The 109176-nt window shown below is 59.1% G+C and carries 110 protein-coding genes; 59 read left to right on the top strand and 51 right to left on the bottom strand.

The genetic code is table 11. From position 1 onward, the window contains the following. The first annotated feature begins 80 nt into the window (after positions 1-80). The 3 genes from GKO01_RS11255 to GKO01_RS11245 all read left to right on the top strand — a co-directional run bounded on the left by GKO01_RS11255 (position 81) and on the right by GKO01_RS11245 (position 4568). Positions 81-1184, top strand: a complete 1104-nt coding sequence (locus GKO01_RS11255; protein WP_408870309.1) for an IS110 family RNA-guided transposase — start codon at positions 81-83, stop codon at positions 1182-1184. Positions 1185-1608: 424 nt separating this feature from the next. Then, positions 1609-3057, top strand: a complete 1449-nt coding sequence (locus GKO01_RS11250) for a site-specific integrase (RefSeq protein WP_099287152.1) — start codon at positions 1609-1611, stop codon at positions 3055-3057. A gap of 485 nt (positions 3058-3542) precedes the next feature. Further along, the gene (locus GKO01_RS11245; RefSeq protein ID WP_099287151.1) at positions 3543-4568 is read left to right on the top strand and encodes a replication protein RepA; all 1026 of its coding nucleotides are present in this window, start codon (positions 3543-3545) and stop codon (positions 4566-4568) included. On the opposite strand, the gene repB is transcribed toward GKO01_RS11245, so the two are convergent. Then, positions 4565-5620, bottom strand: a complete 1056-nt coding sequence (repB, locus tag GKO01_RS11240; RefSeq protein ID WP_099287150.1) for a plasmid partitioning protein RepB — start codon at positions 5618-5620, stop codon at positions 4565-4567. The genes GKO01_RS11245 and repB overlap by 4 nt on opposite strands. A 142-nt stretch (positions 5621-5762) precedes the next feature. Further along, positions 5763-6977 (bottom strand): plasmid partitioning protein RepA, encoded by a 1215-nt coding sequence (gene repA / locus GKO01_RS11235; RefSeq protein WP_099287149.1) that lies wholly within the window; start codon positions 6975-6977, stop codon positions 5763-5765. A 345-nt stretch (positions 6978-7322) separates the two neighbouring features. Between repA and GKO01_RS11230 the strand changes: the two genes are divergently transcribed. Further along, positions 7323-7700, top strand: coding sequence for a hypothetical protein (locus tag GKO01_RS11230; protein ID WP_145994757.1), 378 nt, complete (start codon positions 7323-7325; stop codon positions 7698-7700). After that, on the top strand, positions 7697-8668 hold the full coding sequence (locus tag GKO01_RS11225; protein ID WP_099287147.1) for a phosphoadenosine phosphosulfate reductase domain-containing protein: 972 nt from the start codon (positions 7697-7699) through the stop codon (positions 8666-8668). Before GKO01_RS11230 ends, GKO01_RS11225 begins: the two co-directional genes overlap by 4 nt. Before the next feature lie 2 nt (positions 8669-8670). On the opposite strand, the gene GKO01_RS11220 is transcribed toward GKO01_RS11225, so the two are convergent. Continuing rightward, positions 8671-9183, bottom strand: coding sequence for a MucR family transcriptional regulator (locus GKO01_RS11220; protein WP_099287146.1), 513 nt, complete (start codon positions 9181-9183; stop codon positions 8671-8673). Positions 9184-9546: 363 nt separating this feature from the next. Between GKO01_RS11220 and GKO01_RS11210 the strand changes: the two genes are divergently transcribed. The 8 genes from GKO01_RS11210 to GKO01_RS11175 all read left to right on the top strand — a co-directional run bounded on the left by GKO01_RS11210 (position 9547) and on the right by GKO01_RS11175 (position 20787). Further along, entirely contained in the window at positions 9547-9810 is a 264-nt protein-coding gene (locus GKO01_RS11210; RefSeq protein WP_099287145.1) for a hypothetical protein, read from the top strand. A gap of 112 nt (positions 9811-9922) precedes the next feature. Beyond that, positions 9923-15064 carry a DEAD/DEAH box helicase family protein gene (locus GKO01_RS11205; RefSeq protein ID WP_099287144.1) on the top strand — a complete coding sequence of 1714 codons (5142 nt, stop codon included), beginning with the start codon at positions 9923-9925 and terminating at the stop codon, positions 15062-15064. A 135-nt stretch (positions 15065-15199) separates the two neighbouring features. Beyond that, positions 15200-15835, top strand: coding sequence for a hypothetical protein (locus tag GKO01_RS11200; RefSeq protein WP_099287143.1), 636 nt, complete (start codon positions 15200-15202; stop codon positions 15833-15835). After that, positions 15832-16173: a hypothetical protein gene (locus GKO01_RS11195; protein ID WP_099287142.1), complete on the top strand. Its 342-nt coding sequence runs from the start codon at positions 15832-15834 to the stop codon at positions 16171-16173. The genes GKO01_RS11200 and GKO01_RS11195 overlap by 4 nt, the downstream gene beginning before the upstream one ends. Next, positions 16170-16478 (top strand): DUF5983 family protein, encoded by a 309-nt coding sequence (locus tag GKO01_RS11190; RefSeq protein ID WP_099287141.1) that lies wholly within the window; start codon positions 16170-16172, stop codon positions 16476-16478. The genes GKO01_RS11195 and GKO01_RS11190 overlap by 4 nt, the downstream gene beginning before the upstream one ends. Before the next feature lie 188 nt (positions 16479-16666). Then, the gene (locus GKO01_RS11185) at positions 16667-17092 is read left to right on the top strand and encodes a hypothetical protein (protein ID WP_099287140.1); all 426 of its coding nucleotides are present in this window, start codon (positions 16667-16669) and stop codon (positions 17090-17092) included. Between the two features lie 41 nt (positions 17093-17133). Then, positions 17134-18996, top strand: coding sequence for a ParB N-terminal domain-containing protein (locus GKO01_RS11180; RefSeq protein ID WP_099287139.1), 1863 nt, complete (start codon positions 17134-17136; stop codon positions 18994-18996). Between the two features lie 780 nt (positions 18997-19776). Further along, positions 19777-20787 carry a DUF6624 domain-containing protein gene (locus GKO01_RS11175; protein ID WP_099287138.1) on the top strand — a complete coding sequence of 337 codons (1011 nt, stop codon included), beginning with the start codon at positions 19777-19779 and terminating at the stop codon, positions 20785-20787. A gap of 99 nt (positions 20788-20886) precedes the next feature. Here the strand turns inward: GKO01_RS11175 and tnpC (GKO01_RS11170) are convergent, their stop codons facing one another. Genes tnpC (GKO01_RS11170) through tnpA (GKO01_RS11160) form a run of 3 tightly spaced genes read right to left on the bottom strand, consistent with a single transcriptional unit; the run spans position 20887 to position 23484 of the window. Then, entirely contained in the window at positions 20887-22413 is a 1527-nt protein-coding gene (gene tnpC / locus GKO01_RS11170) for an IS66 family transposase (RefSeq protein WP_099287137.1), read from the bottom strand. 52 nt (positions 22414-22465) lie between these two features. Next, positions 22466-22828, bottom strand: a complete 363-nt coding sequence (tnpB, locus tag GKO01_RS11165; protein ID WP_099287136.1) for an IS66 family insertion sequence element accessory protein TnpB — start codon at positions 22826-22828, stop codon at positions 22466-22468. Further along, complete coding sequence (gene tnpA / locus GKO01_RS11160; RefSeq protein WP_099287135.1) at positions 22825-23484, bottom strand: IS66 family insertion sequence element accessory protein TnpA; 660 nt, start codon at positions 23482-23484, stop codon at positions 22825-22827. The genes tnpB (GKO01_RS11165) and tnpA (GKO01_RS11160) overlap by 4 nt, the downstream gene beginning before the upstream one ends. Before the next feature lie 237 nt (positions 23485-23721). Here tnpA (GKO01_RS11160) and GKO01_RS15985 point away from each other — a divergent pair, with 237 nt between their 5' ends. From GKO01_RS15985 to GKO01_RS11130, 7 genes are all read left to right on the top strand, one after another. Continuing rightward, on the top strand, positions 23722-24390 hold the full coding sequence (locus GKO01_RS15985) for an LPD29 domain-containing protein (RefSeq protein WP_158093571.1): 669 nt from the start codon (positions 23722-23724) through the stop codon (positions 24388-24390). Between the two features lie 68 nt (positions 24391-24458). Then, complete coding sequence (locus GKO01_RS11150) at positions 24459-25073, top strand: hypothetical protein (protein WP_099287133.1); 615 nt, start codon at positions 24459-24461, stop codon at positions 25071-25073. Between the two features lie 19 nt (positions 25074-25092). Continuing rightward, entirely contained in the window at positions 25093-25518 is a 426-nt protein-coding gene (locus tag GKO01_RS11145; protein ID WP_145994756.1) for a hypothetical protein, read from the top strand. Positions 25519-25773: 255 nt separating this feature from the next. Further along, positions 25774-25950: a hypothetical protein gene (locus GKO01_RS15980; RefSeq protein WP_158093570.1), complete on the top strand. Its 177-nt coding sequence runs from the start codon at positions 25774-25776 to the stop codon at positions 25948-25950. A gap of 77 nt (positions 25951-26027) precedes the next feature. Beyond that, a complete protein-coding gene (locus tag GKO01_RS11140) occupies positions 26028-26483 on the top strand; it encodes a DUF3085 domain-containing protein (RefSeq protein WP_086649747.1) in 456 nt (151 codons plus the stop codon). Positions 26484-26517: 34 nt separating this feature from the next. Next, positions 26518-26766, top strand: a complete 249-nt coding sequence (locus tag GKO01_RS11135; protein ID WP_086649746.1) for a hypothetical protein — start codon at positions 26518-26520, stop codon at positions 26764-26766. Further along, the gene (locus GKO01_RS11130; RefSeq protein ID WP_086649745.1) at positions 26763-27296 is read left to right on the top strand and encodes a hypothetical protein; all 534 of its coding nucleotides are present in this window, start codon (positions 26763-26765) and stop codon (positions 27294-27296) included. Before GKO01_RS11135 ends, GKO01_RS11130 begins: the two co-directional genes overlap by 4 nt. On the opposite strand, the gene GKO01_RS11125 is transcribed toward GKO01_RS11130, so the two are convergent. Next, positions 27278-27796, bottom strand: a complete 519-nt coding sequence (locus GKO01_RS11125) for a hypothetical protein (RefSeq protein WP_086649744.1) — start codon at positions 27794-27796, stop codon at positions 27278-27280. The genes GKO01_RS11130 and GKO01_RS11125 overlap by 19 nt on opposite strands. A 282-nt stretch (positions 27797-28078) precedes the next feature. Between GKO01_RS11125 and GKO01_RS11120 the strand changes: the two genes are divergently transcribed. The 7 genes from GKO01_RS11120 (at position 28079) to GKO01_RS11090 (ending at position 33939) form a co-directional block, all read left to right on the top strand. After that, a complete protein-coding gene (locus GKO01_RS11120) occupies positions 28079-28318 on the top strand; it encodes a hypothetical protein (protein ID WP_086649743.1) in 240 nt (79 codons plus the stop codon). A gap of 90 nt (positions 28319-28408) precedes the next feature. Further along, positions 28409-28654 carry a hypothetical protein gene (locus GKO01_RS11115; protein ID WP_086649742.1) on the top strand — a complete coding sequence of 82 codons (246 nt, stop codon included), beginning with the start codon at positions 28409-28411 and terminating at the stop codon, positions 28652-28654. A gap of 80 nt (positions 28655-28734) precedes the next feature. Continuing rightward, entirely contained in the window at positions 28735-29562 is an 828-nt protein-coding gene (locus tag GKO01_RS11110) for a DNA/RNA non-specific endonuclease (RefSeq protein ID WP_086649741.1), read from the top strand. After that, on the top strand, positions 29559-29825 hold the full coding sequence (locus GKO01_RS11105; RefSeq protein WP_086649740.1) for a hypothetical protein: 267 nt from the start codon (positions 29559-29561) through the stop codon (positions 29823-29825). Before GKO01_RS11110 ends, GKO01_RS11105 begins: the two co-directional genes overlap by 4 nt. Before the next feature lie 434 nt (positions 29826-30259). Continuing rightward, on the top strand, positions 30260-31231 hold the full coding sequence (locus GKO01_RS11100) for a DUF3991 and toprim domain-containing protein (RefSeq protein ID WP_167383469.1): 972 nt from the start codon (positions 30260-30262) through the stop codon (positions 31229-31231). A 10-nt stretch (positions 31232-31241) separates the two neighbouring features. Next, positions 31242-31925, top strand: coding sequence for a hypothetical protein (locus GKO01_RS11095; protein ID WP_086649760.1), 684 nt, complete (start codon positions 31242-31244; stop codon positions 31923-31925). Further along, the gene (locus tag GKO01_RS11090) at positions 31918-33939 is read left to right on the top strand and encodes an ATP-dependent helicase (protein WP_244901433.1); all 2022 of its coding nucleotides are present in this window, start codon (positions 31918-31920) and stop codon (positions 33937-33939) included. The genes GKO01_RS11095 and GKO01_RS11090 overlap by 8 nt, the downstream gene beginning before the upstream one ends. A gap of 52 nt (positions 33940-33991) precedes the next feature. On the opposite strand, the gene mauJ is transcribed toward GKO01_RS11090, so the two are convergent. Beyond that, on the bottom strand, positions 33992-34981 hold the full coding sequence (gene mauJ, locus GKO01_RS11085; protein WP_086649738.1) for a methylamine utilization protein MauJ: 990 nt from the start codon (positions 34979-34981) through the stop codon (positions 33992-33994). A 534-nt stretch (positions 34982-35515) separates the two neighbouring features. Here mauJ and GKO01_RS11080 point away from each other — a divergent pair. From GKO01_RS11080 to GKO01_RS11035, 9 genes are all read left to right on the top strand, one after another. Beyond that, positions 35516-35869: a hypothetical protein gene (locus GKO01_RS11080; protein WP_086649737.1), complete on the top strand. Its 354-nt coding sequence runs from the start codon at positions 35516-35518 to the stop codon at positions 35867-35869. 70 nt (positions 35870-35939) lie between these two features. Beyond that, positions 35940-36470, top strand: a complete 531-nt coding sequence (locus GKO01_RS11075) for a helix-turn-helix domain-containing protein (protein WP_086649736.1) — start codon at positions 35940-35942, stop codon at positions 36468-36470. A gap of 78 nt (positions 36471-36548) precedes the next feature. Continuing rightward, the gene (locus GKO01_RS11070; RefSeq protein ID WP_086649735.1) at positions 36549-37025 is read left to right on the top strand and encodes a transcriptional regulator; all 477 of its coding nucleotides are present in this window, start codon (positions 36549-36551) and stop codon (positions 37023-37025) included. Between the two features lie 10 nt (positions 37026-37035). Beyond that, positions 37036-37323, top strand: coding sequence for a DUF2312 domain-containing protein (locus tag GKO01_RS11065; RefSeq protein ID WP_086649734.1), 288 nt, complete (start codon positions 37036-37038; stop codon positions 37321-37323). After that, positions 37307-37615 carry a hypothetical protein gene (locus GKO01_RS11060; RefSeq protein WP_099287131.1) on the top strand — a complete coding sequence of 103 codons (309 nt, stop codon included), beginning with the start codon at positions 37307-37309 and terminating at the stop codon, positions 37613-37615. The genes GKO01_RS11065 and GKO01_RS11060 overlap by 17 nt, the downstream gene beginning before the upstream one ends. 2 nt (positions 37616-37617) lie before the next feature. Then, a complete protein-coding gene (locus GKO01_RS11055; protein WP_086649732.1) occupies positions 37618-38037 on the top strand; it encodes a hypothetical protein in 420 nt (139 codons plus the stop codon). Positions 38038-38091: 54 nt separating this feature from the next. Further along, positions 38092-38802: an HD-GYP domain-containing protein gene (locus GKO01_RS11050; protein ID WP_086649731.1), complete on the top strand. Its 711-nt coding sequence runs from the start codon at positions 38092-38094 to the stop codon at positions 38800-38802. Continuing rightward, the gene (locus tag GKO01_RS11045) at positions 38799-38981 is read left to right on the top strand and encodes a hypothetical protein (RefSeq protein ID WP_086649730.1); all 183 of its coding nucleotides are present in this window, start codon (positions 38799-38801) and stop codon (positions 38979-38981) included. The genes GKO01_RS11050 and GKO01_RS11045 overlap by 4 nt, the downstream gene beginning before the upstream one ends. Before the next feature lie 565 nt (positions 38982-39546). Beyond that, positions 39547-40341: a hypothetical protein gene (locus tag GKO01_RS11035; protein ID WP_233142696.1), complete on the top strand. Its 795-nt coding sequence runs from the start codon at positions 39547-39549 to the stop codon at positions 40339-40341. An 86-nt stretch (positions 40342-40427) separates the two neighbouring features. On the opposite strand, the gene GKO01_RS11030 is transcribed toward GKO01_RS11035, so the two are convergent. Genes GKO01_RS11030 through GKO01_RS11015 form a run of 4 tightly spaced genes read right to left on the bottom strand, consistent with a single transcriptional unit; the run spans position 40428 to position 48026 of the window. Next, complete coding sequence (locus tag GKO01_RS11030; protein ID WP_062493647.1) at positions 40428-43481, bottom strand: efflux RND transporter permease subunit; 3054 nt, start codon at positions 43479-43481, stop codon at positions 40428-40430. A 2-nt stretch (positions 43482-43483) separates the two neighbouring features. Then, positions 43484-44632: an efflux RND transporter periplasmic adaptor subunit gene (locus GKO01_RS11025; RefSeq protein ID WP_233142694.1), complete on the bottom strand. Its 1149-nt coding sequence runs from the start codon at positions 44630-44632 to the stop codon at positions 43484-43486. Next, positions 44629-45894, bottom strand: coding sequence for a TolC family protein (locus GKO01_RS11020; RefSeq protein WP_233142691.1), 1266 nt, complete (start codon positions 45892-45894; stop codon positions 44629-44631). The genes GKO01_RS11025 and GKO01_RS11020 overlap by 4 nt, the downstream gene beginning before the upstream one ends. Next, positions 45891-48026 carry a heavy metal translocating P-type ATPase gene (locus tag GKO01_RS11015; RefSeq protein WP_062493653.1) on the bottom strand — a complete coding sequence of 712 codons (2136 nt, stop codon included), beginning with the start codon at positions 48024-48026 and terminating at the stop codon, positions 45891-45893. Before GKO01_RS11015 ends, GKO01_RS11020 begins: the two co-directional genes overlap by 4 nt. A 73-nt stretch (positions 48027-48099) precedes the next feature. Between GKO01_RS11015 and GKO01_RS11010 the strand changes: the two genes are divergently transcribed. Further along, on the top strand, positions 48100-48513 hold the full coding sequence (locus GKO01_RS11010; protein ID WP_086649725.1) for a MerR family transcriptional regulator: 414 nt from the start codon (positions 48100-48102) through the stop codon (positions 48511-48513). An 82-nt stretch (positions 48514-48595) separates the two neighbouring features. Here the strand turns inward: GKO01_RS11010 and tnpC (GKO01_RS11005) are convergent, their stop codons facing one another. From tnpC (GKO01_RS11005) to tnpA (GKO01_RS10995), 3 genes are read right to left on the bottom strand one after another with little or no spacing between them, the layout of a single operon-like run. Beyond that, the gene (gene tnpC / locus GKO01_RS11005) at positions 48596-50122 is read right to left on the bottom strand and encodes an IS66 family transposase (RefSeq protein ID WP_062493655.1); all 1527 of its coding nucleotides are present in this window, start codon (positions 50120-50122) and stop codon (positions 48596-48598) included. A gap of 52 nt (positions 50123-50174) precedes the next feature. Beyond that, the gene (gene tnpB, locus GKO01_RS11000) at positions 50175-50537 is read right to left on the bottom strand and encodes an IS66 family insertion sequence element accessory protein TnpB (RefSeq protein ID WP_062493657.1); all 363 of its coding nucleotides are present in this window, start codon (positions 50535-50537) and stop codon (positions 50175-50177) included. Next, on the bottom strand, positions 50534-51193 hold the full coding sequence (gene tnpA, locus GKO01_RS10995; RefSeq protein ID WP_062493659.1) for an IS66 family insertion sequence element accessory protein TnpA: 660 nt from the start codon (positions 51191-51193) through the stop codon (positions 50534-50536). The genes tnpB (GKO01_RS11000) and tnpA (GKO01_RS10995) overlap by 4 nt, the downstream gene beginning before the upstream one ends. 881 nt (positions 51194-52074) lie before the next feature. Between tnpA (GKO01_RS10995) and ssb the strand changes: the two genes are divergently transcribed. The 4 genes from ssb (at position 52075) to GKO01_RS15975 (ending at position 53323) form a co-directional block, all read left to right on the top strand. Continuing rightward, positions 52075-52569 (top strand): single-stranded DNA-binding protein, encoded by a 495-nt coding sequence (gene ssb, locus GKO01_RS10990; protein ID WP_086649723.1) that lies wholly within the window; start codon positions 52075-52077, stop codon positions 52567-52569. A 28-nt stretch (positions 52570-52597) separates the two neighbouring features. Then, positions 52598-52876, top strand: coding sequence for a hypothetical protein (locus tag GKO01_RS10985; RefSeq protein ID WP_086649722.1), 279 nt, complete (start codon positions 52598-52600; stop codon positions 52874-52876). Beyond that, positions 52869-52994: a hypothetical protein gene (locus tag GKO01_RS16480; RefSeq protein WP_255376059.1), complete on the top strand. Its 126-nt coding sequence runs from the start codon at positions 52869-52871 to the stop codon at positions 52992-52994. Before GKO01_RS10985 ends, GKO01_RS16480 begins: the two co-directional genes overlap by 8 nt. A 152-nt stretch (positions 52995-53146) precedes the next feature. Next, on the top strand, positions 53147-53323 hold the full coding sequence (locus GKO01_RS15975; RefSeq protein ID WP_158093569.1) for a hypothetical protein: 177 nt from the start codon (positions 53147-53149) through the stop codon (positions 53321-53323). A gap of 348 nt (positions 53324-53671) precedes the next feature. Here the strand turns inward: GKO01_RS15975 and GKO01_RS15970 are convergent, their stop codons facing one another. Then, positions 53672-53839: a hypothetical protein gene (locus GKO01_RS15970; RefSeq protein WP_167383468.1), complete on the bottom strand. Its 168-nt coding sequence runs from the start codon at positions 53837-53839 to the stop codon at positions 53672-53674. Positions 53840-54088: 249 nt separating this feature from the next. On the opposite strand from GKO01_RS15970, the gene GKO01_RS10980 reads away from it, so the two are divergent. Continuing rightward, a complete protein-coding gene (locus tag GKO01_RS10980) occupies positions 54089-54745 on the top strand; it encodes a hypothetical protein (RefSeq protein WP_086649721.1) in 657 nt (218 codons plus the stop codon). 92 nt (positions 54746-54837) lie between these two features. Continuing rightward, entirely contained in the window at positions 54838-55059 is a 222-nt protein-coding gene (locus GKO01_RS10975; protein WP_086649720.1) for a hypothetical protein, read from the top strand. Positions 55060-55220: 161 nt separating this feature from the next. Here GKO01_RS10975 and GKO01_RS10970 read toward each other — a convergent pair whose 3' ends face one another. The 3 genes from GKO01_RS10970 to GKO01_RS10960 all read right to left on the bottom strand — a co-directional run bounded on the left by GKO01_RS10970 (position 55221) and on the right by GKO01_RS10960 (position 57639). Further along, positions 55221-55868 (bottom strand): hypothetical protein, encoded by a 648-nt coding sequence (locus tag GKO01_RS10970; protein WP_233142686.1) that lies wholly within the window; start codon positions 55866-55868, stop codon positions 55221-55223. Beyond that, entirely contained in the window at positions 55865-56647 is a 783-nt protein-coding gene (locus tag GKO01_RS10965; RefSeq protein ID WP_086649718.1) for a P-loop NTPase family protein, read from the bottom strand. Before GKO01_RS10965 ends, GKO01_RS10970 begins: the two co-directional genes overlap by 4 nt. Positions 56648-56736: 89 nt before the next feature. Continuing rightward, positions 56737-57639, bottom strand: coding sequence for a hypothetical protein (locus tag GKO01_RS10960; protein WP_086649717.1), 903 nt, complete (start codon positions 57637-57639; stop codon positions 56737-56739). 323 nt (positions 57640-57962) lie between these two features. On the opposite strand from GKO01_RS10960, the gene GKO01_RS10955 reads away from it, so the two are divergent. The 4 genes from GKO01_RS10955 to mobF all read left to right on the top strand — a co-directional run bounded on the left by GKO01_RS10955 (position 57963) and on the right by mobF (position 62155). Next, positions 57963-58199, top strand: coding sequence for a BrnA antitoxin family protein (locus GKO01_RS10955; RefSeq protein ID WP_231100982.1), 237 nt, complete (start codon positions 57963-57965; stop codon positions 58197-58199). Continuing rightward, positions 58189-58572 carry a type II toxin-antitoxin system PemK/MazF family toxin gene (locus tag GKO01_RS10950; RefSeq protein WP_086649715.1) on the top strand — a complete coding sequence of 128 codons (384 nt, stop codon included), beginning with the start codon at positions 58189-58191 and terminating at the stop codon, positions 58570-58572. Before GKO01_RS10955 ends, GKO01_RS10950 begins: the two co-directional genes overlap by 11 nt. Positions 58573-58676: 104 nt before the next feature. After that, complete coding sequence (locus GKO01_RS10945) at positions 58677-58955, top strand: hypothetical protein (protein ID WP_061928996.1); 279 nt, start codon at positions 58677-58679, stop codon at positions 58953-58955. After that, positions 58952-62155 carry a MobF family relaxase gene (gene mobF, locus GKO01_RS10940; RefSeq protein ID WP_099287130.1) on the top strand — a complete coding sequence of 1068 codons (3204 nt, stop codon included), beginning with the start codon at positions 58952-58954 and terminating at the stop codon, positions 62153-62155. The genes GKO01_RS10945 and mobF overlap by 4 nt, the downstream gene beginning before the upstream one ends. A gap of 41 nt (positions 62156-62196) precedes the next feature. Here the strand turns inward: mobF and GKO01_RS10935 are convergent, their stop codons facing one another. From GKO01_RS10935 to GKO01_RS10795, 29 genes are all read right to left on the bottom strand, one after another. Next, positions 62197-64446 carry a type IV secretory system conjugative DNA transfer family protein gene (locus GKO01_RS10935; RefSeq protein WP_086649713.1) on the bottom strand — a complete coding sequence of 750 codons (2250 nt, stop codon included), beginning with the start codon at positions 64444-64446 and terminating at the stop codon, positions 62197-62199. Between the two features lie 441 nt (positions 64447-64887). Next, positions 64888-65259 (bottom strand): hypothetical protein, encoded by a 372-nt coding sequence (locus GKO01_RS10930; RefSeq protein ID WP_086649712.1) that lies wholly within the window; start codon positions 65257-65259, stop codon positions 64888-64890. Beyond that, entirely contained in the window at positions 65256-65504 is a 249-nt protein-coding gene (icmT, locus tag GKO01_RS10925) for an IcmT/TraK family protein (protein ID WP_086649711.1), read from the bottom strand. Before icmT ends, GKO01_RS10930 begins: the two co-directional genes overlap by 4 nt. Further along, positions 65504-66613 carry a type IV pilus twitching motility protein PilT gene (locus GKO01_RS10920; protein ID WP_233142699.1) on the bottom strand — a complete coding sequence of 370 codons (1110 nt, stop codon included), beginning with the start codon at positions 66611-66613 and terminating at the stop codon, positions 65504-65506. Before GKO01_RS10920 ends, icmT begins: the two co-directional genes overlap by 1 nt. Before the next feature lie 2 nt (positions 66614-66615). Then, positions 66616-66978 carry a hypothetical protein gene (locus GKO01_RS10915; protein WP_086649709.1) on the bottom strand — a complete coding sequence of 121 codons (363 nt, stop codon included), beginning with the start codon at positions 66976-66978 and terminating at the stop codon, positions 66616-66618. Further along, a complete protein-coding gene (locus tag GKO01_RS10910) occupies positions 66975-68108 on the bottom strand; it encodes a secretion/conjugation apparatus DotM-related subunit (protein ID WP_099287128.1) in 1134 nt (377 codons plus the stop codon). The genes GKO01_RS10915 and GKO01_RS10910 overlap by 4 nt, the downstream gene beginning before the upstream one ends. Continuing rightward, positions 68108-69043 (bottom strand): type IV secretion system DotC family protein, encoded by a 936-nt coding sequence (locus tag GKO01_RS10905; protein WP_099287127.1) that lies wholly within the window; start codon positions 69041-69043, stop codon positions 68108-68110. Before GKO01_RS10905 ends, GKO01_RS10910 begins: the two co-directional genes overlap by 1 nt. Beyond that, complete coding sequence (locus GKO01_RS10900) at positions 69036-69473, bottom strand: DotD/TraH family lipoprotein (protein WP_099287126.1); 438 nt, start codon at positions 69471-69473, stop codon at positions 69036-69038. The genes GKO01_RS10905 and GKO01_RS10900 overlap by 8 nt, the downstream gene beginning before the upstream one ends. A 5-nt stretch (positions 69474-69478) precedes the next feature. Next, positions 69479-70186, bottom strand: coding sequence for a transglycosylase SLT domain-containing protein (locus GKO01_RS10895; protein WP_244901431.1), 708 nt, complete (start codon positions 70184-70186; stop codon positions 69479-69481). Then, positions 70183-70974 (bottom strand): DUF1796 family putative cysteine peptidase, encoded by a 792-nt coding sequence (locus GKO01_RS10890; protein ID WP_099287125.1) that lies wholly within the window; start codon positions 70972-70974, stop codon positions 70183-70185. Before GKO01_RS10890 ends, GKO01_RS10895 begins: the two co-directional genes overlap by 4 nt. Then, positions 70971-72485 carry a shufflon system plasmid conjugative transfer pilus tip adhesin PilV gene (gene pilV, locus GKO01_RS10885; protein ID WP_099287124.1) on the bottom strand — a complete coding sequence of 505 codons (1515 nt, stop codon included), beginning with the start codon at positions 72483-72485 and terminating at the stop codon, positions 70971-70973. Before pilV ends, GKO01_RS10890 begins: the two co-directional genes overlap by 4 nt. After that, positions 72482-72958: a type IV pilus biogenesis protein PilM gene (gene pilM / locus GKO01_RS10880; RefSeq protein WP_099287123.1), complete on the bottom strand. Its 477-nt coding sequence runs from the start codon at positions 72956-72958 to the stop codon at positions 72482-72484. Before pilM ends, pilV begins: the two co-directional genes overlap by 4 nt. Before the next feature lie 6 nt (positions 72959-72964). Beyond that, positions 72965-73471, bottom strand: a complete 507-nt coding sequence (locus GKO01_RS10875; RefSeq protein WP_099287122.1) for a type 4 pilus major pilin — start codon at positions 73469-73471, stop codon at positions 72965-72967. 75 nt (positions 73472-73546) lie between these two features. Next, a complete protein-coding gene (locus tag GKO01_RS10870; RefSeq protein ID WP_099287121.1) occupies positions 73547-74671 on the bottom strand; it encodes a type II secretion system F family protein in 1125 nt (374 codons plus the stop codon). Then, positions 74668-76311: a GspE/PulE family protein gene (locus GKO01_RS10865; protein WP_099287120.1), complete on the bottom strand. Its 1644-nt coding sequence runs from the start codon at positions 76309-76311 to the stop codon at positions 74668-74670. Before GKO01_RS10865 ends, GKO01_RS10870 begins: the two co-directional genes overlap by 4 nt. 70 nt (positions 76312-76381) lie before the next feature. Next, positions 76382-77578 carry a type 4b pilus protein PilO2 gene (pilO2, locus tag GKO01_RS10860; RefSeq protein WP_099287119.1) on the bottom strand — a complete coding sequence of 399 codons (1197 nt, stop codon included), beginning with the start codon at positions 77576-77578 and terminating at the stop codon, positions 76382-76384. Positions 77579-77585: 7 nt separating this feature from the next. Continuing rightward, the gene (pilP, locus tag GKO01_RS10855) at positions 77586-78200 is read right to left on the bottom strand and encodes a type IV pilus biogenesis protein PilP (protein WP_099287118.1); all 615 of its coding nucleotides are present in this window, start codon (positions 78198-78200) and stop codon (positions 77586-77588) included. Continuing rightward, positions 78197-79885 (bottom strand): pilus assembly protein PilN, encoded by a 1689-nt coding sequence (locus tag GKO01_RS10850; protein WP_099287117.1) that lies wholly within the window; start codon positions 79883-79885, stop codon positions 78197-78199. The genes pilP and GKO01_RS10850 overlap by 4 nt, the downstream gene beginning before the upstream one ends. Further along, positions 79882-80796 carry a toxin co-regulated pilus biosynthesis Q family protein gene (locus GKO01_RS10845; protein ID WP_099287116.1) on the bottom strand — a complete coding sequence of 305 codons (915 nt, stop codon included), beginning with the start codon at positions 80794-80796 and terminating at the stop codon, positions 79882-79884. The genes GKO01_RS10850 and GKO01_RS10845 overlap by 4 nt, the downstream gene beginning before the upstream one ends. Further along, positions 80793-81746, bottom strand: a complete 954-nt coding sequence (locus GKO01_RS10840) for a TrbG/VirB9 family P-type conjugative transfer protein (RefSeq protein ID WP_244901430.1) — start codon at positions 81744-81746, stop codon at positions 80793-80795. The genes GKO01_RS10845 and GKO01_RS10840 overlap by 4 nt, the downstream gene beginning before the upstream one ends. Positions 81747-81760: 14 nt before the next feature. Then, on the bottom strand, positions 81761-84919 hold the full coding sequence (locus GKO01_RS10835) for a type IV secretion protein DotO (RefSeq protein ID WP_244901429.1): 3159 nt from the start codon (positions 84917-84919) through the stop codon (positions 81761-81763). Beyond that, on the bottom strand, positions 84919-85461 hold the full coding sequence (locus GKO01_RS10830) for a hypothetical protein (protein WP_082780044.1): 543 nt from the start codon (positions 85459-85461) through the stop codon (positions 84919-84921). Before GKO01_RS10830 ends, GKO01_RS10835 begins: the two co-directional genes overlap by 1 nt. Before the next feature lies 1 nt (position 85462). Continuing rightward, a complete protein-coding gene (locus GKO01_RS10825) occupies positions 85463-85864 on the bottom strand; it encodes a hypothetical protein (protein WP_062106757.1) in 402 nt (133 codons plus the stop codon). A 53-nt stretch (positions 85865-85917) separates the two neighbouring features. Next, entirely contained in the window at positions 85918-86463 is a 546-nt protein-coding gene (locus GKO01_RS10820; RefSeq protein WP_062106755.1) for a hypothetical protein, read from the bottom strand. A gap of 1 nt (position 86464) precedes the next feature. Continuing rightward, positions 86465-87691 (bottom strand): hypothetical protein, encoded by a 1227-nt coding sequence (locus GKO01_RS10815; protein WP_244901428.1) that lies wholly within the window; start codon positions 87689-87691, stop codon positions 86465-86467. Positions 87692-87748: 57 nt separating this feature from the next. Then, entirely contained in the window at positions 87749-88996 is a 1248-nt protein-coding gene (locus GKO01_RS16300; protein ID WP_244901427.1) for a DotG/IcmE/VirB10 family protein, read from the bottom strand. Beyond that, positions 88993-89919: a DotH/IcmK family type IV secretion protein gene (locus GKO01_RS10805; RefSeq protein WP_099287112.1), complete on the bottom strand. Its 927-nt coding sequence runs from the start codon at positions 89917-89919 to the stop codon at positions 88993-88995. Before GKO01_RS10805 ends, GKO01_RS16300 begins: the two co-directional genes overlap by 4 nt. After that, positions 89920-90567, bottom strand: coding sequence for a DotI/IcmL family type IV secretion protein (locus tag GKO01_RS10800; RefSeq protein ID WP_099287111.1), 648 nt, complete (start codon positions 90565-90567; stop codon positions 89920-89922). Beyond that, positions 90567-91304, bottom strand: a complete 738-nt coding sequence (locus GKO01_RS10795; protein ID WP_244901426.1) for a hypothetical protein — start codon at positions 91302-91304, stop codon at positions 90567-90569. The genes GKO01_RS10800 and GKO01_RS10795 overlap by 1 nt, the downstream gene beginning before the upstream one ends. Before the next feature lie 518 nt (positions 91305-91822). Between GKO01_RS10795 and GKO01_RS10785 the strand changes: the two genes are divergently transcribed. The 6 genes from GKO01_RS10785 to GKO01_RS10760 are packed head-to-tail and all read left to right on the top strand — an operon-like array spanning position 91823 to position 98218. Then, complete coding sequence (locus tag GKO01_RS10785) at positions 91823-92395, top strand: hypothetical protein (protein ID WP_244901425.1); 573 nt, start codon at positions 91823-91825, stop codon at positions 92393-92395. Beyond that, positions 92392-93567: a hypothetical protein gene (locus GKO01_RS10780; protein ID WP_062454362.1), complete on the top strand. Its 1176-nt coding sequence runs from the start codon at positions 92392-92394 to the stop codon at positions 93565-93567. The genes GKO01_RS10785 and GKO01_RS10780 overlap by 4 nt, the downstream gene beginning before the upstream one ends. A 21-nt stretch (positions 93568-93588) precedes the next feature. Next, positions 93589-95262 (top strand): hypothetical protein, encoded by a 1674-nt coding sequence (locus GKO01_RS10775; protein WP_062454366.1) that lies wholly within the window; start codon positions 93589-93591, stop codon positions 95260-95262. A 59-nt stretch (positions 95263-95321) separates the two neighbouring features. Beyond that, positions 95322-97577 (top strand): DotA/TraY family protein, encoded by a 2256-nt coding sequence (locus tag GKO01_RS10770; protein WP_244901424.1) that lies wholly within the window; start codon positions 95322-95324, stop codon positions 97575-97577. 12 nt (positions 97578-97589) lie between these two features. Then, complete coding sequence (locus tag GKO01_RS10765; RefSeq protein ID WP_062454586.1) at positions 97590-97913, top strand: hypothetical protein; 324 nt, start codon at positions 97590-97592, stop codon at positions 97911-97913. Then, complete coding sequence (locus GKO01_RS10760; RefSeq protein WP_062454584.1) at positions 97910-98218, top strand: hypothetical protein; 309 nt, start codon at positions 97910-97912, stop codon at positions 98216-98218. The genes GKO01_RS10765 and GKO01_RS10760 overlap by 4 nt, the downstream gene beginning before the upstream one ends. 19 nt (positions 98219-98237) lie before the next feature. Here GKO01_RS10760 and GKO01_RS10755 read toward each other — a convergent pair whose 3' ends face one another. Together GKO01_RS10755 and GKO01_RS10750 are read right to left on the bottom strand one after the other, a co-directional pair. After that, a complete protein-coding gene (locus GKO01_RS10755) occupies positions 98238-98690 on the bottom strand; it encodes a hypothetical protein (protein ID WP_062454582.1) in 453 nt (150 codons plus the stop codon). Further along, entirely contained in the window at positions 98687-99622 is a 936-nt protein-coding gene (locus GKO01_RS10750) for a thioredoxin domain-containing protein (RefSeq protein ID WP_099287107.1), read from the bottom strand. The genes GKO01_RS10755 and GKO01_RS10750 overlap by 4 nt, the downstream gene beginning before the upstream one ends. A gap of 135 nt (positions 99623-99757) precedes the next feature. Between GKO01_RS10750 and GKO01_RS10745 the strand changes: the two genes are divergently transcribed. From GKO01_RS10745 to GKO01_RS10715, 6 genes are all read left to right on the top strand, one after another. Continuing rightward, positions 99758-100231 (top strand): hypothetical protein, encoded by a 474-nt coding sequence (locus GKO01_RS10745; protein WP_099287106.1) that lies wholly within the window; start codon positions 99758-99760, stop codon positions 100229-100231. Between the two features lie 35 nt (positions 100232-100266). Continuing rightward, the gene (locus GKO01_RS10740; protein WP_244901423.1) at positions 100267-100944 is read left to right on the top strand and encodes a transglycosylase SLT domain-containing protein; all 678 of its coding nucleotides are present in this window, start codon (positions 100267-100269) and stop codon (positions 100942-100944) included. A gap of 379 nt (positions 100945-101323) precedes the next feature. Continuing rightward, positions 101324-102688, top strand: a complete 1365-nt coding sequence (gene repC / locus GKO01_RS10735; RefSeq protein ID WP_062454576.1) for a replication initiation protein RepC — start codon at positions 101324-101326, stop codon at positions 102686-102688. A 1-nt stretch (position 102689) separates the two neighbouring features. Beyond that, complete coding sequence (locus GKO01_RS16295) at positions 102690-104051, top strand: O-antigen ligase family protein (RefSeq protein ID WP_244901422.1); 1362 nt, start codon at positions 102690-102692, stop codon at positions 104049-104051. A gap of 237 nt (positions 104052-104288) precedes the next feature. Further along, entirely contained in the window at positions 104289-105134 is an 846-nt protein-coding gene (locus GKO01_RS10720) for a hypothetical protein (RefSeq protein ID WP_244901421.1), read from the top strand. Between the two features lie 29 nt (positions 105135-105163). Continuing rightward, positions 105164-105646: a hypothetical protein gene (locus GKO01_RS10715; protein ID WP_244901420.1), complete on the top strand. Its 483-nt coding sequence runs from the start codon at positions 105164-105166 to the stop codon at positions 105644-105646. Between the two features lie 498 nt (positions 105647-106144). On the opposite strand, the gene GKO01_RS10710 is transcribed toward GKO01_RS10715, so the two are convergent. Continuing rightward, positions 106145-109176 (bottom strand): error-prone DNA polymerase (locus GKO01_RS10710; protein ID WP_099287105.1); only part of this gene is annotated, 3032 nt, incomplete at its 5' end.

Raw genomic sequence — 109176 nt, 5'->3', positions numbered from 1 at the left:
AGACCCAATGACCGTCATTTGCCTCGCCTTCCGAGGTCAGGAGGAGCGTAAGCTCACTTTGTCACGAGAGGAGAATGACAATGTCGACGATAAAATTCATCGGTCTGGATGTCCACAAAGAGACGATTGCCGTGGCTGTTGCAGACGATGGGCGATCGGGAGAAATCCGGTTCCACGGGACAATTCTCAACACGCCCGAGGCCATACGACGTCTGGTGTCGCGCCTGGCTACGCCTGATGCGACACTCCACTTTTGCTATGAGGCAGGTGGCTGCGGGTACGGCATCCATCGCCAGTTGCTGGGCATGGGTATGGACTGCAGTGTCATCGCCCCATCTGTAATACCGCGCAAGCCAGCCGACAGGGTGAAGACGGACAGGAGAGACGCCGAAATGTTGGCGCGACTGTTGCGATCGGGTGAGTTGACGGCAATCTGGATCCCGGATCCGGCACACGAGGCTATGCGAGACCTCGTACGCAGTCGGCGCCAGGTCAGACAGGATCTTGTTGCCAGCCGACAGATGCTTCTGGGGTTTCTGTTGCGCCATGGGCGTAAATTCACCGGTCGTACGAACTGGACAAAAGCGCACTGGAGATGGCTGGGAAGTCAGGCATTTGAAATACCACATCAGCAATTTATTTTGGGTGAAAGCATCCGACGCATTGAAGAAGCTCAGCAGCGTTGCGATCGACTGGACACCATGCTCATGGAGGCGTTACCGCGCTGGTCACTCGCGCCAGTAGTAAAGGCATTGCAGGCGTTGCGCGGTGTCGGCCCCATCGTGGCCATAACTCTTGCTGCAGAAATCGGGGACCTCAGCCGTTTTGAAACACCCAAACAACTCATGGGCTGGCTTGGTCTCGTGCCATCAGAGGCTTCCAGTGGCACCCGTACCCGTCGCGGCGCCATCACAAAAACCGGAAACCGAGAAACACGCGCAATGCTGGTTGAGGCAGCCTGGTCATACCGTCTGCCGGCACGCGAGGAGCGCCGTTATCGGGCGCGTGTCGAGGACTTGCCAGAGGAAATCAGGGCAATTGCATGGAAGGCGCAAGTTCGCTTGTGCCAGCGCTACCGAACTTTAGCGGCATCCGGTAAAGCCTTGCCGAAAGTAATCACGGCGATCGCGCGCGAGCTGGTCGGCTTCATCTGGGATATCGGTCGCCGCGTGCAACCAACCTGACACGGCTTCCTTCGCCCGGTCATCGGACCTGACGGGCGTGCCGCGAAGACCAGGCAAGATGGGTAATCCTCGTTGTAAGCTGGGGCAGGTTTCGACCGACGCCCGTCTATAGAGAGAGGAAGGCCCACGACGGAAATGGGAAATGCGGTAGCCAACCCGCGGATGAGAGCATGATCAATCGTCGTCGATCGGCTCGCGGCACACCCGTCAGGTCCACTATCAGTTTTTGGTCACACCAGACACCAGTCATGGTGTAGGCTTCTTGCAACTGCACTCCCCTAATGACGGTCATGAGAGCTTAGACACCTGTCCGAAAAATGGGGTCCACCTCTTCCAGACGGCGTTGGTCAGTGTTTGTTCTTCTCTCCGCCCTGCCCCGGCTTCGTGCTATTAGGAGCCGGGTTCAGGTTTCACGGAGGCTTTTATGCTCAGCCATATTTACATTGCAGGCTCGGCAGACGCAGCCCGTGAGGCCCTCCTCGACCGGCTGGACCGGAAGACCCGACAACAGCTTCCTGCCGGCGATCTGACAGAAGCAGTCGCCCTTCTTTCGACCGGCCGCTTCTCCCCTCGCCTGTCTCTGGTCATTCGCGGCATCGAATACCGGCATAACGAATTTGCCGAGGACACGATCCTGTCGACCACTGTGGAGACGGCTGAAGACGCCTTGGCGATCGCCAGTGCCCATGTGACCACTCTGCCCTCCGGGCACGATCTGGCAATCGCTCTGGATCTTGAACCCGATCCTGTCTTCGTGGCCTGGTTCAAGCCGAAAGCGGCCAAGCGGCGCAAAACTGGCTCTCAGGCCGTCACGCTGGTTCCTCTGGCCTCTCCTCTGGGTCAGCAGTCTTCCGCCGTCCTGCAGTGGTTCGATGCCCTGACCGACGAGGCCCTGCCCGACTATGACGGGACGCTGGTGACGGCGGAGCAAGCCTCGAGGACCTATTCCCGGGCCGCGAAGGCAATGAACACACGCAGGACCTACCGCTCGGCCGTGCGCTCCTGGTGCGCATGGGCGGCAGGACATGGACTCCCTGCCCTACCCGCCCGCAGCGAGGATGTTGCTGCCTACCTGGCTGATCTTGCGCTGCAGAAGAAGCGACCCGCAACGGTCGACCTTCATCGCGCCGCACTGCGCTATCTGCACCATATCGCCCAGGTTCCCGTCCCGACCTCCCATGCTCTGGTCTCCGAAACTGTTGCCGGTATCCGCAGGACGTCGACGGGAAGCACGTCCCGTCAGGTCAAGGGGCTGACCTGGGATCTGCTGGGCGACGTTATTGAGCAGATCGATACGAGGGAGCTCGTGGGGATCCGCGACAAGGCCATTCTTCTGCTCGGCTTTGCCGGCGCGCTGCGGCGGTCCGAAGTGGCGGCGCTGTGCCTGGAGAACGTGGCGCTGGATGATGACGGGATGCGGATCCGGCTGGACCGCTCAAAGGGCGATCGCACCAGTCAGGGTGTCGAGGTAGCGATCCCGAGGGGGATTACCGGTCTCTGCCCGGTCCGCGCTTACGAGGCCTGGCTACGCGCAACCAGACTTAACGACGCCAAAGGACCTGTTTTCCGGCGCATATGGCTACCGCCAACGTCCGAGCCCGGTGAGCCCCCTGCCCTGCCCTCCATGGGCACTGAGGCGCTGTCTGATCGGTCTGTGGCCCGTATCATCCAGAAGCGGTGCACGGATGCGGGACTGACCGGGGATTTCAGCGGGCACAGCCTGCGCCGTGGCGCGATCACGACAGGCGCGCGGGATGGCACCGATCTGGTTTCGCTCAAGCGCTTCTCCCGCCATCAGACCTTTGGCGTCGTGGAGAAATATATCGAGGTTGAGGATGCCATGACCAAACATCCTGGGCGGACCCGGTTTTGACGTCAGGCTACCTGAACACGGCCATCTGTTTCATGCCGTCATATGTGTTAACTGCCTACCAGCGAATCGATCGGGGAGGACGATGTGTTCGTTCCCGACCGTGAAAAACCACCAAAAGTTGTGTTCGATGCTTTCCACAAGTCGTTAGGTTTTCCCTGTGTTCGCTGCCTACCAGCACAGTTTTCTTCGGAAAACACACGTTCAAAACCTAAATTGATGAAGTGTTTTTTGCCTACAGCGATAATTTCCTAAAAAAAAAGAAGAAGTTTTTTCAGTAGGTTACAGATTTATCAACGTGTTCCCTGCCGACGAAACAATATAATAACAATATAATTTTTTTATTGTTTTGTAGGCAAGAAACACAATCACGCTAGATGAAACAGGCAGGCACCGAACACATCTGGAAGGGAAAGCAACGAACACATCGACAAGGCTCTGACGATGTGTGTTTCTGAGGTCATTGAAGATCTGCTGGAAATCGCATTATGCACACTAACGCTAAGTCGCAGCACGATCTGTTCAGATCAATTCACGAGCTTGTAGAAGTACACGGCCCTCAAGATGCTATCAAAATCGCTCAGAGCCATTCGTTAGAAAAAGATAGCGACGCTGCCGCTATGGCTGACCCAATACTTGACGTTGTTGCAGGCAGATCCGGACGTAAGATTGTCGATGCCGCTGCATCATCTTTGATTCGCGAAATAGAGGGCGGCAGTTCAATAGGCTATAGTTATAGCGCATGGTGCCTTGCTGGCCTCCCCCACCGAGAACGAAAACCAGGCGAAGACTGGCTAATAAAAACGGACTTTGCTCAATTGCTCGTCCGACCAGGTGTTCGACTGCGAGATGACGATTCAACTGAAAAACTGTCAGTTCCGTGCGGGACAATCGCAAGATTGCTCTTGATTGACTGGCAGTCCGAGGCTCTTGAAACGGGGTCACGGGAAATCTCGCTAGCAAAATCTCCTGCCTCTCTACTCAAAAGAATGGGACTTAGTCGCGGGGGTCCTATTAGCAAAAAGTTGGTCGAGCAAATCGAAAGGCTGGCGACTTGCACCGTGGACTTTAAGTTTGGAAACGACCGCGAAGGCGTAGTTGTCAACGAGCGTCTCGTTGAGTCATTTCGTTACGTTGGAGAAGTAGATCCTAGAACGAAAAGAAATACTCGCATGATTGAGACAGTCGTGCTTTCAGAAGCTTTCTATCGAGAGCTGCAAAGACATCCCATTCTTATCGACCGCGCTGCCATTCGTGACATACAGAACTCGCCAAGAGCTATTGATGCATATCTCTGGTTGGCATTCCGATTACATGCCCTTCAGGGGGATACTCCTGTAGGCTGGGGTTCACTATGGAAGCAATTCGGTACAGAATTTAAAACGCTCAAATCATTCAAGGCTGAATTTAAAGAACCTTTGGGGCTTGCACTCGCTGCTTATCGTTCCGCAAAGGTTGCCGTGACCGAGCGAGGGCTCGTGTTATCGCCCTCCCCGCCCCCCGTTTCTTCTTAGTTCTTGGGTTTATCCTTTTCGATCGTCTGGGCTTTAAACTGCTCGTAAAGATCGGGAACCGCAGTCATAACGAAGCTTGCAAACTCAGATGCGTCAGCCGATTTGAATACAAGATTCGTGGCCCGCTTTTTTGCTTCTAGATCGATTGAGAGAAATTTATCGGTCGATACCCAACGCGCCGCTGAGGCCGCGTCATTCAACAGCTTAGTGCTCTGTTTTTCCAATTGGCCCGCTTGTCTAGCTTTGCCCTGAACCCGCTCAAGTATTTCGGCAAATTTATCCACGTCTTCGGTTTTTCCGGAAGCCTCGATAAAAGCTTCCCACGATTTCTGATTTGGCGACGCCTTGAGATTTTCGGCCAGCTCTTGCCAGCGTGGGCGGCCGATGCTCGGACAAGGGCCAAGCCACTCAATTAAGATGGGCGGAATAGCTTCGGACACCGAGAGCATACGCGATAGCGCTGTTTTGTCGGTGTTGAGAGCAGTCATAATCGTGGAGCGCTCATACCCTCGTTCAAGAAGTCTGCGGGCAAATGTCGCTCTCTCAATGAATGAGAGATCTGCCCGTGCGCTATTTTCCTGCCCCTGAGCGATAATGAGGTCGTGATCCGATAATTCCTTCACCGCAGCTTTGACACTCAAGCCTAACTCACGGCACGCACGTAAACGACGATGGCCATATGCGGTTTGATAATGACCTGCTTTAGTGGGGTGTGGGCGGACCAAAATCGGAGAGAGCTGGCCTGTGTTCTTAATCGCGTCTCGTAGTTGTAGGTATGCCTCTTCATTACCAGGCATACGGTCTGAGACGAAGGATGTTTCGACAAGGACTGGCGACAACTCGATGATTGTCGCGCCTGTCTTTAGGAGATTTTCAAGCTCAGCTGCTTCGTCTGCCTTTTGGCGAAGAGACCCAAGGCTCTTCGCTACCGACCCGAGTGCTCCGCTACTGCGGTAAGAACCTGACAGCGACGTTGGCGAGGCTTCTTGCGTTTTGTTTGTAGGCAATGATTGCGCAGAAATCAGGTTACCCAAATTGTGCTTTCTTGCCATAGCTATCACTCCATGCTTACGTTTTCGTGCAGAAAATCTGCAATATCCGAATAGGTGTGCGCTTCAGTTGACAGCTGCCAACTTGTGACGCGAACCCTGTTAGTTGACAGCTGTCAACTCTGATGTCCTCCTGTTGTAGAGGTCAGTTAATGCGCCCCCACGCCCTAAAAATCAGCTCTCGTATCTCGCCGTTTACTGCGTTGACGGACTCAAGGGCGCGATCGTAGGTTGAGCCCGTAAATTGCTTTCTCTCGATCTCGAACAGAGTCTGCTTAGTAATTGCGGCATCCGAGACAGCCGTGCTTTTCAGCATTGGATTGGTGAGAACATGTTCACCAAATACCGTCCGCATAAATCCGGACATCTGTGTTTGGGGACCATCAGATGGTTCGTAGCGTGTAAGAAGATATCGGACCCAATCGTAAGACACGTTTGCGCCCGCGTCGCGCAAGTGAGTCATCACATCGCCCATCATGAGCAGGAACTGACACATCGACATCACGTCTAGCATCTGAGGATGCACAGTTACGAGAAGCCCTGTCGCCGCGCATACAGCCGACATGGTGAGATATCCAAGCTGAGGGGGACAATCGATCACTACTACGTCGTAGCTATCCTCGATATCCTGAAGAGCCTCGTCGACCCGAGAGAAAAAGATTGCACCAGCTTGGTCAGAAGATGCCAATAATCGTGGCGTCTCATACTCGAACTCCATGAGCTCAATGTTTCCAGGGACGATGTCTAAGCCAGGAAAATTCGTCTTACGTACGAGTTCTGAAAGCGGACGCCGTTCGGCATCATAGCGAATGGCTCCATATAGTGTTTCGTTCGCATGAACATCAAACTCTGGTTGAAAGCCATGTAGTGCTGATAGGCTCGCCTGAGGGTCGAGGTCGATCGCCAAAACTCGTAAGCCATCCAACGCGAGGCCTTGTGCTAAGTGAGCTGCGGACGTGGTTTTTCCGCTGCCACCTTTAAAGTTAACAACCGAGATAACCTGCAAGCCTTCACTGCCGCTCCTGCAGGGAACATAACGCTTCTGGCCTCGTGAGTTTTGATCGAGATAACGACGCAATTCGCATATCTGCTTGGCCGTATAGTGCCGCCGGCCACCGTTGCCGATGGCAGGAAGCGGACCTTTTCCTTCAAGTGCTAAATTGCGCAAATATCCTGGGGCCAATCCCAAAAGTTTGGCGACTTCTCCAATCTGGAACGACCGAAGTGTCTTTGAGGCATTGGGCGGGAATAGTTCAAGCCGGTGCGCCTGAAGGCGCTCAGAGAGAGCTTGTGCTTGCTGCGAGAGTAATTCGTCTACACCGCTGGCAAGACTATGGTCGGTGTTCGCTGAAGAGGACATTCACGTCGCCTTTCTGTGGGTGCGGTATATTATTACAAGTGCGGTGTGCGACGCACCGTGGTTATATAACCGCATTTAAAGAGGTGAGTTGACAGCTGTCAACTAAAGAGATGGGAAAAGTAGCGAATAGATAAAAAAAGGAGAGCCGACGGAGAGGCCGCTGCCAGTCAGCCGCCCGTGTTGCAACAGGTGGGTCGCCGTCTGTCCTCCCCATGCTCGCCGGCTGCGCCGCCTGTGCGTGGGTCCGGGTGACGCCGATCCTGCCGCTTCGCGGCACTGTTGCACCCCGGTCGCCTGCCTGACCGTCGCGATGATGTTTGAAGAACCAGAGATGGATCGAGCATCATGCAACGCTACCAGTTCCCCTATGTCCCAACACCTCGTGGCCGGCCTCCAATGCGCTGGACAGATACCCAGGAGCCCACAACCTGCCGCCGCTGCAACACGCATTGGGAAGAGGGCGATCCAGCACTGACGATTGCCTGCGCGGGTTGCGGCGCTCCTGCGGATGAACCGTGCCGCCGTAGATCCGGTGGCAATGAACGCGTGTGTGCCTGTCGCGACGAAGCGGCCGTCCAGATGGGGCTGCTCAAACGGTGCGACGGCCTGACCTGGGATGGCCGCCATGAGAAGCCGCTGCTGCTGCGAGAACGCCCGATCGCCCAGGCTCTGATGTGCCGCGCGGTGCAGACAGGCGCTCCGGTTAGTCGGTGGACATCATGAGCCCGGATCTTGCGTCCTATGACCACATCATTGTCGCCGTGTCCGGCGGGAAGGACGGCGCGGCCTGTCTGCTCGCCCTGCTGGAAGCCGATGCTCCGGCCGAACGCATCGAGGTCTGGCATCACGAGGTGGATGGGGCAGGGCGGTCCTTCATGGACTGGCCCTCCACAGGCCCGTATGTCGCGGCTCTGGCGCGGGACTTCAGCCTGCCGCTCTATCGGTCCTGGCGTGAAGGCGGCTTCGAGCGCGAGATGCTGCGGGACGCTGCGCCCACAGCTCCGGTTGTCTTCGAAACACCGGATGGAGTCATCCGAGCAGGAGGGCAGGGGCCAGAGGGGACACGGCTGCGCTTTCCCCAGGTCTCAGCCAGCCTGTCCGTGCGCTGGTGTTCGGCGAGCCTCAAGGTTGAGGTGGCCGATCGCGCCTTGCGGGGACAGGACCGGCTTCTCAGCCGCCGTACCCTGATGGTCACAGGCGAACGCGCCGAAGAGAGCCCCGCACGGGCCCACTATGCGGCCTTTGAGCCCCATCGGACTGACACGAGGAACGGGACACGGCGGCGCCGTCATGTTGATCACTTCCGCCCTGTGCATGCCTGGTCCGAGGCCAAAGTCTGGGACATTCTCAGGCGTTGGCGCGTCATGCCCGCCTTTCCCTATCAGGTCGGCTTTTCGCGCCTGTCCTGCGCGTTCTGTATCTTTGGCAATGCAGACCAGTTCGCCACCCTGAAATGGATGGATGCGAACCGGTTTGCGAGGCTGGTGAACTATGAAAAGGACTTCGGCTGCACGATCAAACATGACCGAGGGTTTGATCAACTTGCGTCCGAGGGCGCGCTCTATCACGCGGCCCGGTCGCGCCCCGACCTGGTCGCCGCCTGCCTGTCAGAGCGTCCGTTGCAGACGGTTCTGACCGAGGATTGGATCCTCCCGGTCGGAGCCTACGGCACCGGGGGAGGACCGCTCTAAGCTCAGGCGCGAGTGGTACGGCCGCGACGTTTCTCAGGAAGCTTCTTCACGGGAGCAAGCTCCTCTTCCTGCGGTACGGGCTCCTGAGGCGCAGTGGCGCGGGTCGTAGAGCCCAGGCCCATCTCGCGGGCGAGGGACGAGCGCTTCTCGGAGTAGCCGGGCGCCACCATCGGGTATTCGCGCGGTAGGCCCCACCGGGCCCGGTACTGATCCGGCGTCATGTTGTAGGCCGCCTTGAGATGACGGCGGAGCATTTTCAGCTTTTTCCCGTCTTCCAGGCAGATGATGTAGTCGGGAAACACGGAGCGCTTTGGATTGACGGCAGGGGTCGGAGCCTCTGCCACGACAGGCTCCGGCGTGGCCGGGGCTGCGAGGGCGTCGTGCACGCTGCGGATCAGCGCAGGAAGCTGTTCCGCTGAGAGATCGTTCTGCGACAGGTAGGCGGCTACGATGTCAGCCGTTAGCGGTAAAATATCGGCGTGAGGGTGTGCCGGGGTTTCAATCAGATCGGTCATAAAATTCCCTCAAGGTTCTGTAAGTGTCCTGTACATGGATCGCACAGATCATGACTTCAAGTCGTTACGACTATTACTGCACCATAGGTTAACAGTTTCCTGAGTCGCCCGAAAACAAAGTCGTGTTTCTTCTACTGTTACAGCACAGGTTCGCAAAACACGCAGGCGAAAAAAGAAGAAGAGAAAAAGAGAGATAAGAAAAGGAGGGGAGGCAGCACGGGATCGCCCTGTGCCGCAAGGGGTGGGTCCGTCCGTGTCCTCGCTGGCGCTGCGGGCCGGGCGGTCCCGACGCTGACGCGTCGCCCTTGCAGCCCAGAGCGACGCCGCGCGCGCCGGAAAGGGTCAGAAAGGAGACAGAAGACGATGCCCGTCATGGCCCTCACACGCCCAACCCCCACACAGCAGTTCAGCCTGGTTCAGGCCCACCGCGAGGGCTGGACCATTCTCGAAGGCTGCGGCCCCGAGCACGCCGACACCCAGCTGCGCGGCGTGACCTGCTCGGACCAGAATGCCTGGTGGCAGGTCGCACGTCAGGCCCGACAGGGATCGTCGTATCACCGAGAGGCCCTGTCGCGTCTGTCGTCCAGTGAGCGTGAGCAGATCTCCCTGCGCTTCGGCCCGCTGTGACCTGATCCGCAAGGCCTGAGCGCCTTTCGCCCAAACCCATCCTGTTTGTTTTCCGGCCCCCCGGTCTGCCTCGTGCAGCACCGGGCGCTGCCGCTTGTCCGGAGTTCCGCCCATGAGCAAGACCCAGCTCAGCTTTTTCGATACCTCAGCCCTTGGAGGCGGCAGCAATACCCTGTTCTGGGGCGACCTGCCCGGAGACCGTGCGCTCGACGAGGCTGCGTCCCTCGCAAAAGAAGCCGCTGCCGCTCCTGTGGTGGCCCCGAAGATCGACTTTCGCCTGTGCGGCACACGCGATCTGGCCCAGGGCTGGAAAGCGCGGGCGCGGGACAATCTCGCTGCCATCCGTCTCCTGACCGAACTGGAAACGGACGGCCGCAATGCAACGCCCTCCGAACAGGCTTTGCTGGCGAAGTTTACGGGATTTGGAGCCGGGGAGCTGGCCAACAGCCTATTCCCTCGTCCTGGCGAAGCCTTCCGTCAGGGCTGGGAGGAAATCGGCGTGCAGCTTGAAACGCTGACCAGTCAGCAGGAGCGGGCCGGACTAGCACGGGCCACGCAGTACGCCCATTACACGCCGGAACTGATCGTACATGCGCTTTGGGATCTGGTCGCGCAGATGGGCTTCCGCGGCGGACGCGCGTTGGAGCCGGGCTGTGGCACGGGTCTGTTCATGGGCGCGATCCCGGAGAAACTGGCCCCCAAGACAGCCTGGACGGCGATCGAGAACGATCCGCTGGCCGCCCGCATCGCCCGCAAGCTGTTTCCGAACCAGTGGGTGCGGTCTGAGGACTTCACGACGGCGAAGATTGCCGAGCAGTTCGACCTCACGATCGGCAACCCGCCGTTCAGCAACCGCACGGTGCGCGGCACGGACGCGCTGGGGCGGCTTGGCCTGTCGCTGCATGACTATTTTATCGCCCGCTCTGTCTCCCGCCTGCGTCCTGGAGCGATGGGCCTGTTCGTGACGTCACGCTGGACGATGGACAAGCGCGACGCCACCGCACGCCGGCACCTGTTCGAAACGGCGGATCTGGTCGGGGCGGTGCGTCTGCCCGCAGGTGCGATGCGCGATGATGCCGGAACCGATGTGGTGGTCGACGTGCTCGTTCTGCGCCGTCGCGAGATCGGCGGCAGCCCGGGCGAAAACGTCTGGCTGGAGGTTGCGGATCTGCCCGACACGGACGAGGGGGAGGGACCGCTCAGCATCAACCGCTATTTCGTAGAGAACGGTCAGCAGGTGCTGGGTCGGCACGGCTGGACGAGCGGACAGTTCGGGCCGGAATACACCTGCGCGGCGAACCCGATGCTGATGCTCGACGACGCCCTGCCGAGCGCGCTCTCCCGTCTTGCCACTCTGGCACGTTTCCCGGTGCCGCAGACGTTCGACGTCGAGGCGCTGCGCGAAAGCCGCCGTGCGGATGTCGGCACGGCAGGGGAGGGGGCGAGCCTCAAGGAAGGCAGCTACCTGATCGAGAAGGGCGCGCTGCACCAGATCATCGACGGCCAGTCGGTGCCGGTGAAGGTGAAGAAAGGCGAGCAGAAGGACGGCATCTTCCAGAAGCACGCGCGCATCATCGAAGGCCTGATCCCCGTCCGCGATGCCGCCCGTGCGGTCCTGCGCGCCCAGGTGGAGAACCTGCCTTACAGTGCGCTCCAGGCGGACCTCAGGCGCGCCTACCAGACGTTCGTGCGACAGTTCGGTCCGATCAACCTGACAATCACCAGCACGCGTGTTGATCCGAAAACCGGAGACGAGAGCACGACGCAGCGGCGTCCGAACCTCCAGCCCTTCTATGACGATCCGGATGTCTGGCTGGTCAGCTCGATTGAGGAGTACGACGAGGACCGGCAGGTCGGCACACAGGGGCCGCTGTTCTCCGAGCGTGTGATCCAGGCGACGCTGGAGCCGGAGGTCCACAGCGCCCATGACGCGCTTGCGGTCTGCCTGCATGAGACGGGTGTGGTGGAGATCCCGCGCATTGCCGAGCTGCTGGGGCGGTCCGAAGATGAGGTCATCGCCGAGCTGGGCAGTGCCATCTATCTCGATGCCGGACGCAGCCAGCCCGGGCGCGATGTCTGGGTGCCAGCCGACGAGGCGCTGTCAGGCGCGGTGCGCACGAAACTGGCGCAGGCCCGCAAGGCGGCCGAGACTGACCCCCGCTTTGCCCGGGCCGTGGCTGCGCTGGAAGAGGCCCAGCCCGAGGATCTGCGGCCGAGCGACATCACGGCCCGTCTGGGGGCACCGTGGATCCCGACCGCCGACATCGAGGGCTTCATCGCCGAGGTGATCGGGGTCGATGCCGGGGTGTGGCATACAAAGGAGGTGGCGTCCTGGACCCTGGACAAGGGACCGTTCCGGGGCAAGGCGGAGGCGACGTCCGTCTGGGGCACCGAACGGCGTCCCGCAGGGGAACTGATCGAGGATGCGCTCAATCAGGCTATCCCGCAGATCTGGGACACCTGGCGCGACGAGAGCGGCGAGCACCGGACCCTGAATGCGCAGGAGACCGAGGCCGCCAAGGAAAAGCTCGCCGCCATCAAGACGGCCTTCCAGACCTGGGTGTGGCAGGACCCGGAGCGCGCCGAGCGTCTGGTGCGGCTGTATAACGACACCTACAACAACCTCGTCCCCCGCGCATTCGACGGCGCGCATCTGCAGTTGCCCGGGGCCAGCACCACGATCCAGCTGCGCGCCCATCAGAAACGGGTGGTCTGGCGCATCATCGCCACGGGCAACACTTACATGGCCCACGCGGTGGGATCGGGAAAGACTTTCTCGATGTGCGCGGCGATCATGGAGCAGCGCCGTCTCGGCCTGATCTCGAAGGCCATGGTGGTGGTGCCGGGACACTGTCTGGCGCAGATGGCCCGCGAGTTCCTGATGCTCTACCCGACCGCGAAGATCCTGGTGGCGGACGAGACGAACTTCGTGAAGGCCAAGCGTCAGCGCTTCCTCGCCCGTGCGGCCACGGGACAGTGGGATGCGATCATCATCACGCATGACGCCTTCAAGTTCATCCCGGTCGAAACCGCGTTTGAGCAGGCGATGATCGAGGCGCAGATCGCGTCTTACGAAAGCCTGCTGTGCGAGATCGACGCCGACGACCGCATCTCGCGCAAGCGCATCGAGCGCATGAAGGAGGGAATGAAAGCCAAGCTGGACGGGCTGGCCAGCCGCAAGGACGATCTGGTGCATCTTGGCGAGATCGGGATCGACCAGATCCTTGTGGATGAGGCGCAGCAGTTCCGGAAACTGAGCTTCGGTACGAACCAGTCCAGCCTCAAGGGCGTCGATCCGAACGGCAGCGGGCGGGCCTGGGACCTGTACGTCAAGGCCCGCTATCTCAGCCGCATCAATCCCGGTCGCGAGCTGGTCATGGCCTCGGGCTCGCCGATTACGAACACTCTGGGCGAGATGTACAATGTGCAGCGCTTCCAGCAGATCGACGCCCTGATCGAGCGCGGCCTGCACGAGTTCGACGCCTGGGCCGCCAATTTCGGGGAGACCCGCACGGAACTCGAGCTTCAGCCAAGCGGGCTGTACAAGCCTGTGACGCGGTTTGCGGAGTTCGTGAACGTGGCCGATCTGATGGCCATGTACCGGCATTTCGCGGACGTTGTGCAGCAGGACGATCTGCGCCAGTACGTAAAGCTGCCTGAAATCGCCACGGGAAGCCGCCAGATCATCGTCGCTGACAGCGGACCCGCTTTCCGCGATTACCAGAAGGAACTGGAAGCGCGGATCAAGCTGATCGAGGAGCGTAAGGGCAAGCCGCAGAAGGGTGAGGATATCATCCTGTCCGTGATCAACGATGCGCGTCACGCGGCGATTGATCTGCGCTTTGTCCGATCCTGGGAAGACAACGACACCAGCAACAAGCTGAACGTCATGATCGCGAAGGTCTTCGACATCTGGAAGGCGACGCGCGACAACCGTTACACCGATCCCGATACCGGCAAGCCGTATGACCTGCCCGGGGCCGTGCAGATGATCTTCTCGGATCTGGGCACGGAAGCGGCGCTGGAGAAACGGGGCTTCTCGGCCTATCTGTGGATCCGCGACGAGCTGATGCGGATGGGCGTGCCGCGCGACGAGATCGCGTTCATGCAGCACTACAAAAAGAGTGCGGCCAAGCAGGGACTGTTTCGGGATCTCAATTCCGGGCGCAAACGCATCCTGATCGGCTCAAGTGCGACAATGGGCACGGGCGTGAATGCACAGCAGCGTCTGATTGCCCTACACCATCTCGATGTGCCCTGGCTGGTGGCCGACATCATCCAGCGTGAGGGACGGATCGAACGCCAGGGCAACCAGAACCCTGTGATCCAGATTTACGCCTATGCCCTGAAGGGTTCGGTGGATGCCACAAACTGGCAGCTTCTGGAGCGCAAGCAGCGTTTCCTGTGTCTGGCCATGTCCGGAGACCGGTCAATCCGCCGTCTGGAGGATATCGGCGAGAGTGCGAACCAGTTTGCCATGGCGAAGGCACTCGCTTCGGGCGACGAGCGCCTGATGAAGAAGGCAGGACTGGAAGCAGAACTGGCCCGACTGCGTCGTCTCAAGGCCGCCCATTACGACGACCAGTTCAACGTGCGTCGTGCGATCGAGCGGGCCGAGCGCGATCAGAGGACTGCGGAGACGTTTATCCCGAAGATCCGGGCAGATATCGCGAAACGCCAGTCGACACGGGGCGAAGCGTTCCAGCTTGTGCGCAAGTCGGATGTGATGACCGAACGTCAGGATGCCGGCAAGTGGCTGATGGGTCAGGCGCGCACGGCCAAACGCGCAGAAACGAAGGGCCGGTGGACACTCGGCGAGATCGGCGGCTTCGAGCTGGTGTGCGAGACCTGGAGTTCGACCTTCATGGACCAGACCGAATGGGAGGCGACCATCGCAATCGTGGCCGAGGACCGGATGATCGGGATCGATTTTGATCACGACACCGCCCCGCTTGGCTTTATCGCCCGCATCGAGAACACCCTGCTGCGCTTCGACAGCGAGCTTGCGGATGCGCAGCGGCTGCTTGCCGAGACGGAGCGCAAGCTGCCCGGCTACCGTGCCCGCGACGGGATGCCGTTCCGCGAGGCCGCACTTCTGGAGGAGAAGGAAGAAGAGATGGCGTCTCTGGAGGCGGATCTGGCCGAGGATACAGCGCGTCGGGAGGCGGAGGCCGCCGAAGCGCTGGCCGCGATGGAAAGCCTGAGCATCAACGACAATGGGGGAGGAGGAGAGGAAGAAGAAGCGGCAGCATAAGGAGAGGGGGAAGGGGCGGGCATGGCCCGCCCGGTGCGGCAAGGCTCAGGCCGGGCGCGCTGACGCGCGGCCTTGCCGCACCGGGCAGCCCCTGCATCCGCGAAGAGGTTGAAAGAGACATCAGAGGAAGAGAGCATGTCCTATCGTATCGTCTATGACCTCGCCGCCGTGCGACTTCCAGCAGAAACCCTGCGCCCTCATGTCGCGGATAGCAGCTTTTATGCCGATCAGTATCTGCTGATGGAGTTGGGTGGCGATAATAATGTCTATGAGGGGCGGGGGTCGCTCCGCGCGAGAAGCTGGTCCCTGATTGGCGCGGGACAGAGCTGGGAGATCATGCGCGAAGTCGTGCAATATGCCGCCTCCTGTGAAGGGGGCGGGATGCGCTTCTCCGGTGCCAGCGAGACGCAGGCAGAAACCTATATCCGCAAGTGCCGGACTGTGTTGCGGGACGCTGTGGGCGCGCAGGCGCTTCTGGATCGGGGCATGACCTGCACGGGACATTTCGCGCTTCGCAAGGGGCCGGTCTCCGCGTGGCTCCAGAAGCGTGTGGACGAGCTCTCGACGATCAAGGCTCCGGAGAGGACAGGCGAAACTCCGGTGTGGTCCTGGCTGAACCTGCTGCGTGACCCGAGGGATGCGGCCATTTTTCTGGCATATTCCAATCTGGACGATGCGCCTGTCTATAATCGGGCGACAGTTCATGGACCGTGTCACGAGCGCCACTCCATCATGAAAGGTCTGACCCCATTCGTGGAGTGCGCGGCATGAGCCAGATGGACAAGGCCATCATTTCCAAGGTTCTGTGCGGTGTGAACGTGGAGATTTTCACCTATCCGAATGGTGAGGCCCTTCTGCGCACCGTGGACAGCTATCCCGTCAACGGGAATGACTGGCACGGGCCATATAAAGATGCGACCTGCGCAGAAGCCGATTTCGTGGACCGCAACGCGCCGCCCGTAATTACGCCGAAGGATCTGCAACGGGGCCGCCTGAATGGGACTATTGCCCACACTCTTGAGGGCGTCGAGATGATGCTGACCATGGATCGCTGGACCGGGGGCAGTTGTCTGACGTCGTTCATTGTCAGACCCGAGGGGCAGGCATGAGCGAAGTCCTTCCGACGTCCGCAGGCCTCGTCTGCCGGCACCTGGATCTCAGTACCGGGCATCTTCCGGTCGCTGAGCGCGATGCGTGCGAGCTTTATCTCAGCAGCGGAGGCACAGCAGGGCGAAGCTGCCTCGGCGGCCCTTATGGCTGGATGATTTATGTTCCCACCGAGGCGGAGGACGTGCCGCAGGACGTGTCTCCGGAACTGGCCGCCCTGATGGCTCAGGCCCGGGAGCAGGACTGCCATTACATCCACTTCGATCGGGATGGGTCGATCGACGAGGCGCTGCCTTTTTACGAGTAGCCGCTACCGCCGTGCCTGTCTCAGGACAGAGAGAAGGCGACGGGAAGAGAAACGGAAATGAGAGAGGGAGCCGCCACAGGTCGCGGCTCCGCGCAAGGCTCAGGCCGGGCGCGCTAACGCGCGGCCTTGCGCGAAGCCACGCCCTGTGCCCGCGCCGAGATCATCACAACAGAAAAAAGGAGAGAGGCGTGTCAGACCCGGCAGGACAACCCGCGGCCGAAGTGGCGCTCAGAGCAAATCTGGCGCTGATCTTTGAGGCGATGCGGACGCATGGCGTGAAGACGGTCAAAGTTGAGTACGAAGCCAAAGAAGGCTGGTGGACAACACTTCATGTGACGGCGGACGACATCCCGGATCTGTTCGAAGACCGGTCCCTGGAGAAGGCCGTTGCAGCGCTTGGACCTGACCAGACGATTGCCCCTCTGTTTCCAAACAGCTTCGACCTTGTGGTCTGGCACTGCGTCGAAACCGTTATCCGCCGCGTGCAGACCGATTACGACACCGATGAAGACGGGTCTTACGGCACGGCCACGCTGACGCTGGAAACGCGACAGCTGGAGGTCGAGCATATCGAGCGTGTGGTCTCCCACCTCGCGCACAGCCTGATCGCCTGATTTCCCACCACGACACCCTTACGACATCACTGGAGCCCATCATGGACGAACTGCGCCTTGTCGATCCCAACACCCTGATCGCGAACCCGAACAATCCCCGTCAGACGAAGCCCGGTCAGGCGAGCATTCGTCAGCTGGCGCTGAATATCCGCGCAGTCGGGCTTGTCCATCCGCCGCGCGTGCGTGAGCTGGGGGACGGCAGCCTGATGATCATCGCGGGCCACCGAAGGACGGAAGCGGCGATCTATGCCGGTCTGACAGAAATTCAGGTCCATGTCACAAAGATCGACAATGGTCTGGAGGATCTGGCGGCGGCCAGTGAGAACATGATCCGCGAGGGCATGACCGAGCCGGACCAGTGGCGTGCCGTGACCCGGATGCGCGAAGAGCTTGGCTATACGGATCAGCAGCTGTGCATGGCGCTGATGATCACGCCTGCCTATCTCAAGGGCCTCTCTCTTCTGGCCAGACTGCATCCGCCGATCCTGCACGCCATCGAGATTGGCCGTGGCCCGGACCTGAAAGAGCGTCGGACTCTGGCCCTTTCGTCGCTGGAGGATCAGGCCGCCGCCTGGGCTGAAATGTTCGCCGAGAGCGTCGAGGAGGGAGAGGACCCGGCCGGATATCGTCTCAATGCCGACGATCCAGAAGACATCGTGAACTGGCGCGACTTTACCTGGCACCTGCAGCAGGATGAATGGTATGCGCGTGATGCCCGGTTTGACGATGCGCTGGCGCAAAAGCATGGCATCGTCTGGATCGAAGATCTGTTCGGGCAGGGCGATGAGGACAATCGCTACGTCACGGATGCCTCGGCGTTTCGGGCGGCGCAGGAAGACTGGATCGCCGAGCATCGCCCCGAAGGAACGCTCGCGCTCGAGACAGGCGAGTATGGGTCTCCGCTTCGACCAGAAGGCTACAACTTCGTCACGCGATGGATGGGCGAGCAGGACACCGATGTCGCCGGCTACTGGCTCAATCCGAACACGTTGAAGATCGAAGAGCAGACGTTCCGCTACACAGGTGAAGAAACACTCCGCTCCGAGCCGCGGGTGGTGGAGCAGACGCCACCCCCAAAGAAGGAGCGCGCTGACATCTCGGGTACGGGTCTGAAGATGATTGGCTCTGTGCGGACCCTCGCGCTGAAGAAGGCGCTGACGGCGAAAAGCGAAGACGCGGATCCGTGGGATCTGGTGGCCGGACTGCTGCTCGCTCTGAATGCGAACAACGTCCATATTTACGGCTCTTCAGGCCGGTCGCCTTATGAGAACGCGGTGAAGACTGCCATGGAAGCACTTTTTCCGGAAGGCGAACTGGTGCGTGATGAAGCGCTGATCCGCCGGCACGCGCTGGAAAGCCTCGCGGGCTTTATGAACTGCGAGGTCAGTATGCACTCCGGCTCCGGCATGGCAGCCGAACTGCTGGGCTGTCTGTTCAACGCGGACGCCCACATGCCGACCATGGCTGATGAGGCGTTCTTGAAGACCTACAGCAAGCCCGGAATCACCAAGGCGGTTCAGGCGCATGGGCTCGCGCCACTCAATACGGGCAAGGAGATGCGCGCTGCCCTACTGAATGCCGTGGGAGACGGACACTGGGTCCCGGAGGCCGCCGGTTTTGCGCAGGCGATTGGTGCTTGGACAGAGGAAGTGCGGGAGCAGCAGGCCCGCCGCGCCAAATGGGTCGGCCTGAAAGATGAACTGGAAGACGGGGATGAAGACGACCTGAACTGTGCGGACGCGGAGGATCTGGAAAACGTGATGGACGAGGAGGGCGGAGAAGACGCGGGCGAGCCAGACGTCACAGAGAATGAGCCGACAGAAACACGCGACCTCGTGGTGCCGCAGGAACTGGTGGCCATGCAGGCTGCCATGGGAGGGCGGCTGGAGATCCTTCGGGTCTGAGGCAACGCGATTGCGGCCACGTTCCGGGCCAGACTTGCGCGTAGCGCCTGATCTGGCACAACAGGAGATTGGGGTCGCCTGATGAGTCCGCGCGACGAAACGTCTGTTCAGGTTACGGTTCAGACGTCGCGGCCCCCGAAAATCGTAACCGGATGTGGGTCGGGGGTCGCTTGCCCACAGTCGTCAGAGTGAAAGGGGAAGCCATGATCTTCGTGATCGTGGTGGACCGTAAGTGGTTTACGAAGATCCTTCGTAAAACGAAGAAGACCCTTCAGGCGGTTGCCACCGCACTGAAGAGCCTCTCCGAGTAAATCACTTAAGGTAAACCGGGCCGTGAGGTGTTTTTTGCGAAGCCCCTCACGGCTCACCTCTGAACTTGGACGAACCGGTTGCGATTTTCAAGGGCGGAGTCAGCATGGCTCCGCCCTTTTTCATGCGGTGAGACGCAGCCTTGTTCCACAGGGCAGGACAGCCCGCGCAAGGAAACAAGACGAGAAAAGAGACAGAAAGAGGAGAGAAGGGGTAAGCGTCCGGAGATCACACAGTTGACGACTGCTATCACCTACCTTTCAGGCGCCAGCAAGATGATATGCCTGTCCTCAAAGCGGACGAAGCAATAAGGTACGCGGCAATTGGTCTTTTCCAATTCTTGGGCGGTTCAATGTCCGTACCCTTACCGCACTGAACGATCGCAACGTGGGCCGTATGGGACCGCACTGCTGGTAATCGCGCGCAAGGGTTATCACCGATACGGAACTAAAAATGACGGGGTAAAGAACGATGGCCGGTCGAATACTTTCTCGTAATATCAGCCTCGCAACGCTGGCTTTATTACTGGGAGCCGCTGCCCCCCAGCCACCGCCATTTCTCGCATCGTTCATCACGAAAGGCAGCTTTGTCCCCGGCGATTACAGCTTCGCGCGTGGAGCTTTCCCTGGTGCCACGCCTGAACAGGTAGCAAATTGGGACCAGATTAAACCCTATCTTCACGCCTGTGAGCACGAAGCGGCATTGGCTGCAAACGCGTCCCTGAAACAGATCGGCGTGAATGCAAAAGTACCTGAAGATAGAGACTATCAGGACCATTTATGCGATCAGGTTGGCTGGGCTGCCAGCGCCACAAAGGATTTTACAAGTTGGGATAGCTTTCAGTCCGCATTTTCCAAAAGTCTTCCCTACTATCAAATCTATGCGGCTGGTTTGAGTGCATCCGCTTCGGCGGTTGAGGTGCATCGCGATAGCGATAACCTGACGGATCAGATTTTGGCCCGTATCATCCCCGACCAAGGCTGGCGTTACCCGATGACGGGGTCGTTAGACGCGCTGCCTGGCGTCGATGCCGATACGCACAAAGCTCTGTTGCACCGTATCATTGCGGATATGATCGAGACGGATTGGGACAACAGTCATTGGGCACGCAGGGTCGTCACAGCGCATGGCTGGGCGGCCCTGACGAAAATGGGCGGAAAGGTTCCGGGCCTGATGTGGCTGATGGTGCAACACGCGGACACCGATCCGGCACTGCAGGTGCTGACGTTGCGGCAGATCGAGCCGCTGATGCTCGCTGGAAAATTTTCCCGCGAGGATTATGCGCTGATGTTCGACCGGGTCAGCCTCGCCACTATCGGCACGCAGCATTACGGATCACAACTCTCGTGCAAGAATGGTCATTTTGCGCCATACTCAATGGATGTTGGCGGAGACGACTCTAAAGTTCTGGACGCGCGGCGGGCAACGATGAACCTGCTCCCAGAAGCGAAATATCTGACCTACCTGCCTGATCATTGCTGATGATAGACTGTGATTATTTTGAGCCGCTCCGGGTTGTGCGGAGACGTCTGCTTTCAACCGATTGTGCCGAACAGCCGACATTCCGCTCCCCCCCCCAAATCAGCTGTTGATGCTTTGGGGAAATGGAAGCAGTTCGCTGAGACGCGCGGCTGGATATCCATCGATCATGCGTGTCAACACGTCACGCAGCCAGACGAACGGCTCAATGCCGTTGAGCTTGGCCGTTTCAATCAGGGACGCCACGATGGCCCACCGGTTGGCGCCGCCCTCGCTACCCGCGAACAAAGCATTCTTACGGCCGAGCGTGACAGGTCGAATGGCCCGTTCCACCGGATTGGTGTCGAGATCTATGCGTCCGTCCTCAATAAACCGCGCAAGATCGCCCCAGCGGTTCAACGCATAGCGGATCGCCTCTGCCAGTCTTGCGCGGGAGGGGAGCAAAGCCAGCTTTTGTCGGAGCCAGAGTTCCAGTGCCTCAACGCGCGGTCGACTGCGCTTCTCCCGAAGGGTCTTGCGCTGATCGGGCGGCAAACCCTGGAGTGTGGCCTCAATATCGTAGAGTGCCCGGATCTGCACCAAAGCCTCCGTGGCAATCGGTGATCCCGTTTGGTGCAGCTCATAAAACTTGCGGCGCGTATGCGCCCAACACGCTGCCAGATGGACTTTTCCGTCCCGTGTCAGATGCTCAAACCCGGTATAGCCGTCAACTTGCAGAATGCCGCGATAGCTCTCCAGATGGCGTGCCGGCCAGACGGACGTGCGATCCGGTGTCGCATAAAACACCACGGCTGGCGGGGCCGTACCGCCAAAGTGGCGGTCGTCACGCGTGTAGGCCCAGAGCCGTCCGGTTTTAGTCCGACCTCGTCCCGGATCAAGGATGGGCAGTGGGGTGTCGTCCGCGAAAACCCGTTCTGCGGCACAGACATGGTTCATCAGCTGGTCGCGCAGCGGGGCCAGCCACCAGGCGGCGGCCTTGACCCAATCGGCCAGCGTGGAACGCGCGAGAGCGACACCGTGACGGGCCAACATCTGGCTTTGGCGATACAGCGGCAGGTGATCGCAATAGCGACTGGTCAGCACATGCGCGATTAGACCCGGCGTGGCGAGACACCCTTCGGCGATGCGCTCAGGTGCTGGAGCCTGATGCAGCGTCCCACAGGCGCGACACGCGCATTTGGGCCGGTTGATCCGCACGACCCGCACCGAGGCCGGAACCCAGTCCAGCATTTCACTGGTGGTCATGCCCGCGTCGCGCAGTGCGCCACCGCAGGACGGGCAGGCTGTCACGTCGGCTGGGATTGTCACGTCCGTGCGCGGCAGGTGCTCTGGCAGGGCTTTGCGATGAAGTGGTTTGACGGTCGGCGCCGCGCCGCTGATGTCCGGTATCATCGTGGAGACCGATGTCATGGAGGCCGGGTGGTCAGCGTTGGCTTCCAGCGTCAACAGAAGCTGGTCGGGTTCGAGTGTCTCGGCGCGACGACCGAACCTGGCGCGCTGGAATTCCCGGATGATCTGCCGCAAGCGGTCAATCTCGATCTGTCCCTCATCGACCGCGCCAGCCAGATCCCGCACCAGAGTTTGCAGGGTGATCGGGTCAAACGGCAGGCTGTCGAGGGCAATCCGCATGTCTATAAAATGCCAGTTTCCTGCGGGTTTGTACAAGAAAAATCGGCGCGTTTTACCCTGCCATCAGCATGCGTCGTGCAGGGGCCTGTGCCCGCCAGTCCAACCCTTCCAGAAGCATCGACAATCGGGCTGGGGTCAACAGAACTGTCGCCGGTTCTCCGGGGCTGGCCTGTGTGACCGGCCACGTAAAGATCCCCTGATCGAGGCGCTTGGCATACAGGCACATGCCGTTGCCATCGTGATACAGAAGCTTGATCAGTCCGGCCCTCCGGCCGCGAAACACAAACACATGCCCGCTGAACGGATCCGCCCGCAGCGTCTCCTGCACCAGCACCGACAACCCGTCGATCCCCTTGCGCAGATCGGTGTAGCCCAGGGCCACATGGACCCTGACATGGGGTGGCAGGGTGATCATGCCGCAGCCTCGAGCGCATCCGCCAGTCGGGTCATCACGTCAAAGTCGATCGGAGTAGTAACCCGCAGGATACGCCCATTGCGCAGCACGATCTCAATGGGCGCTCCGGGGTTTTGCCTGTCTTTGGAGACAAGCGGGGAGGCTTGTGTTTGGGGTGCCTGTTGTGGCGTGGAAGGGGTGTCGTCGATCTTAACTGCGGCAAATTTCGGCTGACGTGCCAGGGGATCAGCCGGACATTCTGCAATTTGATCTGCGAACTGCTTCTGCCAACGATACAGCACACTGGATGTCAGACCGTTCATTTTGGCATAGCGATCAAGCGACATCCCTGATTGCCGGGCATCGATCAGAAGCGCCAAACTCTCTTCGGGCGTCCATGTCTTACGCACCCGGACGGCCAGAAGACTTTTCAGATCCCCGACGGGGATGGCAAGATCCGCCCTAGACGAGCCAGAGAATTCCTTAGCCCGTTCTCCTGATGTCCCGTCCGGAATCGACGCCTTGATCGGTGGCGGCCAGACAAAACCAAGCCGGCGCGCCCAGAGCCGAAGAGCTTTGGCGCTGAGACCATGGCGGCTGCAGAAAGCAGTCTGCGTCAGCCCGCTCTCAGCAAACAGGACAAGCCGGTCTCGCCAAACCTCTTTCCGATTAATCATGACACTCCAATACCCGTAGTGGAGGCACGATTAAGGCACACCTCAAGCAGGATCGCAGCGTGTCATCTCCGGACGCTTACGAGAAGGGCGGGGTGCCAGAGCCTGTCTGTCGCCGCAAGGGGTGGTGTCCTCGGCTGACGCCTGCGGGACCGCCGCTGACGCGTCGCCCTTGCCCCGCCAGTCAGGCCCTGACCCCGGAGAGGACAGTTGAAGAGACATGAAGAGAAGGAGATCAGCATGTCCGAACACCCGACTGTCACCGTAGGCACCCGCGTCAGCACCATCCTGTACAACAGAGGCCGGGGCGTCGTGTCTGCGGTCCATGGCACGCCTCGTCCCGAGACAATCAGACGCCTTGCTGGCGGCTTCATCGCCGCGGGAGGCAATGCCAGCTTTGATATCGTCTTTGCCTGCGGGAGTATCAGCAAGAAGCTGCCCGAGAGCATTCTGCATGGTGTGCAGTGGACGATCTTCCACGACGAGCCCAAGGCCAGCCCTGAGGAAATTGCGCAGCTGCACGCTCATGCCGAAGCGTGCCGCGCTGAAAAGCAGGCACAGAAAGATCAGGCTGAGGCGGCGCATGCGGCCGAAATCGAGCGTCTGCGCACCGCTCCTGAATACGCCCATCTGGAGCAGGGATCGGACCAGAGCGGCGTGCTGGCAGGAAAGAACATCCGCCGTCTGCTGAAAGCCGCCCTGCCAAAACACAAATTCCGGGTGCGCAAATCCTCCTACGGGTCCGTCTTGATCGGCTGCGATGCCCCGCTGGACGATGCGGCACAGAAGACTGTTGACGACATCAGAAAGCGGTTCAGATCGGGGTTCTATGATGCGGCGTCGGATTGCCACTCGAAAAGCCGGAGCCCCTGGCAGGACGTCTTTGGCAGCGCCGAATACGTCTTCTGACCCTACCTTACCCCTTCACAGTTCTTCAGGCCGCCGCGAGGCGGCCTTTGTCATATCTGGAGATCGACATGGCTTTCTTTACGCTCAGTGCTACGCCCGCCACCGCAAAGCGTGAGGGCTATTTCACCAGCACCACGATGGCGTTCATGTCCGATCTTGGTGAGCGCCGCACCGTCGAGGCGAAGTCGGTGGATGGCCTCAAGCCACTCATTCTGAGCTTCGGCCGCGACACAGCGCTTCAGCATCCCGGCAAGTCCTTCAAGATCATGATCACGGTCAATCGTGGCAGCCGCAAGCCGCGCGGCTTCGACGCGGCTTATGATTCAGAGGAGCTTGGCACCTCCGAATGGCTAGAGACCACGATTGCAGATCCGGTACCTCACGAGGGCACGCCAGGTGTGGCCTCATGGGGAACACGCTACACGCCATTCCGCATGGACGCTGCAGAGCCGCGCGAGGTCTCGCTCACCGAGGCCGAACGCCTGTCTGAGGACGGCCATCTCGGCTTCAAGGGGTGGGCCGCGGAAGTCGCCGCCAGTCTCGAGACCATTGGCGCGCCTGCGGCTGCTTTGGGCAACGAGACCCGGGACACTCTGGTGTCGCGCTATCGCGCCCACCAGCATCCTGCCCTGGCCGCCGCCGTCCTGATCGCAGCTTCGCTAGCGGATCAGCTGGCGGCCTGAGGCCAATGCAGGGGAGCGGATGATGTCTCCCCTGCCAGATCCAACAGTTCAAAAGACGAGCGAGTTTTCCATGGTCGATGAAAACCTTCTCCAGATCGAGACCTGTCTTCTGGATCGTCGCAGGGTCCATCTTGGCGTGGCACCGGATGGGCGCGTCTATCTGCGCGTGACGTCGTTCTGGCCGAAAGAAGCCGCCCAGCTCTGGCACGGCCCCTATTCGGATCGACAGGCGGCCGAGACGGATTTCCGAACCCGGACGCAGCCGCCGCGCGTCACGCGCGCCCAGATCGCCGAGGCCAGTCGCCGCGGGGAGCATGGCACGGTCGAGGGTGTTCCCATGATCGTCCTGAGGCATCGCTGGACAGGCCACATGACCCTGACGGCCTATCAGCTGGTGGATGAGGCCGGGCAGGAGAAGTCCGCGCGCCAAAATGGACACATCTGAACCGCGTATCGTCACCCGCGTGAGCCGGGTGGAGGGAGAGCAGGAAGAAGAAAGAGGAAAAGAAGCAGAAGGAGAGAGGGGCAGCACAGGCTGTCTGCGCTGGCAAAGGGTGGGTCTCCACGCGTCCTCGCCCTGACGGGCTCCGGGGCGTGGAGATCCCGCCGCTGCGCGGCGCCTGTGCCATCACAGCCATCCTGTGCCTGTGCCGGAGAGGTCATCAGAGAAAAGAGATGACGGCAACAGGAGTGACCTTTCATGCAGATTTCCCAACAGACCCTTCAGGACATCAAGGACGTTGCCGGACTGGCCGGTGGGTTCTTCGGTTTTCTCGCCCTGGTCTTCGCCTTTACGTGCCTGCCGAGCTTTCTGGCTGGCCCGGTGCCCCATCATTACCTCGCCTCCGCCGCCCATCGCAGCCACAGTCAGGGCTGAGCTTTTTCACCTCCGAACGTCCCAGCGCCCCGCCATCGAGCGGGGTTTTTTCATTTCTGATCAAAGGAAAATGACCCATGATCGTGACTTTCGACCGCGCGCTGATCGAGCGCCTTCTTGCCCATGCCGAGACCGCGTCCGAGCGCCGCGCCACGCTGACCCAGCTCTTTGACAAAAGCCTGCGCAAGCCCGGGCATGGCGCGCGTGAATGGGGCCTTCAGGAAGACGTCGATCCCACAAAGATCTCTGCGGGTCTGTGGCTGGTTGGCGATCACGGGATCTACATGATGTCGAACGGGCTTCCCCTTCTGCCGTCCGATGACGGTCAGAAGCCCAATCTGTGCGCGTATGCGCGCGAAGCGGACCCGGAACAGAACGCGGGCAGGGCTCATGACGTGAAACGCCAGGCTTTTGGCGGGGATGACGGATGCGAGTTCCTGGACGCAGCGCTTGTGCGGCAGGCTCTCAAGCAGGCGTCAGGCGACACACTGCGCATGAACATCACTCCGGAAACACTCGAATTCCTGGCCTGACCAAGGGTCCTCGAAATCTTTCAGGAGAAGAAGAATGTCCGATGCTACGCCTGAAACGGTGTCTGCGGGTCCGTGGTCCCGCGATCAGATCTGGGCCTCGGCCGTTGCCGTGGCTGCTGACAGCGTGGAGCAGCTGCGGCGCTGCGATGTCGATCGCGTCGTCTCCCTTGTCGACGCGGCGGATCGTACCGCCCTGACGGGCTGGCTGATCGCGCGCCGACCCGAACTGGCAGGCGCGGTCGCGGAGGCGCTCTCCGCGCTCGCACAGGAGGCTCACGTATGAGCCTGCTGTTGCCACACCTGCGGCGCGTCCGCATTGAGGCCGAGGGCCTGACGGCCACTCAGTGGAGTTCACCGCAGGAAAAAGCCAAACTGGCCAATGCAATCCTCGCCTTTGTTGCGAAAGGATTGCCGGAGGAGGGGTTCAGCAAGGCGCTGTACCAGCGCGTCAGCCAGATGTGGGGGTTTATCGCCTGCTTTAACCGGGACGGCTTTGCGGGACGGTATTTCTGCTCGACGCAGGGGCGTCTCGCCTTCCTCGATCAGATCGTCGCGCGCGGCGGGATCGGCGATCCCGCCTGGACCTGGTCAGACGTGGAAAGCCGGATCGCGGCACTTCTGGTCGAGCATCAGGTGCTTGACCTGTATCGCGCTGAACTGCGGCAGGAAACGCTCCGGGGCGAACAGGCGCTGTTGCGCAGATTGCTCGACCGTCACGGCGTGCCGGCCGATCATGCAGGCCGCATTTCACTGGCTCCGGCGCTATCTGCACCTCTGTCCCGGCAGCAGCCTGTTCAGATGGGTCTGCTCTGACACGCTGCGCTGTCTGTGACGGCGCAGGAGTCCGGATCGTCAATCAGTGCCTGGACGACCTCCCATCCGCCGAGAATATTCTGGGCCGTCTCCCAGGCGACGATCTCGGCGCGCAGTGACTGCGCAAGATCGTCATAGATGCCGTCGCGTTGCGGATCTTCGATCTCGCGGCGCTCCGCCTGTTCCGTGAGAGATCGTGCGTCGGCAACCCGGGCCAGGGCCCGACTGACCAGAAGGGTCAGCCAGTCAGACGCCATGTGCTGACGGGCCTCGCGGGTTTCGGGCAACGCCGTGGCTCCAAAAATCTGTCGCGCTCTCTCACGTCCGAACGCGTGGAGGCGCTCAACCTGTCGGGGCGGTGTCACGCCGCGGATTTCTGCAAGCGACCGCAACTGCGTCTCGGGCAGGATTGCGTCGGTCAGCGCGTCCAGGGTTGGCGCGCGACGCCGCTCCTGTGGAAAGCGGATCACCGTGGCGGTCTGATCTGTCTGTGCACTCATCGGCGTCCTCCTTTTGTTGTGGTGCAAGCGTAAAGCGCACCATAAATAAAAGTCAACAAAAACAATGAGATACTGGCCTTATTAGGCCCTCGCGAAAACCTCTTGGGGGCTGAAAGGAGACGCGCGGGAAGGAGAAAGAGGAGGGAGGGAAGGGGCTCTCATGGGGCAGGCGTCGCAGCAAGGGTGCGTCGCTCCGCTCCCGGCGCATAGCGCCGCCCTTGCCACGCCGTCCGCCCCACGAGGCTGCCGATCGGGAACGAAATAATCCGAGAGAGGCAGAGTATGTCCAAGCGCAGGAAAACGGATCTGACAGCAGCCCGAAAAAAGGCAGAAGTCTTCGGACCGGACACGGTTCTGTTCGCAGACCTCCAGATTGACGAGACGTTTTGCATAGGCGGTGCGGAGTTGTCAGGCGTGTACCGCAAGGTGCGACGCAATCATTACCGGCACAACGGAATGCTCTGTTTTGCAAGTGATGGGATGGCCGTGAAGCGCGCTCCCCTGCCTCGGACCGGGGACTGAGACCAGGCCTCCCGATCTCCTCCTTCCTCCACGAATATCTGGGCCGCAGTGCGGCCCGCATCCGGCAAACAAATAGAAAGGAACCGCACCATGCAGGTCCAGAGCGATACGCCCGCGTCCAGTTTTCTTCCCGTACTTGAAGCGCCTGTCTTTCACAGGGCGGTTTCAACAGGCCAGACCATTGGCCGCGCACGGCGCTTTTACGCGGAAGCAGATCATCTCGCTGACGACGCGAATGATGATCGTCTTGGAGCGGCGTTACGCGCCGCATTGCGTCGTGATGCCAGCGCTGCCCATCGTTCAGCGCAGCGCACACTTATGAGTGTCTCCCATTGACGGGCGCGATCCTGCACTCACAACAGGCCGTGCCATCCTGCGCCGTGAGACAGAAGCCTTCGGGAAGAAAAGGATGGGCCATGCGACTGCCGATGACAGGGCTGACCCTGGCGAGCCTGCTATGGGCAGGCATAACCCACGCGGCGGCTGCAGAGTGCTCCGCTTTTGGAGGAGATAATCAGCTCCCGGTTCTGACTAACGCAGCGCTTGGGCAGAAGACCGTGCTGTTGTGCAATGACGCTTTTGCTGTGCTGCATTCGGGCATCAGTCATGGCCCGTTATGGACGGCCGAGCACCTGACCGAGGAAGATCTGGAGCGCAGCATGCAGATTGGGCGGGTCGTCCGGTTTTTTCATGCCGATCCGCGTCTGTCTTTTGAAGACCGGGCCGAGCTGAGTGATTACCGTAGATCGGACTACGACCGGGGCCATATGGTGTGCTCTGCTGACGAGCCCACTCTGCAGGCGCAGGAGCAGAGTTTTTCGCTCGCCAATGTTGTCCCCCAGACGCCTGAGTTGAACGAAGGCATCTGGACAGGCGTGGAAATGGCTGTGCGTCGTCTCGCACGACGAGATGGAGAACTTTATGTCGTCACGGGACCGGCTTTCGGAGCTTCGGTAAATACCATTGGTGCACATCAGGTCTTTGTGCCGGTGGCGACGTGGAAGGCTGTTTACGACCCCGCCGAAGACGGAGCGGGCGCGTATTACTGCCAAAACAGCAGCCAGCCGACCTGTACGATCATCAGCATCGGCGCGTTGACCCAGGCAACGGGTGTGGATCCGTTCCCCTCTCTTCCCGATGAGATCCGTCAGACTGCCATGACGCTGCCTCATCCTCTGAAAAGTCCTTATACTGTTCGCATCCGACCTGCCGTTGGCAGTCCTGTGCTGGAGATCATGCCATGAGCTTCATTCCTTTTCTGGACGCCGGCGAAAGCGTTCAGATTGATGATCTGACGATCGAGAACGGGGAGGAACGCATAGCCGTGTACGGGCGCCTTGAAATCCGCAGGGACCGCATCGGCCTGCAGGATATTCAGGCGTTGAAGGCTCAGGTTGATGCCATTGCCTGCGAGCTCGAGGGATCGGCCCATCTTCCCGAGCGGGTGCGGAGCGCACAGCAGATGAGCGTGATGCCCAGTCCCTTCACGGATCGGAACTGTGCCTGACGGCTTGGGAGCTTCTGACGGGAAAGGTCTGGAGTGCCACAAGCCTCACTCCGGACAAGACGACCTTCCACCCCAGCTTCCTCCGCGCCCTTCGGTTGCTCCGTGCAGCCGGGTCCCCTGAGAAGGCATCCTGTCCTGCGCTGCGTTTGTGACGGACCTGAAAGCGTCGGGACGAAAGGCGTCGCTGCGCTTGCTTTCGCCCCTTTTGCCTCCGGCACGGGTCGAACGAAAGGCTTGTTTAAGTATTCGTTAAGTTTGTGGAGATGATGTTTGTGTGGTGCAAGGTTACGGCAAATAAAACCCTATAAAACCGCAGAAAACAGCCGTTTTTACTTGCAATATTTGCGGATTTTTCCTAAATTAAACCCAGATGACAGGGGCGTTGAGGCCGGTTCTGACCGTTGCGCCGTCCCGAAACGAAAAGGATGACGATCATGGCACGCTTTGAGCCGTTCAGACTGTCTGATAGTGACCGGACCGACATCGTCAAAGGTGTCTCCTGTGCTCTGCTGCTTGAGCGCCATGGCTATCTTCTCGACAAGCCCGAAAGCACGCGCAACGCTCTGAAGTACCGGGCGGGCAAGGGTGAGACGATCATTGTCAACCATGAAGGCCGCGGCTGGTGGGACACGGGATCGGACGAAAAAGGGGATGTGTTCTCCCTGATCCAGCGCCTGACACCCGGTCTGAAGTTTCATGAGGCCTGCACTGCGCTGGGACAGCTGGTGGGCATTGCGCCGAAGGGGGCAGAATATGTCCGTGAGCGTCAGGCCAAAACGCCAGACGTTGCCCCGGCCGAGCGCTGGCATGGCAAGAAGGAACTGACATCCGGCACAAAGGTGTGGGCGTACCTTACAGAGGAGCGCGGCCTTCCGGAGTGGGTTCTGCGTCGGGCCATCATGACCGGCTGCATCCGGGACGGCTATCACGCCGCCTGGTTCTGCCACCGCGATGCCAGGGGGACCATTTGTGGTGCGGAACTACGTGGTCCGGACACCAAGGGCATGTGTCTGTCGGGTACGGTCAAAACGCTGTTCCGGTTTCAGCCCGGCCTCGCGCGCACGGTCCGCCGTCTGGTGGTGAGTGAATCCGCCATTGATGCCCTGTCCTATGCTGCTCTCGATAGTGAGCGCACGCGCGAAACCCTGTACTGCTCGACCGCAGGTGGCATGGGACCGGAGACGGTCGAAGCCCTCACAGCCGAACTGACTGAGATGGCAAAAGATCCGGCAGCCGTTCTGGTGGCCGCAACCGATAATGATGACGCCGGCAACCGCTATGCCGCGCGCCTGGCAGAGCTGGGCCGTGAAGCCGGTGTCCGTGTGATCCGCCGTATTCCCCACGGGGGCTGCAAAGATTTCAACGACGCCCTGAAGACTGTTGTGGCCGCCGCCCGCGCTGCCTGAGGAGAGACTGATGACAAATGACAAGGCACGACGGGAAATGGAGGCTCTGTTTCCCGGCCACGAAAAAAATGACGCCCTGAGAGCGGCCTTTCTGGCGCACCCGGACGCGGACCATTATCTGCGCCTGATGCCAGACCTCGGATGTCGCATTCCCTGGGCTCTGGTGGAATACGGTCCTGAGGGGGAACGGAGCCAGGGTCTCGTTGTTGGCGGACGCTGGAGTGCAGCAGGCTGGGATCTCCCCGGACGCGTCGTCCTGTTCGTTCAGTCTCCGACCGGAAGCAGCAGGTTCCTGACCTGTCAGGCGGGAGAGCAGCAGCTTGTTCTGATCGGCACCGTTCCCGGAAGCACGCGTCATCCTGACCGTCCGGATGCCGTAACACTCTTGGGACATGTCGCAGAACTGACCGCCGCCTGGCATGCCGACGCCGAGACGACCCGCGTCTGGCATACCTGGGCCCTGCTGCACAATCAGCCGCCCTTTCCGCAGACCTACGCCGAGGTCGCATTCGGTGGCGACGTGTTGCGCGGCCTCATCGTCGGGGGAACGGTTCTGGCAGACGGCACGTGGGACTTCGGGCGTGAGTTTGATCTGATGGTGGAGCCGGACATGGTCCTGAGCCTCGATGGCCGCCGTGCGAGCCGGTGCGAAGTTCTTCATGGCACCCGGGAGCAGGGACGTGGTCGTGGATAATCATCTCTCCGGACTGACTTTCTCCCAGGCAGAGGCCGCACGTCAGACGGGGCCCGTTGTTGTTCTTGCAGGTGCCGGGACTGGCAAGACCAAGACGCTGGTGGCTGGGATCGTCGATCGTGTCGTCAAGCGTCGCATGGCCCCGGATCGCATTCTGGCCGTGACGTTCACCAACAAGGCGGCCGGGGAGATGAAGACGCGGATCGCGGCGGCGCTGAACATCGCGCAGGCGCCGTACTGGGTGGGGACCTTCCATGCGCACGGGCGCCGCCAGCTGCGCACCGATCCGGATATTGCCGGGCTGCGTCCGGGCTTCGACGTCTGTGACAGCGAAGACAGTACCAAGATCGTGCGCCGCCTTCTGGAAAAGGCGATTGAAGCAGGCGTCATGAATGCTGACGATGGAGAGACATTCCGCAAGCGTGTGAAGTCCGTCAGCTCGCGCATTGCCATGCTCAAGGAAAACATGGTGCTTCCCCCGGACGCCGTCACCTGGGTCGAGGGACGGATTGCGACGGATGCCATTACTGAGGGTGATGACATCATGGTCTGGCGGGATGCGGCCGTGCTCTATCCTGCGTATCAGGCGATGCTGCGCGAAAGCAATCGCGCGGATTTTGCAGACCTACTGCTATGGCCTACCGTGACCATGCTGCGCGATGAACGCTACAGGCGCGACTGGGCGGGCCGGTTTGACTGCGTGCTGGCCGATGAGTTCCAGGACGTGAACCGGCTCCAGTTTCTCTGGCTGAAATGCCTGTCCAAAGACCACAACGAGCTCTTCGTTGTGGGTGACGATGCGCAGTCAATTTACGGCTGGCGTGGGGCCAATGTCCGGATTATCCGAAGCTTTCTCAAGGAATTTCCGACCGGACGTCTGATTGCCCTGGAGCAGAACTTCCGCTCGACCGGTCATATCCTGTCCGCAGCCAATGCGGTCATCTCTCATGACACGAGCCGTCTGGAGAAGACGCTTTATACCGCGTCTGGAGATGGCGAGCCAGTGGATATTCTGCGGCATACCGGCAGTCAGGATGAGGCCTCCGGGATTGCGGCCGAGATCGGACGTCGTGCCCTGGAAGGCGTGCCTTATGAGGACATGGCGGTGCTGTATCGGTTCAACCATCTCTCCCGGTTGCTGGAAGAGTCTCTGCTGCGTGCGAAGATCCCGTATGAGCTGGTCAATGATACCGCTTTCTGGCAGCGCGCGGTCGTGAAGGACGCGCTCGCCTTCCTGCGTCTGACATGTTTTCCGTATGAGCGGCAGTCAGACGAAGCCTTTCGGCGGATCGTCAATCAGCCGACCCGGGGGATCGGAGCAAAGGCTATGGCGAAATTCGAGCAGGTCGCGGACGAGGAGGCGATCTCGCTTTATGATGCAGCCGAGCGCACGGTGCAGGGACGCACTGGAAAGGCTGCCGACAAGCTGCGCGGCTTCCTGGACGTCATTCTGAAAGGGGCACGCAGCGACGAACCAAGTCTGGGTGAACGTCTGAGGGCTCTGGTCGAAGAGAGCGGATATCTCGCGATGCATCAGGCGGCCGGGGAGGACGGGCGCACGGCACTGGAAAACCTGCATGAGCTTCTGTCGCTCGCCAACGAGTTCAGCTCGGTGGAGGAACTGTTCGATCATGCGGCCCTCGGTTCGGAGAACCCGGACGATAACAGTGTCGGCCGGGTCAAGCTAATGACCATTCATGGCTCAAAAGGCTTGGAGTTCGGGCATGTCTTTCTGATCGGTTGGGAAGATACGCTGTTTCCGTCGCGCACGAACATTGACCCGGCAGAGGAACGCCGACTGGCCTATGTCGCACTGACGCGCGGCCGCCAGCGCGTCAGTGTGTCCTGGTGCGAGTTTCGTCGAGGAGAGCAGGCCAATCCGAGCTGTTTTATTGACGAGATCCCGCTTCAGGCGCGGCGGGACGGCTGGGGACGGGATCTCAAGCGCCGTCCCGCGTTCCAACGGGGAACGGGTTTCAATCGGCAGGCTCAGAGAGAGGCGATGGGGTTTTGATTTTCAAATCACTCTGTCCGTCACGGACGGGAAATAATTCCGATTATCACTTTTACTGTTTTTGTAGTGGAATAAGAGAATTAATATCTAATCCAGCGTCCCTGCCAATAAAAAATACCTCATGGTAGGATTGAATAACAGTACGTGCGCAAATTTCTGCGGCGGTAGAGACCTGGTGAAATCCGATGGTATTATCAGGCGTATTCATAAGAAGTGGACTGCATCCGTCTTTCTCGAAGTGAGCGACGGCGTCACGAAATTGCTTAGTTAATACTTTATCAAAAAACTGCTTAATATTTTTCCCTATATAATGGCTAAATATTGGGTCAAGATCATCGAAGGTCGGTACAACCTCCTTGAGACCAGGATAGGCAATATCAGATTCTCTGAATAACGTGGCTAGTTCAGGTTTTAACCGCTTAAAATAGCCTTCCAATATTTTGTAGAAGCAAAAAAACTTATACACAGGGCTCCCTGAGCCTAGTCCCTCCCGATACAGCGCAAGAACTGGCCTTAAAGGGGTTGGCATTTCCGTATCGTCTGCGCCGATCGGCTTGACTCGGAACGGTGCTGACACTCGGAATACTTCGACTTCGTTTGTAATGTCGTGTGCACGAAAATGCATGATGTAAGCCGGAACTGCGGATTCAAACGACCAATAATCAAGTACAGCCGAGGCTGCTAACTGCATACTATCGAGCGCATTCCTAGCCGTATGGGCCTGCACCTTCATTGATATCATTGACGCTTCGTCAGACTCGTTTTTGTAGACGTTGACGGCGCCCCATGGGGTATCGACAGTCATTCGAGGTGACAAAAACGTAAAATAGGAGTTGCCGTCCGTCGCGTCGTATTTTGTTTTTAGACTTCCTGCGGAGAACGGGGATTTAGACAAGAGAGCGGTGACTTCAAATGGCCTTTCCGTGTTGTCCTGCAGCCGCTCTGCATCTGTTTTGGTGCAGTCTGGAGTCTGCAGGCAGAAACTTAATTCGTGCTGGGTGCCCGGCCAGCCAAGATTTTCAAAAATAAATTCGGAACCCATTCGCGTAGAAGTGTCGGAAGGTTTTTTATTGACCATATCGTGAGATACCACATCAACTAGAATGCTTGCGATTATGTTCTCAAGAAGTGAGGACTGGAAACTTATCCTTTAGATTCTTAAATAAAGATAATCATTAAAGAAAGATTCTTGTTAGGATCAGACGGCCGATTTCGATCACGCTTCATTCTCGTTTAAGTAGCATCACGGCTCATTGTGGTTGTTTGATGTCTGCGCTGGCAAGACAGTGCCCGCTGATCATGGTGGCAACGTAATCGCCAATATACGTGGAGATGTCCTGGGCGATGGTTCAGCTCGTCCACGCGGTTAGGATGTTACAGGCTTGTGTGTCTTCTAGACCTCCTGGATCAGATCAAGATGCGGATTTTCAGTTCTTTTGCCTCAACGTCGCCCTCCCCAGTCAGCCGGTAGATCGAGTGAGCGTCATCAGGGAGCCAGGTCCCGTTCGTAGCCTCAATTCACTCTCGGCCCATGTCCTGAACCGCACTCACAAACGCTGTCATCATACTGCGCGGTATGACCGAGCACACACTTTCCATTGGGCAGTCAGATCTGCCCAAATCGTCCCTTTCTCTCTCTCTATCGTCCCCCTGGCTGCTCGGGGGCGTTGGCGTCCTCGCGACCATGCTCCTCGGCTTTGGCTGGCTTGTTTTTCCTTTCGACATCCAGATGGTCTGGACCATGCTTGCGCAGGCGATCCTGTTCTCCCTGGGCATTACCGTTCTGTTCGTCGACATCATGCGCCTGTGGAAGACGAAGGCTTTCATGCCGCGCTGGTATGTCGTTGTCTTCGTGCCGCTCTGGATCGCTATCGGACTGGTCAATCTCCAGAAAGCCTATGACTGCACGCGAGCGGCAGGCCAATGGTGACGTCGCCTGACCACACTCACAACAGCCTTACGCATAGTGACCGCGTGGCTATGGACGACGGGGCATCACAGTGAAATTTGGAGGTCATCAACCCAAGGCGCGGGTCTTTCGCAAGCTCAAGGCGGAGACGCAGCGTGAAGTCTATCAGTCCGTGCTTCAACATGTCCGGACCTGCCTCAACCGGGGGCCATATAATGTGCTCGAACTCCGCGCGAACCTGACTCCGGAACAGGCTGGCGCATTGCCGATGGCGCTGACGACGCTGGCCCAGGCCGGTGAAATCGCGGCCCTCGGTCATAGTGTCTATGCCCGGGTGCCCTGGATGCCGGCGACACGAACCGTCAAGACGTCGCCGATCGAGGATCTTGTTTTTGCTTCTCTGACCGAACACGAAACAGCCGGTGAAATTGCGACATGGCTCGGCCTTGCCATTGGTCAGGTCCGGGAGTCCCTTGCAGCCCTGGAAAAGGCGGGATTGATCGAAGAACGACTGGATCCGCGCCGACCTAACCGCTATCGGATCGTTTCGCCACATATGGCCAAACACATCCGGCAGGGTGCGCAGGACAGGACGTTCACCGACATCGCTCGGCATGGCTGACGCATGACCGAGGCCTTGCGTTTGCGGGTTATCCCCCAAACCAGTGGACAGCGCTGTGGGCAACCACGGGCAGGACATGTGGATTCACGGTCCGTTCGTCCGGGGCACCGGCGTGCAGCGCTGTCGATCTCCGGTGAGCTCTCGGCAATCGGATGGGGGGTGCGTCAGGCGTCCCGTCGCTCCGGCGTCTCAAAGGACCGGATCCTGCGCTGGCAATCGGGGCAGGGTATTCCTGACCCGGAGTTTCTCAAGTGGCTCGCGGCCCTTGGGATGCTGCATCGCCGTCTGAGCCATCCGCTGGCACGGGCCGTTCCGCCCGTAGGCAACAGGCCTCCCCTGAATGGTTACGCGATGACCAGCGCCCTTCTGACCATTGGCTGGTCTGAACGCACACTTGCAGAGCGCCTCGGTGAACATCGAACCGCCCTTCGTCGCGTCCTTGAGGAACAGGGATATCTCCCGGAGCGGCAGTCCCGCTGGCTCGAAGCCCTGGCGGATGGTCATCGCGAGTTGCTCCGCCCCTTGCCTCCCATCTGCTTCTCACCCGATTTCTGAAAGGTTAATCATGTTGCAACGCGTATCCTTCCCCGATGGCTCTCAGGACAATCAGGGTGCTGTCGCAGGCGGCATCGCAGCCGATCGACTGCGATCCATCATCGAGCGGGTCGAACGCCTCGAAGAAGAGCGCAAGGCGCTGAGTGGTGACATCAAGGACATCTACTCCGAAGCCAAATCAGCCGGCTTCGATGTCAAGGTTATTCGGATGATCATCCGGTTGCGCAAGCAGGATCCTTCAGAGGTCGAGGAACAGGAAACTCTTTTGGACATTTACCGCCGTGCGCTGGGGTTCTGACACGATGCAGGATACGCCGCTGCGCCATCGTCTCGCAGAGACAGCCGGGGATATCCTTGTTTGCTGGCCAAGTGTGGGACTTCTCCTCTTCGCTTTCGTCATCCCCCGGCTTGGTGCCGTCATGGGGCCGGTCTTCATCGTCGCCGGTTGCCTGGCAACGATGATAGGGCCGGGAGCTCCCGAGATCGGGGACAATGGCCGCGACTACGGGTTTGAGCGCAGGCGCGGCATAATGTTTGCCGGACTTGGCCTGGTGCTCTCTGTGTTTCGTCTTTTGCCGGTGGGGTTCTGACTATGCCCCTTTTTTCGGCGGACTGGACCCCGACCCTGATTGCCCGTGTCCGATACCGGTCGACGGTGGGGCAGGCCCGCCCTGCTGAAACAGTTCTTCGTCGCGCGTCGGGTGTCAGGTTCCTGGCAGGGGTCAGTCTCTTCCTTCTGGTGAATGCGGCCGATGGATTTTTCGGTCTGGACCAGTTTGCAGGGCAGGGGGCCTGGCGCATGTCCGGGCTGGGTCAGCCCGTTCTGACGCTTTCGTTCTGGCAGTGGATGGCTCTGGCCTTTGGCACTGTCGGTCTTACGAAAGTCGCTGAAAGAACCGCAGGGATGGTGTCCGGCCATGGTTATGGCCCCAAGGCGCGGATCAAACTCTTCGTTGCGTGCATTGCCATGGCACTTGGCGGCCTCGTCCGCAGCATGATCCATCCGGGATAATCGGACTCACATTGGCCGCTCCTAAAGTGATCCTACACAACCGGCAGAGGGAAAATGCCTGAACTGCAGACACTTTTGAAAGAGGTCGTGAGACTGCCTGCGTCCTATCAGCGGCAGGGTCCGCCTCTTACTTCGCTCCTGGCACAGATTGCTCAGGGTGACGACGGACATGGGCAGAGGGTCGGGCGCCTCGCTGGTCTGCTCGGCCATCTGGCAGGGAGTGGACTTTCGTCCAGCTCCCTTGAACTGGCAGGCCGACTGCACGATGCGGGCAAACTGCTCCTGCCGGACAGCCTTTTACATCATCAGGGCGTGTTCAATGCCCGTCAGACGCTGGTGATGCGACAGCATCCATCCCTTGGTCTCGGAGCGCTGTTTCATCTGTCCGAAGATATTCCGACTGTCGTTCATGAGGCTGTCCTCCTGCATCATGAGCGTTACGACGGTGACGGCTATCCGTTCGGAATGAAGGGAAAATCCATCCCTCTGGCTGCGCGCATCATCGGCCTCGCCGATGTAATTGATTCCCTGCTTTCTACCCGATCCTACAAGGCAGGATGGTCGCCGCGTCAGGTGAAGGCCTTTCTTCAGGAGCATGCGGGCGGCGCGTTTGATCCCGATCTGGTGGGGCATGCGCTTACCTTCTTTGATGATTTGCTAACCATCCGTCGTGGGGTTGCGCAGCCCGTTCACGGGTATCAGCCCGTCCCCGGCCAGTCCCCCGTAACATCTCGTAGCCTCAAAATTCGAAACGAGACACCATGATGCCTCTTACTCTTCCGCCCGCAGCTCACACCGCCCCGTCTTGCACGGAGCGCCTGAAGCTTCTCGCTGACGTTGCAGACCGCCTCTTTACAGAAAAGCGGAAAGAGGAGGGTCTGTGCGTGATTGAGGCACTCTATGTTCAGGCGGATGTAGCATTGTCCGGGCGCCAGCTGCCGTAGGGTCGAGGACCGATTTGAGGCGCTCAACCGGTCTGAAATACGAGGTTGGATAACTGACGTCCTTCTGGAGGGCGTCAGTCAGATGTCATCATGTCGGTAGGCTGCATGGATCTTGAGCATCATGTTCGTGGTGTCGAGGACAATTCTGGACAACGTCGTCATTTGGTGCTGGAGCTCCTTCTATCTGGCAAGTGTCCCTTTAAACATCGCACTGATGTCCCCGGCATATGACTGTATGATTTCTAGAGTTTCCTGCCCTGAGCGGGCAACGCCTTCACAGTCATGAGCCTCCTCGTCTCTGAACTGAGGCACTCCGGGATGGAATATGGTTGTCGAACGGCAGTCGGGGCGCTCTGAGCCCCATGGGCCAGTGCTCAAGGCAAAATGAGATCCCCGCCAGCGGGAGGCCGGGAGGGTCAGAAGAGAAACGGGGCCAGCCACAGGCCGTCTGGCCGCCACAATGGTCCGGCCGCACGCGGCCCGCGCCCTGGAGGGCGCGCCATTGTCCCGGCCAGCCGTCTGCGCCGGCAGGAAAGCATCCAGAAAATGAAAAAGGATGTTCTCCATGGCTACTCCCGTCATAACAGTCTTCACGCTCACCGGCCCACAGGACCGTTTGCGCCAGATCGCCAGAGAGCGCGCCTACCGGACCTGCGCACCCGAACACATGACGTGGGAGGATGAAACAACACTCGTGATGACCCTCGAAAGCGGGATCGGGACCTCATTTCTTGGTCATGGGCTGGGGTTGTCTGACGAATATCCAGACGTCAGCATCCGGGGAATGGAGTATTTCGACTGCTTCGATGATCCGGCCTTTGCCAAATGGCAGGGCGGCGAGCTTGTCTATGAAGCGGATCTCATCACAGTCTTCGGAATCCTCTTTCCGACTGACGCCACAAAAGACTGGCCGGGATGTAGCGCCAGCTTCTGGCACAGGTCTCCGCCTCTCGCGACTGCCATAGCCGAGAACTGTCCCCACTTTGACCTGATGCCTTTGCGCCAACTGGCAGGACCGGTGCCGCGATGGGTTGAGACAACGGACGCCTTCGCTACCCTTTTCCTTCGATTGCCCTCAACACCAGATGCGCAGGATGGCGTTGGCGTGATCTTCTATCCGGAGATCGGCAGGAGCACCCTGCTGACCGGGATCGACCGCTTCGGTGGCGTCGCCCGGTTCCGGCGTCAGTCCTATGGGCAGATCAGCGCACAGTGCCCGGAACTGCGTGATGTCCTGCGGGGCTGGTGGAAGGCAAGCGAAAAGAAAAGGAGGAAAGCGCGCCAGGAGCGCAGAGTTTTGAGAAGGAAGATGAAGAAAGCAGAGGGGGAGAGAGTAAGCGTCCGAGAATTGCACGATTGACGGCTGCTTACGCCTCATTCCAGACGGTGGATCGCTATTTCTTCGTCCCGAAAGCAGACATTATAACCTCCGGGTCAAACATACTTTCAAGCCCGAAACAGCCGAGCATAGAGTGTTGGCAGCACCAGCAGGGTCAACAGCGTCGATGTTACAAGCCCACCAATGACGACAGTAGCTAACGGTCGCTCGACTTCAGCGCCCATACTTCCTGAAAACGCCATTGGGAAAAAACCGAGACTGGCAACGCTCGCTGTTGCAATAACAGGCCGAAATCGCGAACGGGCTGCTTCGAATGCTGCTGCAGCCGCATCGCGGCCAGCCTCCTCAAAGGTCTTGATCTGACTGACCAGTACGACGCCATTCAGGATGGCGACACCGAAAAGCGCAATGAACCCGATGCTCGCTGCGATACTGAAAGGCAACCCTCTCAAGGTCAGTGCGATAACGCCTCCGGTCGCAGCGATGGGAAGATTCACGAAAACAAGTGCCGCTGCCTTGAATGATCCCAGAGCGACAACCAGAAGTGCCAGGATGATCAGGAGCGCAACCGGTACAACAAACCCCAGTCGCTTCATGGCTGAATTCATGTTCTGGAACTGACCTGCCCAGGCCAGATCATATCCGGGCGGTAGTTTGACCTCACGTGCGACCGCCTTCTGGGCATCCGCGACAAAAGAACCGATATCGCGTCCCCGCACATTTGCCTGAATGATCACGCGTCTTTGCAGACGATCCCGGTCAATGCGCGAAGGGCCGTCGACAACCTGAAGACGAGCAACATCCGACAGAAGAACCCATCCCCGACCATCCAGTCTCCGTATGGGCAGATTACCAATCGCGGCGACAGAGAGCGTTGACGCAGGGTCAAGACGAATTTGAGTCGGAATGATCGCATTTCCCAGAACGACGGGCTTCCCGATCAGGCCGCCTATTGCAGTAATCTGGTCAAGGACATCTGACACAAGGACACCGCGCCGTGCGGCTGTGTCCCGATCCACATCAATGTGCATGAAGGGAACCGTTCCGTCGCCCTGAGGAGCGACGTCCGCCGCTCCAGGAACACTGGAGACGACCTGCGTAACGTGGTCGGCAAGCCTTGAGAGTTCTTCGAGATCATTCCCATAAATCGAGATGGCAATCTGGGTGCGTACTCCAGACAGCAGTTCATCCATTCTCATTTGTATGGGCTGCGACCATTCGTAATTTGCACTGGGCAATTTTTTCTGAAGTTCATCAGACATTGCCTGCAGCAATTCCGCCTGTGTTCGACCCGTTGTCCATTGCGAACGGGGTTTGAGAATGATGAAACTGTCGGATTCATTAGGACCCATCGGATCAGTTGGAACAGCGGGTGTTCCGATATTGGAGACGACGGTCTGAACTTCCGGGAAGGACCTGATGATCCGTTCCTGCTTGCCAATTTCCTCAATAACGGTCGGGAGGGAGGCGCTTGGCCAACGCGTGACGGTGGTCGTCAGAGATCCTTCCTCAAGTGTTGGAACAAATTCTCCGCCCAGGCGTGTCGCAAGACCGACAGAAAAAAGAAAAATGCCGATGGTTATGATGAGAACCGGACGAAAATGCCTCTCGCTCCAGGACAGCATCGGTTCGTAATAACGCCGCGCATGGCGCACGAACCATGTTTCCTGCTCCAGTGGAACTGTTCGCAGAAATATTGCGGCCAGGACAGGAATACACACGAAGCAATAGACAAGCGATGCAAGCAACGCCATCACGACCGTTTGGGCCATAGGGCGGAACATCTTGCCTTCAATATCCTCAAGCGTGAGGATGGGCAGATAAACCATGATGATAACAAAGATGGAAAACGTCACCGGCCTGATAACGGCACGGGCAGCCTCGATTGCAGTCTCGCGGGTTGAACGCTCGGAACTGCCATTTGCACGCAATGTCATGAAGTGTTCGACAACAACAAGAGAGCTGTCGACAATCATGCCGAAATCAATAGCCCCCAGGCTCAGGAGGTTGGCGGAGACACCGAAGACCCGCATTCCGATAAACGCAGAGAGCAGCGCAGCAGGAATGGCAGAGGCGATCACCAGAGAGGCGCGCCAGTCCCCCAGGACGACAATCAGGACCACGAGTACCAGACCTGCGCCGATCAGGAGGTTTTCCTTCACGGTAGAAATCGTTTCTTCTGTCAGGGTTGAACGCATGTAGTAAGGTTCAAGGACCACACCAGCCGGAAGAGCCTTGCGGATTGAGGGAAGTGCGTTGTGAATCTCTCCCAGAACGGCGTTCGAACTTGCGCCGTCCTGCATCATGACCGCCCCAAGAACGATCTCTCCCTGTCCATCCCGTGTTGCCGCGCCAAGGCGGGTTCGCGGTCCCAGACCGACGCTCCCGACATCGCGGATCCGGATGACCTGTCCATTCTGACCGATCCGGACAGGTATCAGACCGAAATCATCCAGAGTACCAACCAGCGCCCGTCCGACAATCACCTGCTGTTCGGCCTGATGAGCAATCCAGCCCCCACCAGCGGAACTGTTGTTGCGATCAACGGCCTGAGCAACGTCGGCCACCGTAACGCCATAAGTTCTCAAACGGAGAGGATCGAGAGTGACCTGGAATGTCTGTTCGGCGCCACCATTGATGTTGACTTCAGCAATGCCCGGAAGAAGTTTGATGGCCGGTGCAACCGTCCATCGCATGATCCGGTTCAGATCCATAAGAGAGTATGCTGGTCCCTTGAGCTGGAACTGCATGATCTCCCCCATTCCCGTCGTCCGTGGCCCCATCTGAACACTGACATTGGGTACAGCGACGTTTTCACGGGCAGCTTGTAGTCGCTCCGCCACACGCGTGCGATCCAGATCAATATCTGTCGCATCATCGAATTGCAGATAAACAACACAGACGCCCGTTCGGGAAACCGATCTCAGGTCCTGAAGACCTGGCATCGCGGTTAGTGCGGTTTCGACCGGAAACGTAATCAGTTTTTCCACCTCTTCGGTTGCGAGACCGGGGGCGGTGACTGTAACCATGACCTGCCGGGGGGAAATGTCAGGCACGGGTTCGACAGGCAATTTTTCAACACAGGCAAGGCCGGTTATCAGCAAGGCGAAAATCAGACCAAAGATCAGGAAACGCTGCCGCTGAATGAGAGACAAAATCATGATCAGTCTCCTCCAAGGCCAGACAGCAGCGCCATAGCCTTCAGGGTAAAACTCCCTTTTGTGACAATATCGTCACCCTCTTTGATCTCCCCGGCAACAACGGTTTGTTCCGGGCCTTCCAGCAGCAGTTTTACCGGGACGGGCTGAAATGTGTCAGATGCGATGCGACGATAGACGACCATGTGACCGTCCACGCGTTGAAGTGCGGACGTGGGGACGACAAAACCTTTGACGGTTTCGCCAACGGGGAGCCATGCAGTGAGTTGTGTTCCCGGTCGGAGTGTCTTTTGACTGTCCGAAAATGTTGCGACAACGCGGATCAATCCAGTTTCGGGATCGGCGGTCCCTTCAACGGTTTGGACTTTTGCGACATTCGCTTCTGCTGATCCCAGGGGTGAGAAGCGTATGTCGGCGCCGACTTCTACGCGTGCAGCGTCGTCGGGACGCACGAGCGCAACAATCCATACTGATGTCGGGCTGGTCAGTCGGGCAATGATGTCAGTTGGACCGATATCATTGTCGACCGCCGTATTGATCTGAGTGACGACCCCATCAAATGGAGCAATCAGGACGGATTTCTCGTCTTCCACGATCTTTTCCGTCGGAGATGTGAATTCTTCCTCCAGGCGATGTGTCAGGGTTGCGATCGCAGCGTCCTGATAACGCACAGCGTTCTGGCTTTCCTGTAACGCAGCCAGACGTCGGGCCACTTCTCCCCTCGAGACTGTCATTCCGGACAGTTCCTGACCCCTCCGATACGAGAGGGAAGCGTCTGCCAGCCGCGCTTTCGCACTGGCATGATCGGCTTTTGCCTGCGCGAGCTGTAATTGTACGATATGCAACGTATGGTCGATATAAGAGACCAATGGTTGGCCGGCCCTGACATGCTGCCCCGGTAGAACTGAGACAGCACTGACTTTTCCATCCCCGGCAGGTCGAATGGTCACCGAATGTGCACCATCTTCCATCACGGTCGCCATGGCCTGGACCTCTGCTTTTGCGGAGCCATGATGCAGTATTGCAGTTTGCAGGCCCTCAGCCTGAACGGCATCGCCGTCCATTGTCACCGGTTGCAACCAGGTCGGAGTTTCTGCCGAGGCAAGGGTGGGAAGAGCCAGCATGATCGTACATGCCGCAATTGGAAATCTCACGGTATATATCCCAGTGCAATAACCGTGCGAATGATCGCAACACGGTGGTCAATTTCGGCTTTATTGAATGCAGTCAGGCTGTTGTAAGCATCCATCCGCGCCCGCAACGCCTCGATGAGAGGAGTTTCTCCAGCACGCCAGGAATGCTCCATGGCATCAGCGCGTCCAACGGTGGCATGCGCCGCCTGTGCTGCCATGATGATTGACGCAGAGGTGTTCCGCAGATGGGCTTGGACACGGGCCATTTCGGCTCTGACGGTTCGACGGGTTTCCGCTTCTTCTCTGATCGCTGTTGAGAGCGCACTCTGGGCCTGTGTCCGGATAGGAACCGATGTCACGTCAGTTGGTATCGGCATCTTCAGACTGACGCCAACCTGGGTATCCCAGGGCGAGCCATACTGCCCCTGGTTTATGACGCCGACCCCAATTTCGGGATTGGGCATATAGCTATGCGCTGCAAGATTATCTTTTTCGGAAGCCACGCGAACGGCCTGATGAGCGGCCTGCACACGAGGATCGTTGCTCTCTGTCCACGGATGTCCACTGGCTTGAAGAAACACCGGCCAGCGCATATCGATCCCTGTCAGATCTGGTTGTGTGGGGTGGCCCGTCAGAATATCGAGAGAGGCATGCGTTGCCTCGATTTCCTCCTCAACCGTGTTGAGTTCATTTTCCGCGAGCGCCATCTGTGCACTCACCGCCTGCGCCTCGGTTGAGACACTTTCACTTTTCCGAACTGACAGACTGACAACCTGATTGATCCGGCGGAGCGCGATCAATGTCGACTGAGCAGTCGCTTTATGGCGCTCTGACAAAAGCAATGTGCCAACCGTGTCCGCCACGCGAATGGCCATGGCCATATGTGCGACAGCACGCTGTGTCTGTGCAGCCTGAGCGTCGGCCGCAGCGACATGCTCGGTCGCCGTCCCCTGCCCGGGAAGCCATAGAGGAACCGACAGACCTCCCTGTGCTGTCCGGTAATTATAATTCCGGCCACTGGGACGGTCATCGTAATATTGCACGTCGATCGATGGTCCGCCCGCAAACCAGGACCTTGCGGCCCGCTGACGCTTCTGCGCACCGCTTTCCTGTGTGGTCAGATCATTCTGAGCGGGATCATTGGCCCATGCGTCGGCAATCATATCATGCAAGGTGTCAGTCGATCCTGTCCTGGCGAGCGCTGGAGCCGCGTTCGTCAGCAGGATCATGGCTCCCAATGCAGCCAGAACCCGCGTTAATGGGAAATGCTGTCCCGAACTCATGATGCATCTCGGAAAACATTGACCCGCAGGAGCCGCACGGCGTTCAGGGTCACCAGCACGGTTGCTCCTGTATCTGCCATGATCGCGACCCAGAGCCCTGTCACACCGACGATGGATGTCACCAGAAAGACCCCTTTCAGCCCCAGGGCAAGTGCGACATTCTGCCGCACATTCCGCATGGTGATTCTGGAAAGACGAATGAGGCCGGGAATATCCGTGACACGATTTCGGAGGATCGCCGCATCTGCTGTTTCCAGCGCGACATCGGTTCCAGAGCCGATCGCGACACCCACAGCCGCCTGCTTCAGGGCCGGGGCGTCGTTGATGCCGTCTCCAACCATCATGACCTTACCCCGCTGATTGAGGTCCTGAATTTCCATCAGTTTCTGCTCGGGGAGCAGTTCTGCCTTGAAATCAGTTCCCAGATCTGCAGCGATAGCGGCCGCCGTGCGCTCATTGTCTCCGGTCAGAATCACGGGCGTCATACCAAGGGCGCGCAACTGACGCATCGCCTCTGACGCGTCGTTGCGCGGCTCGTCCCGCAACCCAATCAAAGCCAGAGCCTGGGCTGCGTAGAGGACAGCGACGGTTTTGCCTGCGGCCTCCAATGAGGTGGCTGCTGACAGCGCGCTCTCCGACAATGCGCCAGCCTGTGCGGCGTGCCGGGGGCTTGCAAGGGTATAAGAGCGCCCATCAATCTCAGCGGTCACGCCCTTGCCAGCAAGAGCTTTGCTGCTTTGGACAACTGGTCTGTTTAACCCTTCTGCCTTTCGCAGAATGGCGAGCGCCAGCGGGTGGCTGGACGTTGCCTCGATGGCAGCAGCAAGACCAAGGACTTTCTCCTTGGACTCCCCATTCAGGACAATCAGATCTGTGACGTCTGGTTGTCCCTTTGTCAGCGTGCCCGTCTTGTCCAGAGCAACAATGGACACTTTGGCAGCGGTCTCAATGACCGCGCCGCCTTTAAGAAGCAGGCCGTTACGGGCACCGAGCGAGAGTGCAGACGCTATGGCAGCAGGGACCGAAATGACCAGGGCGCAGGGGCAACCAATCAGCAGCAGGGAAAGGCCGCGGTAAATCCATATCGACCAGATCTGTCCAAAAGCTAGAGGTGGGAGGCAGATAACGAGCGCCGACAGTATGACAATGGCAGGCATGTACCATTGACTGAAACGGTCGATGAAACGCTCAGTTGGGGCACGGGCTTCTTCTGCCTCTTCAACAAGACGGATGATTCTAGCGATGGTGTTGTCAGATGCGGCTTTGGTGACACGGACACGCAATGCGGCTTCGGTATTGATTGATCCCGCAAAAACTACCTCGCCCGGCCCCCGGGTGATGGGAACGCTTTCCCCTGTGACGGGACTTTCATCAATGCCGCTGGTGCCTGAAAGAATATCTCCATCAGAGGGGATTCGGTCCCCGGGTCTCACCTGAACAATATCTCCGGGAACCAGGTCGGATGCCGGCACTTCTCTCGTAGCGGACGCTTCTTCTTTTAAGGCCGTTTTTGGGACAAGCGTGCCCAATGCCTTGATACCATCTCGCGCATGGCTGACCGCTACACCTTCCAGCAACTCCCCGACCGCGAACAGAAATACAACGAGGGCCGCTTCCTGCGCTGCACCAATGAAGAGTGCCCCGCTTGCGGCGAGCGTCATCAACGCTTCGATCGTGAAGGGTTGACCAAGCCTAAGCGCGTTGAAAGCGCGATAGGCGACCGGAAGCAATCCGGTCAGACACGCGGCGAAGAAAGGCCATGATAGCAGATTTTCAGGAAGGAACCATGTTGCCCCCCAGGCAAGGACGAGCAGGATACCGGTGATAAGCACCAGACGACCCTTGGCTGTCCGATACCATTCGCGAAACGGTGAGACTGATGACGTGACGACAGTGGTCGAACCGGGCCGGTCTGGACCAATGGGCTCTATTCCGTAGCCAAGAGCTCTGACTGCGGCTTCGACGTCGCTTTTTGACGCATGTTTCTCGTTTATGATGAGACGCAATGTCTCAGAGACCAAAGAAATTTCGATGTTCTCGAGACCGGTCTTGCGGGACAGGACTTTCTGGATTTTTGCGGTGCAGGCCGGGCAGTCCATCCCGGTAATACGCCACTCATGTTTGCCCGGCATCTGGTTCTCCTGTTCGCTCGGCAGGGAACAGGAGATATAATTGCTCTAGTCACTAGAGGTGCAAGAGGGTTTTATGCTGACCATCGGAAAATTATCGCGGCTTACTGGCGTGAAAGTGCCGACCATCCGCTACTATGAACAGATCGGTCTCCTGTCATGTCCTGAGCGAAGCGAAGGCGGCCAGCGGATATATGAAATGGCCGTTGGTCAAAGACTCAGTTTCATCCGGCATGCCCGAGAACTCGGTTTCTCTCTTGATGACATCAGAGAGTTGCTGACACTTTCGGATGAACCTGATCAAAGCTGTGCAGCCGTTGACGAGATCGCCAAGCGGCAGCTCGTCGAGATTGAAAAGCGTATCACCCGATTGACGGCACTAAAGACTGAGATGCGTCGAATGCTTGATCAGTGCGCCTGCCAGACAGTCAGTACGTGTCGCGTTATCGAAGTTTTGGGAGACCATACGCTTTGTACGGATGATCATTGAGCGACGCCTGACGATCAGCAAAAAAACTCCGTCTGCTGTTGCCTACCAAAGACCCGAAGCTGACATTCTGCTTCCCCCCAAATCAGCCGTTGGCGCTTTGGGGGAATGGAAGCAGTTCGCTGATCCGGGCTGCTGGATATCCGTCGATCATGCGCGTCAACACGTCACGCAGCCAGACGAACGGCTCAATGCCATTGAGCTTGGCTGTTTCGATCAGGGACGCCACGATGGCCCATCGGTTGGCGCCGCCTTCGCTACCCGCGAACAAAGCATTCTTACGGCCGAGCGTGATGGGTCGAATGGCCCGTTCCACCGGATTTGTGTCAAGATCTATGCGTCCGTCCTCGACAAACCGCGCGAGATCGTCCCAGCGGTTCAACGCATAGCGGATCGCTTCCGCCAGTCTGGCGCGAGAGGGGAGCAAAGCCAGTTTTTGTCGGAGCCAGAGTTCCAGCGCCTCAACACGCGGTCGACTTTGCTCATCCCGAAGCGTTTTGCGTTGATCAGGCGGCAGCCCCCGAAGGGATGCCTCAATCTCATACAGAGACCGGATCTGCATCAAAGCCTCGGTTGCCATTGGTGATCCCGTCTGGTGCAACTCGTAAAACTTACGGCGCGTGTGCGCCCAGCAGGCCGCCAGATGGATTTTTCCGTCCCGTCTCAGCTGCTCAAACCCGGCATAGCCGTCGACTTGCAGAACGCCGCGATAGCTTTTCAGATGGCGTGCCGGCCAAGCGGACGTGCGATCCGGTGTCGCATAAAACACCACGGCTGGCGGGGCCTTACCGCCAAAGGGGCGATCGTCGCGCGTGTAGGCCCAGAGCCGTCCGGTTTTAGTCCGGCCACGTCCCGGATCAAGGATGGGCAGTGGGGTGTCATCCGCGAAAACCCGTTCTGCGGCACAGACATGGATCATCAGCTGGTCACGCAGCGGGGCCAGCCACCAGGCGGCGGCCTTGACCCAATCGGTCAGCGTGGAACGCGCGGGAGCGACACCGTGACGTGCCAACATCTGGCTTTGGCGATACAGCGGCAGGTGATCGCAATAACGGCTGGTCAGCACATGCGCGATCAGGCCCGGAGTGGCGAGGCACCCTTCGGCGATGCGCTCGGGTGCCGGAGCCTGATGCAGCGTCCCGCAGGCGCGGCACGCGCATTTGGGCCGGTTGATCCGCACGACCCGCACCGAGGCCGGAACCCAGTCCAGCATTTCACTGGTGGTCGTGCCTGCGTCGCGCAGTGCGCCACCGCAGGACAGACAGGCTGTCACGTCGGGCAGGATCGTCACGTCCGTGCGCGGCAGATGCTCTGGCAAGGCTTTGCGATGCGGGGATTTAACTATCGGTGCAGCGCCGCTGATTTCCGTAATAAGCGTCGAGGTAGGTGCAATGACAGGGGTTTTGGGTATGTCGGCTTCCAGCGTCAACAGAAGCTGATCGGGTTCGAGTGTCTCGGCGCGACGACCGAACCGGGCGCGCTGGAACTCCCGGATGATCTGCCGCAAGCGATCAATCTCGATCCGCCCCTCATCCACAGCGCCGGCCAGATCCCGCACCATGGTTTGCAGGGTGATCGGGTCAAACGGCAGGCTGTCGAGGGCAATCCGCATGTCTATAAAATGCCAGTTTTCTGCGGGTTGATACAAGAAAAATCGGCGCGTTTTACCCTGCCATCAGCATACGTCGCGCGGGGGCCTGGGCCCGCCAGTCCAATCCTTCCAGAAGCATCGACAATCGGGCCGGGGTGAGCAGAACCGTCGCCGGTTCTCCGGGGCTGGCCTGCGTAACCGGCCATGTAAAGATACCCTGATCGAGGCGCTTGGCATACAGGCACATGCCGTTACCATCGTGATACAACAGCTTGATCAGTCCGGCCTTTCGGCCGCGAAACACAAATACATGCCCGCTGAACGGATCGGCCCGCAGCGTCTCCTGTACCAGCACCGACAACCCGTCGATCCCCTTGCGCAAATCGGTGTAGCCCAGGGCCACATGAACCCGGATATGGGGTGGGAGGCTGATCATGCCGCAGCCTCAAGCGCATCCGCCAGTCGGGTCATCGCTTCAAAGTCGATCGGAGTGGTGATCCGCAGGATACGCCCATTGCGCAGCACGATTTCAATGTACGCTCCAAAGTTTTGTTTGTCTTTGGAGGCAAGTGGAGAGGCTTGTGTTTGGGCCATCTGTTGTGACGTGGAAGGCATGTCGTCGATTTTAACTGCGGCAAATTTCGGCTGACGTGCCAGGGGATCAGCCGGACATTCCGCAAGTTGATCGGCAAACTGTTTCTGCCAACGATACAGCATACTGGGTGTCAGACCGTTCATTTTGGCATAGCGATCCAGCGACATGCCTGATTGCCGGGCGTCGACCAGAAGCGCCAAACTCTCCTCGGGCGTCCATGTCTTACGCACCCGGACGGCCAGAAGACTTTTCAGATCCCCAACGGGGATCGCAAGATCCGTTCTGGACGAGCCAGAGAATTCCTTAGCCCGTTCTCCTGATGTCCCGTCCGGGATCGACGCCTTGATCGGTGGCGGCCAGACAAAACCGAGCCGACGCGCCCAGAGCCGAAGAGCTTTGGCGCTGAGACCATGGCGGCTGCAGAAAGCAGTCTGCGTCAGCCCGCTCTCAGCAAACTGGACAAGCCGGTCTCGCCAAACCTCTTTCCGATTAATCATGACATTCCAATACCCGTAGTGGAGGCACGATTAAGGCACACCTCACGCAGGATCGCAGCGTGTCATCTCCGGACGCTTACGGGAGAGAGGGGATAGAGTGTTTTCTTTCTTCGAGACTGACCCGTGGGTGATGTGAAGGGGAGGGGAGGCGAAGAGAGGATCGGGGCGGCCCTGACGGGTTCGTTCGCCCTACTGCGCTAGGCTCCTTCGTCGCCAAGCTCCGCGTAGCCCCGACGTCCAGCCGCCCTCAGTCGGGCGTCTGAACCTCGGGTCTGGCCCTTTCGGGTACGGCTTACCCGCATCCTTTTCCATGAACGGGCGGTCCTGGTCTGAGGGATCTGTTCGTGAGACGGCTCCTCAACCTCCCCGGCCAGTCCTTCGGACCGTCCGCGGAGGCATGTTCCATGGAGGTGGCCTCGCATCCAGCGTTCAGTCTGACAGTCGCCGTGCCAGTCCGTAAAGCCACTGCGCGACCCTCGGCTTCAGGTGTCAGGCCCGCATCTGCTGCAGGGCCGCACGCGGTCCCGCATCAGACGCAAACCAGCCCCCCTTGCTCAGGACGCTCCGGGCTTGACGGCCTGTCCCGTCGCCCGTCTTGGCCCGTGGCAGGATGGGCTCAGGAAAACGCCACCTCCCTTTCACTCTCGTCGTCGTCGGCGTGCTCGCCGCACGGGCAGGATGGGTCTAGGAAAACATCAAATGTCTATTAAGTATTCAATAAGTAAACCCTCAATTTTGGAGAGTTTATTTCCTCGAAAACGGCGGTTTCCTGCGGTTTTTCGTTGACCGTGAGCAAGTAAAAACCTAATATCTATTCATGGACGGAGGCAATAACGCCGAAACAGTCCAGTTGATACGTTCCCTATTTCTTGGAGGCTCTTATGGCTGGTTCCGTTAACAAAGTCATTCTCGTTGGCAACCTTGGTAAAGACCCCGAAGTCCGTCATACGCAGTCCGGTTCCAAGATCGTGAGTTTTCCTCTGGCTACGTCCGACACATGGAACGATCGCCAGAGCGGCGAGCGCCGTGAGCGCACCGAATGGCACCGTGTCGTCATCTTCAATGAGCGGTCTGGTGACGTGGCGGAGCGGTTCCTTCGCAAAGGCCGCAAGGTCTATATCGAAGGCGAACTCCGCACCCGTAAATGGACAGATCAGGGCGGTCAGGAGCACTACACTACAGAGGTTGTCATTGACCGTTTCCGGGGTGAGCTGGTGCTGATCGACAGCAACCGAGGCAATGGCGATGAGGGCGATGCCGGCTTTGGTGGTGGAAACGGTGGCGGCCGGTCTGGGGGATCGTCTGGCAACGGAAACCGCAATGCGGGCTGGGACGCACCGGGCGGGAACGACCTCGATGACGAAATTCCATTTTGAGGGCCGGGGGGAAGGGGCATAGCGTAAGATGAACAAAGACCGCCTCATGGCGCTGCTGCCCCCGCCGCAGCGCTCCAAACACAAGGAAGACCGCTACAAGGCGATTGCCAGCGTCCTTCAGACATTCGCCCTCAGCGCGTGGGGGCTCGGCATCGTGACCCCACTCATCTCCGGGACAGGACCGTTGACCCCCATGCGTGCCGTCACCTGCTTTTTTCTGGGAGCCGCGCTTGAGGCAATTTCTTTGACTTTTCTGGCCTATATCCCTTATCCTGAGGACAAGACGGAGGCGAAATCCAATGGATAACGTGACCCAGAGTATCCTGTTTATTCTTCTTCCTGCCGCTGTTTTCACCATCGGTCTGGGCCTTGCGATCGGACCGATTGCCACCCGGCTCGCAAAGTTGCGAACGTCCCATCAGTGACACCGACAGGCGGCCTCCGGGCCGCTTTTTGTTGTCCGCTCGCCCGGTTTAGTCAGGCGGGCGCGCCTCGACGGCGCGAGCTTTGATGCCCCCAGTGCTCGCCCCCCACAGGGGGGCTGCGCCAGGACAGCAAAAAAGACTAGACTGGCTCCATGTCTCGACAAACCGTCATTCGCATCAGTGCGCTGATCATTCAGGTCGCCATTCTTCTCCTGATCTGGCAGGGCTTTCTGCATCCAATCCGGGGAGGCCTGCTGGTACTTGCCGTGGGTGGGGGTGTGTTCTTCCTGACGCGGGACTCTTCCGGCGCAAATCAGGGCCGTAGGTAGAAAAAGCAAAGGAAGGGTCGGGGCGGCCCTGAAGGGTTCGTTCACCCTATCTCACTAGGCTCCTGCGTCGCCAAGTTCGACCGAGCCACAGCGTCCAGCCGCCCTCAACCGGGCGTCTGGACCCCGCGTCTCGGCCCGTCCGGGTAACGGTTCACCCGCATCCTTTTCCATGAACGGACGGTTCTGGTCTGGCACGTTCGACCGTGAGACGGCTCCTCGTCCCTCCCGAACGGTCCTGAAGGACCGCCCGGGAGGGCCGTTCCACGACAGCGTCCTCGCATCCAGCATTCAGTCTGACAGTCGCCGTGCCAGTCCGTAAAGCCTCTGCGCGACCCTCGGCTTCAGGTGTCAGGCCCGCGTCTGCTGCAGGGCCGCACGCGACCCCGCATCAGCCGCAGGCCAGCCACCCTTGCTCAGGACGCTCCTGGCTTGACGGCCTGTCCCGTCGCCCGTCTTGGCTGGTGGCAGGATGGGCTCAGGAAAACGCCACTGTCGTTCCACTCTCGTCGCCGTCAATGTGCTCGCCGCACGGGCAGGATGGGTCTAGGAAAACGACAGGTCGTCATAAAGTAATCAAGTAATCTTTTTACTTGTCATGCAAAAATAAAGCGCGTTTTATGGCGGTTTTTTGTGCTTTTTCTCTTGTCATGAACGGCCGGAAAGGCTATCTTTTACTTGTCGAGAGGGATTGGCCCTCAAGACAAAGCGCCCCGAACGGTGTCTCACCACCGAACGGGACTTCGCTAGACTAGAAAGGTTGTTTTCATGTCCGACGCATCCCGCACAATGTCCCAGAACGCTTCTCAGGGCAACTATTCCCCCGCCGCTGTTCGCCGCTTCAGTGAAGCACAACGCCGCACCAAGGCTCTTGCCGCGCCGTCTCTGGCCGACATTCTCCGTCTTGTTCCCTCTGACGACCAGATGTCAAAAATCGTGCCCGCGTTCGGTGTCGAAGCGGGTGACGTTGACGAGCTGACCGGGGCAGGGTCCAACATGGTGCGCGAGCAATACGAACTGATGTTTCCCATCCTCGTGACCCACATTCGGGGCGAGCAGAATTTCAACGGTCTGCGGATGCACCTTGACCGCGTGGTGGATGGCCTCATCCGTTCCGCCTATGGCGCCGCGAACTTCTACGAAAACCGCCGTATGATTGCCATTGACGCGGCTGACAGTTTCAAGAACGCCGACCGCGACGAAGACCGCTTGGGCGTGGACGGTGGAGAAAACCGCGTGGACGGCCTGCGCCGTATTGCCGCCGAGAACGGCGCGAAGGCATACGCGCTGGCCTGCGTCGCTTCTGGCGCATGCGCTGCCTATGAAGAACTCATGGGTCAGGCTTGGAAGCCTTACACCCGCGACAATGGCCGCAGCCTCTCCCGTGACGTTGCCGCCGTTCAGGCGGACGCCATGGGCTTCTAAGGCAAGCCCGCCGCGCCCAAAGGGCGCGGCCTCTTCCTGTTTTTTTGCACATCGAAGAGCGACCGGCCCTGCCCGGTCGTGGAGCCTGTCCCATGTCTCACGCACTCGCCCCCTATGTTCCCGACGCCAGCGCCAAGAGCCTCCCCCTGAGACGGCTGGAGCACCTTGCGCGGGGCTTCGCCATCGCGGACGCCCTCATGACGTTTCTGGAAAATACCCGCTTCGATTCCAGCATCGAGAAGGCCGCAGAAGAGGCGCGCGCCGCTGGTGCCACCCCTGACGAGATCCGGGCCGCGTCGAACGGCCTCGCCTGATCGGCCTCGGCCAGATCCACACGCGCAAAAGGCGGCTCCCTGGGGAGCCGCCTTTTTTGTTGTCCGGTCAGACCGCGCCAAAATGGACACAACCGCGCAGGCGCGGCTGTGACGTATGTTGCGTCAGGGCTTCGCCCTGGAGCGGGTACGCAAGAGCCTGCTCAGGACTTCGGCAGGATCGGCGGCGGGACGATCTGACACCATGATGCGCCCTTCGTGTCGAACGCCTGATGCTCCTCGCAATAACGTCCGACCTGCGCTGCATAACCGTCATACGTGTAACCAGAGGCAAAGCCGAGACCGATAAGGACCGCACCGGCCAGCGCCATCCGTACATAGGCGCGCCATCGCGCTTCCTTGTAAAACTGGCGCTCATGCGTCGGAATCTCTGTCCGTAACTGATCGAAAACCTTGTCGCGAAGTTCCGACGTCACACCAGAGACAATCCGCCCGAGAGTGGCCTGTAATTCGCGGTCTCGAAACAGTTCCTGTTTCTCGATATTCCGCTCCGCGACTTCCCCCATCTTTTCAATCTGCCGACGGCTTTCGATGTACTGGTCCCGCAGAGTGCTTTGTTCCTGCTTGGCCATCTCGATAATGCCGCGGGCCTCTCCCCTGAAATCCTGCATTTCAGAGGCGCATGACAGGGCAAGTTGCGCAAAGGCATCCATGGTGGCCCGGGTTGCGGAAACCCATTTCCCGAATGGAGAATACTGGTCCATCCCTTCCAGTCGGGCCGCTTCCTCCATCAGACGGCCCGCGTCCTTTAACGCGTGCAGGGTAGAAAGAGGCGTCTCAGTGTCACTCATGGGAGCCAGCTTTCAACCTTTTCGGCGACAATGTTGCTTTCGATCAGGTCAAACCAGCGCTTGACCTGTGCACGACGCAGAACGTCGAATGGCGTTCCGCAGGGGCGCGGCGCACTCTCCATGACCTGCTGGAAGGAGAGCCCACTCTCGATGATAGCGGGGAGAATGCTCAACTTAGGAATGCGAAGGAAGCCAAGCTTGCAGTCAGACATCTGGGCGAAAAAGGGATTCTCCGTGAGATTCCCAAATGCGCGGTCTGGGTCATGTCCGACTGGAACCGACCAGTCGTTAAACACCAGAAGAGCTCTTTTCGGGCGGAAGAGCTCGCTCTCCCAGAGCCGCTTGATGTAATCGAGATCGCCCACTTGCGGGCCACACATGAAGAGCCCAGTCACTTCGAGGCCAATACTCTCAGCAAGAGAAATGATGCCTTCTTCTTTTGCCCAGAGTTCAAAAGTGCGGTCGCCACCGCCGACATCGACCAGAAGCGATTTCTTCTGCTCGGCGGCCATTCCGAATGCCTCGGAAAACCACTCTTTCAGCACGGAGGCTTCTTCGCTCAGGGGGCGGCTCAAACCAAAGCGCTCATAGACCGATTTAAACGCCGAGAGCCCGGGATTGCGGGCGTCACCGTCTGCAAGAAGAGGCGGGCGCCCCTGCATAATGGCGCGCTCCGCGAGCGCCGCCTCGGCCGTAGATCCTCCGAGATTGCCGCGACCCGCTTTGACCGCAGCAGAAGGCGAACGGGGTGACTTGGAGGGGATAGGCTTTTCACTCATGACAGGTCCTTACTTTCAATGCCTTCTCCAGCTCAGTGAGGAGAGACCTTCAGTATGCGGACACCGTATGTGAGTGCGAGCAAGAGCGCTCAGTATAGGCTTTTCATGCGATCACGGGACCGCATAAGGAGGGCTTTCAGGACGATAGAGCGATCTTCATGCGGGACTGCCTCAACCATCGGGATACACGCCTTGGCCCATTCGCGCTCACTTTCAAAAAACGAGCGTCGTGGCAGTCCCGGTAGCGCCTCATAATCGATGCGACCATCGGGCTGACGCCCCGTCGCATCGAGAGGCATGAGGGCATCGAGCGGCAGATATTCCGGCATTCCATCAGGCCGAGGCCCGACATAAGGCGGCGGGAGTGGCTTGTCCCTGTCCGCACCATAGCGGGGAGCCTGCTTGAGCATCGTCACATGGTTGGCGATCTGCCCGATTTTGATCCGGGGTCGGGTGGCGGTTTCTAGAGGTGCAGGTTCGGACTGGGCGGCCTCGACGGGTACCTCTGACTGAACGCCATTCCCTTTGGACTCCGCCGTGGTTCTGCGCTGTGCCTCATAGCCTGCGATCCGCTCACGACGCTCCCTGTTGAGACGCTCCTCATTATCGGCTTCAGCCATGAGGGCAAGGATCTCTTCATCAGAGGGGCCAGACCGCGCTTTGTCTGTCGGTGCGACAGTTCTGCGAGCCGCTTGATCACGAGAAGGACCGTTCGCCTCTGCCACTGCACGGTCCTTTCGGGCAGCCAATGTCTTGCCTGCCCGATACCACGTCATTTTGGCACATCGTACAGTCGGTGCCTGCCCATCAGCATTGGTTAATCCAACGTCTTTGAACCATGCGCACAAGGCCTGCCAGTTCAAACGACGCCCGTTCCATGCCCGCAGTAGCTCTTCGCGGTTCGCTTCCATCCACACGCGCAGCGACATCGCTCCAGACACGTTTTCAAGCGCGCCAATGGCCCCGCTGATCCCGATACCTGTCGCTGCCATGTGGTGCCTCCCGTGGCCGTTGTGCGGCTGCTGCGCATCTCTAAGGGGCACCCTAACACGACTACCAATCGACTACAATCGACTACGTAAGAGCTACGCGTCGACTACTAACGACTACAAGAAAGCTACAGAGTTTTTCTTTTTCCATACACAAATGCAAACTTTCAGTTTGCGCTTCGCGCCACCCTGCGGGTGTTGCATCCGGCGGGGCAGGGTTTGACCCGGGCTGAAGACCTCTCATCGCATTCTGCTCTGCCAAATATGTTGTTCTGCACTACGACAGTGCGCTACATTAATGACGTTCTGAATGTATGGAGTGTGTCATGGCATCCCCCCTTTCGATCCGTCTGGACGAGCGGTTGCGCACCGACCTGGAGCAGGAAGCAACAGCACGCGGTATTCCTCTGAGCCAACTCATCCGTGATCTTCTGGAGACAGGGGCAAAGAGTGCGCGCCGAGACCGTATCCGCAGGGACAGTGCGCGTGTTGCCCGCTACGTCGCTGCGACGCCTTCCGCCCAGGCGCTTTTTGAAGAGGCTGGCGGAACCCATGGCTCCTGATCGGCCGGTCGCCATGGCAGCGATCTTCTCGCCTGGAGAAATTGTGCTGGCAGACTGGCGTGGAGATGCGCTGCCGAAGGAGCCCAACAAGCGTCGGCCGGCTGTTGTTGTCGAAGACGACCTCTTTCCGCCTGAGTGGCCGAACGTGATGCTTGTGCCGCTGACCGACGATGAGAACCTCGTCATTCCGGATCTGGCAGTACGGATCGACCCAACATCCGAGAACGGTTGTTCTAAACCCTGTTGGGCGGTCAGTGCTCTGCTCACCACCACATCCAAGCAACGTGTCACCGTGACAGGCAGCAAAGTGAGATCTGATCAGCTTGCTGCCATCAGACGTCAGATTGCGCTCCTGGTGGGATGCGACGGCTAGGCAGATAGTCTCTGAGACGATGTGGGCTCGGAGCGACAGTTTTTGTCGGCGAGCACTCACAACCACCTCGAGCAAAATGTCTCCTTTGCCCACGGAGACGATGCATGCCAGACGAAAACGTATTTGACCTCCCGCAACCGGTAGATCGCGAAGCGCCGTTTCAACTCCTCGTTTTGCAACGGCTGGATCAGATCGGGGAGACGCTCGCCCAAATCCATCAGATGGTCAGCCCTCCAGAGAAAGCAGAAGAAGGCGAGGGCCTGGTCGAGGTCGTCGCGCGCATGGCTCAGGCCATGGAACAGCAGGGTGCCGCCCTTGAGACAATCTCGGCGCAGCTTGGCCGGCTTGAAGCTTCCACCTTCTCTGCACCGGCTGGAAGATGATCACTTACCGGAAGATTTCTGCGGCAGGTGCCGGTAAGCTGATCGTCGCTTATCTGAGAGAGAATCAGTCCGAGCCGGAGAAGGATGCCCGCTTTGAACGGGAACGGAGTGATCCGACCCGTGAAAACGGTGACCGGCTGACAACCTACTATACCGGACGTGATGGGCGGGGAATGTGGTCGCCAGATATGGCCCCCCGGATCGCTGATGCGCTAGGCATTGACGTCATGAAGGTGCCGACAGACCAGGCGCTGGCCAATCTGTTCGAAGCGAAGCGCGCTGACACAGGTGAAAAATGGGCCAACACAGGCCGGAAGCGTGAGCACTCGGCCATCGACTTCACAGCGTCACCCGATAAATCAGTGACGCTTGCCGCTGAATTTGCGTCGACGGATGCCGAGCGGGCGCTCATCTGGAGCGCAATTCACAAGGCCAACGACAAGGCTATGGCGTTTATTGCCAAAGAGGTTGGCGTGGCGCGCAGAGGGTCAGGAAAGACAGCCACGCTGGAACGGGGGGAAGTCGCGTGGGTATCGTTCCGGCACTACACGGCACGACCGGTCATGAAGATTCAGGATGGCGCAAAAGGCCCCACGGCGGCGGTGGAAGTTCCGGTGCCGGGGGACCCACAGGCGCATATTCACAATCTGCTTTTGAATGCCGTAGCGACCGAAAGCGGCCATTTGGGTTCGCTGGACAGTGCTCGCATTACCAGTGCGACGTCTTTCATGTTCGGGGCGTATTTTCAGGCGGAACTTGCAAGCGAACTTCGCAAGCTCGGTATCGCGGTACACGTCGACGAGAGTGGCCGCGCAATCGCGATTGATAGTGTGCCGCGAGAAGCCTGTGAGCTTTTTTCAAAGCGGCATTCCCAGGCGGAGAAAATGGGAAAAGCCTATGCCAAACGGCAGGGCCTGGACTGGAACGATTTGTCGGCCGAGCGGAAGTTTTCAATCCTTCACAACGCAAATCTCGCTTACCGCTCAAAGAAGTACAATGGCAGCAACGACAGGGAGTTCTGGCTTGAGCAGGCTCACGAAATCGGGTGGTATCACGATACTGTCCTGACCAATGAGAAGGTCCAGCCATTAGGGCGCGCTGAGCGCTACGAGCAGGCCTATGCGATTGCGGCTAAGAAATTGGCTGAGGAGTTTCGGACAGCTGCTGTTCTCGACCGGGACACGTTCCGGACCCATGCCGCACGGGGTCTCATTGCGGCTGGCATTGAAGACATGCGGGACATCGAGCGGATTGCCGATCTGATCCAGGAGCGCGGCATTGAGATCGACGGCCAACAGGTCCGCTTCCTTGAGCGCGAGCAGGATGGCCGCCTCCGGGTCGCGACAAGTGCCCAGATCGCCCTTGAAAAGGACATGGCCCGTCTTGCCGGCCTGTCTGCGCGGACGCGGGACGGCGCGCTCAGTGACGAGCAGATTTCCGCTGCCGTTGCCCGGTCGGGTCTCGACTTCACACGCGAACCGGCACACGGCGCTGCGCAGCTTTCAGCCATCAATGCGCTTGGTCAGGCGGGCGGACTGGGCTTCCTGATTGGTGTCGCCGGCTCCGGCAAAACGACGCTTCTCAAGCCTCTGGTCGATGCCTGGCAGGAGGATGGCCGCACCGTCATTGGCGCGGCCATTGCCTGGCGTCAGGCCGATGCGCTGAAGGATGCGGGCATTTCCCAGACCTACGCGATGACACCTCTGTTGGACGGCCTTGCGCAGGGAAAGATCGTCCTCGATCGGCAGTCCGTTCTGGTTCTTGATGAAGTCAGTCAGGTCTCCCCGCGTCAGCTGCTCGAGATCCTCCAGCTTCAGCAGGAGAAGGGCTTTGCCCTCCGGGTGGTGGGCGACCGCGAACAGGCCCAGGCGATCGAGGCCGGTGATGCTGTTGAACTGCTTTTGCGTGTCATGCCCAAAGAAGCGCGTCCGGAGCTGTTGAGCACAATCCGCCAGAAGTCCGCGCGCGGTCGGCAGATCGCCAGCATGTTCCGTAGTCCCGGCCGCGATCTGAGCCAGACTGAGGACGAGCAGAAGAAAGCCGATATTGCGCGGGCGCGTGAAGCAATCGACATGAAGCGCAAGGACGGCACCATCCGACTTGTGGGCGGCGATCATGATCAGGTCGTCGAGCAGATCGCTGACCTGTATCTTCGACGCCGCGACATGCTGGCCCAGGCCGGATCGCAACGGGGCATCACCATGTCTGCGCCGACGAACGAAGACGTTATGGATCTTAGCCGTGCCGTCCGCGACCGGCTGCGCAAGCGTGGCGAGATCGGTCAGGCGGAGATCGTCAAGGCCGCCATCGATCAGCGTGGCGTCACCTATGAGCTGCCTCTCGCAGTCGGTGACAGGGTTCGGCTGTTTGCAAAAACCAGCGTCCGGGTGGACACCCCCCATGGGCGCCGCTGGCGTGATCTTGGCTCGAATGGTGACTTCACGACCGTCAGGGGCTGGTCTGATGAGGGACTGGTTCTACAGAACGCAAAGGGACGGGAAGGGCTCGTGCCCTGGACCCGGCTGGCCGACCCGAAGACCGGACGCATCCGTCTGGGCTTTGGTCACGCTATGACAGTTGATGCGGCGCAGGGTGTGACGTCCGACGAGCATATCAACGCCATGCCGCGTGGATCCTCGGCCATGACAGGCTTTACGTCCTATGTTGCCGAAAGCCGGCATGTTCATCGCTGCTGGACGGCCGTATCGGAGGGCTCTCTCCGGGAGGCCGAGACGTTCTCGCGGGCTCTTGGCGACATCCGGCCGGTGACGGTCACCGATCTGTATGACCGCTTGGCGTCTGACATGGGCCGTCATCCCTACAAATCCCTGGCCGTCGATCTTGCGAAAGCCCGTCTCGTGCATGAGGAAGCCAATACGCGCTGGATCCGACAGAACCACGTCAATGAGCGCGCGCGCCAGAAGGGGCAGTCACCGGGCGGTCAGGTGCGTCGTCAGGTTGAGGAAGCCCCGATCCGGGATGTGCCGCGCGCGCAATGGGATGATGTCAGTCGCAAGCTGCGTAAGGCCGGCTATGCCGCGCAGGACGCCCTGAATGCAGCGCGGCGGGTTGAAGATCTGCAGGAGCGTCGGAGAGCGCAGCAGGCCGAAGACCGGCTGCGGCAGGCTCGCGCTGCTGCACAGGAACAAGAGCGGGAGCGCGATCGCACGCGGGTTCGTGGTGCAGGACGCGGTATGTAGTTTGGAAAACAGAGGCGGCTGGGGACATGCCGCCTCAGATATCAGGCGAGTTCCTGACCACGCGCGTAAAGATTCAGGGCGTGCGTGACGGTCTCAACAGCCGCACGCTCGTCCTGTCCGAGAGTTGTCTCGAACGCAACCAGTTCTGCCAGCAATGCTTTGTCCAGGTGCGGATGAAGCGGTTCCGTTGTTCGGGGCAACTGAGCGGACGGAGGGACGAGGGTCTCAAACAGCTTTGCGAAAGGCTTGTCGTCTGCCGGGGTCTCATCAGGGAAAAGCAGGGTCAGGAGCTCCTGTGCGTCCTGCAAGGGCGTACCTTCCGTCTTGAGAACGACGCCGAGGCGCTGATACAGATCTCCCAGAACTCCGGTTAATGGCCGGAGATCAGCCTTTTCGATCCGGTCGCGCCCTTCCTGAAGCCGGTGAGCCACCTCGACACCTTCTGTAGTCGGCTCCTGTGATACGGGTGCCGGAAGGGCTGGAGCCGCTGAAACTGTGGGGAACACCCTGTTCACGCCTTCTGGTTTGATTCCTGCGTGGAATAATCGTGTGTAAATTCGCTTGCCTCGGAAGAGAATGATGGCTTGCCCGGGGCGGAGGTTCTGTACGTCGCTCCAGGAGATCCGCTTGACGTCCCGAATGTCTGCGCGTTGCTGGTCTGCATAGACGCCGAGAGGGTTGGAACTGTCGAAGCCGGGAAGGACGCTGACAGGCATCGTTCCGCCTGATTTTTCGATCCACTCCCGGGTAGGACCAGCGTCCTCTACATTTTCAAAGATTTTGAGCTTTGGGTTGCCGAGAAGCGGAACGGTTAGGTCTTTCCCGAGCGTTGCTTCGAGGGTGCCTACTTCCTGAAAAGCCAGAAGCAGGGAAATATTCAGTTCACGCCCCAACGCCATCATTGCGTCGATCCCGCGTGTCGCGAATTGACCGACCTCGTCCAAGACTAAAGGATAGGGCACAGCAGAGGACGACGCACGATTTACGACGCGATCCTCATAGTCACCCTCGATGGAGGTTCCGAGTGCTGCCGCCAGTGCGTAACGCAGCGCCGTGATGACCGCCTTGCCGAGTGCGGCGTTCGTGTCCGGATGATTTTCGAGCGAGGGGAGAAGCACGACGAGGATGCGTCGATTGAAAATGACGTCCCGGAAGTCCACGTCGCCGATGTTGCACCGGAAGATATGTCCCAGTGTGGAGCTCATCTGGGTGAACGTTTTGCCGAAACCACCCACAACATAGGAATGCTGTTCGCGAACTTTGTCCTGGTCTCCCACGCTCTTGGTGTTCGAGAAGCCGCCTGTTTCCGTCACGTAGTCGCGGACAGGGTTCAGTAGAGTACCGTCAAACTCTGCAGGCAGTTCGACTTTGCGCGCCTCGCCTGAGTCCGCATCATAGTAGGTGAAGATCTTATCCTGGTAGAGATCGCGCAGTTTGACGATATCAGAGAACATCGTCCGGATCGTCTCGGACATGATAGGAATGCCAAGGTTGTCCCGGACCCAGACAAAGACATAGGACATGCCACGAATAAGCGCCTCGGCCCTGTCCCGGAAATGCGCGGAGTTACCGCCGCCGCCTTTCTTGTCCTCCGGAAGAAAAAGCGTGAGCAGAAGCTCCGTCATGCCTTCAGCGTTGACGGAGGAAAAGGGATTCCAGGTGTTGGTCTTTCTGTCACCAGCCGAGACCATCATGTTGATAAAGCGCAGATCGGCTTCCCGACCCCACCGTCTCGCCATGGCCGCGACGGAGAAGGCAAGGTTGTTCGAGGCTTTGCCGTCGACAATCGTGAACCCGCCCCCCTGTGCCAGCGCATTGCACAGAAGACTGTAGATAAACTGCGTTTTGCCGGATCCTGTGGATCCAGGCAGGATGGCGTGCATCGTCATATCATTGCCCGATAGCCACACCTGTTGGGCGGTGACTTCATCCCAGCCGAGCAGCCAGTCTCCCGAAGGCTTGCCCGGGATTTCGACGCCAGGTCGTTTTGGGTCTGGCTGCGGATTACCGTAGTCCTTCCCCTTCGCGTTTGCCGGCAAGCGCAGAGGCAATGTCACTGGCCGTGTCAGAACATAGCCTGCATAGGCAATGGCCAGCGGTACAATGGCGGTTGTCAGTGCTGGGACAGCGACGGATACGCCAGCCATTGCAACGAGCCCGATGGACGAGAACCCGGTTCGCAGGATTTCTGCGACCTGATGTGGCACGCCGCGGGTATCGCGGAATGCCAGCCCCCCCTTTTGCTCGTGAAAGTCCTGAGGCCCGTCAATACGGCGTCTGATCATCGCCATGATTATTCCAACCCGAACGCGTTGTTTGGCACGGGCGCGGCTTGCGACGCGGCCGGAATGGAACGTCGGGTCGCGGGAGCAGGGCCCACCAGTTGAGGGACTTGCAGTGCAGCGACAGGATGCGCTTGGCTATTTTTGGCCGAAGCCCATAGCCGGTGGCCTGCGGCTGCCCCTATGACAATCACACAGACGCCGACGAGGACAGGAAGGCGGAAGCGTCTGGCTCTGCGCGGTTGTCTTGCGCTGGTGATGGGGGCCGCCTCTACAGGGCAGGCACTGGCGGATAACTCTGAGAGAATGTCCTGGTCAAGAACGATAATGGTCCGTTCCCCTTCACGACGAATAGAAACGGACTGTGTGTCAGGTGGAACAGATATGATCATTGCGGACCTCAACAATTAGACGCCTGTGCAGTATCCGACAGGCGTTTGTGAGTGCAGATCAGGTCGTGGCCGTCTGGGCGTAGGTCGTCAGAGCTTCTATGGTGATGCAGCCTTCAGGATCGGCGGTTCTTCTGAGCACCGCATTGAGCGCGAGCAGAGCGATCGACAGCGGGACATGGTAAAGCCCTGTCAGCGTGTAGCCCGTCACACTCAGAGTATCGGGCTCGAGCTTGAGCCCGAAGCCCGCCCCTTTTGTCTCTGATCGCCAGAACTCTTCTGCGAGCCTGAGCAGTACCGGAAGAAACACGTTTGTCTGGCTCACACGCCATGCCGGTAGAGCGCCAACGCCTGGAATGCCAGTCTCGAAACGGTATCCCTGTGTTTCAATAAGAGCGGTGCAGCATCGCACCAGGTCATCAAGATCGCTCATGCGTAATCACGCTTTTTCCAGGAGGGAAGACGAGGGCGAACGGGGCCACACAGAATGACCCGGAACATACGCACGGCTACAGGAAGCGTGAGGCCGAGCCATGCCAGCACACTGAAGAAAAGCACTCCGATAACGGCAAAGATGAATGTCCATTCCCGCATGTGGGCGATCCACAGGGCGAATGGTGCAAGCGCACGGGCGTCGATAATGAGAAGGCGGACAGGGTCCGCGGTAAAGCGCCACATCAGTTCTCTTCCTTCATGGCAGCGGCCGCGACGGCTTCTGTAATTCTGCCTTGTTTTACAGCCGCCGCGATGGATTGAGCGAAAGTCTGCCCGTGTTCTTCAACGGCGGCCTGCGTGATATTCGGCCAGCGATCACGCGGCGCGTCCAGCAGTTGAGTTCGGATGGCACGGGTCACAGGCAGGAACTCCCGAACGGGCGTCCTTTTGCCATCGGTCGACTTGAGAAGCCTCTGGTTCACCAGAAGACGAAGGTTTTCGACGAACGATATTGTCAGGCTGTCTCGCTGATCTGCGGGGCAGAGGGCCTGAACACGTCGGACCGTTGAAGAGCAACTGTTCGTATGCAGAGAGCTTAGGAGGCGATGGCCGGAGATGCCCGCCTGGATCGACGCTTCCATGGTTTCGGGATCGCGGCACTCTCCTACGACGATGTCGGTTGGCTCTCGACGCATCGACGCCCGGACAAACTCGGCAAAACTCTTGAGATTTCTGGGAATTTCAAGTTGCGTGACTGCTGAGTTGCTCCGGTCTACGCGATCGTAAAGGATCTCAAGGGGGGCTGACGCCTCGATCAGGTTGCAGTGAATATCCGGATCTTCAAGCCGGGCCCGGTTGATGCCGCCAATCAGCGTTGATTTCCCCGAGCCCGTGGCGCCGCAGATCATGAAAATGCCCTTTTCTCCATGGAGTGCCTCCAGCAGTTGAGGCTCGACCTGCTGGTCCTCTAACGGCCGGGGGATATCAACGAGTGGCCGAAACGTCATCGAAATGCCTGCGTTGGCACCAACCTGCGAGCTGACGGCATTCAGCCGGAACGGGTATCGTCTCCTTTTGCGGTCTGGCCAGATTGTATGGCCGACATCGATTGGATCACCGTTCTTGAGGTTCGTAACACCTGTCGCCGAGCGAAAGATGTAGTTAACCGCATCCTCGACTTCACCCGGCAGACTGACATCTCGCGTTACCTGATGGTTTTCACCATGCAGACGCACCATGACGGGCATGTCAGACTGGATTTCGACACGGGAGCACTCGGCTTCGGAACACCAGATCAGGAACTGATCCAGCGTATTGCCCCGCAAAGCTTCTCCGTCATGCGGCCAGAACATGCTCACCGTGCTTTGTTTCCCAGACGATTCAGTGTCTCGAATTCGTGGATGACCTGTTGATGGGTCCTTACGAGAGTCTTTGGGAAGTTGTCGCTTTGCTCTTGTGGACCGTGCTTCTGATGCAGTGCCTCCATGTACCCCGAGATCGGCTCTAAAAGAGAAGACGGCGCGCGGCTTACGTCATACCCGTAATAGGTTTTGCAAGACGCCACATGGTCGAGCTGAACAAGCGTCAGGGTCATCGCCCGATCGAGCTGAAGGGCTGGCACGGCATAGTGCTCTGCCACCCAGTCCCGCAGCGTGTAAGCCGCAATGCGGGCGCGGATAAAATCGGGCATGAGAGCGAAAATTACGGAATCAGTCATGGTCTGCAGAAGGTCTCGAGAAGGCTGGAAATTTGGGGGGTCGTCAGAGGGCGTCCGGCAAGACATTCTGCTTTCCAGTGTGCCAGTGCTGCTGCGGCTTCCGGACAGGCGGCGATGGCCATCACGTAAGGTGGGAGTCCGTCGCGCGGGTAGGACGCTGCTGACAGAACGAGCCAGAGGTCGCGGTCAAGGAACTGAATGGCTGCGAAAAGGCCCGGGTTGACGACCCCTGCCTTGAGGCGCGCTTCCTGCAGAAGAGAGAGGAGCGCCGGTCGTGTGAAAGCGTGCTGCTCTGTGATCTTTAAGGTCGAGCGAAAGCCTTCCTTCTTCAGTTGCTTATCAATGGTAGAGACGAAGGATTTCGACAGGTTCGCGAAGCTGGACGGCGCCCCATTTTTCAATGAACCCTGTAGCTGCACTGAGAGGCGCTCCAGAACGCTTTGTGCTTCTACTTTTCGTCTCTGGATATAGAGCGAGAAGCAGAGAAATAGACATTTCTCCGCCACTGTCGCCTCCAGAGGGCCACGCCACGGGCTACCAAGCTGCGCTTGAAGTGCCTGGAAGGTGGTCTCGCGCCGTTCGGCGAATGATGTTCCACGAACGTACCGTGCCCTCCACTCCTCAAGGTTCAACGCCGGATCGAGAGGCGCCAACGGCGCTTCAGGAGGCGCGGGGCGTATTAGCTTCAATCCTTTGCCGAGCCACGCCGCGCCCAGGGGATGAATCTCAGCAAGTGCTTTTTGCATACCTTCGAGACCGAACCGCCTGCGGTGACGTTCCAACGGAGCGCGGGTCATGCAAAGGGCTGCGAGGATGATAATGAGAGCAAGAGCCGGCCATCGGAGAACCGACCCGGTCAGCGTGCAGAGTTCCCAAAGTGTCGATGCAGAGACACGTTCGGGGATGGCCTCTCCGAGATTAGCAAGGACTGCATCATAACGCGGTGTGCAAAGTCCAATCAGCCGTAGCTCATAGCCCTGCACGAACAAGACGGCTTCGACGATCTGGGTGTGGAACTTCAACCAGAGCAGGAACAAACACAGAGCAATGCCGACGCATGCGCCAATGAGAAGGCTGGCAATACGCTCTGGGTCGTGAGATCTCGTGTTGGGAGCAGGGTTAATTGGCATCACTGATCTCCTTCGGAAACGTGCCAGTGAGCCCGATTGGCATCGAGGCCAGGTTGACTGCGGATGCGAAGCTCTCTGTCATCAAGGCGCATCAGATCAGCTCCACCCTGAACGTCGCGGTGCAGCTGGGAGACCTCCGGGGCTGCCACTTTTCCGGCCCGCAGCAGTACCCTGTAACGACCCATGCCCATGACATCGCGCTCCATGCGCGACAGGTCATCAAGAAAGATCTCGACGGCCTGCCTTTGTCCTGCTGCCCAGCCATAAGCAACGCCAGATCGCCAGACCTCAACTTCATGCGGGGTGCGCGGCCGGACCGCGTCGGCGGGCGGAGAAGGGGGTGAAACAGTGCGTACAAGCCATGTGCGCCATTGCGGTACGGCCGTCACAAGCTGAGCGCGGCGTGTAATCTGGTAAATCGTGCCTGTCTCCCGGGCAGTCTGGCCACTTGGATCGAGAGCGACTGCCATTTGCGCTTCTGTGACCACGGGTGGTCGGATAAGGGTCTGACCGTTCCCAGCTGGGAGCACCAGAGTGCGGAAATCCACTTTCTGGTCCAGAATATGGGAATATCGGCGCAGGAGTTCATTGATTGCGTAGGACTCTGCGGCCCGCCCGCCTTGGGCGCCATAGGCCCACGCCGCACTACGGACAGCACTGTCGCGCCCATTCCCGCTTTCCTGTTTGGGGGAGTAGCCGGGACGCACGGCCATCATCGCTTCGAGTGATGATGGCCTGTCCACGTCTGGGATATCAGGGGCTTCGACAGCCCCGGTGACGGGCGTATTTATGGCGTCACCTGCCTCCGGGTTTCCTTCGGGTATTTCCGGAACAGGAAGATCCTGAGGTGGCTCGGCGTGCGCATAGGCGTTGAACGCACAGAGTGAGGCCGCAAGAAGGGCAACCCGACAGGCGGAGTGCCGAGGCTTATGCATTCCAGGTAATCCTTATGACGTGGTGAGGGATATCAACCCAGATGTCGGCATGGCCGGATGACGCGGAGGCCATCTCGTCCAGCAAGCGACCGAACGTGGTCGCCTGCTGATCCACAGCTATGATCGGTGGTGCAGGGCATGGCGGAATCTCGGTCTCATAGCCAACCCGCCTGGCAATTAGCCTGATGCCCTCATCGAGCGGACCCTGCCAGTGCCAGCTGACAGGCCGGTTCATCTCGGCTGGAAGAACCGAACCCGCCCGGACGAGAGGAAAACGGAGGGCGCCAATTTGGTCTAAGGCGGACAGAATATGATTCATGTCTTGATCGAAGGGGCGCACAGGCGGCCGAGGCTGCTCGCTGCAGGCACAGAGGCCTGACAGTAGCAGGAGGGTAAGGCCGAAAGGTCGGCAGAGAGGGTTTTGCCACATGCTGCCTATGATGGCGGAGACGTTTGTGAGTGCGCAGCGAGCTGCACATTTTTCCAGACCTTGCGCTGGTACGCGACGTTGTATCGGGGAGTGCTGGAGTTGTAGTTGCCGACCCGACGCCAGAACTCTGCGGCATTGTCCGGGGTGTGGCCTCCCAGTGCACCTGCCAGAACCCAGGCACCGATGTGGATGTTCAGACAGCCATCATTAATGATCTGATCGCGTGTGATCCCCATGCGGTCGAGTTCTGGCAGGTGCATCGAGTTCACCTGGGCAGGGCCCATGTCATAGGTGCCGTTCGTGTTTCGGCTGATATGTCCGACCCGACCGCCCTCAGTAAGTAAAATGGCTCGGTAGAGGAGTTCGGGCAGATGATACTGTTTGGCTGCATGGGTGATGCATGCCCCGAGAGACCCCGTAAAGCCCGTGGCAGGGGGTGACGCCGACTGGTCCCGTTCCCGAACCTCAGGCGACGAACGGGCTGTGCCGGCCCATGCCAGGATCCATGCTCCGGCCGCAATATTCATGCAGGCCTTGGATCGGACCTCTTCGGGATCAAATCCGGCGCGCTGAAGAATCGGCAACCAGCGAGGGTCAATTTTCATGACACCAAGGCCGGGTCCCGACGCATGATCTACGACACGCTCAATGGAGGCGATAGGCACGCTATAGGCGTGTGCGGCCAGTCCGGCACAGGGCGGAAGCGCTGTCACGGGAGAGCGATCGGATGCAGGTGATACTGATAGATCAGCCGCAGGATCATGAGTTCGTCGAGAACGTCAGGGAAATAGCCAAGAGCGCTCTCGTCGGACACGGGCCTGAAGTCATACAGGCGTGATCCATTCTGTTCCTGAGACAGTTCAAGGCCCACGCTTTCACCGTTGCCGCGCTGCGGGAGAAGCTGAATCGCCAGAAGCTCGGCGTTGGGCGTGAGACGGCTGATCAGGTCAACCAGCTCCCTGAAATGCCAGCCAATGGGATTGGAAGGCCGGGAGATCATCACAAACAGTTTTCCGTTTCTTGACCTCATCAAACGCCGGTGCCGGTCGATGCACCGCGTATAGTATCTGCGATCTTCCGGGGCCTGCGGATCCTTATGGGGGAACATGTCCTTCACCCCGAAGCGATCACGGAACGCAGCGTGACCGTTTTCGCCCGGTTTTGGAAGAAAATCTGCGAAATCGGTTTCAAGACAGTGCCGGATCATCCCGGGGGTTGCGTGGACCCAGTCGAAGGGCAGCGCGCCCGTGCGCAGGTCGGCGTTCCGGAGAATGGTTGCTGGCAGACAGTGTGTTCCAAGAGGAATCACATGCTTGACTCGATGCCCCCCAATCGTTCTGACACCGTAATTCGGCATCTTGGAAGAACGTCGATGCTTGTATCGACGCAGGGTTGTGCGCAAGGACATGAAGAGTTCCGGCGTAAAGTCATACGTTCCGCTCTTCACGCCTGAAACCACAGGCGTGTTCACGGTCTCAGGCAGCGTGAGGGCGTTGCTCATTGGGCGCTGCACAGATGAAGGGTTGAGTATCCATAATTGCCGTACCAGATGGTCTCGATCCCGAGGTCTGCTGTGCCGGCTGGGCAGCTGTAGCCGCCCGTGATGCTGTTTGTCCGGTTGTAACCGGAAAAGCCGTTTGTTGTGGTCGGCACATAACCTGAGATCTGGGCCTGTGGTGCACGCCAGACACCGCTTTGACACACCAGAAGCAGTCCCGAGTTGTCATTTTTGGTCGCTAACGCGCCGTTCGGACTGCACCCGTTTCCTGGCCACGCATTGCCATTATCGGTCCCCAGCCTGACAGTGGTAGCTGAAACATTTCCCGCGCCAAGATCGGCCGCACTGCCGTCGGCATGCTGAATGTATGTCGTTCCGGGCGCTCGGATCGCTACGTTGTCATTGTCTCCATAAAAACACGCGTTGCCGACGTTGAAGGCACATCCCAGTTGCGCCACGCGAACCGAGTTCTGAACATCAAGGCGGTCGCCAATGCTCACGTACCCCTGATTGTTAATGTAGGTACGAACACCTCCACCTGTACCGACGCCCAAGCTTCCTTCGTAGTAACCATCCCAGCTATGAACGCCGCCGCCCCAGCCGCTTGGCAGACCCACATACGGATCTAGGCCGTAAGTGCCAATGTTGGAGCTGAAATGCCCTTCACCTGCCATCAGATTGGCTGCTGAGCCGTCATAGTGCTGCAGATAGACAGCACCTGGAGTTCGCACGGCGGCATTGGTGTCATCGCCATACAGATACGCACTCGCCACCTTTACGCCGCCATAGCCACCGTTCGGGTTCCCACCAGCGAAGACGCCTCGCGTTGCGTTGACATCATTGGCGTTATTTAGGTTATTGCCCCCCATATCGAGAGGCGCCCGCATCGTGTTCAGCTCGGGGTGGCCGGCCACAGCGGTCCGATACAGATAGTCGTTCGTCGTCACGCCAGCGTCCGATGACCCCGCACTGGCAGAGACCAGACCGACAAGATGCCCGGGGCCAGGGTTGGGGAGGCCCGCCATATTGAAACGCCAGGTTCCGCTCGCGCCGTATGCCGTGTCAGCCGTCAGTCCACCAAGCATGCCGTCATAGGGAACAAAGCCACCCTGATGGCCAGTCATGGCCGCGACAGAGACTTCGTCCTTTGGGATGTAGGATGTACCGCCGCTGCTCTCGATGACAGCACTCAGCACACCGGAGGTGGGTTGCTGAATATAGACGCTCCAGGCCTGTCCATCCGGATTTGTCGCCGTAAATGCAGGCGGGAGGTCGTGCTCACTGATGAGCGTTGACAGCGCAATCTGCGTGGTCCCGCCGACCGGAATAGCAGCCGTCAGTTCGCTGGTGTGCGCGTTTTCATATTGTCCGGCCGCCCGGATCAGGTCCTGAAACTGGCCAGCGGTCACCGCAAGGCTTCCCTGACGCGTGCCATTCTCGACCATGGAGTAATAGCGCGGCAGGATCATGATTCCGATGACCGTGGCGATCATCAGTGCGACGATTGTGTTCATTGATATCCCGTGCCGCTCAGGCTGATGTAGGAAACGGCGTCGCCATCTGGCACTGCGACCGGAAGGGCTCCCATGTCACCTGACGCTGGGGTGAACCAGTGCCCGCTTCGCGCTGTTCCAAGGGAAAGATCGCCATTCGCGAGCAGGATTGCCCGCGAAATGTCGGCGGCTTCCATAGGCATCCAGGCAATGACCGAGACCGATTGGCCCGTGCCCGTGATGCTGTTTTGCGCGGCTGTGACCAGGGCCGCGTTGTTCCCAAGGGTCAACGCGCTGAGAGGTACAGAGGATCGGGTTGCCGGATGGTTTTCGAGGTAGAGAAGCAGGGCCGCTTTGTAGGCAAGCCAGGCCTGCGCAGTCTCGGTCGTTGACACCAGGGGGGACGGCAGATTCTGTCGTTGGATGACCCTAAGGCCATCCATTGAACTTGCGGCCATGATCACCAGAGCCAATGCCAGAATGACGTAGGCCATACGCCTTCAGTTCGAGTATTCGAAGGTGACATTGACTTGTGTGGTCCCGGATGACGCATCGCAGTCATTCGCGATATTCACTGCGGCATTAGAGTCCGACATAATGACTTCGGTACCATTGATAGTGACGCCGTACGCATTCTGGCTCCGGGCGAACGTGGCGCAAGCGTCTCCGTCAACATTCGTCCAGGCTTCGGAATGCCCTTGGTTCCATGGGGCAATCGTCACCTGGGAATTGCCCCACGGGCCAAGAATGGTCGTTCCATCACCATTCTGCATGGATTTCGGAACCAGGCCCGCCTTGATGGCGACGGAATTGTCCAGCCCTGTGTAGTTGCGGGTGGTCATCCCGCCATTGATGTAACCACTGATGTTGGTAGCAAGCTGACTTTGCTCCGCGGCGGCCGTGCTGCCATTGTTTTTGGCGAAGACGGCATAACCACCCACCAGAACAGCAATTAGCGCAAGTAGGACAGCGCCGGCTTTGATGAGGAGTGATACAATCTGATCCATGATAATTCCCCTGATATAGTCCTGGGAGCATTATCGAACGGGTCTTTGTGAGTGCGGACGCAATCGGGATATCATTTACATCGGGCCGATATCGCTCATGCCTGAACCGATGTTGTTGGACGCTACGATCAACGCACCGGCAATCAGCATCATCATTGCGTTCGCAAAGCCTTTCGCTGCTGCCGCCTGCTCCAGGGTCGTGAACTCGATCTCATCAGCCCAGGCGCGACTTGACTGCAGAAGACGGTCATAAGCTCCGGTGCCGCCCCAGCTTGCCTCGATGTCGTCAATGACTTCCGGGGACGGGAAGGCGAACCCGGAATCTTCCATAGCCTCGGGCAGGGACATGCCCCGTGGACCCAGACGGTCAAGAATGGCTTCGAGACGTTCACGAAGCCAGGGTGTGGCAACCTGCATCTGATGGGTGAGGGCTTCGGTATCTGTCATCCCGGCCCGAACCAGGGCAATAAAACTCGAGATCCAGATGTAACCCTGAATATTGCGATAGATGGACCAAGGCGCTGTGCGCTCAAGGAACACCCGAAGAGGCCCTGTCAGCTTTGTGAGACTAAGCCAGAGCAGTATCAATGCCCCAACCAGCCCACTGAGGATCAGGACACCATTCAGGCCGGTCGCGAGACTACTGGCGAAAACAAGCATATCCTGTGACGTACTCGCTTTCATCTTCATGCCGCCGTTCATGAGTAGCGAGGGAATGACCATTTTCGCGATCGTATAAAGGAACGCGAAGATGATCCCGACATACATCAGGGGCTGGCCAATCGCACTCCTCGCCGCCCGCATGATGCGTCCCACCCGGGTTTTGATATCGCACAGGAGGTCCATTGCAGAGGCGATGTCGTCTCCTTTCTCGCCGGAGAGGATCATCATGTATTCGTCATGAGGGACGTAAGGCCTTAGCGCCTCGGCGAAGCTCATACCCTGAGCGGCCATTCTATGTAGCACCTTGTTCAGGATCCGTGGCACGGAGGTCTTTTTCCTGCGCTCCTGCTGACGGATATACAGGAGCATAATGCGTTCCAGCTCCGATCCCTGCCTGAGCCTGATGGCAATCATCCGATACAGTCGCGCCCGTGTCCGCCATGTAAAGGCGACGTGAATATCCATCCACTGTGCAAGGTCCTGGGTGAGCCGCGGCTTTTCAGCCGCCGCAGACGTGTAGACAATCCGAAGGCTCATGGCAGTTTTGCCCCTGACAGTCGTTCGCTCATGACGGCGTCACGCGTTCGGATCCGATCAACGGTTGCCGTCACGGCAAATGGATCGACAAGCCCCTGGAAGACACGGCCCATTGCTGTCTCGACCATCGACGGATCGGCATCGGGCCGGGCTCTGAACCGATGCCGGGCGATGGCTACGCCATGATTGACGAAGTCAGACATCAACTGCTCGTCCGTTTCGACAACCTCGGCAACCGTGGTTCGACCGGAGATGCCAGTACCGAAGCAATGAGGGCATCCTGGCCCTTTTCTGCGGACCGCGCTGAGATCCTCGCCCCATGTCGGGACAGCTTCGCAGGTCCTGCGTGGCAGTCTCTCGTCAGCGACGGTCCATGGAAGCGAACAGTGTTTGCAGAGGACAGGAAGCAGACGTTGCGCGACGACGCCCCGGACGATGGAGGCATTGCAGGTCGTGCGGAAACTCAGGCGTTCGAAATCCATGTTCTGAAACCGCAGAGGGTAATCGAACGGATCGTCCACATGGAGCGTACTCATCACGAAATGGCCTGTCTGCGCGGAATCAAACGTGGTCAGCGCGACTTCGCTATCGCGCATTTCTGCGATGGACAGGTCATCCGGATCCATACGTAGCGCGGTCCGTAGGCGTGCACGGAACTCACGACCCGCTTCTTCGGACGTCAGGGCATTCGAAATATCAAGCTGGATACCCCAGTGCATGGGATACTCAGCAGGCTGGGCGATCTCGACCAGGCGCCGCTCCGGCTGGGTCCGGGCTTTGTGCAATGCGATCTCGTAGAGCAGGGTCGTCTTCCCGGATCCGGTGGGGCCGGTACAAATGAGGACGCCTGAAGGCGAGACGGCGATGTTCAGGATGCGGTCGACCTGGCTTTGCGTGAAGCCGTATTCGAGCAGTTTGAGCTTACCTTCAGGTCTGCGCGGAGTTCGGAAGGTAGTCTGCTGCTGCGGCTGACTACGGCGATTGCCTCCGGATTTCACGTATTGAAGGCGGATGACCATGAACTTTCCACCTTCCGAAACCGGAAGGCACGGGCCTTTGACAATACGGACGTTGGCGAGCCCTGTTCCCTTGAGAATATCGCCAGCAATGGCCGCGTCCTGAAACGACAGGTCGCTGTATGCGCTGTCACGGGAGGTCGCCATCGTGTACATCGCCCGCAAAAGACGATCCGCATGCTCGTTCGTCAGCTCATGGGCAACCACGAGTGAACCGTTGATTCGAAACTGGACTTCGGTGTGGCGCTCTTTGCGGTGGAGGTGGATATCAGACACACCGCTTTCGGCTCCTTCGCGAAGAAGAGCCAGCGCCTCATCCCGAACTTCGGCGTCTTCACTTTCTTCTGTGTCCGAAAGGCTTCCTGTTTCATGGGCGTTCTGAATGCGGGCCGTCACGTCACTGATCGGCTCCCAGATAACCTTCAGGCAATCCAGCTGGGGATGCCTGCGCGTATTGGCAATCCAGTCGAGAGCGTCGGCTGAACGCTGCAATCTCTGGTTGACATAGACAGCCTGATTCACCGGATCGAGATGGATCTGGCTTCGCAACCCTGTTGGAATTGTCAGAACATTCGACGATGTCCCGACTTTCTTTGGCTTTGTCTTTTTCAGAAAAGCGAGCATTTCAATGGTCTTTCAGGTCTGGCGCTGCGCTAGGTGCGGGCCGGGCGATAGTCGGCCCCGCTCCTGTGACCTAGTTCGAGGTCCGGAGGGATGGCTTTGGCGTGGCAGTGACAGGCGCAAGCGTGTGCGTAAAAGAAACCTGCATCTGCCAGGAACCCGTCTGCGACGCCGACTGGGCGGGCAAGACAGTCCGTGAAAGTGATGTGACCCTAAGGTTCTCAAAGGCGTCCCAAGGAATGTCCCGCGGATCAGTCTGAAGGCTGAAGGACATTCGGGTGGTCTCTGTTGGCACCTGTCTTCCGTTCACCAGAAGATTGAGCTTTGACGAGTTAAGCGCCGGAATGACCCCGCTGCGCTGCAGGATGCCGATAAGCGTTCGTTCATTATAGCCCGCTATCGTGTCCTGCCGTTTTTTGAAGCTGTAGGACAGGGGACGGTGCGTCACGATGGCGTTTCCGTTGTCCATAAGCTCACCCTCTGGGGCATCAGCCATACTGCCGCCAGTTCGGTACCAGTGCAGATCGATCACGTCGCCTTTGCAGGACGCATGGTCCAGGGTCCAGCCGGACGCATACGGAGAGGCGGGGATCATCGACACGCATCCGTCGATCCATTCCGATGGAGGGGGCTCACGCTTCGCGACGACTTTGGGAAGCCGTTTCGCGCTCTCTATCAAAGCCTTGCGGGCGAGTTCCCGACGTTGGTCCAGAACGTGCAGATGGTAGAAATACGATGCTACGCCGGTAAGAAAGAGAAGGCCGATGACAACGGCCGCAGACGTATAAATGGGGGCGAGCGAGGTTGACCGGACCTTGAGAGGAGCGTCTGGCAGATCTTCTAAAAGCGCTTCAAATTCGCGGGACGAGAGAAGATCTCTCTGGTCGAACGGATAGCCGGAGAAGGTCGAGCGAACAGCTTCGATCGCCTCTTCACGATAGACGCCGTCTGACCCCGGCAGAGGTAGCCCTTCTTCGTCGGTGGCAATGATCCAGAACTGGTCAATCCCGACCTCGTATTCGCCGTAGTATCTCCCCCCGAATTTCTCGCTGATGGCCAGCGCGAGGCTGTGAAATGGCTCTTTGGTATCGACGGTCTCAGCGGACAGGAACCCAACGTGCTGAGGGTAAGTCCGGCTTTGCACATAGTAATTGCTGCTGAATTCGGCAGCCACCTTGTGGACAGTCAGCAGGGACGGGGCGCGCTCGAAGCTGCGCCATCTCAGATCGCCGACCCAGACCCGTCTCTCGTTGCGAATAAAGAATGCCATCGGACCCTCAGCGCGAGTACGTCGGTGGAGGGAGCGTGTTCGACCCGCCCGGAATGGCAATGATCTGCGTGCCGCTCGGCTGACTTCCGGTTGCGTTCAGGCGGCTTCTGGACCCGTTGGAAGAGATCTGGACGCCCGAAGATGTCACCGCGAGCACGACGCTTCCGTCCGGAAGTGTAACCCCCTTTGACACCTCGGAGGTGCTTCCGTCTGCAAACCTGAGAATGGCAGACGCCGTGTGATTGTAAGGATCAACCAGCAGGGCGTCATAGGTGGGAGGCTTGGGCAGGCTCTTTGGGAGAGGATGGTCGTCGTTCGATCCTTCACGCGGAGGTGGCGAGAGGGGCGGTGCCAGCTGCGTATCAAGCGCCGCCCGGGGTGCTTGTCCCTGCACCTGTTTCTCATTCTGCTTGCGCTCGTTCGCAGCGATAGCCGTTGTCAGGTCAGACGCTGCCTTTGCCTGTTGAAGATACGTCAGACAGGCATTGTTCTGATCAATCTGAGCCATACTCAGAACCTCACCAGCGGCCGGCTCATTGAGGTGCTTTGCGCAATCCAGTGTCGCCGCCTGCGCCAGGCCGGGCAGAGTAAAAGCGACCGCTGCTGCGATGAGGTGTTTCATAGGGTGCGAGCCTCGACTGTGACGACAACATGTGTTTTGGAAACCTGGGCGTCGCCTCCGCCACCTGTGACCCAGTTCAGGGCTGAACCGACACCGTTGCGCGTACGGGATGTTGCATCGTCGACATAGCCGCTCAGGACGAGGGTTGAGCCGTTCTGTAGAGCCACTGTGTCATCAAGCGACGTGTTCGAGCTCTTGGGCGCCTGAAGGCTGGAACCATTGGACGTAATGGTCTGAATCGACAGAAGCGTCTGGAGGAGGAAATTCACCCTCAGAAGAATGCGGTTATCGACGATCTTTGGCGTCACCGACCCCATGAAGCCGGACATGATGACCCCAGGAGACAGCGAGTTGGCAGATCCGGCATTGGTCGCGAGTGTCGTCGTCGTATTCGCAAGATATGTCGTGTTGATACCGTTCTGGAACGGAGCTGTAACGCCGTTGGTCGTCACCACGCCCCGATCATACTGTTCGGTGACGTTTCCGAGCTGCTGAAGCGCCTGGACGACAAACTTGGTCCCTGAGAACTGTCCTGTTGCTCCGGTCGCCGTATCGAGAATGGACGCACCAAAGCTGAATGGTGTGTCCGCACTCTGCAGGGCCGGAATTGCAGCAGGCATCGCCGCCATTCCGAACGCCTTGCCGTAATTCTTGAGGGCAAGCTGCGGACTCCAGCCGTAGTTGCTCTCATGCGACACTTTGACAGTGTAGACATGGACCTCGACGGCGACCTGCTTCATCAGGCCATCGTTCAGGTTCTTCATCCAGTCGTCGACACGCGCGATCTGGTCGGGCGTGCCAGTGGCGGACAGCGTGCCCAGGCCTTCATCCGCGACCACGCTTGCTCCTCCTGACACGATCTGCGCGGTGTGTTCGATGGTCTTCCAGCGGTTGGTCTTACTGGTACTCGATACCGAGGCGATACCAGAAGACTGTCCTGAAGACTGACCCGACGAGCTTCCCGAGCCGGTAGATGCCCCGCCGCCACCCGAGCTTCCCGACGATGACCCTGACGATCCCGAGCCACCACCCGTGTAAGCTATGATGGACGTGTTTGCCTGTGTGTCGCCCGCAAAGGCAGGCACGGTGAAGGTCTTGGTAAGCGTGCGGTAAAACTCGACATGACCGTCGACGAAGCGCTGCCACACCCCAAAGCGCGTGGCGAGAGCCTGGAATACGCCTTCCCGTGTGCCGTCATACTTCAGCCAGTCGCCGCTACCGTTCCAGCTCTGCCTGGCACTCTTTCCCTTGTTTCCCAAAGCGGCTGACATGGCAGACATCACCGGGGGAGGGGGAAGATTGGTTCCATTGAAACTGACGGATTGTGGTGTCGCCGTACCGATCTCGCTACCATCGTCAGCATCCTCCGCATCCGGCATGATTCTGACAGGAACGCTTGTCAGGCGGCTGGCCAGAATGGCCGCGTCCCGAAGCGACGTGGGGCGCGCGATCGTTATGGCGGCGGGATGTTTCAGGAGGTCTGGAATGGGATCGACATCCTTAATCGCGTCACCAAGAAGCCAGGGCTTGTCGCTCTCTGAAATGACCGGGATGTTCGGGACGTGCTGACGCTCGGCCGTGTTCATGACATCGGCTTCGCGATGCTGGGCGTCCTGGAAGTCCTGGCATCCGGAGAGAAGTGTGCCGGCTGCCAGTGTTGCCAGGAATGTGGTGCGTAGTTTCATCGGCCGCCTCCTGGCGAAGTTACAACGAGGTATCTGTTAGGGGTGTGGAACTCCGCCCGAATGGACTTCCCTTCGTCCGATACTGTCTGGATGACGGACGACATGACGGTTTTGAAATCACCGTTGAAGGTCGTCATGGCCGGCACCATCCAGTTCAGGGAGGCTGGCCAGCTGATCTTCCAGCCAGCGCGGTCAGCCCAGGCCATCATCTGGTCCCGGATGGGTTGCCCTTCCACAAGCGTCCAGACTTCCGCAGGGGGCTGAAGCTTCACCAGCGCCGGATGCTCCGGATCCACGGGTGCCCGGACAGGGAGTGGCTTGGCTTCGACCTCATCCGGATGGGGTTGAATGACGGGGTTTTGTGGGGCCAGCTGGACTGGACCGGGTAGTGGCGTCTGCTGAGGTTTTTCAGGGGCAGGCGGCCCCGAAACCAGAACGTCCTGTTCAGGGATCTGGAGCGTCAGGGACGCACCGCTCCGAAGGCTGCAGCTGCCCTTGCGCCTCAAAGCTCCGGCGTTGTCATGTCCGTAAAGACAGATGGCAACAGCATCTTCGACATCCAGTTCCACCAGAAGATCCGCCCCTAGGGGAGAGACGGCATAGCGCACGGTCTGCGCCCCCGGATATGGCATGCCCTGTGGTGAGAGAGCGAAGCCCCGCTCGCGCAGGGTGTCCGTCAGCAGGGTCTGGGCGTGAGCGTCATCCGGGCCGATATAGGGTGCGAGGCGCAGGACTGTTCGCCCTGCATCCAGACTATGTGCAAGGATGTCCGCAATGAAGACGGTGAGGGCGGACGTGTCTCGAAAGCCCGCTCCGCTGATGTGGGACGTTTGTGACGGCGGAACTTCGGTGCAAGCGCTCAGGAAAGCGAGCAGCGACGCCACTGTGAGAGCATAAGGACGGCGCGTCATGCCTTTCCTCCATGAGAGATGCGAATTGTAGGAGAGCCGGGGTCGTTACCGATCAACAGGGCGTCAGTGACGGGTAGATCGACGACGTAAGAGTCACCGACCGTTCGGTACGGCTGGGTTGCGGTGGTGGAGGGTGACAGCACAACCAGACGAGGGGCGCGGTTGATCCCACCGGGCGGAAACTGAATGTAGGTATGATCGCCCTCGCGGTAGATCCGCAGAGGCTTCCATCCCGGGCTGCTGCCCGTCATGTGGAAGTCAAAATCTGGCGTATTCCGCCTGGCCAGCGCCTCTGGCGACGGCGGCGGCTCGGGCTGCGTCTGCGGATCGCCCGAAGCATAGCTGTAGGCAATGCTGCGCATTGAAGGGCCGACGGGATCAAGAATGACGATATAAGAGCGTCGACTGGTCGAGAAGCGCAGGATGGACTGCCTGGCGGCCGGGTCAGGCGTGAGTGCGACGGCCCATGCAGCGTGAATGCCGTGTGTTCCACGCACAAGATCTGTCCGCCATCCGGCTTTTGGCTCTACAGCAAGGGCCTCACTTGCGACTGTCTCACCCGGCTGAAGGCGAAGAATGCAGAGGGCACTTGGCGCGCAGCGCACCCGTGCATAGCCATCGCCGTAAGCGAACCACGTCAGGCCCGCTTTGCCAGCAAGCGGGCTGGCTTCATGCGATGCAGCCGGTGGGGATGTTACCGGCGGCGAAGATGCCTGGGCTTGTGGCGCGAGATTGATCGGGTGGGAGGGCGTGACAGCAAGCGCGGTTGTTTGTCGAACCGGCGTATCGATCCTCTGATTCAGGCTCCCCAAAAAGCCGTTGATACGATCAAGGCTTTTTTGCAGGGCCAGCTCGGGTGACGGCATCCCCGGAACATCGACTGTCACCGGGGTCTCGGTATTCTCACCCGCACACCCGCTGAGCGCTGCAAGACCGACGAGCGGAAGCATGAAAAGAGCGTTCTTCATGCTGTTAGTGTGGCGGACTCCTTTGTGAGTGCGGACAGTTCGTCTTCAGAAGGCATCCGGATGACCGTACCCAGCCCAACACCATCCCTGAGTTCTCTGGCAATGTCCTCGATCACGCCGCCGAGGGCGGTGCTTGAATCCTGACCGGCTTTCATCCGGACGTCTTCGCGACGCTCGATTTCCTGCTCGGCCGACCCCCGTGGGAAAACCCTTGCGAGGCGTCGACGTGCTTCCGTCGTTCCTAACGCGTCATAAAGGCGGCGGCGCAGCGCCGTGTCCTTTGGACTGGTGGAGAGAGCCCAGAGTTCAATCGGCCCCATGAGATTGAGAACGAACAACTCGTAGAGCTCGTGATTTACGCGCGTCTGCCAGATGAGTGGGGCACCGCTTCCATCGGCGCGAGGGCCGTTCAGTCCATTGCGTACGATGGCCTGCGCAGCTGAACTCAGGCGGAACCGTGTGCAGATCTCATTGGCTTCGTCTTCGTCGCCTGCCCCCAGGATGAAGCGACCGGTCGAGTGAGAGATGAGATAGTCCCCAAAGTCGGCGAGCTTCTGGCTGGCAAGGCCGATTTTTACGTTGAGCTTCGCGCCGCGCCGTGCCGCCTCTTCGAACTGCTTTTGCACGAACGGGGCACCTGCGGTTCTCTGGAACTCGTCGCACTCAATCCGCTTGAAGCTTTCCCGAAACTCCTCGAAACGCTTGCGATGATACGGACGCACATGGAGAGGGACGTATTGGGCATCCTCTGGATGTAGGAAGAAGTTGCGCGAAGCGATCTGAAACCCCAGAAGATACATAAGATCTGTCTGGCGCTGTGCCTCTCCCTGACCCTCCGGCGCGACCCGGTCAATGTCGATGACCACAATCCGCGCATCTCCAAGATCCAGACGTGTGGGCTTTGTCAGACTTGGAAATTTTGCGACGAAGTGATTGAGGTATCGTCGGAAGACGTCAATGGAGGACTCTGCGCCGCCTGTCGGGTTCGTCTTGTCGAACTCCATGCGGATGCGCTCTTCACGCACGACCTCGACGAGATCGCCGATAACCGGAACGGCAAACTGTGTTGCGCGGTGCGCCATGCGCATGTCGCCGGCGTTTGCCAGCAGGTCTGCAACTTCCCACCAGGACGTATTCCGCGTCGCCACAAGACGATGGTGCGCAAGAGCCGCGTCGATGCCCGAGCGATCAACGCCCTCACGGTACATCTTTGGCCGCACAGAGGGTCCCGTGTCAGAGAAGTATTCATACGCGGCCGTAATGAGCGCGTCGATCAGCTGGTTCATGCCCTCGAAGTCTGAGCCATCCAGCGGCTTGCAGATCTGCGCGATGAAATTGGTCAGAAACGTGCGGTGATAGGGCAGCGGTGCCCGGCAGCATGTTTCGGTATCGAAAATATTGTAAGCGTGTTCGTCAATCAGCTGAAACGGAATATGGATTGCAAGGTGCCGGTCTTCCTGTCGCAAGCCGGCCTTGACCATATCGATAAACCCTGAAGACGAATCTCCAACGTCCATCTTGCCGATCAGGGGCAGTTTGGCGCCTTGAGCTGTCATTGCAGCAGGGCTCAGAACCGTGGCCAGCAGGAGGGCATTGGCCAGCATGGATTTGCCGCGACGAGAAGGCGCTACGAACAGGTCAAGTACCGCCTCGCGCCCTGAGCCAGCAGGGTCATAAGGAACCACGGTGCCGTCGTTCGCACGAAACAGCATTGCGCCGTCGGCCCAGGGCATCCCTGGCCTGGCCCATGGCATCATCGTCAGAATCTGGGACATCGGGCCAGGGGTCGGAGGTGCGGTCGAGGCAAGGGCGATCCCGAGGACGGAAGACAGCACACCCGCAAGCGGATCTCCACACACGCGGCTGGCCTGAGCACTGTCCCAGGACTGGATGGCCTGCTCCAGCCTTGAGGCGCGGGTGCGGAGTGTCTCGGTGTCACCGGCGTTCGAGCGGGTGGCGAAGGCCATGCGCAGCTTGACGATGCTGTCACTCTGGCTGTTACGCATGGCCTTCAGCTCTTCGAACCCGGAATTGATGGGGGTGTTGGAGCCGAATTTCAGGAACTGAGCGATCGTATCCTTCCACATCATGTAACCCGGTCGCACGCCTTCGATCAAAGCTGTCGCGCGCCATGGTATGCGACGACCCGACAGACGTGCCGCAAGCTCGGTAAAAGTCGGAACCGGCTTGTTGCTGACGCCCGGCACCGGCATTTCGGGTACACGCGTCAGCTCGATGGGGCTCCAGTCGAACACACCTATTCGGGCGGTCGAAAAATCAGGAGTGGCAGCATCGTCACGAAAGAGCTGTTCGCGCAACGGGGGCCATAAGGCCGCCGACGCATCAGGGGGCGCTTCAGTCTCCGGAATGGTTTCACCCGGGCTGCGAAGCGGCGTGGAGGGGGTCCACGAAGAGCCTATCGTATCGGGGTAGAGTTCGTGGCGAATGGCCTGAAGACCCTCTTCGGGGCTGAGAATATCGACCTGCACAGCCTCAGCACTCAGAGCATCGCAAGTGCCCTGAACGAAGGTCTGATGGATGGTGCCGAGTTCGAGGCTTCCCAAAAGTGGGTTCTGTGCATCACCAAGCGGCGGCAGACCCTTGAGGCGGTTGGCCCGCTCGCGCTTCGCCTGTGACACCTCCTGCGATGACAGGCATGCAGGTCTTGTCCAGAGCACAAGATACGTGCGCTCCTGACGCATGAAGGGCGGAAGCACCTTCTGTCGTTCCGTGAAGATATCTTCGAAATCGGCGTTCAGCGCACCTGCAACGGTCCGTCGTTCATCGAGGTTTCGCCGGATGCTCTCACCGACACCCTCAGGATCGGCGACATAGCAGAACTGCAACGCATGCCCGGGTCGGCTGAACTGACTACCTAGAGCCAGACGAAGTCGCGAGGATGCCGCGGCGATTTCAGCGCCGTTGGCAATCCGCCGCATTCCTCGCAGGCTGATGACGGTGGCGTAATCGCCCTGGAACGTGATCAGGCCGCGTTGATCGCAGGTTGCCAGATCGCAGAACGATGTCACGTCCCGGTGCAGATAGGTAGAGGCGGCGGCAATCCAGCGCAGGACACCATCAAGGAAGGAGGCTCTGGACCGGGGAAGACGGGGGCTTTCCTGCTCGTCTGAGTGCGCAGGTTTTTTACGTAACATCAGCGTGCCACTGCCCATTCTTGAGCCGCGTCGAGATAGCGGCGCGGATTATCTGGAAACCACGTGCCCTTCATGAGGATCCGCAGTCCTGTTTCATGGGCTTCCGGAAGAGGGTTACGAGAGAGGCTCTTCAGAGCGGATCGATACAGAGACGGGCGGTCCGTTCCGATTTTCTCCACGGCCCCGAGGCGGCAGGAGAGAAGCGCCTCGAAGGCACGCTTTGCGCTGAGCGCCTGACCAGTAAGCGACTGGTCGTGTACGGTATGGTCAGTTGCTCTTGCCGCTACATGAAGCGCTGTGACGCAACGCCCCAGAGCACCTTGATCCAGGTGGGGAAGCCATATCAGGGTCGCAACATCGTCTATACCTGGCTCATCAAGGGCAAAGGCCGGAGCACAGGTCAGGCAGAGGGGTCTGCCTGCCACGCTGACTACCGCGAGCATGTGCTCGCAGCAGGTGCAGTGCCCGCTAGATGGTGCCTTCAGGTCCTCGACCATCAGCTTGTTTTTGCCGGTTGAGACGAGTGGACGGGACGACGGCATCTTACTTGTCGAACTTCATCTGCTGCTGCTCGCCTGTGACGCTCGGTGCGGTACCAAACATCGTGAAGGACGCAGTCTTGGCGAGGAACGGAAAAGCCAGCAGGATGCCACCGCAGATAAAGCCAGCCATGATCATGCCCGGCTTTGATCCTGCGTTCGGATTCCGCTGATGCTGCCACCAGCCGAAAACCGCCATCGCAAGCAGAATGCCACCGCCAATAAAGCAGAAGGCGTTCAGCGCCATGCCAAAGGCGTTCATCCCCTTCTGGGTTGCATCACGCGTGATGTCGTCAATAGCCTGAGCATGTGCTGCGGAAGCGAAAGCAAGAGATGACAATGCGGCAAGCGAAGGGGCCGCGACCATCAGGGAACGCTTCAGGTGTGTGTGGGAGGTCTGTGTCATAATGACTCCGGAATAGACGCTCTCGGCGTCAACTGTAGGGTGAAGGTGTGGGGTCACTGCACAAGCTTCAGTTCTTTGAGGAGTGCAGGACCAAGGACGTCTGCGTTCATCACGAGGAATCCCGCTATTCCCATGACCATGTTCAGGCCGGTGGAACTGTTGTTCGCGCCTTTCGCCCGGCCCATCTGACGCACGATCGCGAAATAGACGATCAGCGCGCCATAGGCTGCGAAATAGACATGAAAGACATTGAGGATGGCCGTCAGGGCAGCCAGCGGGCCGCCTTGGGCCGCCGTCATCAGGGTATCTGACGAGAAGCTCATCTTGGTCGGTGTGCCGATGCCCGCATTGCCCTCGAAACCGAGGGTTCGGTTTCCCATATTGAGGAACTCGGGAAACGACAGGAATGTCGCACCGACAAGGATCATCATCTCCGGAACCACGCCCTTGGAGAGTAATCCGTTACTGATGGATGATCGCTGAAAAATGCCCATAACGCCGCTCAGAAGAAAGCAGCCTCCGCCGACGTAGCAGAGAAACGGAAGCAACCAGGACAGCGCGGCACCAAGATCCTGAGCGAAGTCGAAGAGCCCCTCCATTTTAGTGGATCAGGCCTTTTGGGGTGCGCACGACCCATCGCGAGCCTGAAGACGTGATCGTGATGACGGGTCCCCAACCGGGAATAACGGAGCCGGCCTCGACGCGACTGGCATTGCCCTGTTCATCTTGAAGAATGGCAATTCCTGGCGCTCCTGCCTGCACTGTGTACTGGGGCAGATGAACAGGGGCGGGTTTCGGCGCGCTGGGTTCGGCGGAAGGGTGAGGCAGCGCGACATTTACGACCCGAGACGCAATGGGTGCGGCGTTGCTGTGGTCATGAGCAGGATGGAGGAGCGCGGACTGGCTCGCCTGGAGTGCGCGATCTGTCTGGTCTTCGTGATGCTGAAGCTCGTCAAGACGTCCCTTGAACTCGCCAAGACCGCGGTTTAGCGCCCCCGTCAGATTGTCCTGCATGGCATCGACGTTTTTCTGCAAGGCCGCGACATGATCGTCCAACGCCTTCAGCTGCTTGGCCATCTCGAGCTCGAGAGCTGCGTCCGGAGACGAGGATGCAGGTGACGCGACAGAAGGCACGGGTGCTGTGGCCGAAGCTACTGACACGATTGGCTGTGTCTGAGGCGCAGGTGCCGCCTGGCTCGTGGGAACCGCTGGGGCGTTCGGCGTTTGGTCCGCGACAGCGGGCGTCGTGGAGATGGTCGGAGCCGCTTTGACTGCCGCAGGCTTCGGGGCGGCAGGGGGGTCGATAGGGGCTGACATGCCCTCGCCTGCGAAAGGGTCGTCGCTTTGAGCTACCGATGGCTCCTGGGCCTGTTTCTCTGACACATCGGGCGTGCCGAGCGCTGGTGGCGTCAGCGCCAAGGGTTCCTTCCGGGCAGAAGCCACGGCAGGCACGTTCGATCTGGAGGGTACCGATACGCGTGCCGTGTCATTTACGAAAGGGATTGGAACGCCGAAATGCGCACCGACGGCCACAGCACCGCCAAGAAGACCTCCTGTCCCGAGCAACGCCAGCGCCGTTCCGACAAGTAGCCGAGTTCGTGGCGCGCGCGTGACGTGATGTTCCTCGTTACTTTGCGCATTCCGAGGCTTGCGGCCGTTCTCTGCCGCTGCCTCTGGCGCATGCGCCCGGGTACCCGGCAGCTCCGTCTCCTGTGGTATCGGGGCGTCTTCGGCCTGTGTGCCGGGCTGGTCTGGGGAGCGCTTCTGGGGCCGCAGCATCTCAACGACCCCTCCTGTGTCCTCACGGCGCATTGCGTTTCCTCGCATGCTAATGGTCCCTCCTGTATCGTGATTGCAGGATGCCAGAGGCCGTTGTGAGTGCAGTCAGGGGACGTCGACGGGGTCCGTGAAAATCACTCCGATAGGATCGTCCTTGTGCAAAAGGACCGTGGGGTTCTGCGGCGTTTGTTTTTGCAGGAGCTGGCCCATCTCCTGTCCGGCCCGTCCGGCACCGACGGCAAGCTGTTGAGGCAACGTCAGATGCGTAAACGAACTTACGCCAAGCCCGCTTGTGACGCTGTTTGTGTTTGAGTTCTGCATGGCGTTGCCAAGACCTTCGACAAAAGCAGCAGCGGCCGGAAGAAAGATGCGCGTCGCGAGATGCTCCTGAACTTCCGAAGCGAGGCCCGTTTCCATGGTGTCGGGTGCCACAGCATAAGCCGAGACCGGCAAAGGATCGCTGTCCCCGATCATAAGTTTATCGAACTTGATAACCAGCCGTTCGTCTTTGCGTTCAAAGGAGCCAGACAGCCTGTCGTGGGCCAGTGATCCTGAATCAACTTCGACGAGTACGGGCGTGCCGGGATAGTCGCTATTGATGCCGAGTACGGAATGACCATAGACGCCACGTCCTGCGGCAAGGAGCCTGTGGGTTGCCGGTTTTACCGTCGCCGCATTTTGTTGTGCAGCACTTGCGCTTGATTGAGAGGACTGCGGCTCTTGGGTAAAAGAGGCGTTCGCCTGCTTATGGGCGCTCGCTGCGACAGATTCGGCCGGAAGTTCCATGTCCAATGAGCCCGCCCGTCCGCTCCATGCTGCCAAAAGCTCGACCTCCTGCGCTTCGGAAAGTTCTCCCGGTCGCCGCACACGGCTGGCCGGTGGTGCTGGGGCGGCCTTTGTTCCTGCTGGAGCGCGCGTGAACTGGTTCACTGCGGGCGGTGGCGACGTGTGGGCTGTACCAGGCGGGGTGACGCCAGCTTGTGTTGCCGAACCCGTACCGGGCATCCCATTCAAAAGTGGCGCCTTATCGTCCCCAAGAGGCCTGTTTGTTGTCAGCGCACTCGCAAAAGATTTTCCATGGGCCTTAGCAGCATCGGCATCGGCCTTTTCTTTTTGGAGCGTCGCGCTGTCCAGCTTGTCGGAATGATTATTGCCTCCCGCAGGTGGCGCAAGGTTCGGGGTCTGCAACGCTGCCGATTTCGGTTTCGGCGCAGATCCGTGGCTCATGATGTACCACCCGCCCGCGGCGAAAAGCAGGAGGCCCGCAGCCGCAAAGGCGGGGCGGCGGGAGGACTTGATACTGGATGCAAAGCCACGAGCGGCCGAGCTCGGTCCTGATGGGGCGTCGGTCACGGGCCATCCTCCGAAAGTGTAGCTGAGACAATCCGGGCACCTGAGGACAACAGCACCTTTGATGTCTGCGGGATCTCATAGATTCCGACGTCGTATTCAGATTCATGAGCGGTTGGAGCTGGAGAAATCGGCGTGTAATCCGTGCGGAGGTACATTTTGTCCCCCAGCTTCCACGCTCTGATCCGATCCGGACTCACGCCAGAAACGACTAATGGAACAGCATCAGCGGGCGGTGCGCCATCGAGCATCGCGTCCAGATTGCGATCACCTGTGGCGGGCGCGTCGGGTTCAAGGTTCGGGGCGTCTTTTGCGTTTGGTCCGCGTGCAGCAACCCGCACAGTCAGGTCCGCGTCGTAGGTTCCCGTGCCACTGATAACCATAAATGATATTGGCTTTGGGGCTCCCTTGAGGTTGACCAGGAGACCACCGTGGGCATATCGCGAAATGGGCGTGAGCTGCAGAACATTAGACCCCGCTTCCGGTACGCAGGCGTTGATACCCACACTCCGCACGGCCGAGTTTTGCCCCTGTCCCTGTGCATCGCAGCCACCGCTTTTGTTGGTGGCAATATTCCACGCAATTGGCCATGCTTGGCCTGTTTCATCAAGAAACGTGATCGCTGCGGGATAATCCTGCGCAATTCTGATAATGTTGGTTTGAGCGCCGGGAGCGAGGGACACACGAACCGAACGGGATGCCGGAGTGGCGAGCCGATGCGGGTCGTCTTGCGCATCAAGGTTTCTTTGGCCCTGATCGAACCGGTCATAGAGGTTTTGCATCGCACTCGGCGGTGGCGGCAAACCCTCATAAATGGGATCAACCCGTGGCGCTCCATTGCTGTCCCGCGTGGTCTGTGCGCAGACCACCGTGTCGGGAACCGCTAGTAGCAGAATCCCGAGAACCATTTTGATTGCGACGTGCATTCAGCCCCCGTTATCGGCGGCGCGAGGCGCATTGAGTTCGGTGATGACAAGCCCATCAGGATGCTCGGGACTGTTGGTGCGCCTGATGGTTACGTCAACCGCCAGAAGATTGGTGGTCGAGCCCGACGCATTTTCCCATTTGAGCAGCATCGGAAATGAAACATGCCACTCATAGTCGCCCGTTCTTGTTTTTCCTTCGGAACGTATCGATGGCGCACTCTTCGGTGTGGCAGTCAGGAAAACACGTTTGGACTTAATAAACTCGATATTACCCGGCCCGGAGAAGGACTGGCCCCAGGCATTCCATGCGGGAAGGTCGAAGTCTTTGGCAGAGTTGTCCAGATGCTTCGCATAATTCACGAAATCCATCGTATAGAGATTGGTGACTTTCCTGGCGGCCCAATTGATCACCTCGGAGTCCGAAAAATAAGGTTGATCCGTGACGATTAGCTCGCGGGGTTTCCCAAGTGAGTCATGGTAAATGTAGCGAACATGCGGTGTTTTCATTACCAACACCGTGAGCGCCAATCCAAGAATGACGTTCAGCACGAGACTTCCTGAAAACGCGATGAGTCCACGTTTGATGACGCGCTGAAGAAACTCGGGATCAAGAAGTCTTCGGCTGATAGCAGCAGACGCATTACGCATCAGTGAAAGCATCCGGATGCGCGTTTTTCGACGAGGCGACTGCCAAGGTAGCTGTAATGCTGCTGGCGACGGTCTTTCGGGTGTTGGAAGAAAACTGTGTTCGTGATGCCACAGGTCCGCGCGATCATCTGACTGGCGAGTGTTGCATTTTCGGCAACAGAAAATGGATTTTCGGTGGGAGATTTCCGTAACAAAGTGAAACCGGCCCGGCTTGGAAGGCCTGCTCTCTTCGCAGCCATGCAGACAGTATTATACTTCAGTCCGAAGTATTCAGAGATAAAGGCTGGTGAGTAGAGCCGCTTCCAGAGATCGGCCAGAAGATGCAGAGAATGGGTGTTCCAGATGGCTCTCCCAGACGCGGTTTTCGGGAAGACCCCTAATGTTGCAGATGCGAGACCCTGATCGAGCTTGGGAGCAATAAGCTGGTTTTTTCGTGCTTCTGCCGCACGTTGGCGCTTGAGCGTCAGCGGACGCCGGAGCCCGAGGCGCTTTGCCTTGTTCGTGACAGCCTGCGGAGTTCTTCCGATCCTTTCGGCAATGACTGTGATCGCCGTGTCGGTCGGATAGCATTTTACGAGCGCGTTCGTCTCATCCTGAGACCATAACCTTCTGGTGTTCGAGCGCTTTAACGAAGTTTCTTTACGTTCTATTAATACTTTTGTACCTGTCAGTAGGCGAGATATTCTTTCGGTAGGCACATTAGCCCATGGAAGAACCATGCTATGATGGAACGTCACTTCGTTATTCCTTGCCTGCATGGTATTCTATACATCCGGTAGATCGTTAATTTATCGTCATTCAGCCTAACCGGATGCGTCTCAAAATGTTACCGCAAGAGCGGCGTTTTTTGGGAACTGTGTATTTCTGCAACAGTGCGTGGAACGGGCAGCGGAGTCCGGAAAATGGCCGCGTCCGCGTTCTGGGAATACCCCCATTCCCATTTTGCATAGCTCACGTTTCAGTTTTTGGCCTCGATTGTGACGGAAACGGAACGTCTCGCGACTATGTTTTCCACTGCCAGACCAGTCACCTGTGGACGCCACGGTGCGGCGCGCACTCACATCTCGCATCATTAAGGTCGCTCACAATGGAAACCGCTTTGGAGGGTCAAAGTGCCTGGTGAGACGAAAGAGCCGAAAAATCCCAAAAAAGGGTGGCTGACAGCAGATACCGCAAGGCAAATTCTTGCACCGATCGTCAAGCCTGCCCCGCAGTTGAACAAGCGTCCCTTAGGAACACCTCGGATTGCGCCGCAATGAAAGCCGGTCGAGAGCGTGGACGTCTAACTTATGTACCGCTGTTCGCAGCTTTGGGCTTCGGTCTGATTGCCCCGGCATTCGGGGCGGACTCTTCCACAGGCTGCCAGACACTGGTGCAAGCAGGGGCAACCGGCCTTGCTGCAGACCTGAAAGCAGACGATGCAACAATCCATCAGCCCAAATCCGTAACGAAGTTCACCTGCCTTGGGAACTTCTTCAACGGCGTTGGGCTGGATGTTGTGACGAACAGATTGAACGTCGCATCTCTTGCTGAGGCGGCAATGGGCAAGATCTGCTCGCAGCTTTCATCAGAATGGGACAGCCTCCAGAGTTCCGCCCATTGCGGTCTTTCTGTGACGGGGCTGGATACGAACTTCAATCTTGGTCTTGGGGCCGGGAGCTTTTGCCCGAACCTGAATTTTGGCGGCGGCGGCGACAGCCTGATCAATGCCGGGACCAATACGACCGGTGACCAGAGCTGGGACGTCACCGGGCAGAGCCAGCTTCCGTCTGGATACAGTTTTGAAGCGATTGGTTCGAGCACTGGCATTTCCCAGGTGACCCAATGACGCGCCTCCTTGAAAGAGCCGGACGCTTGGGGGGTGTGAGCCTTCTTGTTTTCACGCTCGCCACCGTTGCTGCCCCGAAACCGGCTTACGCCTTTTTTGATTCAGCTGCGATCGTGGGCGCAATCAGCACGCTCCAGGGCGCGATGAACAGCGTCATAACAACGGCCCAGAAAGTCCTGAACAGCACGCTCGGCCTCATTAACGGCAGTCTCGGAGACGGCTTTACGCAGCTAAGCAACTACATGAAGGCGCAGGTTGGCGCGCAGGAACAGATAGCTGACGCCAACAACATGGTTCAGGCCGAACTTGCCCGAGACGTTCGGGCAGCTCAGCAACGCGATAACCATGAGACCAACAGACAGGATTGCCTCAATCTGGAGGGAGGGCAGGCTGCCGTTGTCGCAGCGCGAAATGGTGCGGCCGTCGCGACGGCTCTTGATAGCGGCAAGGACAAGCGGACACAGGCCGGTAAAGGAACGCCGTCCTGGGAAGGTGCAGGGCAGGGCGCACAGGCCAATAATAACCGCCATTTCACGCTTTACTGCTCGGATGCAGAAGCGGACGCGGGTGTTTGTTCGCTCGCATCCGCAGACCAGCAGAATGCAGATCAGGACGCCACCAGCCTGTTAACGCCCCCGGCTTATCAGGATCAGGCCTCGATCGACCGCGCCAATGATTATGTTACGACACTGATCCAGCCGGTTGCGCCTGCCGCGCTGCGGGGGAGCGCCCTGACCTCTGTGGATGGGCAGTCCGCCCTTCCGGGTCGCCGTGCCTATAATGCTGCCATTTCGCTCGCCCATCACGTCGGAGACGACATTATCGGGTGGCACGCGAACACCGTGACGCTGAGTGCTGCCCAAAAGGCAGAGGCAGTCCGTGAGGGCTATACTAACACTTCAGTCGGCTCTGAGAGCGAAGCCACGGAACTGGAAATCAACCGGAAATACAGTGGCACTGACTGGCAGGCCGATCTGCAGGCGATGCCCTCCGACAAGTCGGTCCTGGTCCAGATCGCTCTACTGGATGCACAGCGTAACTGGATTGCCTGGCAGCAGTTCAAACTGGACCAGACCCGGGCGCTGATGGAAGCGAACAGGCTCGCGACCTCCGCTGAGCAAAGGCTTCGGGCGGTTTCGCCTCTGCCAGTTCCCACCACAACACTCCCCTGAATGTCTCGAATAGGAATGACCATGTCGGGTACTCTTACTCAGCAAGGGCCGTTAGGCTACGTCCTGAACGCCCTTGATACTCATCAGTCCACCATCCCCGCAGCTGAGCGCGGGCTTGCGAAAGATCTGTCTGACCTGACCGTACGACTGCAGGAAAACCCTGCATTGGAAAGCGATCCAAAGTTCACGGTTCAGGTGGCCTGGCTTGTCCAGGACTGGAAGGCTCTGAGCGGAACCGGTGCAGAGCCGCAGATCCCGCCCATTCTCGCGGCTGGCTTGAAGGCCCATGGCACAGATTTGCCGGGGCTGGAGAACGAAGAAATCAAAGCGCTTTTGGCGCAGGCAGGCTCGCTTGAGGATCGAAATCTCGTTCGCGATATTCGCAAAGCGGCGCTGGACCTATCCGAGATGTCTCCTGAGGAACAGGCTTCGGTCGCTGCAGCACGTCTGGCTGCTGTCCTGGACTATCGCATCACCATGGCACTGTCCGGCACTCCTGCCCGCGCGCAACAGAGCGAACCAGAGTTGTCACCTCGACCAGATGTACAGCCGCCCGAACCAGCAGGGACATTGACGCCGGAGAGCGCGCCTGAGGTGGCAGTTTCTCCTGAAGTACAGGAACAGGCTTCTGCTGACATGTCCCAACCAACCGAGACGGAGCCTGAGCCTCCTGCCGCTAAAAGTGGACACCCCTCCCACGATCCTCAGCAGGCGCCTCGGACACAACACGAAATCCTTGAGCCTGGCCTTCACTCGAATGATCCATTTGAGGAGGAGGGATATCTACAGTCTCTTGAAGAAGAAGCCGGTCCTTTTCGGGACGATGATGAGTTCCACGGGACTCATTCCCGGTCCGAGCAGCCGGAAGCAGTGGAAGACCCAGTGTCGCAAAATCCTGCCGAAAAAGATCGCGCAGTTCATCGTGACGATCAGAGTGTGGCCGACCGGTCGGAAAGAGAAAAGCCTGAGGCAGCCCTAAGACCAACCCCAGGCACCAGAACATCCAAGCTCGATGCTGATCATGCGACCGCGGAAAACAAGCCAAAGCCGGAGAGCAAGCCCAATGAGGCTGAGGCGAAAGCTGCGCCAACTTCAGCTTCAACGGCAAACAGGCAGGGGCTTGCGGACTTCCTGCACGGGATGATCGGCAAAAGCGACGAGCGCCAGATCCTGGACCGGACCCGAAGGGTCAAGGCGGCGGCACGTGAGGTCGAGGAAGATCTTGGCACGCTCAAGCGCGTGGGCCATGAATTTTTTGAAGCCTTCAGTAAAGCCGCATCAGAGCCCGGACAGTCAGAGCGTTCTGTCATTGCGGGCATGACCGGCGATGGGAGCCACAAGGCGCTTCGCGCACAGCTCACCGCTTCCCTGGAGAAGACGCCCGGCTTTGCAGAGTCCTGGGAGAAACTGCGCAGATCTTCTCAGCGATTGGGCAAGGAAGTCGAGGTTCTGGGTGACGACGCGTCCAGGCGGGACGCTTTGAGTGATCCCACTGTACAAAGCACAGAAGAAACCGCCGCCAGTGTCGCCAAGAAGCTGGAATCTCTTCCGGGCCAGGAGCCGGGCAAGGACTTTTTGAAGGAAGTGGGTGCGGCTCTGCAGCGTCTGGTGGACCGTTTCCATGATTTTTTTACCAAAGATCGAAAACAAGGCCAGGAACAAAGTCGCGATAACAGCCCGAGCCCCGAGGTCTAAAAACAATGCACCAGTTCATGCGGCTCCTTAGAGCGTCACGGCCCTTCCGAGCGGTCACCATGACAGTCGTTGCCCTCGGGGTAACTATGGGATCCGCCTATGCCGGAACCACGGCAGACAGCGTGAGCTGGAGCAACCTGAGTGCGGGCGATGACTGGTCCGCCCGCGTGCTCGACAGTCTCTTTCCGATGTCCGGGGGTACAGAGACAGCCACAGGCACAATGCTGCAGTATATTTCGGCTTATGCGATGCTGATTGCAGCGTTCTGGATCAGCTATGCTTCCATCCTGCAGGTTCATAAGACAGCTGAAAGCGGGAAGATTTTCTCTGCAAGTTTCTCCGGGTGGGTACCGCTGCGGGTTGTTGTGGCACTCGGGCTGATGGTGCCAATCCCTGCAAATGGAGGCTTCTCGGTCGGCCAGGCGCTCGTCGTGCAGGGTGCGAAAACGGCAATCGGGATGGCTCGCAACCTGACGGATGTTGTGGCCAAATCCATCGGCCCGGATGCTTTGCCCCTTGCCGAGCCGATTATCCCGGGGACCCGACCGGTCGTTATGGCGGTGATGGAAAGCGAACTGTGCCGCGCTCTGGTCAATAAGGCCTCAAACAATCCTGACCTCATGCCCGAACCCAAGATTTCCAATCCCGGGAACGGCTCGCCCGTGACCGTCGATTACAGCCTTGCGATCGGCGAAGCGACGGCTGCGGTAACGTGCGGCAGTATCTCGGTCATGATCCCACAGCAGCTCGAACAGCAGATGCTCGGTTCAAATCTCGATTTGTCGGATGTCGCAACTAAGCAGGTCCAGGCGCTGCAGAACCTGATCAGCGCGGTGCGCACGCCCATGTCCTCTCTCGCAGATACGATATGGCAGACCCGGGATGTCACTGCCCTGCGCTCTATGGATGGCGTACTGACTGCGCAAAATACGTCCTATTCGAGTGCGCTGAGTGAAGCGGCCACTGCCATGATCAGCAAGATCCGCGCGCAGTATTCTTCGGATGGCAACGGCTCTAATGATGCCGGATACGTGGCTATGAAAAACCTCGGATGGAGCGGCCTGGGAGCTTACTACCTTGAGATCTCCCGCCTTAATGCAGAAGTGCTGTCCATGTCCTCCATTGTCCCCTCGGTCACACAGCCAAGCTGGCAGGGATTGGGGTCCTTTCTTTCCAAAGATCTTGCGGGTCCAATCACGGCAATCGAACAGTATCAGGCTGCCGAGGAGCAGAAGCTCTCCACGTCAGATAGTCCCAGTGCGCCGAACGGGGCGACAAGGCTCTTCAGTAGTGCGGCTTTGCCCAGCTCCGGGCAATCCGCTCTGGACCGTGTACTTCAGGCGCTCGGCATCACGAACGGGGTGATGACGCTGATCGTCAATCATCTCCTGTCGCCTACATCCGGGAGCGACTGGACCGACCCGCTGGGGGCAATGATCGGGCTTGGCCATCTTCTGATACATACGGCGCTGGCGATAATTGGTGGTGCGGCGGTTCTCAGCAGCAAGACAGGAGCGGGGCTCGCAACAGCGGCCAATCTTGCCACAGGGGATGTCCCGGCTGCCATCGCCTCCGCGGGCAGCTTCGCACTAAGCGGTCTGATCAAGGCAATCCTGACGCCTGTCTTTGCGGCCGCTTTCTTCCTCCTTGCGCCCGGTATTACGCTTGCTTACGTCCTCCCGATGACCCCGTTCGCCTATTGGATGGCAGGTGTCGCGGGCTGGTACATTGTTGTGGTTGAAGCCGTGGTGGGCGTTCCGCTGTGGATGCTGGCCCATCTGGTGTTTCAGGGAGAGGGCCTCCATGGCCGCGGGAACCGCGGATATGAAGTGTTATTCACGATCGTCTTTCGGCCGGTGATGATGATTGCGGGTCTCGTGCTCAGTTACACGATTTTTGCCTCAATCTCCTGGCTGGTCATGAAGGCTTTTTCAATCGCAACGGGCTTTGTTTTCGAGCGCGGCTGGCTTCTGGATAATTTTATCGGTCTGATCGTCCTGCTCTGCATGTTCGTCACAATGGAGATGAGCATCGCCGTTATGTGCTTCAGGCTGATTTCGACCCTGCCCCACCACATTCCTGCGATGGCGGGCATGACAAGTATTGGTCGTGTGGACAGTGACGACTTCAATGACAAGTCAACCGGCCGGGGTATCGCCGCTCCTACCGATAAAGTGGCAAATATTGCCCAACAGACCGTGTCGGATGTGAGTGCGATCGGCAATGCCCAGAATACCGTCGACAAGGGCACGGCTGAGCCAGTAGACTCTACTACCAGAGCTCTCATGCAGATCTCTGGCCGCGCCGAGGATTAAGGAGAACGGATAATGGCTGACATTCTGGAATTCGGTCAGCTCTGCCGCATCACGCAGGCTACCGAAAGAATGGCACAAGCTGCCGGTAAGTCTGTTCCTCTGGCCGCCTATAATCAGGTCGTAGATCTTCATAACGACCTTGTTAGAAGATACGATGCGCTTGCCGAAGAACTCAGGGTGGCCAATCGTGGCCTTGATGTGATGGAGAAAAATCGGGATGAGTGGCGGGCGTGGGGCGAAGACACCCGAGAGCTCTGGCGAGGTCGTGCCGAGAAGGCGGAAGCACAGGTTGCGTCACTCAAAGCCGAGCTAAAGGCAAAGGGTAACAGGTCTTGACGGTCATTACGTTGAGACAAGGTGTTGCGGGCCTGTCTTTACTGATCAACCTGTCAGCCTGCGCTCACGGCAACATTCGTTCGCTCTCGTCTTACAATGTGCCACCACCCCCCAAGGTGAAGCAGGCGCTTTACGATCCGTACGCGCCTTACGGGTCTGCGCCTGTCATCTGGCGTCCTGCACTGGCCACACGGGCAGGAACCATTGTCAAACCCAACGACCCGGTCGATCAGGGCGATCGACCCGATTACGAAAAAGCTGCCTGGTCGATTGACCGCAAAGCCGCTCAGTCCGGGACGTTCTGAGACGTCCCACGGAATGGCCTCACCGGGGCCAAAGCAGCCGCCCGTCCGAAAGATATTCCGAGAGTTTTCCAGCGCGCCCTGTCCGGGCCTGCCAGTTTGAGAAGCCCTGAGTAATAAACTGGCTTCCCAGAACAACCGCGCATGCGAGCGCTTCCACACAGGACGCGCTGAAAGCGGCCCCACCGCTCCACATGATGAGCACCACCCACCAAAGGCTCGCCAGCAGGCAGAGCGTTCCATACAGGCGCCCCAGGGTCCGGGTTCGCTTCTGAATGGCCACCATTTGCAGCGACCGGACAGGCTGGTCCTCGAACGCCGTCTGGTCCACGGGGTGGATCACGGGAACGTCCTGAAGGATCCGAAGACCTTGCTGCGCTGTGCGCAGACCCGGCCTGAGTGCAAAGACAAACGGAAAGACGAGCCATAACGCGGCGCGTCCGGTCCGCTGTTTTACTGTCGGACGACCGCTCACGCGTGAAGGCTCGCGAGAAACGCATCGAGATCGTCTGGCAGTCCTGCCTCAACATGCGGGGTGCCGGTGCGATCCTTCCACACGAAGGTTGGCGTTCCTCTCAGACCGATCGCATGAGCGGCAGAGAGATTTAGCATCAGGCTGGCGCCCGCCGTGTCGGATGTTGTGTGGCCTGGAACAGCATGGCCAAGGTCATCGATCTGGTTCCAGAGTGCCGCCATGTCATGCTGCTTTGCAGAGAGCATCTGCTGCGCAGCCGGCGTACTGGCGCCGCTGTTCTCATGATCGTTGATCGAGACCGGAACGATCGCAAGTTGTAATCGACCGGAGGCAACCGCAGGTTTCAGAGCTGCATAGGCTCGGGTCGAGAACGGGCAGAGCGGATCGATAAACATATAGACGCGGGGCGCCGTGTCCTGTCCTTCAAGCCCGAAGGCAACGGCTTTCACACGCTCAACAGGATCTGTCATCAGGGGGGCAGTTGCTGTCGATGCAGTGCCCGGCCTTGAGCCCTGACCGGAGGCAGAGGGGTTCCATTGCACGGTCGGGATCGCACCCGGGATTGATGAGACCTGATCGCGCGTGACGTTATGACCGGTCGCGTCCCACATGACCCCTCCGATTTCGGCCAGATGATCGGGCGTCAGGTAAAAGACACGGAACTGCGTGCCGCTGCGGGCGAAGATGGCCTCAAGGCCGTGTTCCGATTTCAGCCGATAGAGCTGTGCGCCCTGGCTCGCAAGGCGGGTCAAGGCAGGTGAGGCGGCGATATCAGCAGCCGGAAGCGTGGGTCCCATCTCCGGTATAACAGGCGCGGGCTGCGAAGGGGGGGCGCCACCGGGTGCATGAACTGGCGCGGCGGCAGGGCAGGTCGAGGCCCCCAGGGCAACAGCCGGGACCCCGAGTATCAGCATCGGAATGAAAGAGCGCATGGGTTTGATCCTCCTGCGGACATCATGACGGGCGCCCATGTGAGTGCGATCCAGGGGCGTCAATTGGGGTCATGTTCGCACTCACATTCGTATCGGAGAGACTATGGAGAGGTACTTTCACAAGGATTCTGCACCATGCGCTTTCGCTTCTGGCTTACCGTCTGTGTTTCGCTGGCTGCTCCTCTGGTCTCGCAGGCCCCAGCGCAGCACCTGACGCCGGAGCAGCTGGACAGGCTGTCGCAGGAGCGCCAGTTGGAACTCGGTTCTCGCAACTGGGGTCCACCCCCGACAGTCACGCAGGCCCCGCAGACGCTGCATGCCACGCCGGTTCCCGTGACCTGCCGTAGTCCCGCTCATGACTTCGAGCCGCTTTTTGCGGAGCCGCGTCGTGGTGCTGCCCGTGTCGGAAGCGCTGCTCCGCAGATCGCTGTCACGGACACTGTCTTTCAGGGCTGGCGGCAGGTTCTGCGATCGGGGACGACATTTGCGTGGATCCCGGAGGCCGACGTTGTGGCCTATCGCCCGCTCGTGGACGGAGCGTCCCGGGCGTGTGTTGTCTCTGGTGAGAACGCGGCCGGGATGGTCCTGTTTACGCATCCTGCAAAGTGAGAGCCTTCCCGGTTCTGACGCTGCTGACCCTCAGCATGAGCACTCCTGCCACGGCTGCGTTCGGGGCAGTGCCTGAGCAGATCGTGCCGACCAACCCGGAGCCCGGATCGCCCGTCTTTACGCGGCCATCGAGCGCGACGACAACTGGCGGGACCACCGCCACATCCTCGTATCAGGGCGCCTGGGGCACGGCGGATGCCTATGGGACGCTGATGGCCCAGACCTATGGGGCTGACGCGGTGGCTGCGGCGCAGGCGGCAGGGATCAATCCGGACACGCTGGCGGCGTTCGGGCAGATTGAAAGCCATTTCCAGAACGTCGGGAATACGTCTTCAAGTGCTCAGGGGGTCTGGCAGGTCACGGACGGCACCTGGAACCAGTATGCCTCAGAACTCGGTCTGAGTGCCGCGGACCGCTCCGATCCCGTTGCTCAGGCCAAGGTGGCGAGCGCCATCATCAGCGATTACGCGTCCGCCGTGAGTCGCTCGATAGGCGCACCCGCCACCGGGACGCAGGTGTATGGCGCCTACATGTTCGGCACCAAGGCCGGCGCGGCCATTGCAACCGAATCAAATGCGAGTACGCCGCTCAGCCAGTATGTCTCCGCCAAAACGCTCGCGGCCAACAATATGAGCGGCTGGACGGTGGGTCAGTACCAGCAGACGGTGGCCAGCCGCATGGGCAGCGGGGCTTCGGAGGCCGTCACAAGTTGAAAAGAGCGCGCCAAAATGGACACACTAAACGCCCGTTTTTACACAGTTTTTTCGCTGTCAGCGCGCTTTCGAGGTTGTTACAGCGCCCGAACGGAGGCACGATGCCCGGATGTCTGGAGACGTCCCTGTGGGCGGCGCCAGCGAGTCGATCCAGAGGACCCCCGATGACGTAGCGCCCACATACCAAAAACCCCGCCTCATCCGATCGCCAAATCGGAAGAGCCAGGGCTCCGGCAAAACAGTTGCTAGGTGATGAATTGGTAAATTCATCTAGCGTCAGCTCTTTTCGAAACGCAAGCACTAAATTGCGAACGGGAGCGTTTTGTCTGGTGTCCGGCCGTGAGGTGGTCCTTTCACTTTAAACAGACCGGACCGACCAATGAAGCATTCTGCACAGACGCAGAGGGCGCAGGCCCCGTGCACGCGGCGCGGCCGACGCCGGATCAGTGAGGCCATGCTGGCCGCACGCGACGAACTAACCACCCCCGTCCCGGCCGAACCCGGAAAGCGGGATATGCTAAACATGCTGAAATCCCTGCGGGGTGCGCTGCCCGTCAGCCGGGGAGCAGCCTCGACGCTGATCATCATGGTGGAGAAGACCTCTCCGGACGCCTGGACGACGCTTGAGACGCCCTTCATCTACGCGCACAACACGACGCTCATGTCCTGGACAGGTCTGTCGCGGAGCACATTGCAGAGGCACATCCGGGAGCTCGCAGAAGCGCGGTTTCTGGTGCCGCAGGATGGCCGTAACGGACAGCGTGGTCGACGGTGGCAGGCAGAAGAGGGCCAGACACAGGTTGGCTTTAATCTGGCTTCCCTGCGTTACCGATGGCCTGACCTTCTGGAATTGAGCACGGAGCAACGGCGATTGCGCAAGCGCGTCGCGTTTTTGCGTGAAAGCATTGCGCGCGTGAATGATCTGGTCCGAGCACAGTCTGAAGATTGTGGCTTTCAGCAGATCATGGAGCAGGCGGCAGGGATCATGCGTTCGCGTCTCAGAACGGACCAGGTCGGGCCACTGGAGCAATTGTATGGAGAGATGCTGGCCCTTTCTACGGCTCTCGCCGAACCATGTGCCAAGCCTGAAACTGACCGAAATGAAGAGCCTGTGGAAAACCTAGATTTTCCAACGCCGTATCCAGTAGAAATGAGGCCCATGGGTACTCAAAATGGGGCCCACTATACAGATACTAAAAACATTCAATCTTCTAAAAAAGTAGACCACGTAGCCGCCGATAGCGGCATTCGCATTGAAGAAATGCGGCGTGAAGGGCAAAGCTCCAGGTCCGACCGTTCGTGCGTGTATGACCGGACGGCGCTGCGCGGATTCAAGGGGACAGCGACGTTCTATCTCGAGATCTGCAGCAGTCTGCGGGATCTCTGTTCTTCGGGTCGGCCGAGTGCCGAGCAGCTGATCGATGCGGCCGAGTATCTGTCGGGGCAGGTGGGTGTGTCCTGTCATGCCTGGTCGCAGGCTTGCGTCGTCCTCGGAAGATTGCAGGCGGCTGTCGCCGTGATCGTCATGGCGTCCCGACTGGAGCGGGGCGCGGTCATCCGGTTCCGGGACGCCTATTTCCGGTCCCTAATCGAACGCGGGGCACGAAACACCCTGTTCCTTGATCGCAGCCTGTATGCATTGCGGGATCATCGCACCCGGGAAGTGGGGATGCTCGCCGAGGCCGGTGGCTCGCTCGCGACCGTAGGTGTGCAAAGCTCCAAAACCCGGCCGGCGTGGATCTGACATGGGGTTTGTTGCAAAGCCTACTCTTCTGCGAATTCTTGATCGTCTCGGCGCACTGGCCACCCTGCTTCTGCCGCTGTTTCTGGTGCATTGGCGTGGTATCGCCGAGGGGTGTCTGGATGGACTGGCGGTCGGATTTCTGCTTCGGAGCGCCCTGACCCGTGATTGGTCCTGGTGTCGGCAGGGCTTCGTCTGGCCGGCCCTTGTCTGGTGGGGGTGGCTGCTTCTCTGCTCCCTGCCACGGCAGCTGCCAGTTCCGGCCGAGGCGACGGCCAGCCTCACTCAGGCGCTGCTGGCCATCCGGTTTCCGCTGGCGGCGTTCGCTCTGGCGTTTTGGACGTTGCAGAAATCTTGGACCCGGACGCGGTGTCGCCGTCTGATCGTGGCCTGCGTGCTGTATCTGGGTGGGCAGATGCTGCTTCAGGCGGTGACGGGTCATAACCTGTTTGGAAATCCGCGTTTCGGTGATGGGACACTCACTGGCCCCTATGACAAGCCGCGTGTGTCTGCGCCTTTTGCACTGCTGGGTCTTCCGGCCGCTCTGTTTGTTGGGGCGCTGTTGGGGGAACGGGTGAAACGGTCCTGGCAGAAAGCACTCGTGACGGGGGCGACCCTGCTGCCGGTTCTCGGTTTGCTTGTTCTGGCTGGCCAGCGGATGTCTCTGGCGACATTTCTTCTCGGCACCGGCGTCTGTGCCCTGGTGCTCCCGTCACTTCGACGTCCTTCGCTCGCACTTCTGGTCGTCAGTCCGGCTCTCATTGGAATGCTGGCGTTCGCGTCCCCCGAGGCTTTCGGGCATCTGGTGACAAAGACCCAGACGCAGCTCGCCCACTTCGCCAGTTCCCCGTATGGGCAGATCTACAACCGGGCGGCCGTGATGATCGAAGCACACCCGGCTATGGGACTGGGGGATGATGCGTTCCGGCATTATTGCCGATCTGAAGAGTTTCTCAGGCCCGGTCCGAGCCATCTGCAACCGGACGGAGGCGGGGTGTCTGTGTGTGTTCAGCACACTCATAATCATGTGCTCGAAGCCGCCACAAACAGCGGATTTCCGGGAGCCGCTCTGTTTGTTGTGATGATCGGAAGCTGGTGGCTTGCTCTGGGACGAACCGCCAGGAGGCAGGTCGCTCTTTGTGCAGCGCACATTGGCTGGCGCGTCGGTCTCTTCGGGGCCGCTGTCCTGCATGAGTGGCCTCTGTCGTCGCAGAGCGCTTTCCTGAACATGTCGCTTGGCGGGATTGCTTTTCTGCTTCTGGGGGCAGGGCTGGCGGAAGCCGTCAGGGATCTGAAGGCGGATCGCCCTGACGACGGAGAGACTGCTCGCGGCGCTTTAACTCTTTCTCAACCGCCTCACGGATAAACTCCGCCATACCGCCTTGTCCGACAAGACGAACAATCCTCTCTCGCGCGGAGGAATTCAGGCGCACGGATGTGAGTTTGATATCGAGTGGTGGTCTTCCCATGGACCCTCGCTACACGGGAGCAGGCGTCAGTGTCAATTTGATAATAACCGAAATCGCTTATTGACGTATAAGAGCAATCGGTTATTACGTTTCATAACGCAACATACTGTGTCCCTGTCGGTCAGGCAGGGACCGTGATCGACAGGTCCGTCATGACACTGAAAGCCATTTCAAAAACACTTTTCTCCAGCTCTGCCCTCCTGCTTCTGGTGGCTTGCAGTAGCGGTATGCCCGCGCCTGAGCCCGTATTGCTCAGTCAGTTCAACCAGAACACGGACCGTTTCGGCGTTGTCAGCACGGTCGGTAAGGCGGAGGGCACGATCCAGAAGAACGGTCGCTCCTGCGATATCTACAAGATTTACACCACCGGCCTGACCGCAGGCGGCCGCGCGGCGATGAAGGCGGGTGAAGTTGTCACCAGCGTTGCAACACTTGGTCTGGCTCAGGTGATCTGGGCACCGGTGAAGGCTGGAACCCGTCCGCAGCTCCATACGGTTCTGTTCTGCTTTGGCAGTAACGACAAGCTTGTCGACATCTATGACAAAGATCCCACGGATTCCACCGGACCCGATCATCTGATCATTAATCGCACGGCTTACAGCACGCCGGTTATCGCGGCACCGGCCGCACCGTCTCTACAGGCAGAGGTGACAGCACAGCCCGGTCAGCCTGTGAGTGCCGCACCGGTGGCTGTTGCACCTGCGCCTGTGGAAACTACTGCGCCCGCTCCGGGCGCGCCGACAACGACGGCCGATGGTGCACCAATCATCTACGAAAAGGCCGTTGCGCCGAAGGCGGCGGAAGCAGCCGGTGCGATCAGCCTGGATAATATGGCGCAGGAAGCAACAACCGGCTTGCAGCAGGTTCAGACAGGCAAGGCCAAGGTTCAGGCGGGCGCAACGGCAGACGATCTAAACTCGATCAGTTCGCAGAAGGCTGTGGCCGCCAATAAGGCGGCGTTGTCCGGCAAAGCGAAGTAGGTATTTTCAGACCCGGCTGAGCTACGGTGATGAAAAGTATGTTGGGAAAGGAATGTTTCCCAACACAAAGTCTAACTGATGTCGTGCAGCGAACAGGGAATGCAGCCGTGAATAATACGGAGACAGAGGCGCAGCGTGCGTTGGAGATCACTGTATATGGTGTGGTGCTCCACGTTCTTCTTGATAACGTGGATGCCGTCATGGATGCTGAGCCTGACGACGATATGCCAGAGAATCTGTTAGCTCTGCTGTCTCTTCGGAACCAGCCATTCATGATTCATGCGGTGCTGGACAATTATATCCTGAGCAAGCTCGGGAAAGAGTTTGGCGCGCCCGTCAGCGCGAACGAGGTGCTCTCGATCGCAGAAGAAAATGATCCATATTTTGGCACATTACTTGCTACCGCTGCCGGTTCAGACATCATCACGCATCCAGATCCGTCCGCCACACCCTACGCGAACGCTCGCGTATCAGTCGTAACGCTTAAAGCATCGCAAGATCGGCACGAATGATACGCGGAACAGAATGAGGGATTATAACTGGGGGAACCCGGGCTAATAATCTAATCATTCAAGGATGACGGCCATGACTGGCAACCATTCGACGGAAAGGACCAAATTATGAATGTAGAGCTGATCCCTAACGATTGGATACACAGATGGTTTAACCTGCTTGACGGCGGCCTTGGTTATTTCTGGTGTGGTTGTTTAGCGCTAGTCGCCATTTGGCTTGGCTTCGTTTGGTGCTGGCCGAACATTCAAAAGCTCAAGCGTGAAAAGGATCACTGACAAACGGACGACCAGTTCGATGTCGGAGAACAATCTGGTTGAGTTTCGATGTGAAAGTAAAGCCTATGGATTTATGGACAGCCGTTTCACGGTCGCTCGCGTCCTGATGGACAGCCCTGCAGGCTGACCACAGGGCGCCGCTCTGCCCACAACGCCACAGGATCAACATCAACAGGCATCTATTTATTTCTGAAATAAAATCGGCCGCACCGATTACCCTTCCTATCGAAAATCGCGTGCTTTGAGCAGTTCAGATCCCAGAAGCAACGGCGTTCGGTCTTCCAGGCTGAGCACAACGACATGGATCACATCGCCTTCCTTCTGAAGCCGCCCTTTACAGGCCAGAAGACGGGACGCGAGAAGAGGACGGCGGTATTTCTCCTGCACGTCCTTCCAGACAATCAGATTGGCTGTGCCGGTTTCGTCCTCGATGGTCACGAACGTGGTGCCGTTCGCTGTTCCTGGCCGCTGCCGCATCAGGACAAGACCTGTAAGCTGGATCCGACGCCCATCCCGCAGATACGGCAGATCCCCGCAACGAACGATCCCTTCTTTTCGCAGTCCCTCCCTTAGAAACGCGACGGGATGACCGTTCAGACTGAGTCCTGTCGCCCGATAGTCCTCATGCACCGACGCCCGTTCTGACATCTGCGGCAGGACAATCTCCGGCTCGATCACCTCCGGCAGCGGAAAGTTCCGCCCGCGATCCGCCGCTTCGAACAACGGCAGGGCCGTGTCCGCGAGCCCCTTGATTGACCAGAGCGCAGCACGGCGCATCTGTCCAAACACCCGGAAGGCGTCTGCTTCTGCCAGACATTCCAGGGCCGAGACCGGCACATCGGCACGGCGCCACACATCGTCAACACTCTCGTAATCCGGCATCCGAGACGCGATCAGGGCGGCACCATGGCCGTTCGCCAACCCGCGCACCATCCTGAACCCCAGTCGAACAGCCGCGTACCGTCCATTCCGGCCGCGCTCCAGGATGCAATCCCATCGTGAGGCATTGATACAGATAGGACGGACCTCGACGCCATGGCGTTGCGCGTCCTGAACAATCTGCGAAGGCGCATAAAACCCCATAGGCTGGCTGTTTAGCAAGGCAGCACAGAACACATCCGGATAATGGCATTTCATCCAGGCCGACGCATAGGCGATCAAGGCGAACGAGGCGGCGTGGCTTTCGGGGAAGCCATAGCTTCCAAAGCCTTCGAGCTGGCTGAACGTCTGTTCGGCAAAGTCCTGCTCGTAGCCGTTGGCCAGCATCCCGTTCACCAGCTTGTCCCGAAACGGCGACACGCCCCCTGTCATCTTGAACGTGGCCATGGCGCGACGGAGCTGATCCGCCTCGCCTGGCGTGAAGCCCGCGCAGTGGATCGCGACCTGCATGGCCTGTTCCTGAAAGAGCGGCACGCCCAGTGTTTTGCCAAGGATCCCGCGTAGGGTCTCGGACGGATAGGTGACAGGCTCCAGTTTCTCTCTCCTGCGGAGATAGGGATGAACCATATCTCCCTGGATTGGCCCGGGCCGGACAATCGCGACCTGTATCACCAGATCATAGAAAGTCCTGGGCTTCATGCGCGGCAGCATCGACATCTGCGCCCGGCTTTCAATCTGGAATGTCCCGAGCGTGTCGGCTTTCTGGATCATGCGATAGGTCTGCGGATCCTCGGCCGGGATCGAAGCCAAGTCCATGCGGGTCTGATACACGGTGTGCAGCAGCTCGAACCCGCGACGCAGACAGCCGAGCATTCCCAGACCCAGAACGTCCACCTTCATGAAGCGCAGCACGTCAATATCGTCTTTGTCCCAGACAATAATCTGACGTCCGTCCATGGCGGTCGGCAGCAGGGGAACAAGTTCGTCCAGCCGATCCTCGGTCAGCACAAATCCGCCCGGATGCGTTCCAAGCTGGCGCGGGAAGCCGAGAAGCTGACGGGCGAGATGAAACGTCAGGCTGAGGCGTCTGTCTTTCAGGTTCAGGCCAAGGTCGGCAGCGCGCGTCTTGCACAGGTCCGGATCCGGCAGGGATGAGGCAATATGTTTGGAAAGCTGGCCGGTCAGATCCTCTGGCAGCCCGAGCACCTTGCCGACCTCGCGCAACGCGCCTTTGGGCTGATAACGCTGCACGGTCGCACACAGGGCCGCGCGATGGCGACCATAGTGACGATAGATCCACTGGATCACTTCCTCTCGGCGGTCGCTTTCGAAATCCACGTCGATGTCGGGCGGTTCCTGCCGTTCGGCCGAGATGAAGCGCTCGAACAGAAGACCCGAGCGGACCGGGTCAATACTGGTGATTCCCAGGACGTAGCAGACGGCCGAGTTCGCGGCCGATCCCCGCCCCTGACAGACTATCCCAAGCGAGCGGGCATGACGGACAATGGTGTTCACTGTCAGGAAATACGGCGCGTAGGCGAGAGAGCCGATCAGCCTCAGTTCGTGGGCGATCTGCGTCTCGACCTCAGGCGGCGCCCCGGCCGGGTAGCGACGCGGCAGTGCGGTCTGGACCAGACGTGTCAGGGTCTCCTGCGCGCTTTCGCCTGTGCGCTCGGTTTCGGTCGGATACTGATAGGTGAGATCATCGAGACTGAAGGCGCAGGCCTCGGCAATCCGCCGCGTGTTGGCCAGAGCGTCCGGAAAGGCGGCGAAGAGGCGGGCCTGCTCTTCCGGGGCTTTCAGATAGCGATCGGCATGAACGTGCCGGCGGTTGCCGAGAGCATCGACAGTGCAGCCTTCCCGGATCGCCGTGACCACGTCCTGAAGAACGTGCCGGCGCGCATCGTGGTAGAGAACATCTCCTGTCGTCACGCAGGCCAGACCTTGTGCCGCACTGAACGCCGCGAGTGCGTGAAGCCGCGCCAGATCTCCCGGCTGCCGGAGCAGCGTCAGCGCGAGAAACCGGATCTCTTCTTCGTCTTCCCTGTGTCCGGGCAGATCCAGCAGGCTCTGAACGTGCCCGGGAAGCGCAGCCAGATCCTCGGGCGGTAACAGGATCAGGAGGAGGTCTGGTGCCGCTGCTACGAGATCCTCCCAGCCCAGAAGAAACACGTCCCGCTCGCCTCGGTGATGACCAAGCGTCAGGAGCTGGCACAGACCCGCCCAACCCGCGCGATTGCGGGGATAGGCCAGGAGCGCGCTGCCATCGCGCAAAGCGAGGCGGCATCCGGGCAGGAGGCGCAGACCGGCCTCGCGCGCCGCCAGATGGGCGCGGATCACCCCGGCTACAGTGTTCCAGTCGGTCAGACCGATGG

This window comes from Gluconobacter kondonii, from assembly GCF_002723995.1.
In the GTDB taxonomy this organism is placed as follows: domain Bacteria; phylum Pseudomonadota; class Alphaproteobacteria; order Acetobacterales; family Acetobacteraceae; genus Gluconobacter; species Gluconobacter kondonii.
Note: the sequence above shows the minus strand (reverse complement) of the source record. Positions and strands in the feature narration are given on the sequence as shown.

Bases quoted from the DNA above. Each gene is read 5' to 3' on its own strand.
- GKO01_RS11255 (WP_408870309.1), top strand. From the start codon at position 81: ATGTCGACGATAAAATTCATCGGTCTGGATGTCCACAAAGAGACGATT.
- GKO01_RS11250 (WP_099287152.1), top strand. From the start codon at position 1,609: ATGCTCAGCCATATTTACATTGCAGGCTCGGCAGACGCAGCCCGTGAG.
- GKO01_RS11245 (WP_099287151.1), top strand. From the start codon at position 3,543: ATGCACACTAACGCTAAGTCGCAGCACGATCTGTTCAGATCAATTCAC.
- repB (WP_099287150.1), bottom strand. From the start codon at position 5,620: ATGGCAAGAAAGCACAATTTGGGTAACCTGATTTCTGCGCAATCATTG.
- repA (WP_099287149.1), bottom strand. From the start codon at position 6,977: ATGTCCTCTTCAGCGAACACCGACCATAGTCTTGCCAGCGGTGTAGAC.
- GKO01_RS11230 (WP_145994757.1), top strand. From the start codon at position 7,323: ATGCAACGCTACCAGTTCCCCTATGTCCCAACACCTCGTGGCCGGCCT.
- GKO01_RS11225 (WP_099287147.1), top strand. From the start codon at position 7,697: ATGAGCCCGGATCTTGCGTCCTATGACCACATCATTGTCGCCGTGTCC.
- GKO01_RS11220 (WP_099287146.1), bottom strand. From the start codon at position 9,183: ATGACCGATCTGATTGAAACCCCGGCACACCCTCACGCCGATATTTTA.
- GKO01_RS11210 (WP_099287145.1), top strand. From the start codon at position 9,547: ATGCCCGTCATGGCCCTCACACGCCCAACCCCCACACAGCAGTTCAGC.
- GKO01_RS11205 (WP_099287144.1), top strand. From the start codon at position 9,923: ATGAGCAAGACCCAGCTCAGCTTTTTCGATACCTCAGCCCTTGGAGGC.
- GKO01_RS11200 (WP_099287143.1), top strand. From the start codon at position 15,200: ATGTCCTATCGTATCGTCTATGACCTCGCCGCCGTGCGACTTCCAGCA.
- GKO01_RS11195 (WP_099287142.1), top strand. From the start codon at position 15,832: ATGAGCCAGATGGACAAGGCCATCATTTCCAAGGTTCTGTGCGGTGTG.
- GKO01_RS11190 (WP_099287141.1), top strand. From the start codon at position 16,170: ATGAGCGAAGTCCTTCCGACGTCCGCAGGCCTCGTCTGCCGGCACCTG.
- GKO01_RS11180 (WP_099287139.1), top strand. From the start codon at position 17,134: ATGGACGAACTGCGCCTTGTCGATCCCAACACCCTGATCGCGAACCCG.
- GKO01_RS11175 (WP_099287138.1), top strand. From the start codon at position 19,777: ATGGCCGGTCGAATACTTTCTCGTAATATCAGCCTCGCAACGCTGGCT.
- tnpC (WP_099287137.1), bottom strand. From the start codon at position 22,413: ATGCGGATTGCCCTCGACAGCCTGCCGTTTGACCCGATCACCCTGCAA.
- tnpB (WP_099287136.1), bottom strand. From the start codon at position 22,828: ATGATCACCCTGCCACCCCATGTCAGGGTCCATGTGGCCCTGGGCTAC.
- tnpA (WP_099287135.1), bottom strand. From the start codon at position 23,484: ATGATTAATCGGAAAGAGGTTTGGCGAGACCGGCTTGTCCTGTTTGCT.
- GKO01_RS15985 (WP_158093571.1), top strand. From the start codon at position 23,722: ATGTCCGAACACCCGACTGTCACCGTAGGCACCCGCGTCAGCACCATC.
- GKO01_RS11150 (WP_099287133.1), top strand. From the start codon at position 24,459: ATGGCTTTCTTTACGCTCAGTGCTACGCCCGCCACCGCAAAGCGTGAG.
- GKO01_RS11145 (WP_145994756.1), top strand. From the start codon at position 25,093: ATGATGTCTCCCCTGCCAGATCCAACAGTTCAAAAGACGAGCGAGTTT.
- GKO01_RS15980 (WP_158093570.1), top strand. From the start codon at position 25,774: ATGCAGATTTCCCAACAGACCCTTCAGGACATCAAGGACGTTGCCGGA.
- GKO01_RS11140 (WP_086649747.1), top strand. From the start codon at position 26,028: ATGATCGTGACTTTCGACCGCGCGCTGATCGAGCGCCTTCTTGCCCAT.
- GKO01_RS11135 (WP_086649746.1), top strand. From the start codon at position 26,518: ATGTCCGATGCTACGCCTGAAACGGTGTCTGCGGGTCCGTGGTCCCGC.
- GKO01_RS11130 (WP_086649745.1), top strand. From the start codon at position 26,763: ATGAGCCTGCTGTTGCCACACCTGCGGCGCGTCCGCATTGAGGCCGAG.
- GKO01_RS11125 (WP_086649744.1), bottom strand. From the start codon at position 27,796: ATGAGTGCACAGACAGATCAGACCGCCACGGTGATCCGCTTTCCACAG.
- GKO01_RS11120 (WP_086649743.1), top strand. From the start codon at position 28,079: ATGTCCAAGCGCAGGAAAACGGATCTGACAGCAGCCCGAAAAAAGGCA.
- GKO01_RS11115 (WP_086649742.1), top strand. From the start codon at position 28,409: ATGCAGGTCCAGAGCGATACGCCCGCGTCCAGTTTTCTTCCCGTACTT.
- GKO01_RS11110 (WP_086649741.1), top strand. From the start codon at position 28,735: ATGCGACTGCCGATGACAGGGCTGACCCTGGCGAGCCTGCTATGGGCA.
- GKO01_RS11105 (WP_086649740.1), top strand. From the start codon at position 29,559: ATGAGCTTCATTCCTTTTCTGGACGCCGGCGAAAGCGTTCAGATTGAT.
- GKO01_RS11100 (WP_167383469.1), top strand. From the start codon at position 30,260: ATGGCACGCTTTGAGCCGTTCAGACTGTCTGATAGTGACCGGACCGAC.
- GKO01_RS11095 (WP_086649760.1), top strand. From the start codon at position 31,242: ATGACAAATGACAAGGCACGACGGGAAATGGAGGCTCTGTTTCCCGGC.
- mauJ (WP_086649738.1), bottom strand. From the start codon at position 34,981: ATGGGTTCCGAATTTATTTTTGAAAATCTTGGCTGGCCGGGCACCCAG.
- GKO01_RS11080 (WP_086649737.1), top strand. From the start codon at position 35,516: ATGACCGAGCACACACTTTCCATTGGGCAGTCAGATCTGCCCAAATCG.
- GKO01_RS11065 (WP_086649734.1), top strand. From the start codon at position 37,036: ATGTTGCAACGCGTATCCTTCCCCGATGGCTCTCAGGACAATCAGGGT.
- GKO01_RS11055 (WP_086649732.1), top strand. From the start codon at position 37,618: ATGCCCCTTTTTTCGGCGGACTGGACCCCGACCCTGATTGCCCGTGTC.
- GKO01_RS11050 (WP_086649731.1), top strand. From the start codon at position 38,092: ATGCCTGAACTGCAGACACTTTTGAAAGAGGTCGTGAGACTGCCTGCG.
- GKO01_RS11045 (WP_086649730.1), top strand. From the start codon at position 38,799: ATGATGCCTCTTACTCTTCCGCCCGCAGCTCACACCGCCCCGTCTTGC.
- GKO01_RS11035 (WP_233142696.1), top strand. From the start codon at position 39,547: ATGGCTACTCCCGTCATAACAGTCTTCACGCTCACCGGCCCACAGGAC.
- GKO01_RS11030 (WP_062493647.1), bottom strand. From the start codon at position 43,481: ATGATTTTGTCTCTCATTCAGCGGCAGCGTTTCCTGATCTTTGGTCTG.
- GKO01_RS11020 (WP_233142691.1), bottom strand. From the start codon at position 45,894: ATGAGTTCGGGACAGCATTTCCCATTAACGCGGGTTCTGGCTGCATTG.
- GKO01_RS11015 (WP_062493653.1), bottom strand. From the start codon at position 48,026: ATGCCGGGCAAACATGAGTGGCGTATTACCGGGATGGACTGCCCGGCC.
- GKO01_RS11010 (WP_086649725.1), top strand. From the start codon at position 48,100: ATGCTGACCATCGGAAAATTATCGCGGCTTACTGGCGTGAAAGTGCCG.
- tnpC (WP_062493655.1), bottom strand. From the start codon at position 50,122: ATGCGGATTGCCCTCGACAGCCTGCCGTTTGACCCGATCACCCTGCAA.
- tnpB (WP_062493657.1), bottom strand. From the start codon at position 50,537: ATGATCAGCCTCCCACCCCATATCCGGGTTCATGTGGCCCTGGGCTAC.
- tnpA (WP_062493659.1), bottom strand. From the start codon at position 51,193: ATGATTAATCGGAAAGAGGTTTGGCGAGACCGGCTTGTCCAGTTTGCT.
- ssb (WP_086649723.1), top strand. From the start codon at position 52,075: ATGGCTGGTTCCGTTAACAAAGTCATTCTCGTTGGCAACCTTGGTAAA.
- GKO01_RS10985 (WP_086649722.1), top strand. From the start codon at position 52,598: ATGAACAAAGACCGCCTCATGGCGCTGCTGCCCCCGCCGCAGCGCTCC.
- GKO01_RS16480 (WP_255376059.1), top strand. From the start codon at position 52,869: ATGGATAACGTGACCCAGAGTATCCTGTTTATTCTTCTTCCTGCCGCT.
- GKO01_RS15975 (WP_158093569.1), top strand. From the start codon at position 53,147: ATGTCTCGACAAACCGTCATTCGCATCAGTGCGCTGATCATTCAGGTC.
- GKO01_RS10980 (WP_086649721.1), top strand. From the start codon at position 54,089: ATGTCCGACGCATCCCGCACAATGTCCCAGAACGCTTCTCAGGGCAAC.
- GKO01_RS10975 (WP_086649720.1), top strand. From the start codon at position 54,838: ATGTCTCACGCACTCGCCCCCTATGTTCCCGACGCCAGCGCCAAGAGC.
- GKO01_RS10970 (WP_233142686.1), bottom strand. From the start codon at position 55,868: ATGAGTGACACTGAGACGCCTCTTTCTACCCTGCACGCGTTAAAGGAC.
- GKO01_RS10965 (WP_086649718.1), bottom strand. From the start codon at position 56,647: ATGAGTGAAAAGCCTATCCCCTCCAAGTCACCCCGTTCGCCTTCTGCT.
- GKO01_RS10960 (WP_086649717.1), bottom strand. From the start codon at position 57,639: ATGGCAGCGACAGGTATCGGGATCAGCGGGGCCATTGGCGCGCTTGAA.
- GKO01_RS10955 (WP_231100982.1), top strand. From the start codon at position 57,963: ATGGCATCCCCCCTTTCGATCCGTCTGGACGAGCGGTTGCGCACCGAC.
- GKO01_RS10950 (WP_086649715.1), top strand. From the start codon at position 58,189: ATGGCTCCTGATCGGCCGGTCGCCATGGCAGCGATCTTCTCGCCTGGA.
- GKO01_RS10945 (WP_061928996.1), top strand. From the start codon at position 58,677: ATGCCAGACGAAAACGTATTTGACCTCCCGCAACCGGTAGATCGCGAA.
- mobF (WP_099287130.1), top strand. From the start codon at position 58,952: ATGATCACTTACCGGAAGATTTCTGCGGCAGGTGCCGGTAAGCTGATC.
- GKO01_RS10935 (WP_086649713.1), bottom strand. From the start codon at position 64,446: ATGGCGATGATCAGACGCCGTATTGACGGGCCTCAGGACTTTCACGAG.
- GKO01_RS10930 (WP_086649712.1), bottom strand. From the start codon at position 65,259: ATGAGCGATCTTGATGACCTGGTGCGATGCTGCACCGCTCTTATTGAA.
- icmT (WP_086649711.1), bottom strand. From the start codon at position 65,504: ATGTGGCGCTTTACCGCGGACCCTGTCCGCCTTCTCATTATCGACGCC.
- GKO01_RS10920 (WP_233142699.1), bottom strand. From the start codon at position 66,613: ATGTTCTGGCCGCATGACGGAGAAGCTTTGCGGGGCAATACGCTGGAT.
- GKO01_RS10915 (WP_086649709.1), bottom strand. From the start codon at position 66,978: ATGACTGATTCCGTAATTTTCGCTCTCATGCCCGATTTTATCCGCGCC.
- GKO01_RS10910 (WP_099287128.1), bottom strand. From the start codon at position 68,108: ATGCCAATTAACCCTGCTCCCAACACGAGATCTCACGACCCAGAGCGT.
- GKO01_RS10905 (WP_099287127.1), bottom strand. From the start codon at position 69,043: ATGCATAAGCCTCGGCACTCCGCCTGTCGGGTTGCCCTTCTTGCGGCC.
- GKO01_RS10900 (WP_099287126.1), bottom strand. From the start codon at position 69,473: ATGTGGCAAAACCCTCTCTGCCGACCTTTCGGCCTTACCCTCCTGCTA.
- GKO01_RS10890 (WP_099287125.1), bottom strand. From the start codon at position 70,974: ATGAGCAACGCCCTCACGCTGCCTGAGACCGTGAACACGCCTGTGGTT.
- pilV (WP_099287124.1), bottom strand. From the start codon at position 72,485: ATGAACACAATCGTCGCACTGATGATCGCCACGGTCATCGGAATCATG.
- pilM (WP_099287123.1), bottom strand. From the start codon at position 72,958: ATGGCCTACGTCATTCTGGCATTGGCTCTGGTGATCATGGCCGCAAGT.
- GKO01_RS10875 (WP_099287122.1), bottom strand. From the start codon at position 73,471: ATGGATCAGATTGTATCACTCCTCATCAAAGCCGGCGCTGTCCTACTT.
- GKO01_RS10870 (WP_099287121.1), bottom strand. From the start codon at position 74,671: ATGAGCCTTCGGATTGTCTACACGTCTGCGGCGGCTGAAAAGCCGCGG.
- GKO01_RS10865 (WP_099287120.1), bottom strand. From the start codon at position 76,311: ATGCTCGCTTTTCTGAAAAAGACAAAGCCAAAGAAAGTCGGGACATCG.
- pilO2 (WP_099287119.1), bottom strand. From the start codon at position 77,578: ATGGCATTCTTTATTCGCAACGAGAGACGGGTCTGGGTCGGCGATCTG.
- pilP (WP_099287118.1), bottom strand. From the start codon at position 78,200: ATGAAACACCTCATCGCAGCAGCGGTCGCTTTTACTCTGCCCGGCCTG.
- GKO01_RS10850 (WP_099287117.1), bottom strand. From the start codon at position 79,885: ATGAAACTACGCACCACATTCCTGGCAACACTGGCAGCCGGCACACTT.
- GKO01_RS10845 (WP_099287116.1), bottom strand. From the start codon at position 80,796: ATGACGCGCCGTCCTTATGCTCTCACAGTGGCGTCGCTGCTCGCTTTC.
- GKO01_RS10840 (WP_244901430.1), bottom strand. From the start codon at position 81,746: ATGCTTCCGCTCGTCGGTCTTGCAGCGCTCAGCGGGTGTGCGGGTGAG.
- GKO01_RS10835 (WP_244901429.1), bottom strand. From the start codon at position 84,919: ATGTTACGTAAAAAACCTGCGCACTCAGACGAGCAGGAAAGCCCCCGT.
- GKO01_RS10830 (WP_082780044.1), bottom strand. From the start codon at position 85,461: ATGCCGTCGTCCCGTCCACTCGTCTCAACCGGCAAAAACAAGCTGATG.
- GKO01_RS10825 (WP_062106757.1), bottom strand. From the start codon at position 85,864: ATGACACAGACCTCCCACACACACCTGAAGCGTTCCCTGATGGTCGCG.
- GKO01_RS10820 (WP_062106755.1), bottom strand. From the start codon at position 86,463: ATGGAGGGGCTCTTCGACTTCGCTCAGGATCTTGGTGCCGCGCTGTCC.
- GKO01_RS10815 (WP_244901428.1), bottom strand. From the start codon at position 87,691: ATGCGAGGAAACGCAATGCGCCGTGAGGACACAGGAGGGGTCGTTGAG.
- GKO01_RS10805 (WP_099287112.1), bottom strand. From the start codon at position 89,919: ATGCACGTCGCAATCAAAATGGTTCTCGGGATTCTGCTACTAGCGGTT.
- GKO01_RS10800 (WP_099287111.1), bottom strand. From the start codon at position 90,567: ATGCGTAATGCGTCTGCTGCTATCAGCCGAAGACTTCTTGATCCCGAG.
- GKO01_RS10785 (WP_244901425.1), top strand. From the start codon at position 91,823: ATGAAAGCCGGTCGAGAGCGTGGACGTCTAACTTATGTACCGCTGTTC.
- GKO01_RS10780 (WP_062454362.1), top strand. From the start codon at position 92,392: ATGACGCGCCTCCTTGAAAGAGCCGGACGCTTGGGGGGTGTGAGCCTT.
- GKO01_RS10775 (WP_062454366.1), top strand. From the start codon at position 93,589: ATGTCGGGTACTCTTACTCAGCAAGGGCCGTTAGGCTACGTCCTGAAC.
- GKO01_RS10770 (WP_244901424.1), top strand. From the start codon at position 95,322: ATGACAGTCGTTGCCCTCGGGGTAACTATGGGATCCGCCTATGCCGGA.
- GKO01_RS10765 (WP_062454586.1), top strand. From the start codon at position 97,590: ATGGCTGACATTCTGGAATTCGGTCAGCTCTGCCGCATCACGCAGGCT.
- GKO01_RS10750 (WP_099287107.1), bottom strand. From the start codon at position 99,622: ATGCGCTCTTTCATTCCGATGCTGATACTCGGGGTCCCGGCTGTTGCC.
- GKO01_RS10745 (WP_099287106.1), top strand. From the start codon at position 99,758: ATGCGCTTTCGCTTCTGGCTTACCGTCTGTGTTTCGCTGGCTGCTCCT.
- GKO01_RS10740 (WP_244901423.1), top strand. From the start codon at position 100,267: ATGAGCACTCCTGCCACGGCTGCGTTCGGGGCAGTGCCTGAGCAGATC.
- repC (WP_062454576.1), top strand. From the start codon at position 101,324: ATGAAGCATTCTGCACAGACGCAGAGGGCGCAGGCCCCGTGCACGCGG.
- GKO01_RS16295 (WP_244901422.1), top strand. From the start codon at position 102,690: ATGGGGTTTGTTGCAAAGCCTACTCTTCTGCGAATTCTTGATCGTCTC.
- GKO01_RS10715 (WP_244901420.1), top strand. From the start codon at position 105,164: ATGAAAAGTATGTTGGGAAAGGAATGTTTCCCAACACAAAGTCTAACT.